We start from the raw sequence: 81,927 nt of genomic DNA, 5'->3' as shown, positions 1-81,927 counted from the left end.
CCGAGAACACCGTCATCTGCGACCGTCAGGGCGTCATCTACAAGGGCCGGGATAACGTCTCGCAATGGCAGGCGGCCCACGCCACCGACACGCCCCTGCGCACCCTGGCCGAGGCCATGGTCGGCGCCGACGTGGTGCTGGGCCTGTCGGCCAAGGGCGCGATCAGCAAGGAGATGGTCGCCTCCATGGCGCCCAATCCGATCATCTTCGCCATGGCCAACCCCGACCCGGAAATCACCCCGGAAGACGTCAAGTCGGTGCGGTCGGACGCCATCATCGCCACCGGCCGCTCGGACTATGTGAACCAGGTCAACAACGTCCTGGCCTTCCCCTATCTGTTCCGCGGCGCCCTGGACGTGCGCGCCCGTCAGATCAACCACGAGATGAAGATCGCCTGCGCCCACGCCCTGGCGGCCCTGGCCCGCGAGGACGTGCCGGACGAGGTGGCCGCCGCCTATCGCGGCCGCAAGCTGAAGTTCGGCCCGGAATACATCATCCCGACCCCGTTCGATCCGCGTCTGATCTGGTACATTCCGCCCTTCATCGCCCAGACGGCGATGGACACCGGCGTGGCCCGCAAGCCGATCGAGGACATGGAGGCCTATCGTATCGCCCTGCGTCAGCGGGTCGATCCCTCCGCCGCCCTGATGCAGAAGATCTCCTCGGCCGTGCGCTCGGGACCCAAACAGCGCGTCGTCTTCGCCGAGGGCGAGGAGCAGTCGGTCATCCGCGCCGCCTGGGCCTTCAAGCAGGGCGACCTGGGCACGCCCATCCTGGTCGGTCGCGAGGACCTGATCCGTCAGAACGCCGCCGAGGCGGGGCTGAATTTCGACGACCTGGGCATCGAGGTGATGAACGCCCGCGTCTCGGAGCGGAACGCCGAATACGTCGAGTGGCTTTACAACCGCCTGCAGCGCCGGGGCTATCTGCGCCGCGACGTGCAGCGGATGATCAACCAGGACCGCAACTACTTCGGCGCCGCCATGATCGCGCGCGGCCAGGCCGACTGCATGGTCACCGGCGTGACCCGCAACTTCAACATGGCCCTGAAGGAGGTCCGCCGGGTCCTTGACGTCAAGGACCGCATGATCGGCCTGTCGATCCTGCTGGCCAAGGGCCGCACCCTGTTCGTGGCCGACACCTCGATCCACGAACTGCCCAACGCCGCCGAACTGGCCGAGATCGCCGTCAAGGCCGCCGCCACGGTCAAGAAGCTGGGCCGCAAGCCGCGCGTCGCCTTCCTCAGCTACTCGACCTTCGGCGATCCGCCCGGCGATCGCGGCGAGAAGGTGCGCGAGGCCATTCGCATCCTGGACGCCATGGACGTCGACTTCGAATACGAAGGCGAAATGCCGCCCGAGCTGGCGCTGAACCCCGAAGCCCGCGCCAACTATCCCTTCATGCGCCTGACCGGCGACGCCAACGTCCTGGTCATGCCGGCCATCCATTCGGCGGCCATCTCGACCCGTCTGGTGCAGTCGCTGGGCGGCGCCACGGTGATCGGCCCTCTGCTGGTCGGTCTGGAGAAGTCGGTGCAGATCGTCCCGCTGGGCGCCTCGGTCAGCGAGATCATCACCGCCGCCACCTTCGCCGCCTACGCCGAGGGCGCCGAGGGCGAGGACTGATCGCCTTCCATCTCTGGAACGTCGAGAGGCGGCCTTCGGGCCGCCTCTTTGCGTTTGGGCCTCAAGTCGCCCGCTTCAACCGGCGCAGTTCAAAGGTCTGGCGCACCCATTCGGCGGCGCAGAAGACCACCGCGATCAGGCCCAGCCAGGCGGCCACCACGAACATGGCGGCGTAGCCCTGACGCTCAATCAGTTCGCCCAGGGCCCCGCGCCCCAGGGTGCCGATCAGCAAGGCCAGGGAGGTGAAGACGGCGAACTGGACCGCGCCGAACATCTTGTTGGAAAGGGCCGACAGATAGGCGACGAAGGCGGCGCCCGCGAAGCCGCCGGCGATGTTCTCGCCCGCGATGGCCAGCATCAGCCGCGCCATCGGTTCGCCCAGGTGGAACAGGCCGAAAAGCTTGTAAAGGCCGCTGACCTGCATGAAGCCGTGGATGAAAGGCGCGCCGAGCGCCAGGTCCATCATCAGCAGGTTGGTGGCGGCCGACAGCACCGCGCCCAGCAGCAGGCTGGCCATCCGCCCGATGACCAGAAGCGCCCAGCCGCCCAGGCCGATGCCCAGGATGGTCATGACCACGCCGAAGGTCTTGGACGCCAGGGCGATCTCGGTCTTGGTGTGGCCCAGCGCCCCGCCGGTGTCACCCATGTAGAAGGGGAAGGCGAACGGGCCCCAGACCCCGTCGGTGATACGGTAGGTCAGGATCAGGCCCAGAACGATCACCGCGCCCCAGCCCAGACGCCCCATCAGCTCGACCAGAGGCGCCAGGATGGCGTCATAGAGGGTATTCAGCAGAGCCGGAGCGTCGCGCTCGACGGGCGCCGACCCGGTCTTGCCGCCGCGCCAGACGATCAGTCCGGCCAGGAGCGCGGGCAGGATGACGGCCCCGCCGACGATCCATGGTCCCCAGGTGGCGGTGAACTCGCCCGCGCTCGGCGCCGGCGTGACGCTGAGCGCGGTGACCATGAAGCGGATCAGCATGAAGGCGGCCCAGACCCAGGCGGCCAGGGTGACGACCAGAGCCGTCATGCGCAGGCGCGGCGAGCCGATGCGCTCGCGGGCGATGGCCTGTTTCGGCGCCGGCTTGGGCTCGGGCGCGATCAGGGTCCCCAGCAGGCCCAGACCCATCAGGCCTGCGCCGATGACGAAGGTCGAGGACCAGCCGAGGTGATCCGCCAGCACCAGGGCGCCCGCGCCGCCGACCAGGGCCGCCGTGCGGAAACCCAGCTGATAGACGGTGGACAGCAGGTCGACCGGGACCCGCTCATCCGCGACCTCGATCCTCCAGGTGTCGATGACGATGTCCTGGGTCGCCGAGGCGAAGGCGCCGAGCGCCGCCGCGCCCGCCAGCATGGCGATGGCGCCCGTGCCCGGATGCGACAGGGCGATGGTCAGAAGCGCCCCGACCAGAACCACCTGACACAGGATCAGCCAGGACCGGCGCCGCCCCATCTTGCCGATGATCGGCGGGGTCAGGCCGACCGAGGGCGACCACAGGAACTTGAAGGCTCCGAACAGACCCACCCAGGACAGGACGCCGATGGTGGCCACCGAAACGCCCGCGTCCGATAGCCAGGCGTTCAGGGTGCCGAACAGCATGGCGAAGGGCAGACCGGCGGAGAAGCCCAGAAGCAGCATGGCCAGGGTGCGGCGCTCACGAAACGCCGCCTTCAACACGCCCAGACCTTTCGGCGACGGGTGCAGGGCCGCGACCTCGGAAGCGGGCGTCTTCGTATCGGTCATGCGGGTCTCCGGCGGACGCCGCCGGAAACGGGCGGTCGTGGTTACTGGGCGCCGACCTTGGCGCGGTTGCCGACGTTCGTCCAGCGGGTCAGGGCGGCGCGCAGGGCGTCGGCCTCCAGCGGCTTGGTCAGATGGTCGTTCATGCCCGCTTCCAGACAGGCGATGCGGTCCTCGGCGAAGGCATTGGCGGTCAGGGCCACGATCGGCGTGCGCTCGCCGCGTTCGCGCAGCGCCCGCGCCGCCGCCGGACCGTCCATGCGCGGCATCCGCATGTCCATGAAGATCAGGTCGAAGCGGGCTTCCTTCAGCGTCAGCAAGGCCTCGTGGCCGTCAGCCGCCGTCTGGACCACGCAGCCCTCGCGGCGCAGCAGGGTCTTGGCCAGAAGGGCGCCGACCGGATTGTCCTCAACGAGCAGGACGCGCAGCCCTTTGAAGGCGACGGGCGTGACGCGATCGTCATCCTGGGCGCGCGCCGTGGGAGCCGCCAGGCCCTTGCGGCGACCCGCCGCCGCCAACACGCGCTCGGCCAGCGAGGCCCGACGCAGCGGCTTGATCAGATAGCCGTGGAAGCCCGCCGCCCGGTAGCGGTCGATCAGATCGCGTTCGCCGGCTTTCAGCAGGATGATGGCCTCGCCCTGCGACGGCTTGACCATCAGGGCGCCGTCCTCAGCCATGGCGTGGTCGATTAGGGTCACGCCCGCCTGACGCGCGACTCGCCCGCCCGAAGCTTCGATCTGGGCCGTCGCCGCCTGGCGCACGAAGGGGTCGGGGCTGCGCACCGCCACCGCCACGCCGTCCAGAGGACGGGGGCGAGGCGCGGCGCCGGCCGCCACGGCGAAGGGGGCCTCGAAGCGGAAGCGGGCGCCGGGTCCGTCAGGCCTGTCGCTCACGGCGACCGTGCCGCCCATGGCCTGGGCCAGCCGCCGGACCACCGCCAGGCCGAGACCCGCCCCATCGAAACGGGCGGCGTCCGAGGCGTCGGCGTGGCCGAACTCGTCGAAGATGCGACCGCGCGCCTCTTCGGGCACGCCCGGGCCGGTGTCATCGACGACGAAGGCCAGGCGTGGACGGGCGGCGGTTCCGCCCGCGCGCTCGACCGTCAGGCGGACCCCGCCCCGGTCGGTGAATTTCACGGCGTTGCCGGCCAGATTGAACAGAACCTGACGCAGTCGGCCCTCGTCGGCGATGACGTCGGGCGCGTCGGCGGCGACCGACCAGACAATCTCCAACCCCTTGTCGTGGGCCTTGGGGCTGAGCAGTTCGGCCACGCCGCGCGTCAGGCCTTCCAGATCGACCGGCGAGGCGTCGAACTCCAGCGCGCCCGCCTCAAGGCGGGCGAAGTCCAGCAGGTCGTTGACCAAACCCAGCAGGTGCTCGGCCGACTTCTGCGCCGCCTCGGCGTAGGCGCGTTGGGCGCCGTCCAGTTTGGTCCGCGACAACAGGCCCAGCATGCCGATCACCCCGTTCAGGGGTGTGCGCATCTCATGGCTCATCAGCCGCAGGAACTGCTGTTCCGGCGCATCCGAGGGCCCTCCGGAGGGGGCGGCGAGCGTGATCTCGGTCGGTGCGTGCGTTCTGCGTGCCTGGGCCATGGCGACCACCCTAGCGCCCAAGGGTTAAGCGTGGCCGAACAGGGTTTCAAAGCTCAGAAGGCGGGAGCCTCGGTTCGATGCGCGGTCTGACGGTCGAAATCGCCTTGGGCCCCGACCGTGGTGCGGCGATACATCAGGGCCTCGGCCACATGACGACGCAGGACCCCGGTCGATCCGTCCAGATCGGCGATGGTGCGCGCCAGCCTCAGGGTCCGGGTCCAGCCCCGCGCGGTCAGACCCCCGGCTTCGCCCGCCCGCATCAGCAGAGCCCGACCCGCGTCGTCCGGGGCGGCGAAACGATCCAGGGTCTCGCCCGAGGCGCGGGCGTTGATAGCCTGATCGCGCGCCTTGTCGGGGTCAAAGCCCGCCGCACGAACGCGTTCCTCCTGCTGGGCGCGAGCCGTCGCCACGCGAGCGGCGGCCTCGGCGGTGCCCTCGGCGGGCGGGGGCAGGGCCATGTCGGCGGCGGTCACCGGCGGGGTCTCGACCGTCAGGTCGATACGATCGAACATCGGGCCCGAGATGCGGTTCTGATAGTCCCTCTGGCAGCGCGGGGCCTTGCCGCAGGCCCCGCGCCCGACGCCGCCGAGACCGCAGCGGCAGGGGTTCATCGCCGCCACCAGCTGGAAGCGGGCCGGATAGCGGACATGGGCGTTGGCGCGCGCCACCACGATCTCGCCCGTTTCCAGAGGCTGGCGCAGGCTGTCGAGCGCCTGGGCCGAATATTCCGGCAGTTCATCCAGGAAGAGCACGCCATTGTGGGCCAGCGAGGCCTCGCCCGGCTTGGCCCGCAGACCGCCGCCGGTCAGGGCGGCCATGGAGGCGGAGTGGTGCGGCGAACGAAAGGGCCGGTCGCGGGTCAGGGCGCCGCGGTCGATCAGGCCCGCCACCGACCAGACCATGGAGGTCTCCAGCAGCTCCTGCGGCGTCAGCGGCGGCAAGAGGCCCGGCAGGCGCTGGGCCATCATCGACTTGCCCGACCCCGGCGGGCCGATGAACAAAAGATTGTGCCCCCCCGCCGCCGCGATCTCCAGCGCTCGCTTGGCGCTTTCCTGACCCTTGACCTCGCGCAAGTCGGGTATTGCCCCGCCCGCCGTCACCGGACCCGGCTCAGGCGCGCGCAACACCTGCGTGCCTCGGAAATGATTGATCAGGCCGATCAGGGATCGAGGCGCCAGAATGGCGGTCTCGCCGGCCCAGGCGGCTTCGGGTCCATTCGCCTCGGGACAGATGAGGCCCAACCCCATGGCCCCAACGGCCATGGCCGCTGGAAGCGTGCCGCCCACGGCCGCGATCTGGCCGTCCAGTCCCAATTCGCCGACCGCCGCCCACCCATCAAGGGCGTCAGGCGCGATCACCCCCATGGAGGCCAGCAGGGCCAGGGCGATGGGCAGGTCAAAATGGCTGCCTTCCTTTGGCAGGTCGGCGGGCGCCAGATTGGCGATGACCTTCTTGGGCGGCAGGGCCAGGCCGATGCCGGCGAAGGCCCCGCGCACCCGTTCGCGGCTCTCGGCCACCGCCTTGTCCGGCAGGCCGACGATGGCGAAGGCCCCCGCGGGCGTCGCCACCTGCTGCACCTCGACATCGACCCGACGCGCCTCGACCCCGTCGAAGGCGACCGTCACCACCCGCGCGACCATGGGCTCCCTCCCGCTGACCGAGAGAGAACAAATCACGAACTCAAAGCAGTTTCAAGAGCGTCGTTATGCGATGTTAAGCCGGCTCGGCCTTCTTCTTCTCGATCACGTCCCACATCAGGGCCGTCGCATCGACGCCGCTGAACTTGAGCAACTGCTGGGCGCCGGTGGGCGAGGTGACGTTGATCTCGGTCAGGTAGTCGCCGATCACGTCGATGCCGACGAAGATCAGGCCGCGTTCCTTCAGATAGGGGCCGATGGCGGCGCAGATTTCCAGGTCGCGCGGGGTCAGCTCGACCGGCGCCGCCGTGCCGCCGACGCGCAGGTTGGAGCGCACCTGATCCTTGGCTGGAATGCGATTGATGGCGCCGACCGGCTCGCCGTCGATCAGGATGATGCGCTTGTCGCCCCTGGACACGGCGGGGATGAATTTCTGGATCACCAGAGGGTCGCGCGACCCGGCGGCGTGAATCTCGATCAGGGCTTCCAGGTTCGGGTCGTCGGCCTTGAGCCGCACCACGCCCGAACCGGCGGCGCCGTGCAGGGGCTTGAGCACCACGTCGCCGTGACGGCGGTGGAAGTCGACCAGGGCGACCGGGTCCGACGACACCAGGGTCGGCGGCTGCAGGCCGGGGAAGAGGGTGGCGATCAGCTTCTCGGGCGCCGAGCGCACCTCGGCAGGATTATTGACCACCAGGGTCTTGGGATGCACCCGTTCCAGCAGATAGGTGGCGGTGACATAGGCCATGTCGAAGGGCGGATCCTGACGCATCAGGATGACGTCCACGTCCTCGGCCAGATCAAGAACCGCCTCGGGGCCGAAGTCGGCGTGCTCGCCCTGCACCGTGTTCACCGTCACCGGACGGGCGCGGCAGAACAGACGGCCCTCGTCCAGCGCCAGGGTGCGGAAGTCGTAGACCCACAGCCTGTGTCCGCGCGCCTGGCCCGACAGGGCCATCAGGAAGGTGGTGTCGGACTCGACGTTCACCGCCTCGAGCGGATCCATCTGGATGGCGACTTTCAGCATGGGCGGGGAGTCCTTGGTAGAAGAGGGCGCTATCGCTCGCGCCGCGGCGCTTGCTGTTTGAGCTAGTTTTAGTTCGCTATGCTCGCGTCGCGGACGCTCGCGGCTTGAGCGCCGCCTGTGACGCTCAAGCTCCTACTTGATGGCGCCGAGCACGCGCCGCAAGGCTTCAGTTCAGGCGCATCCGCACCCGATCCATGCTGGCGCGGTGAGCGTCGGCGGGGCCGTCGACGGCGCGGGCGCGCGACAGGGCCTGCAGGGCCCCGGTCAGGGCCCCCTGCTTCTCGCGCGCGGCGGCGACGTCCAGCCAGGGGCGGTGATCTTCGGGGGCCAGCAGGGCGCGACGCAGGGCCGAGCGCTCCGCGCCCTCATAGTCCTCGACCACCAAGGCGCGGGCGAACAGGACATTCTGCAGCCGGATCAGGGCCTGGCGGTCGCTGACCGGCGCCATCAGCGGGTCCAGCCGGTCGGCGACGTGCGGCGTCAACCCCGCCAGAAGGGCGCGCCGCGTCAGTTCGCTGGGCAAAACCAGGCGGCCCTGACTGAAAGGGTCCAGCGCCACAGGCCCGTCGGGCGTCTCGACCCGCAACAGGACGTGGCCGGGGAAGTCCACCGCCGCCGCCTTCAGTCCGGCACGTCGCGCCGCGTCGAGGTAGAATATCACCAGGGCCGCCGACAGGCCGCGCCGCCGTTCGGCCACGTCGATGATGTCGGTGTTGCCGGGATGGTCGTAGCTCAGCAAGTCGCCGTTCAGCCGCAGGTCTGCGGCCATGGTCTCGGCCAGGGCGTCGTCGGGACTTTCGTGGGCGGCGCGCTCTCTGACCCTTTGCGCGGCCTGATCCGCCAGCAGTCGCACCGCCTCCGGGTCGCGGAAGGGATAGTCGTGGATGGCGCAGGCGATGGCGCAGTCGAGCAGGGGAAAGCCCTCGTCCCCGGCGCTTCCCGCCTGGGTCAGAATGGTTTCCGCCTCGTCCCGGGTCACCGGATGTCCGCTCCTGTCGAGATCACCCCGCGAAGATGACGCGGAAATCGTCCGGGAGCCAGCGCCACCATATCAATCCGCAGGTTCAGCCCCTGCAACGAGGGTCGGCTGCGGGCCACCGCCGCCCCGGCGACGGCCAGTCGGCCGTGCTGTTCCGGCCCCAGGGACAAAATCGCTGCTTCAATGGTTTGCCGCCGCTTGACCTCGACCACCGCCAGGGTGCGGCCGCGTCGGGCCAGGATGTCGATCTCGCCGCCCCGACCCTTCAGGCGAAAGGCCAGGATCTGATAGCCCTTGAGCATCAGCCAAAGGGCGGCGATCCATTCGGCGCCGTGGCCCTGCCGATGAGACCGTCCGCCCAACGCCTGACGCCAGCCCGACTTGGGCCGACGCGGCGACGAACGCGGCCGCAAGCGGGGCTTCACCCCCGGCCCTGCATTTCCAGCGCCCGCTTGTAGAGCGGCTTGCGGGGCAGGTTCAGCGCCTTGGACACCTCGGCGGCGGCCTCGCCCGGCGGCAGGCGGGTCAGGGCCTCGGCCAGGGCCGCGTCGGCGTCGGCGGCGCTGGCGACCTCGGCCTCGCCGGGGCCGATGACGACGACGATCTCGCCCTTGGGCGCGTCGCAGCGTGGATCGGCGGCCAGTTCGGACAGCGTCCCGCGCACCGCCTCTTCATAGAGCTTGGTCAGTTCGCGGGTGACGGCGGCCGGGCGGTCGCCCAGCACCACCGCCATGTCGGTCAGGCTGTCCTTCAGGCGCGGGCCGCTTTCGAAGAAGACCAGGGTCTGACGCCCGACGCGCAGTTCCTCCAGCATGGTCTTTCGCGCCCCCGACTTGGGCGGCAGGAAGCCGGCGAACAGCACCCGGTCGGCGGGCTGGCCCGCCAGGCACAGGGCGGCCAGCAGGCTGGAGGCGCCGGGGATGGGATGGACCGGCAGGCCCTCGTTGATGGCGGCGCGGGCCACGACATAGCCGGGGTCCGACACCAGGGGCGTGCCCGCGTCCGAGACCAGGGCCACGACCTCGCCCGCCTTCAAACGCTCTACGGCGATCTCGGCGGCGCGCGCCGAGGCGTGATCGTCGCAGCGTTCGAGTTTGGCGCGCAGGCCATAGGCGGTCAGCAGCTTGGCGGTGACGCGTGTGTCCTCGGCCAGGACCAGATCGGCGGCGGCCAGAACGTCCAGCGCCCGCAGCGTCATGTCGCGCAGGTTGCCGATGGGCGTGGCCACCAGATAGAGGCCCGGCGCGACGGAACGCGCGGGCGGGGCGGTCGGCGGGAAGAGGGAGGCGTCTGACATCGGCGCGACCCTGCCAGCCCCGGCCCTTCGGGTCTAGGTCGAGCGCCTAGGTCAGCAGGGCTTTCAGCACGGCGTCGAGCAGGGGCCGCCCCCGCGCCGTGGCGGCGATGCGGCCGCCTTGCGCTCCAAGGAAGCCGTCGGCGATCAGGTCGGCCAGCGGCCCGGTCGTCTCGGACAGACCCAGCGTGTGCAGCAAGGGCAGGGGCACGCCCTCGACGGTGCGCAGACCCAGCAGGACCAGTTCCTCGGCGGCGCCCGGCGCATCCATCGTCTCACGCTCGGCCCAGGGCGTTCCAGCGGCGACGCCCGCGACATAGTCGGCGATGCGGCGGTGGGCGACCGTGGCCGTCCGCTCGCCCCCCAGGGTCAGCCGCCCGTGGGCGCCGGGGCCGAGGCCCAGATAATCGCCGCCGCGCCAGACGTGCAGATTGTGGCTGGAGCGCGCCGCGACGTCGCGCGCATGGTTGGACACCTCATAGGCCTCGAACCCCGCCCCCTCGAGCACGTCTTGCGTGGCCTCATAGAGAGACGCCGCCAGATCCTCGTCCGGCGGGGTCAGGGTTCCGCGCGCGAAGGCCCGGCCAAAGGCTGTCGTCGGCTCTATGGTCAGTTGATAGGGCGAGACGTGCTCGAAGCCGAGGTCCAGCGCCGTGGTCAGTTCCGCCGTCCAGTCGGCCACGGATTGCCCCGGTCGGGCGTAGATCAGGTCGATGGACAGACGCGGGAAGGCCCGCCCCGCCGTCTCAACCGCCCGCCGGGCCTCCGCCGCCGAATGGTCGCGGCCGAGGAAGGCCAGGGCCGCGTCGTCGAACGACTGCACCCCCATGGACAGGCGGTTGATCCCGGCCTCCGCCAATGCGGCGTAGCGGCCCGCCTCGGCGTCGGTGGGGTTGGCCTCCAGCGTGATTTCTATGTCGCCTGCCGGAGGGAAAAGCGCCCTGGCCCGTGCGATCACCGCCGCCACAGCCTCGGGCGGCATCAGGGACGGCGTGCCGCCGCCGAAGAAGATCGAGGCCAGCCGACGCGGCCCGACCAGAGCGGCCTGCGCCTCCATGTCCGCCAGGACGGCCTGAACCAGCCCGGCCTGCTCCTCGACCCGTCCCCGGTCGCGCACGACGTTGAAGTCGCAATAGGGGCAGATGCGGGCGCAGTAGGGCCAGTGAACATAGAGGGCGAGCGAACCTGACAGGTCGTCAGTCAATCAGCGCCGCCTTGAGCCGGGCGAAGGCGCGGGCGCGGTGGCTGAGGGCGTCCTTCTCCACCGGGTCCATCTCGCCGAAGGTCAGATCCGAGCCTTCCGGTCGGAAGATGGGGTCATAGCCGAAACCCCGGTCGCCGCGCGGCGGGAAGACCAGGTCGCCGTCGATGCGCCCCTCGACCACCACGCAGGGGCCGTCGGGCCAGGCCACGGCCAGAGCCGAGGTGAACCAGGCGCGGCGATCCCCCAAAGATCCCGAGGCGCCGATCTCCTCCAGCCGCGCCTCGACCTTCTTCATGGCCAGGGCGAAGTCCTTGCCCGGACCGGCCCAACGCGCCGAGAAGATGCCCGGCGCCCCGTCTAGGGCCGCGACCGACAGGCCCGAGTCGTCCGCGAGGGCCACCTCGCCCGAAGCCTCGGCGGCGTGACGCGCCTTCAGCATGGCGTTGCCGACGAAGGTGCTCTCGGTCTCGTCCGGCTCAGGCAGGTTGAGGCTGCCGGCCGTGACGATCCTGTAATTTCCATCCAGCAGCGCTTCGATCTCGCGCGCCTTGCCCGGATTATGGGTCGCGGCCACCAGCCGCATCCCCTTGATCAGCTTGAGATTCATGACGCGACCTTAGTCCTGTCCGATGCATTGCGGAAGTTTAACATCGTTAAACGATATGTAACGTGCTTTTCGGCGGGGTCGCCCCTATCTTCAATCTCAAGAACGGGGGTCGCACCGTTCGGACGAAGCAAAAAAGACGCAAAGTTCACCCAGCGACATAACAGAAACGCACGAAAATCGTGCAATCACGGAGAGATAAGATGCAAGCGATGAAAACCTCGATCTGGATGGACCGCGTCGGCCACGGCTTCTTCAACGCCCTTCTGCTGGCCGCCCTGCCCACCGCAGCCATCGCCATGGTCGTCCAGAGCCTGTGATCCGGCTCTGGATCGTATCGGGGGCTTTGACGATCAGCATGAACACCGCGAAGAATAGCGCCGCGTGAGGGTTCGCCGGACCCCGCGCGGCGATCGCCGCCCGAACCACCCGGCCTGAGATCTGACTTCATGCGCTTCCCGAAACGGCCTGCTATCGGGATGAGAGCGCCGCGCCTGACCGGCGCGAACCTGCGGACACCCAATTTGAGAACCATAGGCCCCGGCTCTGTCTCCAGCCTGCTGAAGATCGCCCTGGACGTCGCCTATGTCCTGCTGACCCTGATCACCGGCGTGCTGCTGCTGCTCTGGGTCGCCTCCATCTTCATTCCCATCGACGGTCTCTACGTCACCGCCACCGACGGCGACAACGGCCGCCAGATCCCGCTGACCCGCCCCCTGCTCCTGTTCGGCGTGGGCGCCATGACCGCCTATTTCGGCGGTTTCCTCATGATCCTGCGCGGTCTGCGAAAGATTTTCCGCACCCTGACCCTGGGCGACCCCTTCCAGCCCGACAACGTGCGCCGCCTGCGCCAGATCGGCCTGATCCTGGCCATCGTGACCGGCGGCGTCTGGGTCGCTCAGGGTCTGGTGGCCGCGCGACTGGCCCCCGGGGTGATGGAGCCCCAGGGCGTCAGCGACCTGCTCACCCCCGTCTTCTCCATCCTCGTCGTCTTCGTCCTGGCGGAGGTCTTCCGCGAAGGCGCGCGTCTGCGCCGCGAATCTGAACTGACGATCTGATCTGGAAACGCTAAGCTCTGCCCATGGCCATTCGCGTCCAACTTGACCGCATTCTCGCCGAACGGCGCATGTCGCTGACGGAACTCGCCGACCGCGTCGGCGTGACGGTCGCCAACCTGTCGATCCTCAAGACCGGCAAGGCCCGCGCCGTGCGCTTCTCGACGCTGGACGCCCTGTGCCGCGAACTGGACTGCCAGCCCGGCGACCTGCTGGCCCACGAGCCCGGTCCCGGAGACGTCTTCGACGGCGAGGACTGAGGTGGCCCGCAAAGGCCCTTCAGACCCCACTGACGACGACAAACGCATCTGGGCCAGGGTGACCGGCGCGGTGACCCCGCCCGCGCGCCGCAAGGCCGCCCGCGTCACCCCCGGCGCGGTCGTGCCTGATCCTGAAATTCCGCTCGTTGCCGCCAAGCCCGCGCGCGGCGTCGCCGGCAAAAAGCGCAAGGCGCCCGATCAGACGCCGAGTTTCGAGGCCCTGGGGATCATTGTCCCCGCCCAGCCCACGCAGATCCGCGCCCGTCCGACGCCCGAGGAGCTGGAGCCGCGCCGCCAGCGCCGCCTGTCGCGCGAACGCGATCCGATCGAGGCCCGCATCGACCTGCACGGCTTCGGCCGCTTCGAGGCCGAGGATCAACTGCGCGGCTTCCTCATCAGCTGCCAGATGCGCGGCCTGCGTTCGGTTCTGGTCATCACCGGGCAGGGGCGGCGGGGCGGCGGGATCATCCGCGGCTCGGTGCATGACTGGCTGACCGGGCCGCACCTGCGCGGCGTGGTGTCCGGCTTCGCCTCGGCCCACCGCCGCCACGGCGGCGACGGCGCCCTCTATGTCACGCTGAAGCCGCGCGGCTGACAGCGACTACCCTTGGGCGTTTCGGATCGCCGCCGCCCCGGCCACCGGGGCGATGACCACCGCGAACAGGACATAGGCGCCCAGAAGGGCCAGGGCCGAGAGCGGATCGCCGCCGCCCGCCGCCCGCGTCAGGGCGCCCGCCCCGAACACCACCGGCGGAATGAACAGCGGCAGCACCACCACCGCGATCAGCAGACCCCCGCGCCTGGCCCCCAGAGCCAGAGCAGCGCCGAGCGCCCCGGTGAAGGCGAAACCCAGACCGCCGAGCGCCGCCGCCAGCGCCGTCAGACCGATCAGTTGGGCCGGCTGGCCCAGGGCCAGAGCCGCCACCGGGGCGGCGAGGGCCAGCGGCAAGCCGGTCGCCAGCCACTGGGCCAGGGCCTTGATCGCCACCGTCGCCTCCAGAGGCAGGGGGCCGAGGGCCAGAAGGTCCAGCGCCCCGTCCTCCAGATCGCGCTCAAACAGACGCTCCAGCGACAACAGGGAGGCCAGGGCCAGGGCCATCCAACTGGCGCCCGAGGCCGCCGGGGCCAGAACGCGCGGATCGCCGCCCGCCGCCAGCGGCAGGATGGCGGTCAGGCACAGCATGAAGCCGCACGCCAGCAGCGGCCCGCCGCCGCCGCCCCAGGCCAGCGACAGCTCGCGGCCGAACAGGACCCGCACGGCCTTCAAGACAGGCCCCCGAGATCCAGATTGCGCGCCGGAACGGGCAGGGGGTCGTGCACCGCCGCCAGAATCATCCCGCCCGAGGCCAGATGCGCCGCCATCAACTCGGCGGCGACCGCCCGCCAGCGCTCGTCCAGCGGGGCCAGGGGTTCGTCGAGCAGCCACAGGGCGCGCGGCGCGGCGATCAGCCGGGCCAGCGACAGCCGCCGCTTCTGCCCCGCCGACAGCTTGCGGGTCTCCAGATCGAGCAGGGGCGCCAACGACAGCCGCGTGACGGCGGCCTCGCGCGCGGCCTCATCCCCGCCCAGCCAGGCGGTCTGGAAGTCGAATTCCTGACGCGCCGTCCGCGTCGGCTTCAGCCCTTCGAGGTGGCCCAGCAGGTGGACGCCGCCCTGCCGCGCGTTCTCCGGATCCAGCGCCTCACCGTCCGCGCCGCCAAAAGTGATCGCCCCCGCATCGGGACGGATAAAGCCCGCCACGGCGCGCAGCAGGCTGGTCTTGCCCGCCCCGTTGGCCCCGGTCAGAGCCACGGCCTCGCCCGCCGAAAGCCGCAGCGACAGGCCCTGGAACAGGACACGCTCGCCGCGCGACAGGCTCAGGGCCTCGATGTCGACCGTCTTCAGCATGACCCCGCCGACTTGCGAACCGTTCTCGATGTCCATGGCGCCCGTGTGGATACATGGACGGCTTCCCCGCACAGGACTATATCCGCAAGCGCCGCAGCAGGCTTTCGCCGCGCGCGCCTGGGACCTGTGCGCCCCGGCGTCCAGCGCGCGAAGGCGCAACCGAATTGTCGGGCGGCGTTAGTCAGAGGACTTCTCCATGCCGTCGATTGACAGCCTCAAGACCCGTCAGGACCTTTCGGTCGGGCGCAAGAAATACGCCTATTACAGCCTTCCGGCCGCCGAGGAAGCCGGTCTGGCCGGGATTTCCCGCCTGCCGCGCTCGATGAAGGTGCTTCTCGAGAACCTGCTGCGCAACGAAGACGGCGTCTCGGTCACCGAGGACGACCTGAAGGCCGTCGCCGCCTGGATCGAGAACAAGGGCGCCGTCGAGCACGAGATCGCCTTCCGTCCGGCCCGCGTCCTGATGCAGGACTTCACCGGCGTTCCCGCCGTCGTCGACCTGGCCGCGATGCGCGACGCCATGGCCAAGCTGGGCGCCGACGCCGCCAAGATCAATCCGCTGGTCCCCGTCGACCTGGTCATCGACCACTCGGTCATGGTCGACCACTTCGGCGACGCCAAGGCCTTCGGCCAAAACGTCGAGCGCGAGTATGAGCGCAACATCGAGCGCTACAACTTCCTGCGCTGGGGCTCCTCGGCCTTCAACAACTTCCGCGTCGTGCCCCCCGGCACCGGCATCTGCCACCAGGTCAACCTGGAGAACCTGGCCCAGACCGTCTGGACCCTGGACGAAGGCAAGAAGACCGTCGCCTATCCCGACACCGTCGTCGGCACCGACAGCCACACCACCATGATCAACGGCCTGGCCGTCCTGGGATGGGGCGTCGGCGGCATCGAAGCCGAGGCCGCCATGCTGGGCCAGCCGATCCCGATGCTGATCCCGGAAGTCGTCGGCTTCAAGCTGACCGGCAAGCTGCCGGAAGGCGCCACCGCCACCGACCTGGTCCTGACCGTCACCCAGATGCTGCGCAAGAAGGGCGTGGTCGGCAAGTTCGTGGAATTCTTCGGCGACGCCATCGCCGGGATGACCATCGAGGATCAGGCCACCATCGCCAACATGGCCCCGGAATACGGCGCCACCTGCGGCTTCTTCCCCGTGTCGCGCGCCACCATCGACTATCTGACGGCCACCGGCCGCGACAAGGCGCGCGTCGCCCTGGTCGAAGCCTACGCCAAGGCCCAGGGCCTGTGGATCGACGAGACCTCGGAAGACCCGGTCTTCACCGACGTTCTGGAGCTGGACATCTCGACGGTCGTGCCGTCGCTGGCCGGTCCCAAGCGTCCGCAGGACCGCGTTGAACTGACCGTCGCCGCCCCGTCGTTCGAGACCGCCCTGGCCGAGGTCTTCGGCCGCCCGACCGACGCCGAGCGCGCCGCTGTCGAAGGCGAGAAGTTCACCGTCGGCGACGGCGACGTGGTCATCGCCGCCATCACCTCCTGCACCAACACCTCCAACCCGTCGGTCCTGATCGCCGCCGGTCTGGTGGCGCGCAAGGCCCACGCCCTGGGTCTGAAGGTCAAGCCCTGGGTCAAGACCTCGCTGGCCCCCGGCTCGCAGGTCGTCACCGACTATCTGACCGACGCCGGCCTGCAAAAAGACCTGGACGCCATGGGCTTCAACCTGGTCGGCTACGGCTGCACCACCTGCATCGGCAACTCGGGCCCGCTGGACCCGGCCATCTCGAAGGCGATCAACGACAACGGCCTGGTCGCGACCTCGGTCCTGTCGGGCAACCGCAACTTCGAAGGCCGCGTGAACCCCGACGTCCAGGCCAACTACCTGGCCTCGCCGCCGCTGGTCGTGGCCTACGCCATCGCCGGTTCGATGCGCATCGACATCACCAAGGACCCGATCGGTCAGGACAAGAAGGGCAAGGACGTCTTCCTGAAGGACATCTGGCCGACCTCGCAGGAGATCGCCGACATCCAGAAGAAGTCGGTCACCCCGGCCATGTTCGCCAAGCGCTACAAGGACGTCTTCAAGGGCGACAAGCACTGGCAGGCCATCAAGGTCACGGGCGGCCAGACCTATGAGTGGGAGGATACGTCCACCTACGTCCAGAACCCGCCCTACTTCGAGGGCCTGTCGATGGAGCCGGCCCCGGTCAGCGACATCGTGGAGGCCCGCATCCTGGGCATCTTCGGCGACTCGATCACCACCGACCACATCAGCCCGGCCGGTTCGATCAAGAAGGCCTCGCCCGCCGGGGTCTATCTGACCAACCACGGCGTCGACGCCCTGGACTTCAACAGCTACGGCGCCCGCCGCGGCAACCACGAAGTCATGATGCGCGGCACCTTCGCCAACATCCGCATCCGCAACAAGATCACCCCGGACATCGAGGGCGGCGTCACCAGGCACTTCCCGTCGGGCGACACCATGTCGATCTATGACGCGGCCATGCGCTACCAGTCGGAAGGCCGTCCCTTGGTCGTCTTCGCCGGCAAGGAATACGGCACCGGCTCATCGCGCGACTGGGCGGCCAAGGGCACGCGGCTGCTGGGCGTTCGCGCCGTCATCGCCGAAAGCTACGAGCGCATCCACCGCTCGAACCTGGTCGGCATGGGCGTGGTGCCGCTGCAGTTCAAGCAGGACGGCTGGCAGAAGCTGGGCCTGACCGGCGAAGAGATCGTCACCATCCGCGGCCTGACCGACGTCAACATCGGCAAGCTGAAGCCGCGTCAGGACCTCTGGGTCGAGATGTTCCGCCCGTCGGACGGCAAGATGGCCCGCTTCCCGGTCCGCTGCCGCATCGATAACCAGACCGAGCTGGACTACCTGCTGGCCGGCGGCGTCATGCCCTACGTCCTGCGCAACCTGGCCGGGGGCCCGCAAGCCGAGGCGCCCGCCGTCGCCGAATAAGGCGAGGCTTCAGGCTAAGGACTGGAAAGGCCGGTGGAGCGATCCACCGGCCTTTTTCTTCGGCCGTCCGCCGCCTCTTGCCTCATGCGTTTGGCGTCACGAACGGCTACAAGACACCGATGTTGCGCCTGTCAGAACTCAAGCTGCCTCTCGATCACCCGCCGGAGGCCTTGCCCGCCGTGATCGCTACCCGCCTGGGCGTGCCGCCGGGTGATGTCATTTCCTGGTCGGTCTGGAAGCGGGCGCACGACGCGCGTCGAAAGTCCGCCATCCTGAAGGTCTATATTGTCGACGTCGAAGTCAGGGACGAGGCCGCGTTGCTGGCCCGTTTCAAGGACGACGTGCACGTTCACCCCGCGCCGGACGTCACCTATCGTCCGGTTGCGGTCGCGCCCAAAGACCAGGGCCTGAGGCCCATCGTGATCGGAGCCGGGCCCTGCGGCCTGTTCGCTGGGCTGATCCTGGCCGAAATGGGCTTCAAGCCCATAATCCTCGACCGCGGCAAGGTGGTGCGGGAACGCACCAAGGATACCTGGGAGCTGTGGCGCAAGAGCAAGTTGCACCCGGAATCCAACGTACAGTTCGGCGAGGGCGGCGCCGGCACCTTCTCCGACGGCAAGCTCTACAGCCAGATCAAGGACCCGCGCTTCCTGGCCCGCAAGGTCCTGACCGAGTTCGTCGCGGCGGGCGCGCCGGAAGAGATCCTGACCGAGGCGCATCCGCACATCGGCACCTTCCGTCTGGTGACCATGGTCGAGGCCATGCGCGAGAAGATCGAGGCCCTGGGCGGCGAGTACCGGTTCGAACACCGGGTGGTCGATGTCGAGCTCGACAATGGCAAGCTGCGGGGCGTGCATCTGCACACCGGGGAGTTCCTGGAGGCCGACCATGTGGTCTTCGCCATCGGCCATTCGTCGCGCGACACCTTCCAGACCCTGTACGACCGGGGCGTCCATATCGAGGCCAAGCCCTTCTCGATCGGCTTCCGCATCGAGCATCCGCAGTCATGGATCGACAAGGCCCTGTTCGGGCCCTGCGCCGGACACCCCGATCTGGGGGCGGCCGCCTATTCGCTTTCGCACCACTGTTCGAACGGGCGGACCGTCTACAGCTTCTGCATGTGCCCGGGCGGGACGGTGGTGGCGGCGACCAGCGAGCCGGGGCGCGTCGTCACCAACGGCATGAGCCAGTATTCGCGCAACGAGCGGAACGCCAACTCCGGATTCGTGGTCGGCATCTCGCCCGAGGACTATCCCAGCGACCACCCGCTGGCGGGGATCGAGCTGCAACGGGATTTGGAGACCCGTGCCTATGCGGCGGGCGGCGGCGACTATTTCGCGCCGGGCCAGCTGGTCGGCGACTTCCTGGCGGGACGGCCCTCGACCGCACTGGGCGAGGTCGTGCCCAGCTATAGACCAGGCGTGCGCCCGACTGATCTGGCCCCGCTTATGCCGGACTATGTGATCGCGGCGATGCGCGAGGCCCTGCCCGTTTTCGGCCGCAAGATCCCTCGCTATGACGACGCCCAGGCGGTGCTGACGGGGGTGGAGACGCGCAGTTCCTCGCCCATCCGCATGACGCGCGGCGCGGACTTCCAGAGCCTGAACGTGCGCGGTCTGTTTCCCGCCGGCGAAGGCGCGGGCTATGCAGGAGGCATCCTGTCGGCCGCCGTCGACGGCATCAAGGTCGCCGAGGCTGTCGCCCGATCAATGATCGGACAGACGGCGACCTAGACGCGCCGCCCATGAAAACGGCCGATGGATCGCTCCATCGGCCGTTTGTCTCTCAAACTGTCGTCCGCCTTATTCGGCCGCGACGGGATCCGCGTATTCGGGGATCTGGTCGAAGTTCATGTAGCGGTAGACCTCGTCGCGGTCGGCGTCGATGACGCCCATCTCGGCCATGTATTCGGCCACGGTGGGGATGCGGCCCATCTTGGAGGCGACGGCAGCCAGTTCGGCCGAGGCCAGATAGACGTTGGAGCCCTTGCCCAGACGGTTGGGGAAGTTGCGGGTTGAGGTCGAGACCACGGTCGCGCCCTCCTTCACCTGGGCCTGGTTGCCCATGCACAGCGAACAGCCCGGCATCTCCATGCGGGCGCCGGCGCCGCCGAGGGTCGAGTAGTGGCCCTCCTTGGTCAGCTCCGAGGCGTCCATCTTGGTCGGCGGGGCCACCCACAGACGGGTCGGGATATCCTTCTTGCCCTTCAGCAGCAGGGAGGCCGCACGGAAGTGGCCGATGTTGGTCATGCAGGAGCCGATGAAGACCTCGTCGATCGGAGTCTCCTGCACGGCCGACAGCAGGCGCGCGTCGTCGGGGTCGTTGGGAGCGCACAGGATGGGCTCCTTCACGTCCGCCAGATCGATCTCGATGACGTGGGCGTATTCGGCGTCGGCGTCGGCCTCCAGCAGGTTCGGGGCAGCCAGCCACGCTTCCATGGCGTCGATGCGGCGCTGCAGGGTGCGGGCGTCGGCATAGCCGTCCGCGATCATGTTCTTCATGAGCACGATGTTCGAGGTCATGTACTCGATGATGGGTTCCTTGTTCAGCTTGACGGTGCAACCCGCCGCCGAACGCTCGGCCGAGGCGTCGGTCAGTTCGAACGCCTGCTCCACCTTCAGGTCCGGCAGGCCCTCGATCTCGAGGATGCGGCCCGAGAACTCATTGACCTTGCCGGCCTTGGCCACCGTCAGCAGGCCCTGCTGGATGGCGTAGTAGGGGATGGCGTGAACCAGGTCGCGCAGTGTGATGCCCGGCTGCATCTCACCCTTGAAGCGGACCAGGATCGACTCCGGCATGTCCAGCGGCATGACGCCGGTGGCGGCGCCGAAGGCCACCAGGCCCGAACCCGCCGGGAAGGAGATGCCGATGGGGAAGCGGGTGTGGCTGTCGCCGCCGGTGCCGACGGTGTCGGGCAGCAGCAGGCGGTTCAGCCAGGAGTGGATCACGCCGTCGCCCGGACGCAGGGCCACGCCGCCGCGGTTGGAGATGAACTGCGGCAGTTCGCGGTGCGTCTTGACATCGACCGGCTTGGGATAGGCGGCGGTGTGGCAGAAGGACTGCATCACCATGTCGGCCGAGAAGCCGAGGCAGGCCAGGTCCTTCAGCTCGTCGCGGGTCATCGGGCCGGTCGTGTCCTGCGAGCCGACCGTGGTCATGCGCGGTTCGCAATAGGTGCCCGGACGGATGCCCTGACCTTCCGGCAGACCGCAGGCGCGGCCGACCATCTTCTGGGCCACGGTGAAGCCCTTGCCGCTGTCTTCCGGCGTGACCGGCAAGCGGAACTCGGTCGAGGCGGCCAGGCCCAGGGCCTCGCGGGCGCGGGCGGTCAGCGACCGGCCGATGATCAGGTTGATGCGGCCGCCGGCCTGGACCTCGTCCAACAGGACCTGCGACTTCAGCTCGAAGTCGGCGATCTTCTGGCCGTCCTTCTCGATCCGGCCCTCGTAGGGATAGATGTCGATGACGTCGCCCATGTTCAGGCTGGTCACGTCGACCTCGATCGGCAGGGCGCCCGAGTCTTCCTGGGTGTTGAAGAAGATGGGGGCGATCTTGCCGCCCAGGGTCACGCCGCCGAAGCGCTTGTTCGGCACGAAGGGGATGTCCTGGCCGGTGGCCCAGATGACGCTGTTGGTCGCCGACTTGCGCGACGATCCAGTGCCGACCACGTCGCCGACATAGGCGACCAGATGGCCCTTGGCCTTCAGGTCCTCGATGAACTGCATCGGGCCGCGCACGCCGTCCTGTTCCGGCGTGATGCCCGGACGCGCGTTCTTTAGCATGGCCAGGTAGTGCAGCGGAATGTCGGGGCGCGACCAGGCGTCGGGCGCCGGCGACAGGTCGTCGGTATTGGTCTCGCCGGTGACCTTGAAGACGGTGACGGTGATCTTGTCGGCGACCTTGTCGCGCGAGGTGAACCACTCGGCCTCGGCCCAGGACTTCAGCACGGCCTGGGCGTTGGCGTTGCCGCCCTTGGCCAGTTCGGCGACGTCGTGGAAGAAGTCGAACATCAGCAGGGTCTTCTTCAGACCCTCGGCGGCGACAGCGCCGACGACCGCATCGTTCAGCAGGTCGATCAGCGGCTTGACGTTATAGCCGCCGACCATGGTGCCCAACAGCTCGGTGGCGCGTTCGCGCGACAGCGACGGCACGGCGAAGTCGCCGTGGGCCACGGCGGACAGGAAGGAGGCCTTGACCTTGGCCGCGTCGTCCACGCCCGGCGGCACGCGATGGGTCAGCAGGTCCAGCAGCTCCTGCTCGGCGACGCCCGCCGGCGGCGCCTTGATCAGCTCGATCAGGTCGGCGGTCTGCCCGGCCGACAGCGGCAGCGGCGGAATGCCCAGGGCCGCGCGTTCGGCGACGTGAAGACGATAGGTTTCGAGCATGAGCGGCTTTCCTTGGTCCAGTCGCGACATGACTGGCCCGTCGGCCCGCCAAAACCGCGCGTGGCCTTTCCCACATAAGGATCAGGGTCGCAAGGGAAGGGGGCCGGTTCGGCCTTCGACCTCCGTCGTAGGGGGGCCTCATCCCTCAATCGTCATCCTCGGGCTTGACCCGAGGATCGAGCGGAACGGCGCGCTCGGCCTTGCAGACGTCGCGCAGGCGAACAATCCGATCCTCGGGTCAAGCCCGAGGATGACGGCGGACACGGAGCTAGGCATGTGAAAGGCATGGCGGCTCAAGGGCGGCGGCGCCCCGCCGTCAGTCCAGCTTGAGCGCCTCGGCCAGCAGGCGGGCTTCGGCGGCGCGGCTGGAGCCCGCGCGCCAGGCGACGACGATCTCGCGGCGGGGGGCGTCGGCGGAGATGGGCCGGACCACGACGCCGGGGTTGTCAGCCAGACCGGCCTGCACCGCCATCTGCGGCAGGAAGCTGACGCCCAGACCCGAGGACACCATCTGCACCAGGGTGTGCAGGGAGGTGGCGGCGAAGACGTCCTCGCCGCGCGGGGCCTCGATGTTGACGGCGGCCAAGGCCTGATCACGCAGGCAGTGGCCGTCCTCCAGAAGGATCAGGTCGTCGGCCTTCAGCATCCCCTCGGGGATGGGGCCGGCGCCCGCCAGCGGGTGGCCGACCGGGGCGGCGGCCAGGATTTCGTCGTCGCCGATGCGGGCGTGGTCGATGCCCGGCGCCTCATAGGGCAGGGCGATGACGGCGGCGTCCAGCTGGCCCGCCTTCAGCCCGGCGATCAGACGCGGGGTCAGGTCCTCGCGGATGAAAAGCCGCAGGGCCGGGTATTGGTCACGCAGACCGGGCAGGGCGCGCGGCAACAGGAAGGGGGCGACGGTGGGAATGATCCCCAGACGGAACCGGCCCGACAGCGGCTTGCCCGCATTGCGCGCCGCCTCGACCAGATCCTCGGTGCGGGCCAGAACGTCCTCGGCGCGCTTGACCGCCTCGGCGCCGACGGCGGTCAGCTGGACCGCGCCGCGCGTGCGTTCGACCACCGGCGCGCCCAGGATCTTCTCCAGCTCCTGCACCCCGGCCGACAGGGCCGGCTGGCTGACATGGGCCGCCTCGGCCGCGCGGCTGAAGGAGGCGTGCTCGGCCAGGAGTTTGAGATAGTGGAGCTGTCGCAGGGTGGGGAGCATCCGCCCCACATAGGCGCGCCCTATGGTGTTTTCAAAGACAATCGAAACCATTGATGAAGAAAGGTGCCGCGAACCGCTCTGCCCGCGGCGCCCCCTATGGTCTAGTTCAGGTCGAACCGGTCGGCGTTCATGACCTTGCTCCAGGCCGCGACGAAGTCCCGTACGAACTTCTCGCCCGCGTCAGCCGAGGCATAGACCTCGGACAGGGCGCGTAGCTGGGAGTTGGAGCCGAACACCAGATCGGTGCGGGTGGCGGTCCACAGCTCCTCGCCGCTGGCGCGGTCATTGCCGGTGAAGACCTCGTCGGCGCTGTCGTCGACCTGTTTCCAGCCGGTCTTCATGTCCAGCAGGTTGACGAAGAAGTCGTTGGACAACACGCCCGGCCGGTTGGTCAGGACGCCGTGGGTCAAGCCGCCGTGGTTGGCGCCCATCACCCGCAGGCCGCCGACCAGGACCGTCATCTCCGGGGCCGTCAGACCCAGCAGTTGGGCCCGGTCGATCAGCAGCTCCTCGGTCGGGACGTTGAAGCGGACCTGCAGATAGTTGCGGAAACCGTCAGCGCGCGGCTCCAGCACCTTGAAGCCCTCGACGTCGGTCTGCTCTTGCGAGGCGTCGGTGCGACCCGGCGTGAAGGGGACCGTCACGTCGTGACCGCCGGCCTTGGCCGCCTGCTCGACCCCGACCACGCCGCCCAGGACGATCAGGTCGGCGATGGAGACGTTGAGACCGGACGCCGCCTGGATGTCCTCATAGACCTTGAGGACGCGAGCCAGCCTGGCCGGTTCGTTGACGTCCCAGTCCTTTTGCGGAGCCAGGCGCAGGCGCCCGCCGTTGGCGCCGCCGCGATAGTCCGAACCGCGGAAGGTCACGGCCGAGGCCCAGGCCGTCGACACCAGCTCAGCGACCGACAGGCCCGAGGCCGCAATGCGGTCCTTCAGAGTCTTGACGTCGGCGTCCGACAGTTTCGGTCCCGTATGAGGCGGGATCGGATCCTGCCAGATCAGGTCCTCGGCCGGGACGTCCGGGCCCAGGTAGCGGGCCTTGGGCCCCATGTCGCGGTGGCATAGCTTGAACCAGGCGCGGGCGAAAGCGTCGCCGAAATAGGCCGGATCGGCGCGGAACCGCTCCATGATCGGCCGATAGATCGGATCGATCTTGAAGGCCATGTCGGCCGTCGTCATCATCGTCGGCACGCGCTTGCCCGGCGTATGGGCGGCCGGGGCCAGGGTTTCCGGCGGATTGCCCACCGGCTGCCACTGCTTGGCGCCCGCCGGGCTGCGGACCAGCTCGTAGTCGTGGTCCAGCAGCATGTCGAAATAGGTCATGTCCCAGGTGATCGGCGTAGGGGTCCAGGCGCCCTCGATGCCCGAGGTGATCGTGTGGTCGCCGATGCCGCTCTCGTGGCCCGAGATCCAGCCCAGGCCCTGCTGGGCGATGTCGGCGCCCTCGGGGCTGACGCCCACCTTGGAGGCGTCGCCGGCGCCGTGGGCCTTGCCGAAGGTGTGACCCCCGGCGGTCAGGGCGGCCGTCTCCTCGTCGTTCATGCCCATGCGGGCGAAGGTCTCGCGAATGTCGCGAGCCGAGGCCAGGGCTTCAGGCACGCCGCCGGGACCTTCGGGGTTGACGTAGATCAGGCCCATTTGGATGGCGGCCAGGGGCTCTTCCAGCGCCATGTCCTTGTCAGGCTGGATGCGGGTCTGGTTGCCCTCGTCGCCGACCCAGTTCTCTTCGGTGCCCCAATAGACGTCCTTCTCCGGCTCCCAGACGTCGGCGCGGCCGCCGCCGAAGCCGAAGACCGGCCCGCCCATGCTCTCGATGGCGACGTTGCCGGCCAGGATCATCAGGTCGGCCCAGCTGAGCTTGGCCCCGTACTTCTGCTTGATCGGCCACAGCAGGCGGCGCGCCTTGTCCAGGTTGCCGTTGTCCGGCCAGGAGTTGAGCGGGGCGAAACGCTGCTGGCCCGCGCCGGCGCCGCCGCGCCCGTCCCCGGTGCGATAGGTGCCCGCCGAGTGCCAGGCCATGCGGATGAAGAAGGGGCCGTAGTGGCCGTAGTCCGCCGGCCACCAGGGCTGGCTGTCGGTCATCAGGGCGGTCAGGTCGCGCTTCACCGCCGCCAGGTCCAGCGACTTGAAGGCGGCGGCGTAGTCGAAGTCGTCGCCCATCGGGTCGCCCGACCTGCCCTGCTGATGCAGGATGTCCATGGACAGCTGATTGGGCCACCAGTCGCGGTTGGTGCGCCCCAGAAGCGAACGCAGGGCGCCCGGTTCCTTGCGGGGATCGTGGAGAGGGGTGGGGCCGCCTGCTTGTCCGTCCATGACTTTCCTCCTGGTCAGCAGATTAGGCCCGGAGCCTACGCCCGGTTCCGCGCTGAAGGAAAATCGATAAACTTTCTCGCCACCAGCAGGAAAACTTATGGTCGAGATGGATAGGCGCGTTTGCGCATCGCCCTGCAACCATAACTAAAATCTATTCGGCTGCGTGAAATCATCGATTTGACTTCCGAGGCCCCACGTCCCATCTGAGGCCCATCGGCGATGCACCTCCCTGCGACGCCGGAAGTCTTACATTGTCAGAATGGAGCTCCACTATGCTGGGCGTCGGTCAAAAACTGCCTGAATTCAAGATCACTGGCGTGAAGCCGGGCTTCAACAGCCACGAAGAAAACGGCGTTTCGGCCTTCGAAACCGTCACCCAGGACAGCTTCGAGGGCAAGTGGAAGGTCATCTTCTTCTACCCGAAGGACTTCACCTTCGTCTGCCCGACCGAAATCGCCGCCTTCGCCAAGCTGAACAAGGAATTCGAAGATCGCGACACCGTGGTCCTCGGCGGTTCGACCGACAACGAGTTCACCAAGCTGGCCTGGCGTCGTGATCACGCCGACCTGAACAAGCTGCCGATGTGGCAGTTCGCCGACTGCGGCGGCAAGCTGGCCCGCGAGCTGGGCGTCCTGGACGAGGAAAACGGCGTCGCCCTGCGCGCCACCTTCGTTGTGGACCCGCACAACGTGGTCCAGCACGTCTACGTCACCAACCTGAACGTCGGCCGTTCGCCGGAAGACACGCTTCGCGTGGTCGACGCCCTGCAGACCGACGAACTGTGCGCCTGCAACCGCCCGGTCGGCGGCGAGACCCTGGCCGCTTAAGTACTGGCCAAGGAAGGCCCGGACCGCGTTCGTAATGGTCCGGGCCGCCCCTCTTGAAGAGGCGGCGGCGGGCGACTGTCGCCGCCTTTTTCATGCCTGACGCCCCCGAATCCGGCCCTGACGGGGCGCGTCGGCAGTCCCTATATCGTATCCGGCGCAAGCGGCGCCGTTGAGCAGAAGGAAGTCCCCATGTCCATCGACGCCCTGCGCGACCTCATCCCGGCCTACGGCAAGGACATCTCGCTGAACCTGTCCTCGCTGGCCAGCGAGACCGTGCTGAACGACCAGCAGAAGTGGGGCTGCTTCCTGGCCTCGGCCCACGCCATCGGCGTCGCCCCGGCGGTCAAGGCCATCGAGGCCGCCGCCGCCGCCGTCATGACTCCCGAAGCGATGAACGCCGCCAAGGCCGCCGCCGCCATCATGGGCATGAACAACATCTACTACCGCTCGCTGCACCTGATGAAGAACAACGAGTACACGACCTTGCCGGCCAAGCTGCGCATGAACGTGATCGCCAACCCGGGCGTCGACAAGCTGGACTTCGAACTGTGGTCGACCGCCGTCTCGGCCATCAACGGCTGCGGCGCTTGCCTGGACGCCCACGAAGGCGAACTGCGCAAGCACGGCGTGCCCAACGTCCAGGTTCAGGCCGCCCTGCGCATCGGCGCCGTGGTCCACGCCGCCAGCCGCATCGTCGCCTCCGAGGCCGCCCTGGCCGGTTGATCCGCAGGCGCCGCCAGACAGCAGAAAGGCGCGGAGCGATCCGCGCCTTTTTCAATTCTGGCCTGGGACTAAACTCAACCCTTATCGGCCGGCGCCTCGTGTCCGGCCATCTCGCGCATCATGTCCAGGATCAGCTTCTGCTGACGCACCGACAACTGCGGGGCCAGACGACCGATCTCGATGCTCTGACGCGTGGTGGGGAAATCGTGGACGAAGGGCTCGACCTCTCCCTCGGCCATGCCCGGCTGAGGCGTCGTCAGTCCCTCGAAAAAGTAGCCGATATCGACCTTGAAGAAGCGGGCGATGTCCCACAGCTTGGACGCCGAGATGCGGTTGGCGCCCTTCTCGTACTTCTGGATCTGCTGAAAGGTCAGGCCCAGCGCCCGGCCCAGATCGCTCTGATTGTAACCGAGCGCGATGCGCTTGTCGCAGACCCGCCGACCGACATGACGGTCCACGGGATGGGGGCCGTCCTCTGCAGAGCCTCTGACCATCACGCGTTCTCGCTGAAATCTACGCCCGAACTCAATTGTCTCGAAATGCGACGGATAGCCAGCGGTGTCACGACAATTCGCGTTGTGCGCGTGTCCTTGCAACCTGACCCGGCTAGCGGTCGCCCTCATCCTTCAAGGCTCGGATGACCGCCAAGGCCGTGCGCTGGCGCGCTTCCGGCAGGTCTCTCGCCGCAGCGCCGATCCTCTGCACCAGGCCGCCGTGTTCCGGCGGCGCCTCTGCCTGCCCCCCGGCGTCGTGGGCGCCGAAAAGACTTTGAGGCTCTGGAAGCCTCTCGAAGGTCGCAGTAGGGACGGCGCCCGAAAAGGGCTGCCCCCTGAAAACGCTGGTGATGTCGATCTTCAACGCCTCACAGAACTGCCACAAGCGAGCAGCGGGAAGGCGATTGGCGCCGCTTTCGTGGCGGCCCCACTGGTTCGTCGAGATATCCAGTTTGCGGGCCATGTCCGCCTGAGTCAGACCATGGTTCTCCCGGATAAAACGGACGCGCGCGCCGAGATGCTCATCAATATGACGCGTCCGCTTGCGGTCCTGCTCGTCCTCGTCGCCCGCCTTGCTCATGCCCGCCCCTTGCGCCTTCCCCACGACAGGCCACCCGCCAGCATCAGGACCAGCAGGACGCCGAACAGGCCGTCGCCCCAGCGGCCATAGAGGGTCGGCGCCGCCGGTTCGGGCAGGCGCACGTCGATGACGCCGGCATGGCCGGGGTCCAGCCGCTTGCCGTCCACGACCCGGCCCCAGGGGTCGATCATGGCCGAGACGCCGGTCGGGGTGGCCCGCGCGATCGGCAGTCCGGTCTCGATGGCGCGATAGCTGGCCAGGTTCAGGTGCTGGCGCGGGCCCGAGGTGGCGCCGAACCAGGCGTCGTTGGAGACGTTGACGATCCAGGCCGGACGGTCAGCGTCCTTGGCCGGGGTGAAGCCCGGATAGAGGCTTTCGTAGCAGATCAGCGGCTGGACCTTCGGCGCATTGACCAGGCTGATCGGCGCGGGCTTCGGCCCGGGGCTGAAGTCGGCGGGAACGTGCACCAGGCTGCGCACGCCGATCCGGCTCATCAGGCGGCCCAGCGGCAGGTATTCGCCGAAGGGCACCAGCCGGTGCTTGTCATAGATGGCGCCGATACGCAGGCCCGACGCGCCCTCGTCGTGCAGGGCGAACAGGCTGTTGAAGTAGCGCGCGCCGCCCTCGGCGCTCGGGTCGGCCTCGCCGCGGCTGATGCCCATCAGCAGGGTCTGACCGGGCTGCAGGGCCTCGGCGATGGCCTGGGCGTCGGCCGAGTTGAAGACGTCGTTGGCGGTGGCGGGCAGGGCGCCTTCGGGCCAGACCACCACGTCGGGAACCGCCGCCCCCTTTTGGGCGGTCAGAGCCACATAGCGATCGACGATGGCCTGATAGGCCTCGGGCGACCATTTGGATTCCTGAGGGATGTCGGCCTGAACCAGGCGGATCAGGGTCGGGCCGTCCACGCGCTCGGCCGACGACAGGCGCAGGGCGCCGAAGCCGAACAGGCCCGCCAGCACCGCGACGCCCAGACCGGCGGCGATCCAGCGCGGACGACGCGCACCGCCGCTCGCCAGCAAGCCCAGGGCCGAAACGGCCGCCAGCGTCACCAGCCCCAAACCATAGACGCCCGCGACCGAGGCGAACTGCGACATGGCCGAACCCGCCTGCCACGCCGCGCCGGTCGGATTCCACGGAAAGCCGGTCAGGACATGGCCGCGCAGCCATTCCAGCAGGGCGAACAGGGCGGCGAACAGCAGTACCCGCCGGACCGCGTTGCGCAGGGCGAAACGACGATAGAGCGCCGTCGCCGCGCCGAAAAACAACCCGAGCCCCATGGGCAACAGGCTGGCGGCGAAGGGCGCCATCCAGGCCTGATCCTTGTTGACCAGGAAGGCCTCGGCCACCCACCAGCAGCCGATGAAGAAGTAAGAAAATCCGGCCAGCCAGCCGACCCAGAAGCCGCCTTTCACCGTGCGCGAGCGCTCGGCCAGCAGCATCAACAAGGGATAGCCCAGCAGGCCCGGCAGGATCCCGAACGGCGGATGCGCCAGAGCCGCGCCGGCGCCCGCCAGAAGAGCCAGGGCGATACGACCCCAGCGGTTCGTCAGCACGCCCCCCCAAAGGGCCGACAAACGCTCGTTCATGCAGTCGCCTCATGTTCAGCGGCATAGGGATCGGCGACGCCGAGCGACGCCAGGATCTCGCGCTCCTCGGCCTCCATCTCCTCGGCCTCGGCGTCATCTTCGTGGTCGCGGCCCAGCAGGTGCAGCACGCCGTGGACGACCAGATGGCTCAGATGGTTCGACAGGGTCTTGCCCTGCACCTCAGCTTCAGCGGCGCAATAGGCGAAGCCCAGCACCACGTCGCCCAGATGCGGAAATGCGCTCTCGGCCGCCGGGAAGGACAGGACGTTGGTCGGCCGATCCTTGTCGCGGAAACGGGCGTTCAGATCCTGAACCCCGGCGTCATCGGTCAGCAGCACGACCACATCGCCCTCGACGGTTCCCAGCGCCGCAGTTGCCGCGTGCAGGACGACGGCCTCGACGTCAGACAGCGCAGCCGTCCAGGCCGCGTCCTCGACTTCGATCTCGATCATTCAGTCTTCGTCCTCGAGGTCCGGCGTCGGACGGTTGCGCGCCGCGTCGGCGTCATAGGCGCGCACGATGCGCTCGACCATGGCGTGGCGCACCACGTCCTCGGCCTTGAAGGCCTGAACCCCGACCCCCTTCACGTCCTTCAGGATGCGCAGGGCGTGGGCGAGACCGGAATCGCGCGGGTTCAGCAGGTCGATCTGCGACGGGTCTCCGGTGACGACCATGCGCGCGCCCTCGCCCAGACGGGTCAGGACCATCTTCATCTGCAGGCGCGAGGTGTTCTGGGCCTCGTCGACGATGATGAAGGCGTGGCTGAGGGTGCGCCCGCGCATGAAGGCGATGGGGGCGGCTTCGATCTCGCCCTTCTCGCGGCGACGACGCACGTCCTCGACGCCGAGGATGTCGTTCAGCGCCTCCCAGATCGGAGCCAGATAAGGGTCGACCTTCTCATTCAGGTCGCCCGGCAGGAAGCCCAGCTTCTCGCCCGCCTCAACGGCCGGACGGGTGATGACCAGGCGGTCCACCTGGCCGCGCCGCAGCAGACTGGCGCCATAGGCCGCCGCCAGGAAGGTCTTGCCTGTGCCCGCCGGACCGACGCCGAAGGTCAGCTCGCAGCGGCTGAGAAGGTCCAGATAGCGCGCCTGGGCCGCCGTCTTGGGCGCGATGGCCCCGCGCCGCCCGACCGGCAGGGCCACGGCGTCCGGCACCACCCGGCCCTGATCGGCGCGCGGCTGCGTCACCGCGGCGCCGAGCGCCATCCGCACATCGGCCTCGGTGATCTCGGCGCCTGCGTCGGCACGCTTGGCCAGGGTTTCGACCACGCGTTTCGCCTGGGCCCGATCCCGCGCCGAGCCGTTGATCGACACGCCCCCGCCAGGCGCCTCGACCAACACCTTGAAGGCGTCCTCGATCAGGGCGACGTGGCGGCTGTTGGGGCCGATCACGGCTCGCAGCGCCTGATCGCTCAGGGACAGGAATTCGGACTCTCGCGCCATTAAGGCTCCATCTTTGTTGCTCTAGCGCCCCGCTCGCGGAGCGGGGCTGCTTGAGAGCGTTTTAGGGCCCCTATCGCCTTGCTCGCGGAGCGAGGCTGCTTGAGGGACCATTCTCTTGTGTCCCTAACGCCTCGTCCAGCGGGACGAGGCTGCTTGAGGGACGTCGCTGCAATACAGGTCTAGATAGTGCTTGGGTCGGCCAACCGCCCGTTCAGACTGTTCTGGGCGCCGCTGATGATCTGTACCGGAACGATCTGGCCCAGCAGATGATCCGCGTCCTCGACGTGAACGGCCTGCAGATAGGGCGAACGGCCGATGGCCTGACCCGCATAACGTCCCTTCTTTTCGAACAGCACGTTCAACGTTCTGCCCGCCTGGGCCGCGTTGAAGGCGGTCTGCTGCTCGAACAACAGGGCCTGCAACCGCTGCAGACGCTCCAGCCCGACCTTCTCCTCGATCTGGCCCGGCATGGTGGCGGCGGGGGTGCCGGGACGCGGCGAATAGACGAAACTGAAGGCCCCCGCATAGGTGACCTGGCGCACCAGATCGAGGGTCTCCTCGAAGTCGCGATCCGTCTCGCCGGGGAAGCCGACGATGAAGTCGCCGGCGATGGCCATGTCGGGCCGCGCGTCGCGGATGCGGGCGATCAGGTCGATGTATTTCTGGCGGCCATGCTTGCGGTTCATCAGCCGCAACACCCGGTCAGACCCGGCCTGAACCGGCAGGTGCAGATAGGGCATCAGGGCGTCCAGATCGGCGTGGGCGGCGATCAGGTCATCGCTCATGTCGTTGGCGTGGCTGGTCGTGTAGCGGATGCGGTCCAGACCGGGAATCTCGGCCAGGGCGTAGGCCAGCCGGGCCAGGGTGAAGGGCTTTCCGTCCGGCCCCTCGCCGTCATAGGCGTTGACGTTCTGGCCCAGCAGGGTGACCTCGCGCACGCCCCGGTCGGCCAGGGCGCGGGCCTCGGCCAGGACGGCAGAAACCGGACGCGACCACTCGGCGCCGCGCGTATAGGGCACGACGCAGAAGGTGCAGAACTTGTCGCAGCCCTCCTGCACGGTCAGGAAGGCGGTCGGGCCGTCGCCGCCGCGTGTCGCGATCATCTCGGGCGTCAGGGCGTCGAACTTCTCATGCGGGGCAAAGTCGGCGCCGATGCGCTCGCCGCGCGCCCGCGCCGTGCGGGTCAGGAGCTCCGGCAGCTGGTGGTAGGCCTGGGGGCCGACCACCAGGTCGACCGCCGGCTGGCGCTTCATGATCTCTTCGCCCTCGGCCTGGGCGACGCAGCCGGCGACCGCGATGGTCATGCCGCCGTCGCCGCGCGCGACCTTGCGCTCGCGCATCTGCTTCAGCTTGCCCAGTTCCGAATAGACCTTTTCGGCGGCCCGTTCGCGGATATGGCATGTGTTGAGGATGACGAAATCGGCCCCTTCGGGCGCGTCGGTCGGCGCATAGCCCAGCGGGCGCAGGACGTCGGCCATGCGCTCGCTGTCATAGACGTTCATCTGACAGCCGTAGGTCTTGATGAAGAGGCGTTTGGGCGCAGCCGTTTCGGCCACGCCATCCGCCGTGTCCACAGGCTTTTCGAGCGTATCGGTCATGCGCGGCTTATGATCGCCCAAGCCGACGACGGCAAGGCGATCAGGCGCAGACGACGCTCGGCAGCCTCAGCTGTCGGTGGGCTCCACGCGTGCGGCGTGGCGCTTGTAGATCAGGCCCTCGCGCTCGCTGGGCTCGACGCCCTCGATCGAGTGGCCGTAGAGCTCCAGCTTGTGACCGACCAGTTCGAAGCCCAGACGCTTGGCGATCTCGGTCTTCAGGCGCTCGATCTCGGCGTCGAAGAACTCGATGACCTCGCCGGTCTTGGTGTCGATCAGGTGGTCGTGGTGGTCGTCGCCCGCTTCTTCGTAGCGGCTGCGACCGTCGCCGAAGTCGTGCTTTTCGACCACGCCCGCCTCTTCGAACAGGCGCACGGTGCGATAGACGGTGGCGATCGAGATATGCGGATCGATGGCGGAGGCGCGGCGATACAGCTCCTCGACGTCAGGGTGATCCTCGGCCTGCGACAGCACGCGGGCGATCACGCGCCGCTGCTCGGTCATACGCATGCCGCGGTCGGCGCAAAGTTTCTCGATCCGTTCCATGGGGCGGAGGATAGGCTGAGCCGTCGCCTTATGGAAGCTATCGAGAAAAGTTCAGCGCCAGCACCAGGGCGTCCTCACGGCTTCCATCCGCACGCGCATAATATCCGCGACGACGCCCCGCCTCGGTGAACCCCGTGCGGGCGTAGAGGGCGCGGGCGGCGACATTGTCCTCGGCCACTTCCAGGAACATGCGCTCGGCCCCCAGCGCCGCCGCTCGGACCACGGCGGCCTCGACCAGACGTCGGCCGAGCCCGCCGCGCCTTGCAGATGGCCGCACGGCCAGGGTCAGGATCTCCGCCTCGTCGGCGACCACGCGGATCAGGATGAAGCCGTCGGGCTCCTCGACCGCAAAGACACCGGGCGAGGCCAGCAGGGCCGACAGGGAGGCGGCGTCCCACGGCGTCTCGAAGGCCTCGGCGTGGAGGGCGGCGAGGGCGTCGGTCACGAGGCGCCAGTCATGATGCGGCGGGCGGGCGCGGCTGGCCCGGCAGGCGGCTGGGCGGGGTGGCGTCGGGCGCGCGCAGATAGAGCGGGCGGGGCAGGGCCGTCGTCGGATCGGCGGTGGCGGTCAGGCTAGCCAGGGTCTCAGGCGGCGGCGCCGCCAGCGGCCTAATCACCGCGTCCGCGAGGTGGTCCGGGAAGGCTTCCGCCAACAACAGGGCCCCCGATCCGACCAGGGCCGGCGCATTCCCGGCTGCAGCCTGAAGAATGCGGTCCACCGCGACGTCCAACGGCAGGGCCTCGGCCGCGCCCATGGCGACCCCGTCGCGGAACAGCCGCGCGTAGACCTGCCCCCGGCGCGCGTCGATGACGGCGGCGACCAGCCCCGTGGCGGGAGATGATGCGGCCAAAGCGTCCAGGGTCGAGACCCCGACGACCGGGCGATCCAGCGCCGCGCCCAGACCCTGGGCGAAGGCGAGACCGACGCGCAGGCCGGTGAAGGAGCCAGGCCCCACGGTGACGCCGATCCGGTCAACGGCGCCGAAGCCGCCGCCGGCCTCGGCCACCGCGTCGCGGGCCATGCCGGCCAAACGCTCCTGATGGCCCTTGGTCATCAGTTCGGTGCGCAGGCCCAGCAGGCGCCCGTCCTCGACCACCCCGGCCGAACAGGCGCCCAGCGCCGTATCCACGATCAGAACTTTCATCGCCGCCTTCCTATCGGGGCGATCAGGCCGACGCCAGCGCCTCGACCACCCGCGTCACCGCCTGACGCAGCGCCGGGTCCGCGATGCGGTGAAAGGCCTCGGCCAGGGCGCGGCCGTCCGCCGTCGCCGTCAGGTCGCGCAGACCGGCCATGGGGTCGGGCGCATCGGCCCGCGCGGGAAAGAAGTCGGCCACCGAACAGCCCAGGACGGTCGCCACCTGATGCAGGCGCGAGGCCGAGACTCGGTTGGCGCCCTTTTCGTACTTCTGCACCTGCTGGAAGCTGACCCCCAGCTGCTCGGCCAGGGCCGTCTGCGACAGGCCGAGCGCCGACCGACGGGCCGCCATCCGCAGGCCCACGACGGCGTCGATATGCTGAGTGCGGCGGTTCATGGACGGCGGCTCCCTGACGTTCACCGCCGTACAGTTTCATAGAGCGCGATGAAACACAACTTTTTCGTTTCATCACTCATCCAGCCGCGCCGTCACGGCCGAGACGGCGCGCGCCGAATGACGTGGGATCCGCTCGATGGTCAGCAGGGCGCCCGCGCCCCGCACCACCAGCTCGACCTCGTCCGAACGCACATAGAGCCGCGCCCGCAAGGAGCCGTCGTCCATCTCAATGACGCAGCCCTGATCGCGGCGCGGCCAGCGGCCCGGCGCATATTCCAGCACCGTCCCGGCGGCGGCCCAGGGGGCCAGGTCGTCGGTGGAAAGCTGCAGCCGCCGCCGCTCGGCCATAGGCGCGGCCTCGAAGGCGCGACCGCGCGCCTGAAGCTCATCCGACGGGGTCCTGGGCGGGGAGATCGGGGCGGGGACGGCGCCGACCAGAAGGGCCAGATCCTCGGGTGTGGCGTCGAGGGCGGCGGTCAGGCGCCGCTGGACGTCGGGGCGGAACAGACCGGGGCGCTTGCCCGCCTCGTACAGGCCCCAGCCCTGGCTGGTCATGCCGATCCGCGTGCCTGCCTCGGCCTGGCTGAGGCCGCGTTCGCGGCGCAAGGCGGACAGGGCTTCGCCGAGGGCGCGCCCCTCGGCTCCGGCGTCATCATCAGATGTGAAACGGGCCATGCGGCGATCATGCCCCACGGCCCGTTCGGACGATAGTGTTTCATGTGAAACAACATCTTTGTGGAGCCGCGTCGTCGGCCCCTCGGGACCTCCCGACCCGACGCGGCCTGGCGCTTCGCGCGCGCCCCACCTGCGCTCAAGCAGCGAGCCGCCGCGCGGCGAGCGATAGCGCCCCTTGCCTAGATGACCTGCTCGACGCTGGTCACTTCGGGGATGTAGTGGCGCATCATCTGCTCCACGCCAGCCTTCAGGGTAGCCGAGGAGGAGGGGCAGCCCGAGCAGGCGCCGCGCATGCGCAGGCGCAGGACGCCGGTTTCCTCGTCGAAATGGTCGAACAGGATGTCGCCGCCGTCCTGGGCCACGGCCGGGCGGATGCGGCTGTCGAGCAGACCCTTGATCTCGGCGATGATCTCCGTGTCCTCGCCGGCATCCTCGTTCGAAGCCTCGACGCCGCGCGTCAGCGGCGCCCCCGAGACGAAGTGGTCCATGATGACCGACAGGATAGGGGCCTTCATCGCGCTCCAGTCCGGGGCCTGGGCGCCGCGCGTCACCGAGACATAGTCGGCGCCGAAGAAGACGCCCTCGACGCCTTCCACCTCGAACAGGGCTTCGGCCAGGGGCGAGGCGGCCGCCTCGTCGATGGTGCGATATTCCAGCACGCCTTCCGGCGCCACGTCGCGGCCCGGCAGGAATTTCAGGACATGGGGGTTCGGCGTGGGTTCGGTCTGGATGAACATGGCCGGGAGATGGACCTCGACAGAGAAGTTCGCAAGCCTTCTCCCTCCCCTTCATGGGGAGGGTGGTCGGCGCGAAGCGTCGATCGGGTGGGGAGGGCAAGGTGATGCTGGCGTGGCTTCTGATTTGCCGAGCGCCCCACTCGGCCTCGCCCTCCGGGCTCAGCCACCCTCCCCATGAAGGGGAGGGAGAAACGCAGCATCGTCGCTCAAGCAGCGAGGCTCCGCGAGCCGAGCGATAGCGACCCTTAGAATTATGCCAGGTCTTCGATGTCCGCCTCGGTCAGTTCGCCCGGCACGATGGTCACGGGCAGCTTGCGGCCGGTGAAGGCGCCGCCCTGTTTCAGCACGGCCGAAACCAGGGGGCCTGGCCCGCGCGAGCCGGAACCGGCGGCCAGGACCAGGATCTTGATGTCGGGATCGGCGCCGACGGTCTTGCGGATGGCGCCCTGGGGGTCGCCTTCCTCAATGATGAAGATGGGCGAGGCGCCGGACTTCTCGGCGGCTTCCTCTCCCAGACGGTTCAGCAGGGCCTCGGCCTCCTCGCGCTGCTGACGGCGGATTTCGTCGCGGACGCCGGACCAGTGCTCATCCGAGCCGCCGGGCAGGGCGCGCAGCAGCACCACACGCCCGCCGGTCGACTTGGCCCGGCGAGCAGCGTAGCCGAGGGCCGCGCCGAACTCGGGGCTGTCGTCCACGACGACGAGGAACTTCCTGGGCATGGTGTCGGCTCGCCTTGCGGATCTCTGAACAGCGGCGACCACCTAACGCCAAGCCGCCCCAAACGCCAAGGCCCGCCCGCCTCGTCGCGAACGACGAAACGAGCGGGCCTCTTCAGGCAGACATCACGCGACTGCGCTCAAGCAGCGAGCCGCCGCGCGGCGAGCGATAGCGCCCCTGGGAAGCCTTAGCTTCCCAGAACCTCTCTGATGGCCCCGTTGGCGATGGTCAGCTTGGCGAAGGTCCAGCCCGTGCCCGAGGTCTCGATCTCGTCGACCGAACCGCGCAGGGATTCGACCTGACCGATGCGAGCGCCGATCCAGGCGTCAACGGCCGTCTCGGCGGCTTCCTCGCTGGCGCCCGCCGTCTCGGCCGAGGCCTTGGCCACGGCGCGGGTCAGCTGCTGCTGCTCGGCCATCAGGTCCTGGATCAGTCGGCGCACGGCCAGACGATCGAAGTGATCGCCCGACGGGATCGAGCCCGCCGCCACGCGCAGGCGGTCGAAGTCGAAGGCGGCGCCGACCTGGTGATAGAGGCGCGCCATGGCCGGCGCGCTCCAGCCCAGTTCATTGGCCAGATCGCCGATGTCGGCCGTGGCCACCATGGGCCGCAGCAGGGCGATGTCGCGGGCCAGGTCTTCGGGGGCGCCCAGGCCGACGAAGGTGGCGACGCGGGCTTCGAACTGCTGCTGCTCGAAGCGCGACAGCACAGCCGGACCCGCGGCGCGCAGGGCGTCGGCGGCCGGCTGATAGGCGGCGATCATGCCGCCGACCGTGGTTTCCGTGCGGGCGGCGCGGCGGGCCAGCCAGTAGGTCTGGCGACGCAGGACCTTGGCGATCTCCTGATAGAGGGCCGTCTGGGCCTCGGCCGGGATCTTGAGGTCCAGGGCCGACACCGCCTTCCAGGCCTGATCCAGGCGGAAGACCTGACGCGCCGTCTCGAAAGCCGTGACCATGGCCGCGGTGTCGCATTCCGCCGCCGCCCGCAGGCGATCAGGGAAGGTCGGCCCGGCCATGTTGACGATCTCGTTCGACAGCACGGTGGCGATGATGTCGCGACGCAGACGGTGGCCCTTCATGTCCTCCTCAAACTTCGCCAGCGGAGCCGGGAAGTAGTGGACCAGCAGGCGCTCGAAGAAGGCGTCGTCCGGCGCCGAGGAGCCGACGATCTCGTCGAACAGCTCCAGCTTGGAATAGGCCGTCAGCACCGCCAGTTCGGGACGGGTCAGGGCCGCGCCCTGCAGCTTCATCTCGGCCATGCGGGCGTCATCGGGCAGGTATTCCACCGCGCGGTTCAGCTTACCCAGGGCGGTCAGGTGCTGCATGAAGGTCTGCTGAGCGTCCAGCGCCTCGGCGCCTTCGGCCTGTTGCAGGGTCAGTGCCAGGGTCTGGTCGTAGTTGTGGGCCAGGACCTTGAGGCCGACCTCGTCGGTCATCGATTTCAGCAGGGCGTTGCGATCCTCGGCCTTCAGATGGCCCGAAGCGATGGCCCCGCCGGTGAGGATCTTGATGTTCACCTCATGGTCGGACGAGTCCACACCCGCCGAGTTGTCGATGGCGTCGGTGTTCAGGCGCATGCCCGCGCGCGCCGCCTCGATGCGGCCCAATTGGGTCGCGCCCAGGTTGGCGCCTTCGCCCAGGACCAGGGCCCGGACCTCGCCGCCGTTGATGCGGATGGCGTCGTTGGCCTTGTCGCCGGCCTGGGCGTTGGTCTCGCCCGCGCCCTTGATGTAGGTGCCGATGCCGCCGAAGTAGAGCAGCTCGGCGCGCGCCTTGAGGATGGCCTGCATCAGGGTGGTGGGGTCGACCGTGTCGGCCTCGATATCCAGCAGTTCCTTGATCTGCGGCGTCAGGGTGATGGTCTTGGCGGAACGAGAGAAGACGCCGCCGCCTTCCGAAATCAGGCTCTTGTCATAGTCCTGCCAGCTGGTGCGCGGCGTCTCGAACAGGCGCTGACGCTCGGCGAACGACTTGGCCGTGTCCGGATTGGGGTCGATGAAGATGTCGCGGTGATCGAAGGCGGCGACCAGCTTGATCGCCTTGGACAGCAGCATGCCGTTGCCGAAGACGTCGCCGGACATGTCGCCTACGCCGACCACGGTGAAGGGCTCGGACTGGATGTCCTTGCCCATCTCGCGGAAGTGGCGCTTGACCGCCTCCCAGGCGCCGCGCGCCGTGATGCCCATCTCCTTGTGGTCGTAGCCGGCCGAGCCGCCCGACGCGAAGGCGTCGTCCAGCCAGAAGCCGTAGGACTGGCTCACGCCGTTGGCGATGTCCGAGAAGGTCGCCGTGCCCTTGTCGGCGGCCACGACCAGATAGGGATCGTCGCCTTCCCAGGCCACGACATTGGCCGGACGCACCGGGGCGCCTTCGCCCACGATGTTGTCGGTGATGTCCAGCAGGCCGGACAGGAAGGTCTTGTAGGCGCGGATGGCCTCGGCCTGGACCGCGTCGCGGTCGCCGCCGACCGGCAGCTGCTTGGGATAGAAGCCGCCCTTGGAGCCGACCGGCACGATGACCGAGTTCTTGACCTGCTGGGCCTTCACCAGACCGAGGACCTCGGTGCGGAAGTCGTCGCGACGGTCCGACCAGCGCAGACCGCCGCGCGCGACGGGGCCGAAGCGCAGGTGGACGCCCTCGATGTGCGGGGCCCAGACGAAGATTTCGCGGAAGGGCTTGGGCAGGGGCAGATCCTCAAGCTCGCGCGAGGCGATCTTGATCGAGATGTGCGGCTTGGCCACGCCCTCGGCGTCGACCTGATAGAAGTTGGTGCGCTTGACCGCGCCGATCAGCAGGGCGATGCGGCGCAGCACCCGGTCGTGATCCAGACTCTTCACGTCCTGCAGCAGGGCGAGGATCTTGTCGTTCAGCTCGGCCACCAGGGCTTCGCGCTCGGCGACCGTGCCGCCGTGGGCCGGATCGAACTTGGCCTTGAATAGCGACAGGATGGCGCGCGCGACGGTCGGATATTCGCGCAGGGCCGTTTCCTGCACCGCCTGCGACGGGTCCAGGCCGGTCTGCTGACGATAGCGGGCGAGGGTGCGGATCAGGGCCGCCTCGCGCCAATCCACGCCCAGCTCCAGCACCAGACGGTTGAAGCCGTCGCTCTCGGTGCGGCCGGTCCAGACCGCCGAGAAGGCGGCCTCGAACGGAGCCTTGATGTCGGCGAAGCTCAGGCCTTCGCCGCGCGGATCTTCCAGCAGGAAGTCGTGGATGTAGATGGGGGCGTCGCCGGTCGTTCGGACGACATGGTCCGACTCCTCCAGCGTCTTCAGACCCATGTCGGCCAGGATCGGCAGGACGTCGGACAGCGGCACGGCCGAGCCGCGACGATAGAGCTTGAAACGGAACTGCAGCGAGGTCTCGTCCGCCGTGCGGAAGGCGCGGACAGCCACCGGCTCGGAATGGACGCCGTCGCCCATCGAGCCGTCGTTCAGGCGATCGAACTGCTCCAAATCGGCCACGGCCTCGGCGGCGTCGTAGCGATCACGATAGGAGACGCCGAAGCTGTCGGCCCATTTGGCGCTGGTCGGACCGACAGCGACCTCATCCACGTCGGCGGCGCGCAGGGCGGTCTCGAAACGGTCGATCCAGCTGCGGCCGGCCTCGGCCACCTCGGCTTCCAGGGCCTTGGGGTCGGGGTTCAGGTGGGCGCCCGGCTCGACGCCGATGATGTAGTGGACGCGCGTCAGCGGCTGGTCCGTCAGCTGCGGATACCAGGCCGAGACCCGACCGCCCCAGGCCTTGGCCAGGATGCCGCCGATGCGCTGGCGCAGGCCGGCGTCGAAGCGTTCACGCGGGATGAAGCACAGAACCGAGACGAAACGATCGAACGGATCGCGGCGCGAGAACAGACGGATGCGCGGGCGGTCGTAGAGGTGCAGGATGCCGAGCGCCGTATCCAGCAGCTCGTCCTCGCTGATCTGGAACAGCTCGTCGCGGGGATAGTTCTCGAGGATGTTCTTCAGGCGCTTGTAGTTGTGGCTGCCGGGGGTCTTGCCCGCGCGTTCCAGCGCATTGGCGACCTTGCGCCGGATCAGCGGCACCTCCTTGGCCATCTTGTCATAGGCCTCGGCGGTGAACAGGCCGACGAAGCGCGTCTCGCCCGAAGCCTTGCCGTCCGCGCCGTAACGCTTGACCCCGACGTAGTCCATGTAGGCGCGGCGATGCACGCGCGAGCGCATATTGGCCTTGGCCACGGTGACCGGCTCGCTCTCATTCAGCTGGCGCTGCATGGCCGGGGTCAGGACGGCGGGCTCGGAAGCGCGGCGCAGCACCCGGCGCTCGGGATCGTTCAGAATGCCCAGGCCCTGATCCGACACCTCCAGCGGGGCCTCGGCCGCATAGCCGCCGTCGGCGCTGCGGGGATAGGCGTAGTCACGGGCGCCCAGGAAGACGAAGTGGTCGCTCTTGGCCCAACGCAGGAAGGCGATGTTCTCTTCCAGTACGGCCGGATCGACGCCGGCGGGCGGCGCGGCCTCCAGCTGCTCGACGGCGTCGCGCATCAGCTGGACCATGGCGGCGTGATCGGTCACGGCGGCGCGCACATCGGCCATGGCCTGGGCCAGGCCCTCGCCCAGGGCGTCGCGGCGTTCCTGGGGCAGGGGATCGATGACGACGATGATCAGGGAGTCGCGACGGCCGGCCTCAAGCTCGACGATCGGGTGGAAAAGGGCCCGCACCGTGACCCCGGCGTCGGCCAGTTCGCCGAGCACGCTGTCGACCAGGAAGGGGGCGTCGTCCTGCAAGATCAGGACGCTGTCATAACCGGTCGGGGCGCCGTCGGCGCCGACCAGGGGGCTGACGGTGACGCGGGCGGGTTCGCCGGCCTTGCGGGTCAGGGCCGCGCGCCAGGCCGAAGCCAGAAGGGCGGCCAGATCGTCGCCGCCCAGTTCAGGGGTCTCGTCAGCGGCGTAGTCGTCGAAGGCCTGGGCCAGGAACGACTTTTCTGCGGCGCCCGGCGGGCCGTCGACAATCCGCGCGTAAGCCGCTTCCAGCGCCTCCAGTACAGCTGGCGTGGCGGAAACTGTGCGCGGAGCGGCGGACATGGTGTGGTCTCGAACAGCACGGCCTGAGGCCGCAGGGATTTGACCGCACCACCTTAGCGCCGCTGGCGAAACTGGCTAGGCCGGCTGAGGCGGCTAAGACCCTGAATTTCAGTGTGCAGCGCACCATGTTGCGCCAGAGGCCCACAGTTGGGCGAATTTCGGTCGCTCAACCCTAAAACACGACAACAACTGCCCCAATTCAGCCCGGATCAGACGAAGCGTCATACCGAAAACATGGGCCTGAAAAGAACAAGGCCGTCGAGCGAAACGCTCGACGGCCTGCTTGGGTCCGGCGCAGGAGGGGGAGGGAGCGCCGGTCCTCTGGACTTCGCGGCCGGAGGGGGGAGGGGGGCCGCGTCGTCTGATTGGACAGATAGTCGGCGGTTGTGGCGGATCAAGGGCAGGATCAGCCTTCATTCCGATCTTTTTCGTGCGGCGGCTTGCCGCGCCCGAGCAGACGCCTGAACCAACCGCCTCCGCCTTCCGGCCGCACGGCGGCCTTGCGCGCGGCATAGGGCTCGCCGTCGCCGGACAGCAGGACCGCCATCCAGCGCGAGCCCTTGAACTCGGCCAGGATGGCCATGGCCATGACCGCCAGCGGGGTCGACAGGAACATGCCCGGAACGCCCCACATCTTGCCCCACAGGGCCAGGGCCAGCAGGACCACCACGGGGTCGATGTTCTGGTTATCGCCCTGCATGCGCGGCTGGATCATGTTGCCGACGATGAACAGCAGGGCCTGCAGGCCCACCAGCAGGATCAGGGCCGGCCAGTAGCTCTCGAACTGCACCAGGGCGAACAGGGGCGGAGCGCAGCCGGCGATGGCGCCGCCCAGCACGGGAATAAAGCCGACGATGAAGATGACGAAGGTCCAGAACTCGGCGTTCTGAAGCCCCACGGCCCGCATCAAGGCCCAGGCGACGGCGCAGATCATGGCCCCCGTCACGGCCTGGACCCACAGATAACCCTCGACCCCGCCGCGCACCCGGCTGAACACCTCCAGCGCCTCGTTGCGCGCGCCGCGATCGGGGAACATGGCCACGATCTTCTTGCGGAAGCCCGCCTGCGAGGCCAGCAGGAAGCCCAGATAGACCATGACGAAGAAGGCGCCCGAAGCGACGCCCTGGGCCTGCAGGGCCGCCTGGGTCAGCCAGCCACGCAGGTCGATTCCCGCGATCAGCTCGTTCAGCGTCGGCGGATCTGACACCCCGACCAGGCCGCTGACGTCAGCGATGATGTGATCCAGTCGCGGACCGATGCTCGCCGACACCCCTGACGCATCCGTGAAGAAGCTCGCCGCCCCGTCGACGATGATCCAGATCGACAGCAGGAAGCCCAGCACCACGACGGTCAGGGCCGCCGCGCCGGCGAAGCGCGGAGGCACAGGCGTGCGGTGCTCGATGGCCCGCTTCACCCCGTCGATCATGATCAACAGGAAGATGGCCATGGCCAGGGGCGTCAGGATGTCCCTCAGCCAGTAGAGCGCCGCCCCACCCGCCACGACGGCGATCAAAACCAGGGCGTTGCGTGCGACCGAGGAGGTCGGGACCGAGATGGGCAGTTTCATGAGCGTGACTGTCGGCGGCGTCGGGGAGAGCGTCAATCGCTGTAAAGCCGCACGGTTCCGCCTTGCGGCCCCGCCCCTGTCAGATAACCATGCGGTCAGACGCTGGAGACCGCCCGACATGACCGACGCCCCCGCCGCCCTCTTCCTCGGCCAGTCCTTCGAGGGCGCCGCTGAAAACCTGCTGTTCAAGCGCGCCAACCGCCACGGCGTGGTGGCCGGCGCCACCGGCACGGGCAAGACCGTGACCCTGCAGATCATGGCCCAGGGCTTTTCCGACGCGGGCGTCCCCGTCTTCTGCGCCGACGTGAAGGGCGACCTGTCGGGCATCAGCCAGGCGGGCAATGTCGAAAAGTTCGCCGAGCGCGCCGGCAAGATGGGCCTGAGCCTGACCGGCAAGGCGGCCCCGGTCGTCTTCTGGGACCTGTACGGCGTCAAGGGCCACCCGATCCGCGCCACCGTGTCCGACGTGGGTCCGACCCTCCTGGCCCGGATGCTGGAGTTGAATGACGTGCAGGAGGGGGTCCTGACCGTCGCCTTCCACGTCGCCGACAAGGAGGGCCTGCTGCTGCTGGACCTCGAGGACCTGCGCGCCCTGCTGGCCTATGTCGGCGAGAACGCCCAGACCATCGGCCGCGAGGTCGGCAATGTCTCGCCCACCTCGATCGCCGCCATCCAGCGCGCCCTGCTGCAGCTGGAGCAACAGGGCGGGACCGCCTTCTTCGGCGAACCGGCCCTGCGGCTGGAGGACATGATGCGCACCTCGCTGGACGGGCGGGGCCAGGTCAATGTGCTGGACTCCACCCGGCTGATGAACAGCCCGCGCCTGTACGCCGCCTTCCTGTTGTGGCTGCTGTCGGAGCTGTTCGAGCAGCTTCCCGAGATCGGCGACCCGGAGAAGCCGCGCCTGGTCTTCTTCTTCGACGAAGCCCACCTGCTGTTCAACGACGCGCCCAAGGGCCTGCTGGAAAAGGTCGAACAGGTGGTGCGCCTGATCCGCTCCAAGGGGGTCGGGGTCTATTTCGTCACCCAGAACCCGGCCGACATTCCCGACACCGTCCTGGCCCAGCTGGGCAACCGGGTGCAGCACGCGCTTCGCGCCTACACCCCGGCCGAACAGAAGGGCCTGCGCGCCGCCGCCCAGAGCTTCCGCACCAATCCCGGCTTTGACACCGCCGAGGCCATTCAGGGTCTAGGCGTGGGCGAGGCCCTGGTCTCGACCCTGGACGACAAGGGGGCCCCGACCGTGGTGGCCCAGACCAGGATCCGTCCGCCGGACTCGCGCCTCGGCCCCGCCACCGACGCCGAACGCGCCGCCGTCATGGCCGCCAGCCCGGTGCGCGGGACCTATGACACGGCGGTCAACCGCGAGTCGGCCGAAGAGGTCCTGAAGGCCCGCCGCGCCCAGGCCGAGCGCATCGAGGCCGAAACCGCCGCCGCCTCAGCCCAGGCCAAGGCGGCCGAAAAAGCCGCCCGTTCCGCCCCCGCCCCGGCGCGCGAACGCGCCGCTCCCCGTCCGCGCGCCTCGTCCCGTCAGACCCCGATGGAGGCCCTGACCAAGTCCGTCCTGCGCACCGCCGGCTCGACCATCACCCGCGAACTGCTGCGCGGCGTCCTGGGCAGTCTGAAGCGACGGTAGAGCCCGGTCCGCCAAACTCCGTCACCCCGGACGGCCCAAAGGGACGATCCGGGGTCCAGGCGCCGGAACCCATGGCGAGCGCGCAAAACCTCAACCGCCTGGGTTCCGGGTTCACTGCGCGCCCCGGAATGACGGCTAAGGGTGGTTAGCAGACATCACGCCGCCCGAAGCCGCTCCAACAAGCACAGTCCTGCGCGTGTAAGAAAAAGTGGTTTGTCAGCCCTTCCGCCACCGATGATAATTTCGTCAGCGTCCACCCACTCACCCCCGACTAGGCGCATGGAAAGCTCGTCGCCGCGATAGGTGTGAGTGATCTCAGCGATACGTTGATCGCCGTTGAAGACTGCGTAGAGGTAGTTGCTAAACGGCTCGTCGTCCTTGCGTCCATCGTGGGACATCCGGCCATCGCGGGTCACAGTGATGCTCTCCATTCAGGATCAATAACGTCGATCTGAGAGCTTGGGAACAGACTCGGCCCCAGCCTCACCCCCTCGGGATCAGCCGCCACATCCGCAGGGGGTGACGGACCGCCCCTGCCTCCTGACCCGCCGCGTCGCCGCGGCCGATATAGAGGTCGGCGCGGACGGGGCCGCGGATGGCCGAGCCGGTGTCGAGGGCCATGACCAGGCCGCGATAGCTGGCGCGGGCGCCGATCAGATTGCCGCCGTCGGCCTCGATCCACACGGCCTCGCCATAGCTCCAGCGCGAGGGGTCCACGGCCACCGAGCGGCGCGCGGGCAGGGGGACGCCGGCGGCGCCGGTCGCCTCCTTGCCGTCGTCGGGGCTGACGACGAAGAAGATGTAGCGCGGGTTCAGGGCCATGACCGCACGCGCTTCGGCTCCGCGATGGGCCGACAGCCAGCCGCGAATGGCGTCGCCCGAGGTTCCATTGGCGGGCAGCAGGCCGCGCTCGGCCATCGGCCGGGCGATGCCGACGAAGGGCTTGCCGTTGTCGGCGGCGTAGGCGGCGCGCAGGCGGGCGCCGTCCGGGAAGCTCAGGGTCCCCGAGCCCTGGATCTGCAGAAAGAAGAGGTCCTCGGCCCGCATCCAGGCCAGGGCGGTCGACTGGGCGGATCCCGCCTCGATGGCGGCGCGGTCGCCGACCTCGGACAGGTTGGCCGGGCGGCTGAGCACCGGAGCGTCGAACTCGGCGTCCGGCGCGCGGCGGGCCGGATATTCCGGCGCGAAATAGGCCGTCAGCAGGCCGGCGCGGCCGTCGTCGGTGCGAGCCTCGGTCGCCACGAAGTGGGTTTCAAGAAAGGCGCGGGCGTCGCTGGGGCTGGCCCGGCGCGCGGCCAGGTCCCGGCCCCGGGCGCAAACAGCCTCGGCCGCCCCGCCCCGAGCGCGGACGCAGCCGGCGACATAGGCGTTGAAGGCGGCCAGGTGGTCTTCTTCGGCCCAGCCGGGCAGGGCGGTCAGGCTCAACCCCTCGACTGCGGTCGGCGGCGTGATCGGTCCCGGGCCGGGAGCGGGTCTCGTCGGCGGCGCCACCGGCGGGGTCGAGGCGCAAGCCGCCGCGAACAGCAGCAGGGACAGGGCGCCCAGCCGGGCCGCGCCCGACCGAGCGAACGGCAGGGCGGGCGGCGCGGCGACGACGTGCATCAGGCGTTGGCCGGCTCGACGCGGGCCAGGGCCCAGTTGGGATCGGCGGCGCCCAGGGCGCGCTCGAAGGTCCACAGTTCGGCGGTGCGGCGCTCGTCGGTCGTCGCCTCGCCCTGGGCGGGGGTCACGACGCTGCGCATCTCGGCCAGGAAGCGGACCTTGGCGACGGCGCGGTCGTCCTTGACCGTGGCCAGCTCCAGATCGGCGCGGGGCGGATGCAGGAACTCGGCCTGCTCGCGCTCGCCGCGCGCTTCACGGGCGGCGATGCCGGCCTCGAACGAGGTCATGACCGAGGGGGTCAGCAGGGGGCGCAGGGCCTCGCGGTCGCCCGAGGCGTAGCCGCGCACGATGGTCTCATAGGCCTGACGCGCGCCCTCGATGAAGCGGGCCGGGTCGAAGGCCGGGTCGCGCGCCTTCAGTCCCGCCACGGCGGCGGCGGTCGCGGCGTCCAGTCCCGGCGTGGCCGGTGTCGGCGCGGGGCCGCCCACGGGCAAGGCCTGAGGCAGGCGGGCGTCTTCCTGCGGCTGACGCCCGACCTTCTTGCCCAGGACGTTGTAGAGCATGAACAGCAGCACCGCGGCGACGATGGCGAACATGACGATCTGGAATTGGACGGGCACGGGCTTCACCTGATTGGCGCGCGCCCATCAGGGGGCGAGGGGCGCGCATCTGTTGCTGTGAGGATTAGGGGGCGATCCCGCCGGGCGCAAGGCAGGCGGCGTCCGGAACGCCGGTCTCGCCGTTGCGGCCAATAGCCTCGCCGTGGTAGTCGCGGGCCCTTCACCCCGGGCCCGGAGCGGTCCGGCGTCCCACGATTTCAGACTGACGGCTTACCTTCATGACCGACGCCACCGCCCCCGCCGACACCGCCGCCAACGGCCAGACCGAGCCGATGGAAGGCCAGGGCCAGCCCGCCGGTCCCGGCTTCCGCATCCTGGCGCAATACGTCCGCGACCTGTCCTTCGAAAATCCGCGCGCGCCCGACAGCCTGCGCATCGAGGGCAAGCCCGCCATCGACATGGGCGTGGAAATGAACGCCGCCGGTCGCCCGGACGGCCTGTTCGAGCTGGACCTCAAGCTGTCGGTCAAGGCCACGGGCGAGGACAAGGCCCCGGTGTTTCACGTGGAACTCGTCTACGGCGGCCTGTTCGCCCTGAGCGGCGTCTCGCCCCAGGACATCGAACCCATGCTGCTGATCGAGTGCCCGCGCTACCTCTTCCCCTTCGCTCGCCAGGTCATCGCCCAGGCCACCTCGGACGGCGGCTTCTACCCGCCCTTCATGGTCGACCCGATCGACTTCGCCGCCATCTACGTCGCCCGCCAGCAGCAGATCGCCAGCGGTCCGGCCGACGCCGGTCAGGCCTAATACAAGAAGGGCCGCTAACGCCCGCCGCGCAGCGACGGGCTGCTTGAGCGGAAACATGGAGGGGGCGCTCGAAGGGGCGCCCCCTTTCTTGTTTGAGGTTGGGGCTCTAGGCCGCCGCCTCGTCCTTGGCTTCGACCTCGACGGTCACGCCGTAGCCGGCCCACAGGCTGTGGTCCTTCAGCGTCGACTTCAGGAAGGCCAGATGCGCCGCCTGCTCAGCCTCGGTTGAGCGGAAGGGCAGGGGATTGGGCCTTGCGCCGTAACTGACCGAGGCGGCCGCCGCCATCGCCTGCGGGCTGCGGGCCGTGGTCAGGTCCAGCGCCCGCTCCTTGCCGCCGCGCAGCTCCAGATAGACCTCGGCCAACAGACGGGAGTCGATCAGGGCGCCGTGCAGGGTGCGGTCGACCAGCGAGATCTTGAAACGCTTGCACAGGGCGTCCAGCGAGTTGGGCATGCCCGGAAACCGCTTCTGCGCCAGCTGCAGGGTATCGATCCAGCGTTCCTGGGCCGGCGGCTTCTGACCGATGCGGCTGTATTCGAAGTCGATGAAGTTGCGGTCGAAGTTGGCGTTGTGCGCGATCAGGGGCGCGTCGCCGATGAACTCCAGCAGGTCAGCCGCGATTTCGTGGAATTTCGGCGCATCCTTGACATGTTCGTCGGTGATGCCGTGAACCCGGATGGCGTCAGGCGGGATCAGACGCTCGGGATTGACCAGGCGATGGAAGGTGCGCCCCGTCGGCAGCAGGTCGTGGATCTCGATGCAGCCGACCTCGATTAGACGATCGCCCGTCTTGGGATCGAAGCCGGTGGTTTCGGTGTCGAGAACGATTTCGCGGGCCATGCCCCCTTAATGAGGCAAGCCGCATCGCAACGGAAGGGCGGCCTCAGCCCCGGCGCGGAGGCGTCCACGCGGGATCAAGAACTGTCCCCACGATTTGAGCCACCTGTTCGCGGGCCGCGTCCAGACCTCGACCGGTATCGACCAGGAAGTCGGCGCGGCGGCGTTTCTCGGCGTCCGGCGTCTGGCGAGACAGGATGGCTTCGAAACGCTCGCGGGTCATGCCGGAGCGAGCCAGGACGCGCGCCGCCTGAACTTCAGGATCGGCGGTGACCACGACCACGGCGTCGACAAAGGCCTCGCCGCCGATCTCGAACAGCAGGGGAATGTCGAGCACGGCCAGCCGCACGCCCTCGGCTCGCGCCGCCGCCAGATCCTGAGCCCGGTCCTGGGCCACAAGGGGATGAACGATGGCTTCCAGACGTTTGAAGGCGGTCTCGTCACGACCCAGCGCCTCGGCCAGACGGGCGCGGTCCACGGCGCCGTCGACGACCACGCCGGGGAAGGCCTGACCCAGGGGCTCGACCGCCGCCCCGCCGCGCGCATAGAGGCGATGGACGGCGGCGTCGGCGTCCCACAGCAGGGCGCCTTCGTCGGCGAACATCCGCCCCGTGGTCGACTTGCCCATGCCGATCGAGCCGGTCAGGCCGAGGATGATCACGCGGCCTCTCCCAGATGGGCCAGCAGCAAGGCGCGCAGATCAAGCGACGGCGGCGGGCGCCGGAACAGGGCGGTGAAAGAGGGCGTCGCCTGACCGATCAGCATGGCCAGACCGTCCACCGTGGTCAGCCCGCGCGCTCGCGCCGCCGCTAGGAAGTCGGTGACGACGGGCTTGTAGGTCATGTCCATGACCACGGCGGTCGGCTTCAGCACCGACAGGTCGATGCTCGGCTGAACGCTGAGGGCGTTGATGACCAGATCGGCGGTGGCCAGAGCGGTCTCGTCGGCCACGCTCACCGAGGCCCCAAGATCGGCGGCCAGAGCCTCGGCGCGGTCGCGCGAACGGTTGAGGATGCGGATGCTCGCCCCGGCCTCGACCAGGGCGCCCGCGCCGGCGCGGGCGGCGCCCCCGGCGCCCAGCATGACCACGACGGCGTCTTTCAGGTTCAGGCCCGGCGCCTGCTCGGCCAGGGCGTAGAGGACGCCGACGCCGTCCGAGCTGTCGGCGCGAACATGGCCATTGTCGAAGACCAGGATGTTTGCCGAACCGGTCGCCCGGGCCGCCTTGCTGGCTTCATCCGCCAGGGCGAAGGCCTGTTCCTTGAAGGGGGCGGTGACATTCAGCCCCTGCACCAGACCGGCGCGCCCGGCGGCGACCAGGGCGTCGAATCCGGCGGCGTCTTTCGGCGCGAACGGCATATAGGCGCCGTCGATATCGCCGGCCTCCAGCCAGGCGTTGTGGATCACCGGACTGAGCGAATGGGCCACCGGCTGGCCGGCGATGCCCGCCAGCATGGCGGCGCCGGTGATGCGGTTCGAGCGGGAAGGGGAGGGGCTCACGAGACGATCACTCCGGCGCGTCGCAGTTCGGCCAGAACCGGCCATAGCGGCAGGCCCAGGACGGTGAAATAGTCGCCCTCGACCGCCTCGAACAACTGCGAGCCCAGGCCCTCCAGCCGGTAAGAGCCGACGCAGGCCAGCAGGGCCTCGCCCTCCGCGGCCAGATAGGCGTCGAGGAAGATGTCGGAAAAGTCGCGCATCCTCATCTCGACCGTGTCCACGCCCGACCAGACCACCTGACCGTTGCGGGCCAGGGCCGCGCCGGAATGCAGTTGGTGGGTGCGCCCGCGCATGGCGATCAGGCGCTCGCGCGCCGCCGCCAGCGTCGGCGCCTTGGAGACCAGTCCGCCGTCGAAGGCCAGGGTCTGATCGGCGCCCAGAACCCAGGCGTCGGCGTCGTGGCGCGACACGGCGAGGGCCTTGGCGCGGGCCAGTTCGACCGCCAGGGCGACCGGATCGACGCCCGGCGTCTTCAGCGCCTCCTCGTCCACATCGGCCACCTGAACCGTAAAGGGCACGCCCGCCTCGGTCAGGACCGCGCGTCGCGCCGCGCTCTTGGAGGCCAGGATCAGCCGTTCGCCGTCGTTGTTCACCAGGCAGTCCCCACGCGGCGCGTCCGCCGCTCGCTCAGAAGGTTGATGATGGCCGCGGCGGTCTCCTCGACCGAGCGGCGGGTCACGTCGATGGTCGGCCAGCCGCGCCGTTCAAAGGCGCGCCGCGCCTTGACCGTTTCCTCGCGCACGGCGTCATGATCGACATAGTCGGAGGCGTGGTGGGCGTTCAGCCCCTCCAGTCGGTTGCGGCGGATCTGAACCAGTCGATCCGGCGACACGGTCAGGCCGATGACCAGGGGGTTCTTCAACCTTGTTAGTCGCTCGCCGTCTTCCTGACCCGGAACCAGAGGCACATTGGCGGCGCGGATGCCCCGATTGGCCAGATAGATGCAGGTCGGAGTCTTGGAGGTCCGACTGACGCCGCACAGAACCACGTCAGCGTGCTCCAGCTGTTCCAGCGTGCCCTGGCCGTCGTCGTGGGCGATGGCGAAATCCAGGGCGCCGATGCGGTTGAAATAGCCGTGGTCCAGGGCGTGCTGGGCCCCGACGCGGGTCGAGATGTTCGTTCCCAGATAGCCCGACAGGGCGCCGACCAGGGGATCCAGGGCCCCGATCTGCGGCGTCTGCAGGCGACGACAGCCTTCTTCCAGCTGTTCGCGCAGTTCGCGGTCGACCAGGGTGTGCAGCACCACGCCGGGCGCCCCGGCGACTTCCTCCAGCACCCGCTCCATCTGCTTGGACGAGCGAACCAGGGCGTAGATGTGTTCGATGGGAATGACGCCGTCGAACCGGGCGATCACGGCCTTGGCCATGGCGTTCAGGGTCTCGCCGGTGGAATCCGAGACCAGATGGACATGGAAATAGGTGGCGAGGCGCGGCGACGGGCGGGCGGGGCTCATGGCTCTGATCGTCTCCTCATCCTTCGCGCCCGGATCGCGTCGGACTCTGTCCCCGAAGCCTGTGCAAAAGCCGGGGCGCCGTTCGACATCGCCTGGGCGCCGACAGGGCGCCGATTGGGCGCCGAATCCTCTAGCAAGCTCCAACGCCGGTCGCGAGCGGGGATCGCGGGCGCCGATCGCGAAACGGCGCCTGGAGTCGTTCATACAGGCGCCGAATTTCTATCCTCACCAGGGGATAAGGCGCCTTGTCCAAATTTGGCGCCCGGCGCCTTTCCCACAACGGCGCCCAGATCGGACTCCCGTCATACCGGGCCTGAAGCGGGTTATCCCCGCTATGAACACCCCATCGGGCCCTCCCCGGGATTCGTTCTTTCGAAAACGGGGAGAAACCTGTCGATCGAGGGGGAATCCGAATTCTATCCACGCAGTTCAGCGCCCTGCTTCCATCCTCCAATTTTCTATCAATTCTTATTCTTGAATAGGGATTGAGGCTTGGGGGTGTGCATCCTAAAGCCCAAGGTATGAGCACTCCTCTTCTGATCCAGGCTCTCCAGGGCCAGACTACGACCCGTCCGCCCGTGTGGTTCATGCGTCAGGCCGGGCGCTACCTGCCGGAGTACCGCGAGCTGCGCGCCAAGGCGCCGGACTTCATCGCCTTCTGCATGAACCCGGAGATGGCGGCCGAGGCGACGCTTCAGCCCATGCGCCGGTTCGGCTTCGATGCGGCCATCGTCTTCGCCGACATCCTGCTGATCCCCGGCGCCCTGGGACAAAAGGTTTGGTTCGAGGCTGGCGAAGGTCCGCGCCTGGGCGCCCTGCCGTCGGTGGAACAGATGCGGGAGCTGGCCTCCGGGGCGGGGGAGGCCCTGAAGTCAGTGGGCCAGACCCTCAGCCTGGTGCGCGCTGAACTGGATCCGTCAAAGGCCCTGATCGGGTTCGCCGGCGCGCCCTGGACCGTGGCCACCTATATGCTGGACGGCGAGGCCCGCACCATCATGAAGGGCGAGCGCGCTGCGGCCCGGACCTACGCCTACGCCGAACCGGAAAAGGTCGAGGCGCTTCTGGAGGTTCTGGTCGAAGCCACCGCCCACTATCTGAAGATGCAGCAGGACGCGGGCGCCCAGGTGCTGAAGATCTTCGAGAGCTGGGCCGAGGGCCTGCCCGACGATCTGTTCGAAAGTCTGGTCCTGAAGCCTCACCAGGCGCTCGTGGCCCGCGCCCGGGCCCTGGGGGTCACTGTGCCGCTCATCGGCTTCCCAAGAGGCTCTGCGGCGCTTGCGGAGCGTTATGCGGCGGAGTGCGACGTTCAGGCCGTGGCGCTGGACACTGCCTGTCCTCTGGAAGTCGGCAAACGCGTCCAGGCCATCAAGCCCATCCAGGGCGCGCTCGATCCCCTCTTGCTGCGCGCCGGCGGCCCGGCTCTGGATCGCCGCGTCGATCAACTGCTCGAGGCCTGGGGCCAGGGTCCGTGGATCTTCAACCTGGGTCACGGCATCCTGCCGGACGTGCCGATCGCCCATGTCGAGCAGGTCCTGCGTCGGATCGGAGCCCAATGATCATGTCTGGGACCATGACCGCCGAGACCCGTCGTCCGAACCGGCGCGTGGCCGTCGTCCTGACCAATCTCGGCGGACCGGACGGGCCTGACGCGGTCAAACCCTTCCTGTTCAACCTATTCAACGATCCGGCCATCATCGGTTTGCCGGGCATCGTCCGCACGCCTCTTGCGCACTTGATCTCGTCGCGGCGCGAAAAGTCGGCCCAAGCCAACTACGCCCGGATGGGCGGCGGCTCGCCCCTGCTGCCCGAGACGCTGAAACAGGCGTCGGCCCTGTCCGAGGCCCTGGCCGACGCGGCGCCGGGGGACGAGACCGAGGTCTTCATCGCCATGCGCTACTGGCACCCCTTCACCGAGGATACGGCCAAGGCGGTGGCGGAGTTTCAGCCCGACCATGTGGTGCTTCTGCCCCTCTATCCGCAGTTCTCGACCACCACGACGGCCTCGTCGCTGAAGGCCTGGCGCGAGGCCTACAAGGGGCCGGGCGAGGTCCACGCCGTCTGCTGTTATCCGGACGCCGAGGGTCTGATCGAGGCCCAGGTCCGCCTGATCCGCGAGACCATGGACAAGGCCGAAGGCCGGCCGGTCCGCGTGCTGTTCTCGGCCCACGGCATCCCGGAGAAGCTGGTCGCGGCCGGCGATCCCTACCAGGCCCAGGTTGAGGCCACCGTGGCCGCCGTCGTCGCCCGCATGGGGCTGAGCGACTGGGCCATCTGCTATCAGAGCCGGGTCGGGCCGCTGAAATGGCTGGGCCCGTCGACGCCTGAGGCCATTGAACAGGCGGGCCGGGACGGCGTCGGCGCCGTGGTCGTGCCCATCGCCTTCGTGTCTGAGCATATCGAGACCCTGGTCGAACTGGATCACGAATACGCCGAACTGGCCGAACAGGTCGGTTGCGCCCCCTATCTGCGGGCGCCGGCCGTGGGGGTGGAGCCCGCCTTCATCGCCGCCCTGGCCCAGGCCGTCGAGGCGGCGCTGGAAACCTCGGGCACAGCGCCGCAGGGCGCGTCCAGGGGTGGACCATGCGCCCACTTGAAAGCCTGCCCCGGCGGTTGTTCAAAGGCGGCCTGACCGGTCGAGGGGGAGCCTCATGGACTATTACAACCTCGCGCGCGGGCTTCACATCCTGGCGGTGATCGCCTGGATGGCCGGGATGCTCTTCCTGCCGCGTCTGTTCGCCTATGATGCCGAGCAGAACGGCAAGCCCGAGCCGCTGCGGGGCGAGATGCAGGCCCTGCTGCGCACCTGGCAGACGCGCCTGCTGCGCATCATCATCAACCCGGCCATGATCCTGGCCTTCATCTTCGGCGGCTGGCTTCTGTGGCTGCGCAGCGGCGAGGGCGCGGACTGGTCCTTCGCCCACCAGCCCTGGATGGTGACCAAGCTGACGGGGGTCTTCCTGCTGGCCGCCTGGCACGGCTTCCTCGCTGGACAGCGCAAGAAGATCGCCGCCGGCACTTCGAAATATTCGGGTCGTTTCTGGCGCATGACCAACGAGATTCCCTTTGTTCTGGCCATCATCATGGTTCTGTCCGTCACGCTGGAGTGGACGTTCTAGGGCGCTAGCGCTCGCGACGCGGTCGCTTGCTGTTTGAGCGCGAGTTCTTTTGAAAGGGCTGTGCTTGACGCGGTCGGCCCTTTCGTGGTTCCGCTCATGGTGAACCGTTCGGCGTGATCCCATTGTGATCCGCAGGCGGTCCCTCTCTTCTTGCGACGCCTGCCGGTTTGACCCTGCGGGACCCCGTCGCCCTCCCTCTGGCCGCAAGGCCGCGACATCGACAGACGAACCGCCCTCGACGCCTCTCGCGTCCGAGCGCGTGAGCGAGCACGCCATGACCGACACGCCCGAAAACAACGACCAGGCTCCAGAAGTCATTGAAACTGTTGCGGAACGTCCGCGCAAGACGCTGACCTTGGGCGGCTCGAAACCCGTCGAGCCCGCGCCGGAGCCGGAAATTGAAATCGAAGCCGCTGCTGAAATCGTCAACGACGACACCGGCGTCGACACCACGGCCGACGACGAGGACGAGGACGGCGAGCCGATCGTCCCCAACGGCCGCATCACCCTGCAGGAACTGAACGAGAAGACGCCGGAAGACCTGGTCGCCTTCGCCGAGGGCCTGGACATCGAGAACGCCGGCAACCTGCGCAAGCAGGACCTGTTGTTCGCCATCCTGAAGACCCTGGCCGACGAAGAGGTCGAGATCATCGCCTCGGGCGTGCTGGAGATCCTGCCCGACGGCTTCGGCTTCCTGCGCAGCCCCGACGCCAACTATCTGCCGGGCCCGGACGACGTCTATGTCTCGCCGTCGCAGATCCGCCGCTTCGGTCTGCGCTCGGGCGACACGGTGCACGGCGCCGTGCGCGGCCCGCGCGAGGGCGAGCGCTACTTCGCCCTGCTCAAGGTCGATACGATCAACTTCGAAGATCCGGAGATGGTCAAGACCAAGGTCCTGTTCGACAACCTGACGCCGCTCTATCCCGAAGAGCGCCTGCATATGGAAATCCAGGATCCGACGCTGAAGGATCGTTCGGGCCGGGTCATCGATATCGTCGCCCCGCTCGGCAAGGGCCAGCGCTGCCTGATCGTCGCCCCGCCGCGCGTCGGCAAGACGGTCATGCTGCAGAACATCGCCAAGTCGATCGAGAAGAACCATCCGGAGGTCTTCCTGATCGTTCTGCTGATCGACGAACGCCCCGAAGAAGTCACCGACATGCAGCGCACGGTGAAGGGCGAGGTCGTCGCTTCGACCTTCGACGAGCCCGCCACCCGCCACGTCGCCGTGGCCGAGATGGTCATCGAAAAGGCCAAGCGTCTGGTCGAGCACAAGAAGGATGTCGTCATCCTGCTGGACTCCATCACCCGTCTGGGCCGCGCCTACAACGCCACCGTCCCGTCGTCGGGCAAGGTGCTGACCGGCGGCGTCGACGCCAACGCCCTGCAGCGGCCCAAGCGTTTCTTCGGCGCCGCGCGTAACGTGGAGCAGGGCGGTTCGCTGACCATCATCGCCACCGCCCTGATCGACACCGGCAGCCGCATGGACGAGGTCATTTTCGAAGAGTTCAAGGGCACGGGTAACTCGGAAATCGTTCTGGACCGCAAGGTGGCCGACAAGCGCATCTTCCCGGCCATCGACGTGCTCAAGTCCGGCACCCGCAAGGAAGACCTCATCACGCCGAAGGATCAACTGGCCAAGACCTATGTCCTGCGCCGCATCCTCAACCCGATGGGCCCGCAGGACGCGATCGAGTTCCTGCTCGACAAGCTGCGCCAGTCCAAGAACAACGGCGACTTCTTCCAGTCCATGAATACATAATTCCGGTCCTAGCGCCGCCCGCTCGGCGGGCGGCTGCTTGAGGGCATGTTTCACGTGAAACACGCGAGGGCGTCATGAAGCTGAACATCGAGATCGACTGCACCCCGGCCGAGGCCCGCGCCTTCCTCGGCCTGCCGGATGTGACGCCGCTCAACGGCCATCTGGTCGCCGAGATGCAGAAGCGGATGGACGCCAACATGGCGGCCATGCAGCCCGACGAACTGATGAAGACCTGGACCAGCTTCGGGGTTCAGGCCCAGGACCAGTTCCGTCGTCTGATGGAAGCCGCCGTCACGGGCGCGCCCAAGGGCTGACGACTTGAGTTCCAATACCGACACCATCTTCGCCCTGGCCACCCCGCCGGGGCGGGGCGCCATCGCCATCCTGCGCCTGTCCGGGCCGGGCGTGGACGGGGCCCTGACCGCGCTCGGGGCAGGGGGGCTGACGCCGCGTCTGGCGTCGCTGCGGACGCTTCGCCACGACGGCGAGATGGTGGATCAGGCCCTGGTCCTGCGCTTTCCCGGCCCCAACTCCTATACTGGCGAGGACTCGGCCGAACTGCATCTGCACGGCGGTCGCGCCGTGATCGAGGCCGCCAGTCGCGCCCTGATCGCCCTGGATGTCCGTCCCGCCGAGCCCGGTGAGTTCACCCGTCGCGCCTTCCAGAACGGCCGCATGGACCTGGCCCAGGCCGAGGCCGTGGCCGATCTGATCGACGCGGAGACGACCGCCCAGAAGTCTCAGGCTCTCGGCCAGTTGGACGGCGCCCTCAGCGCCGCCTACGCCGGATTCCGCCGTGACCTGCTGAAGGCCCTGTCCCTGGTCGAGGCCGAGATCGACTTCCCCGACGAGGAAGTCCCCGACAACCTGGCCCGGACCGCCGGGCCGGTTCTGGATCAGTTGGCCGCCGATCTGCGCGCCGCCTTGGCCGATTCCGATCGCGGGCGTCGGGTGCGCGAGGGCTATCGCATCGTCCTGATCGGGGAGACCAATGCGGGCAAGTCGTCGCTGTTCAACGCCCTGACGGCGCGCGAGGCGGCTATCGTCACCCCTATCGCCGGCACCACCCGCGACGTGCTCGACGCCGAGCTGATGATCGGCGGCTACGCCGTCACCCTGTCCGATACCGCCGGTCTGCGCGACAGCGACGACCTGGTCGAGGCCGAGGGCATCCGCCGGGCGCGGCAGCGGGCGCAAGAAGCGGATCTGCGCCTCTGGGTCCGGGCGCCCGGCGTGGGGCAGGGGGAAGACCCTGCATCGGCCTTCGCTCAGGCCGACGACCTGCAGATTCTCAACAAGGCCGACCTCGGCGCCGCCGCGCCCGACGACCGCCTTGAAGCCCTGTCCATCAGCACCACAACTGGGCAGGGGCTGTCCGAACTGCACGACTGGATTGCGGCTCGTCTGGCCCGCGACCTGTCGGGCGCCGACTTCCCGGCGGTGACGCGCGAGCGTCATCGCCGTCGTCTGGTCGAGGCCCTGGCGGCGGTCGAGGCCGGGCGCCGCGCGCTCAACCTGGCCCCTGAAATGGCGGGCGACGACCTGCGCCGCGCGGCGGACGCCCTGGCCCGCGTCACCGGCGCCATCGGGGTCGAGGACATTCTCGGCGAGGTCTTCTCGACCTTCTGCATCGGCAAATAGCCACAGAACTTCGATGTTTCACGTGAAACAACGGCGTCGGGGCTGTGGCGGTGTCGGGCCGGATGGACTATGTCCTCGGCCATGACTTCCTCCCCTTCCAACACCTTCGACGTCATCGTCATCGGCGGCGGTCATGCCGGCTGTGAAGCCGCAGCCGCTTCCGCGCGCGCCGGCGCCCGCACCCTGTTGTTGACCCAGAAGCTGGAGACCATCGGCGAGATGAGCTGCAACCCAGCCATCGGCGGTCTGGGCAAGGGCCATCTGGTGCGCGAGATCGACGCCCTCGACGGCGTCATGGGCCGTCTGGCTGACGTCTCGGGCATCCAGTTCCGCCTGCTGAACCGCTCCAAGGGCGCCGCCGTGCGCGGCCCGCGCAGCCAGATCGACCGTCGTCTGTATCGTGAGGCCATGCAGGCCGAACTGGCCCAGACCCCGAACCTGACCCTGATGGCGGGCACGGCCGAGGCCCTGATCCTGAACGGCGACCGCGTCGTCGGCGTCACGACGGGCGAGGGGATTACCCTGCGCGCCGGGGCCGTGGTCCTGACGACCGGCACCTTCCTCAACGGCGTCATCCATCGTGGCGAGGAACGCATTGCGGCGGGTCGCTTCGGTGAGGCGCCGTCGACGGGTCTGGCCGCCGACCTCTATGGCGCGGGCCTGATGATGGGCCGTTTGAAGACCGGCACGCCCGCGCGTCTGGACGGCCGGACCATCGCCTGGGACCGTCTCGAGATGCAGGCGGCGGACGACGAGCCCGTGCCTTTCAGCTTCCTGACCGACAAGATCGAGGTGCCGCAGATCGCCTGCGGCGTCACCCATACGACCGAAGACACCCACCGCATCATCGCCGAAAATCTGGGCGAAAGCGCCGTCTATGGCGGCAAGCTGTCGGGGCGCGGCCCGCGTTACTGCCCCTCGATCGAGGACAAGGTGGTCCGGTTCGCCGACAAGACCAGCCATCAGGTCTTCTTGGAGCCCGAGGGTCTGGACGATCCGACCGTCTATCCGAACGGCATCTCGACCTCCGTGTCGGACGCCACTCAGATGGCCTTCCTGCGCACCATGCCGGGTCTGGAAAAGGTCGAGGTCTTCCGGTTCGGCTACGCCATCGAATACGACTATGTTGATCCGCGCGAACTGACCCCGGCGCTGGAGGTCAAGAAACGGCCCGGCCTCTATCTCGCCGGTCAGATAAACGGCACGACCGGTTATGAGGAGGCGGGGGCGCAAGGCCTGATCGCGGGCCTCAACGCCGCCCGCGCCGCCGCCGGTTCGGACCCCATCATCCTGGGCCGCGACCAAGCCTATATCGGGGTCATGATCGACGACCTGGTGACCCGCGGGGTCACCGAGCCCTATCGCATGTTCACCAGCCGGGCCGAATACCGCCTGACGCTTCGGGCCGACAACGCTGATCAGCGGCTGACGCCGGTCGGCATTGCGGCCGGGATCGTCGGCGCAGATCGCGCGAAAGTATGGCTGGATAAGGCCGAGCAGTTGGGCCGGGCGAACCGTGTTTCACGTGAAACCCGATTCACGCCCAAGGAGGCGGGCGTCCTGGGCATCACCGTCAACGCCGACGGCCAGCGTCGTTCGATCCGCGACCTGCTGTCCTTCCCCAATGTGACCCTGAATCAGTTCGTCGCCGTCCGGCCCGAGATCGCAGACTGGGCGCCGGCCGTGCGGGAGCAGATCGAGATCGACGCCGTTTACGCCGGTTATCTGGATCGCCAGGTCCAGGACGCCGAGGCTCTGCGCCGGGAGGAGGGGCTGTCGCTTCCTGCTGACCTCGACTATGCCGCCATTGGCGCCCTGTCGAACGAAGTGCGCGAGAAGCTGGCTCTGATCCGGCCCCTGACCCTGGGGCAGGCCGGGCGGATCGAGGGCATGACCCCGGGGGCGCTGACGGCGCTTCTGGCTCATGTGAAAAAGGTCAGGGGCGTGGACGCCGATCTGGCGGCGGTCGTCGCCTGATGTCAGACGCTATTGAGACCTTCCGCGCCCAGACGGGCGCCACCGACGCCAATATCGTCGACTTGCAGACCTTCCTCGGCATGCTGACGGAGGCCAATGAGGTGATGAACCTCGTCGGTCCGGACACCATCCCCGACTTCTGGAACCGCCACGCCTGGGACAGCGCCCAGTTGCTGAGCCTGGCGCCCGAGGCGAAGACCTGGGCCGATCTGGGGGCGGGCGCAGGCTTCCCCGGCGTGGTCCTGGCCATCCTGCTGAAGGGGCGGCCGGGGGCCCATGTCTGGCTGATCGACAGCCTGGGCAAGCGTTGCCGCTTCCTGCAGACTATTGTCGACGCCCTCGACTTGTCGGCGACGGTGATTAACGGCCGGGCCGAGGAGCAGAGGGTCGAGGTCGAGATTGTCACCGCCCGAGCCGTGGCGGCGATGGAGAAATTGCTGGGTTATGCACAACCCTACTTCCAACGCGGTGCACAAGGCCTGTTTCTGAAGGGCGAGAAGGCCGAAGTCGAGTTGAAAGAGGCGGCCAAGCTCTGGCATTTTGAGAGCGACCTTTCCGTCTCGCGCAGCGACCCGCGCGGCCGTATCGTTTCTGTCCGGAGTCTGCGCCGTGCCCGTTGATCACCAGAAACAAACCCGCGTCCTGGCGGTCTCGAACCAGAAGGGCGGGGTGGGCAAGACCACGACCGCCATCAACCTGGGCACCGCCCTGGCCGCCATCGGCGAAAAGGTGCTGATCGTCGACATGGACCCGCAGGGCAATGCCTCGACGGGTCTGGGTGTTCCACGTGAAACACGCCGAGCGACCATCTATGACGTCATCGTCGACGGCCGCCCCATCGACCTGTCGGCGGTGGAGACCTCGGTTCCGGGCCTGTTCATCGTTCCCGCCGACGCCGACATGTCGGGCGTCGAGATCGAACTGAGCCAGGCGGATCGCCGTTCCTATCGCCTGCGCGACGCCTTGGCGGCCCAGGGCGGAAACGGTCATTCCAGGTATGACTATGTCCTGATCGACTGCCCGCCGTCGCTGAATCTGCTGACGCTGAACGCCATGGCCGCCGCCGACGCGGTGCTGGTGCCGCTGCAGTGCGAGTTCTTCGCCCTGGAGGGCCTGACCCAGCTGATGCGGACCATCGACATGGTCAAGCAGAGCCTCAATCCGGCGCTGGAGATCCAGGGCCTGGTCCTGACCATGTACGACCGCCGCAACGCCCTGTCGGGCCAGGTGGCGGCCGATGTGCGCGCCCACTTCGGCGACAAGGTCTATGACAGCGTCATCCCCCGCAATGTGCGGGTGTCCGAGGCGCCGTCCTTCGGCAAGCCGGTGCTGATCTATGATCTGAAATGCACCGGCAGCCAGGCCTATCTGAAGCTGGCGCGGGAACTGGTGGCCCGTGAACGCCAGCGTCGTCAGGCGCTCGCCGCCTGATCGGCGGCTTTATAGATTAAGTAGAACGGAATCAGCATCTTGTCCGAACGTCAACGTGGTCTGGGTCGCGGCCTGTCGGCCCTTCTGGGAGAAAACGTCGCCGAGAGCGCGCCGGTGGACGGCGGCGCTCAGCCGACGGGCGTGCGCGCCGTGCCGATCGAGAGCCTCAAGCCCAATCCCGACCAGCCGCGCAAGCATTTCAGCGCCGAGAACCTGGAGGAACTGACCGCCTCGATCCGCGACAAGGGGGTGCTGCAGCCCATCCTGGTTCGCCCCCAGCCGGGCGAGGACGGCATGTGGCAGATCATCGCCGGCGAACGTCGCTGGCGCGCGGCTCAGGCGGCGCGCCTCAAGGCCGTGCCGATCATCGAGCGGGCCATGGACGACGTGGAGGTGATGGAGGTCGCCATCATCGAGAACGTCCAGCGCGCCGACCTGAACCCGGTCGAAGAGGCCCTGGCCTACGGCTCGCTGATGTCGCGCTTCGGCCGCACCCAGGACGCCCTGGCCGGCGTGGTCGGCAAGAGCCGCAGCCATGTGGCCAATACGATCCGCCTGCTGCAACTGCCCGACAGCGTGCTGGACCATGTCATGGCGAACCGGCTCTCGGCCGGTCATGCCCGCGCCCTGATCACCGCCCCCAACCCCGAGGCCCTGGCCGAACAGGTCCTGTCCAAGGGTCTGAACGTGCGTCAGACCGAGGCCCTGGCCCGCCGCGCCGCCGAAGGCCCCAAGCCGTCCAAGGCCAAGCCCGTCCTGAGCGGGGAGGGCGCCGCCGACGTCGCCGCCCTGGAGCAGGATCTGGCCGACGCCCTGGGCCTTAAGGTTCTGCTGAGCGACAAGGGCGGCAAGGGCGAGATCACCATCAAGTACGGCACGCTCGAACAACTTGACGACCTGTGCCGCCGCCTGATGCGGGGCTGACGGGCCTTTTGGGTCAGGTCGTGCTAGGGTGCGGCCATGACTGAACCGACCGACAAGACCAGCGCCACCGAAGCCCTGAAACGCGCCCTCGCGGCCAAGAAGGCCGGGACCCAGGCGGGACCGGCCGGAACCAAGGGCGGGGCGCGCGGGGCGGAAAAGGTGATGCAGCGTCAGGCTGCGGCGGCCAACAAGCCCGCCTTCCGCAAGGCGTCGAAGCGGGGCTGATTTAGAAGGCCTAGCCTGGTGACGGCTCCCTTCCTCCCTTGGGGGAGAGGAAAACAGGCGTTTGATTAAAGCCCGATGCGCCTGGCGCGGGCGGCGATTTCCAGCAGCAGGCGCTCTGCGATCAGGGCCTCGGGCAGGCCCGTGGTCTTGGTGGCGACGTCGGCCGTGTTGACGCTGTCCTGCACTTCGTCGAGCAATTCCAGCCGCCAGGCGCGGACCTGACGCAGGATCTCGGCCTCCTGTTTCCAGAAGACGCCGGCGGCCTTGGCCGCCTCCTTGGGACCGGCGCCGGAGGCCAGAAGCACATTGATCCGGCGCAGCTTGCCCAGGTGGATGGCGGCCATGCGCACGGCCATGACGGCGCTTTCGCCCTCGGCCAGGGCGCGGCGCAGACCCGACTGGGCCGGGGCGGGGCGTCCGCCGAAGGCCTGAAGCGCGGCGTCGGACAGGGAGGCGTCGGGCTCGACGCCCAGATGCTCCTCCAGCTCGGGCGTGTCGATGGTGCGGCCCGATCCGGGGCCGATATAGAGCACCAGACGCTCGATCTCCTGACGCATCAGGCCGCGCTCGCGGGGCAGGCGGCCGACGAAACGCTCCAGGGCGTCGGCGGTCAGGCCCACCTTGTCGGCGCTGAGTGCCTCTCGCGTCATGCGGGCGACGTCGCCGACCTCGTCCTCGTAGCAGGCGATGCCGACGGCGGCGGACGACTTTTCGGCGGCCTTGCGCAGGGCGGATTCACGGCCGAGCGCCCCGGCCTCGACGACCAGCATGGCCTCGGGGTTGTAGCCGCCTTCGGCGTGGACCGTCAGGGCGGCGGCGATGGCCTTGTCCACGCTGGCCTTGCCGTCCGACAGGCGGATGCGCACCAGGCGGCGCCCGCCGATCATGGACAGCGCCGTCAGGGCCTCCTCCAGCTTGACCGCATCGCCGTCGATGTCGGCCTCGGTCAGGAAGGTGACGTTGAACGGGTCGTTCAGGTCGGGCGTGATGGCCTTGCACAGGGTCAGGGCGCGCTCGGATACGCCCGAGCGGTCCTTGCCGTGGATGACGGCGGCGCGGATGCCGGCGTCCGGCGACCTCAGGAAGCGGTCGACCTCGGGCCGCTTGGCCAGGATCACGCGGCCACTCCCGCGGCTAGGCCCTTCAGAACAGGCCTCACTGGCCCGCCAGGGCGCGCATCATGTCCAGCCGGATCAGGCGCGCCAGATCGGCGGCGGCCCGGTCCTCGCCGTCCTGCTGGGCGGCGATGGCGGCATAGGGCTGATCGGCGGCCGCGTAGGTGGTGGTGGTGGTCTGAGATCCCTTGACCGGGGCGCCCCCGCTGACGGGGGTCAGGGTCCAGTCGGCCTTGACCGTCAGCTCATAGCGGCTGGCCGTGTCGTCGATGCGCCGGCCCAGGGGCCGACGTTCCTGCTGGACCTCGGTCGTCAGACGATAGAGGGGCGGGGCCGAGCCGTCGCGGCCGAAGGCGTCCTCCAACTGTTCGCGCAGTCGGTATCCCAGGCGGTTGTCGGGCGTGGTCACGGCGATGCGCGAGAGCCCTGCGCCCACGCCCATTTCGCCATACATGGGCGTGAAGCCGCAGCCCGAAAGCAGGGTTGCGCCCGCGACGGCGATCAGGGCGAGGGCGCGACGCATCAGCCGGCCACCAGATTGACGATACGGTCGGGCACCACGATCACCTTGCGGACGCTGAGGTTGTTGGCGGCAAGGTAGGCCTGAACCGTCGGATTGGCGAGAGCGGCGGCTTCAACCGTCGCATTGTCCGAGCCGCGCGGCAGGATGACCTCGCCGCGACGCTTGCCGCCGATCTGGACGGGCAGGGTCACTTCGTCGTCGGCGGCCAGGGCCGCGTCAAACACAGGCCAGGGGGCGTCCAGAACCATGCCCTCTTCACCCAGGCGCGCCCAGGCTTCTTCGGCCAGGTGAGGCGTGAACGGCGCGATCAGACGGGCAAGCGTGCTGAGCGCGGTCTTCTTCGCCTCGGCCCCAGCCTTGTCGTGTTGGCGAACGGTCGCCAGGAAGGCGTAGAGCTTGGCGATGGCCGAGTTGAAGCGGAAGCCTTCAACGCCCTCGCTGACGGCCTTGATGGTCTTGTGCGTCTCGCGGATCAGGCTGGCGTCCACGTCGGGATTGGCGGGGGACGCTGGGTCGAAGCCGTCGAACTCGGTCCAGACGCGCTGGACGAAGCGGCTCGCGCCCTCGACGCCGCCGGCCGACCATTGCACGTCGCGCTCGGGCGGGCTGTCGGACAGGACGAACAGGCGGCCAGCGTCGACGCCATAGGCCTCGATGATGTCCTGGGGCGCGACCACGTTCTTCTTGGACTTGGACATCTTCTCGATGTCGCCGATGGTCAGGGCGGCGCCGTTGGACAGGCGGGTGGCGACGCGCTGGCCGTCCACCGTCTCGATGCGCACGTCCGAGGGCTCGACCCAGCGCGGCTTGCCGCTGGCCTCATGGCCCTCGAAATAGGTCTCGTGGACCACCATGCCCTGCGTGAACAGACCGGCGAACGGCTCCTTCACGTCCATCAGGCCCGCATCCGACAGGGCGCGGGTGATGAAGCGGGCGTAGAGCAGGTGCAGGACCGCGTGCTCGATGCCGCCGATATACTGATCGACCGGTAGCCATTTCGAGGCGGCGGCCTTGTTGATCGGGGCCTCGGCCTTGGGATCGGCGAAGCGGGCGAAGTACCAGCTGGAATCGACGAAGGTGTCGAGCGTGTCGGTCTCGCGACGGGCTTCGCCGCCGCAGGTCGGGCAGGCGACGTGTTTCCAGGTCGGGTGGCGGTCCAGCGGATTGCCGGGCACGTCGAAGGTCACGTCCTTGGGCAGCTCGACCGGCAGCTGGTCGGCGGGAACCGCCACCGGACCGCAGGTCTCGCAGTGGATGATGGGGATGGGGCAACCCCAGTAGCGCTGGCGGCTGACGCCCCAGTCGCGCAGGCGGTAGATGGTCTTGGCCTCCCCCTGACCCGCGGCCTCGATGCGGGCGATGGCCTCGGCCTTGGCGGCCTCGATATCCAGGCCGTTCAGGAAGTCCGAATGGAAGATCGAACCGGGGCCGGTATAGGCCTCATTGGCCACGGCGAAGTCGTCGCCGGCGCCTTCGGGACGAACGACCGGAATCACCGGCAGGTCGTACTTGCGGGCGAAGTCCAGGTCGCGCTGGTCGTGGGCCGGGCAGGCGAAGACGGCGCCCGTGCCGTACTCCGACAGGATGAAGTTGGCGATCCAGACCGGAACCTCGGCTCCGGTGAAGGGATGGACGACCTTCAGGCCGGTGTCCCAGCCGATCTTCTCGGCCTGTTCGATCTCGGCCTGCGAAGCCCCGCCCTTGCGGCATTCGGCGACGAAGGCGGCGACCTCTGCGCTGGCCTCGGCCAGTTGCTTGGAGATCGGATGGTCGGGGGCCAGACCGACGAAACTGGCGCCGAACAGGGTGTCGGGGCGGGTGGTGTAGACCTCGACGGCGTCGTGACCGGCCGGGGCCGCGTCGGGCGCGAAGGCCCACTTCATCTGCAGACCCCTGGATCGGCCGATCCAGTTTTCCTGCATCAGACGGACCTTGTCGGGCCAGCGGCCTTCCAGCTCGGACAGGCCGTCGATCAGATCATCCGCGTACTGAGTAATGCGCAGGAACCACTGGTTCAGCTTGCGCTTCTCGACCAGGGCGCCCGAGCGCCAGCCGCGCCCGTCGATGACCTGTTCATTGGCCAGGACCGTGTTGTCGACCGGATCCCAGTTGACCACGCCATCCTTGCGATAGACCAGGCCGCGCTTGTACAGTTCCAGGAACCAGGCCTGCTGCTTGCCGTAATAGGCCGGGTCGCAGGTGGCGAACTCGCGGCTCCAGTCCAGCGACAGGCCCAGCAGTTTCAGCTGGTCGCGCATGGCGGCGATGTTGGACCAGGTCCAGTCGCCGGGGTGGACGCCGCGCTCCATGGCCGCATTCTCGGCCGGCATCCCGAAGGCGTCCCAGCCCATCGGATGCAGGACGTCGAAGCCCTGCGCCCGCTTGTGACGCGCCACCACGTCGCCCATCACATAGTTGCGGGCGTGGCCCATGTGGATGTTGCCCGAGGGGTAGGGGAACATCTCAAGCACGTAGTACTTCGGACGGCCGGTGTCGTCGTTGGACACGGAGAAGGCGTCAGCGGCCGCCCAGCGGGCCTGCTGGCGGGGTTCGGCGGTCTTGGGCTCGTAACGAGTGGCCACGGCGTATCCTGAGGTATCGCCTCAGGCGCGAAGCTTGAGGCGGCCCTGAGGTCTGCGTTGGGGAGCGAAAGCGGAGAGGCGGCTCTTAGCGAGCCGCGTTGGCGAGATTAAGTTGGCGCGCCTTGGTCAGGATGGCGTTTTCCAGATCGGTTTCCGTCTGGGCCGCGACCGGGGCGGCGGTCCAGGCGCCGGCGGCGTCCTTGACTTCCTTGGTCACCGAGACGTTCAGGGCGTCGGCGCGCAGGCGACGATCCAGGATGAAGACGGTGGCCTTGAAGCGCTCGTTCGGCGCCTGGGGATTGACGTACCAGTCGTAATTCACCACGCCGCCCCACGGGTCGGCGTTGGTCAGGGGCATGAAGGACAGGGTGTCCAGGGTGGCGCGCCACAGGTAGGCGTTCACGCCGATGCCGAGCTGGGCGTCGGCCTTGGGGGCCTTATCCTTGCCGCCGACGAAAGGCAGGCTGGAGCAGCCGCCCAGCAGCAGTCCCGACGCGATCAGGGCGACCGCAGCGCCGCGAACAAATGCCATTCCGAGGTCTCCGTAAAGGTTCGTGGCCAAGCGTGGTGCGAACCCCGGGCGCGCGCCCGTAAAATCCGCGCACGTCTGCGCCGCAGCTACGCTCTATAACACGGGCGAAAGGGGCGATGACAAGGCGAACCCGTGTTCAAGGGGCGCTAAGTCGACTTATTGGCGTGGTGTCAGCGCCACAGGACTCGCAAGAGTCGTGCGGAACGACCTGTGGATGACTACGTTTCGTTGACCGGGTGGACCGGCGGTGTCTAATCGCTGTGGTCTCGAGCTTCGGCTCGGGTTCAGGAAACAAGGATCGGCGTTCAAGCCGGTCTCAAGGGTTGGAAGATGCGTTTCGTTGCGATCATCGCTGCGACTGTGGGCGCCCTGGCTATCGCCGGGACGGCTCATGACGCCTCGGCCCAGGCCCGCCGGGCTCCGGCCGTGTCCCTGACCGAAGCCGCCCAGACCCCGCATTCGACCGCGACGCCGCCACGCCGCGGCCTGCGCTGGAACGACAGCGGCCGCTGGGGCCTGAACTTCAACCTGAATCAGCCTGTCGGCCGCGAGACTGACTGGGGCGACGTCGAGGCGGGCGCCTACTACCGCCTCAGCCCGCGCCTGCGCGTCGGCGCCGCCGCCAACCTGGCTTCGCCCGAGGTCGACCCGGCCCGCGCCCCTGAAAGCGCCGCCGACCGCCGCGCCGCGCCGCGCGTCCGTCTGGAAACCATCTTCAAGTTCTGATCGGGTCCGGCTCTAGGACCTGAAAGCGGTCTGCACGGCGTCCACGCCGGCGATGCCGTACGCGCCAGCTTCCAGCAAATCAGCGGCATTGGCCGCGCTGATCCCGCCCAGGGCGTAGGCGGGGCAGGGGGCGAGCGCCGCCAGAGCCTTGAAGCCGTCGATCCCCAGCGCGGTCTTTTTCGCCGAAACGCCGCCCGCCCGAAAGACCGGCGACAGCACCAGGGCGTCCAGATCGCGCGCGGTCTTCGCCGCCTCCAGCGAATGCGCCGCTCCGGTCAGCAGCCAGTCGGGTCGGCGTCCAGACAGGGCGTAGGCCGCCGACAGCGCCCGTTCCGGCAGATGCACGCCGTCGGCGCCGATCCGCTCGGCCAGATCAGCGTCCAGTCCGACCAGCAGACGCACGCCCGCCTCCCTGGTCGCCGCCCGCAGCCGCAGGCCAGTTTCCAGCGCGTCCGCCGCGCCGAAATGGCGGAAGACGACGCCGGCCCCGGCAGGCAGGCGGGCCGCCGTTTCCCAAGGCCGGGGCGTTCGCGTCGGGTCGGTGAAGAAGAGCAACGGGGGCAGGGGACGTCTCGGCGGGCTGACAGCCGCCGCCGCACGGGCTAGAGCCGTCGCCGTCTGCCACAGCGTGCGCGCGTCCTCGGACAGGGTCATGACCGCCTCTAATCCCGCTTCCGCCGTTCCGTCCATCCATGATCGTTTCGCCGCCGTGCGGGAACGCGTCCGGCAAGCCTGCATCGAGGCCGGTCGCGATCCAGCCTCCGTTACGCTGACCGCCGTGTCCAAGACGCAAGGCTCCGAGGCGCTGGGGGCGGCCCTGGCGACCGGCCAGCGCGTCTTCGGCGAGAACCGGGTGCAGGAGGCGCAAAGCCACTGGGCCGGGCGCCGCGCCGCCTTGCCCGATCTGGAACTGCGCCTGATCGGCCCGCTGCAGACCAACAAGGCGGTCGAGGCGGTCGAACTCTTCGACGTCATCGAGACCCTGGACCGCGACAAGCTGGCGGTGGCTCTGGCGGCGGCGATGCAGAAAGCCGGGCGTCGTCCCCGCGTCCTGGTCCAGGTCAACACCGGCGCCGAACCACAGAAGGCGGGGGTCTTGCCTGACGACGCCGACGCCCTGATCGCCGCCGCTCGCGACGTCCATGGCCTGAGCGTCGAGGGTCTGATGTGCATCCCGCCCGCCGACGAAGCGCCCGAACCGCATTTCAGGCTGCTGGCCGAAATCGCCGCCCGTAACGGCCTGTCGGTTCTGTCGATGGGCATGAGCGGCGACTATGAAACCGCCATTCGCCTCGGCGCGACCCATGTCCGGGTCGGTTCGGCCCTGTTCGGGGAACGAAATACGCTCCTAAAGCCCTCTTGAAGCGATGAAATAGCGGAGCACCCTTGGCGAACCCCTCAAGCCTCGCCATTCTCTAGACATGGCGACCCCCAAGACGATCCTGATCATCGACGACGACGACGACCTGCGCGAGGCGTTGGCCGAGCAACTGGCCCTGCACGAGGAGTTTCGTCCCGTCCAGGCCTCCACCGCCACCGACGGGGTGCGTCAGGCGCGCGAGGTCCGCGCCGACCTGATCCTGCTGGACGTCGACCTGCCCGACATGGACGGCCGCGAGGCCTGTCGTCTGATCCGCAAGGCGGGCGTCTCGACCCCGGTCATCATGCTGACGGCCCAGTCCTCGGATTCCGACGCCATCCTCGGCCTCGACTCAGGGGCCAACGACTATGTCACCAAGCCCTTCCGCTTCGCGGTCCTGCTGGCCCGTATCCGCGCTCACCTGCGCAGCCACGAGCAGTCCGAGGACGCCGTCTTCCAGATCGGCCCCTACGAGTTCCGTCCGGCCTCGAAGATGATGCTGGACGACAAGGGCAAGAAGGTCCGGCTGACCGAGAAGGAAACCAACATCCTCAAGTACCTCTATCGCGCCGGGGCCAAGCCCGTGTCGCGCGAGGAACTGCTGACCGAGGTCTGGGGCTACAACGCCGGGGTCACCACCCACACCCTGGAAACCCACATCTATCGACTGCGTCAGAAGATCGAGCCCGAGCCGGGCCAGGCGCGCCTGCTGCTGACCGACGCGGGCGGCTACCGCCTCCAGCCCTGACCTTGGCCTGACGAACTGATGAGCGAGCGTCGTCCGACCCCGCCTCTGGTGGCGCTTCGGGCGTTTGACGCCGCCGCCCGCCTGGGCAGCTTCCGCGAGGCCGCCGAGGAGTTGGGCGTCACCCCCGGCGCCGTCAGCCGCCACATCAAGGCGCTGGAGATGCGGCTGGGCCTGCGCCTGTTCGACCGCTTCAACCGTTCCGTGGTCCTGACCGCCGACGGGCGCCGTCTGGCCCAGGGGGTAGCCGACGCCTTCGAGCGGCTGGAAAGCGCGCTGGAGGCCGTGCGCCCTGGGCGTTCCCGCCAACTGCGGATCTCGGCCCTGCCGTCGCTGGCGGGCAAGTGGCTGTCGCCGCGCCTGCACCGTTTCAGCGAGGACAATCCCGACCTGGATCTGATCGTTTTCGCCGAGGACCGCATCGCCGACCTGTCCAACGGCGAGGCCGACGTGGCCTTGCGTTACGGCGAGGGACCCTATCCCGGCCAGACGGCGCGTCGGTTGATGAGCGAACGCCTGATCCCGGTCTGCGCCCCGTCGCTGGCGGCGGCGCGCAAGGTCAACACCCCGGCGGACCTGCTGGACGCGGTTCTGATCCACGAAAGCTGGCACGACATGCCCTATTCGGACCGCATGGGTTGGAAGGCCTGGTTCGAAAGCGCCGGCGTGGTCGATCCGCGCGTCCAGAACCTGCGCGGCCCGGTCTTCAGCCACAGCCATCTGGCGCTGGAGGCCGCCCTGTCGGGCCGTGGCGTGGCCCTGACCTCGGCGCCCCTGGCGGCGGACGACCTCAAGGAAGGGCGGTTGATCCAGCCCGTCGATCACGCCCTGACCAATAACCTGGCCTACTGGGCCGTGGTCCTGCCCGAGCGCGCCGACGAGCCCAAGCTGCGGCGCTTCCTCAACTGGATCGAGGCCGAGGCCCACGCCGATCCTGTCGGGTGATCCGAACTCACTCGACCTAGCCTAACCGTGGTTTGTCCACAGGGGCGCGAGGGTCCATGTTCGAGGGGTTCGGATCTCCCCGCCGACAAGGAACCTCATCATGAAACTCGTGCATCCCCGCGCCCACGGCCTGTCGTTTGAAGCCGTCGTCGTCTTCACCGGCAGCGTCACCCTGATCCTGCTGGGCGTCCTGGCCGGCGCCAAGCTGCTCGGCGCCGCCTAAAACCGAGCCGGGCTGAGTTCAGCTCAACGCGGGCGCCATTCGCTGAGAAGGGCGCCCGTGGCTCCGTCCTCGAAGGCCAGCCGGTCCAGCCGCAGCGCGGCGACGCAGACCGGCCGGCTCTCGGCGTCCTTCTGGGCGCACTTCACGGCCTTGCCGTCGGCGAAGGTCGTCAGCCGTCCCTCCAGTCGCAGCGCATACCCGCCCGGCGCCGGCGTGGCTGCTGCGCCCTTTTCTCCCCGAATGACATGGGCGTAGGCCTGACCCTGGCGTCGGCCCAGGCGTGAGCCGTCGGCTTCGATCACGGCCGCCAGCCCCGCCGTGCGTTCCGGCGGGACCACCACAGGCGACGGCGGCGTCTCGCCGGGCTTGGCGGATTTTGACGCCTCGGCTTCGACCTTGGCCGCGTCGGGCTGCATTGCGGGCGCAACGACAGGCGTCACAGTCGCTGTCGCGGGGCAGGCGTCCAGCCCGCTCCATGGCCGTGCGATCCAGAAGCCTTCGACAGCCTCCCATTGATCCAGACCCGCTTCCAGCGCGGGCCCGGCGCCGCTGGCCAGAACCCTGGCCTTCAGGTCTTCGGGCGTGACCGTCAGGGTCAGGCCGCCGTCGGGGTTGCGGATCAGGCGGGGCAGGCCGGACACCGCAGAGTCGGCGTCGCGGATCATCCCGCCGCACCCGAAGGGCAGGCGAACCGACACGGTGCGGCCGCTCAGGGCGGCGTCGCGGTCACGGCCCTCGGCCAGGGCCGAACCGGCCTCCGTCAGGGCGGCCAGAAGGGCGGCGCGGTTCAAGGTGGAGTCGATCACGACCGTCGGCGCGGGTGAAGGGGCGGCGGCCGCCGCTGCTGGCTCGGGCTCGGGCGGGCGCTGACACCAGACCAGCAGCGGCAGGGCGGCGAGGACAGCGACGGGCGCGATGAGACGGGTCGTTGTGATCGGCATGGAACCAGCCTAACACGAGAAACGCTGAAGGGCGCCCCCAGCCGAACGACCGGCATCCGCAGCGGGGGCGAGGGCCGGGGAGGGTCCGCGCGCGCGTGACGCTGGATCAGATCATCGCACTCATCGTCCTGGTCGCCGTGGTCGGGGTGATGATCCACGGCCGGATGCGGTCCGACGTGGTGGCGCTCAGCGGGGCGGCGGCGCTGCTGCTGCTCGGCGTGGTGCGCCCGGTCGAGGTCCAGAGCGCCTTCGCCAGCCCCGCGGTCATCGCCCTGGCCGGGCTGTTCGTCATCGCCTACGCCATCGAGCTTTCGGGCCTGCTGGGCCTGATGATCCGCAAGGCCACAGCCCTGTGTCGACGTTTCGGCGCGGTCGGCATCTGGGCGGTGATCGGCCTGTGCGGCTCGGTCGGCGGCTTTCTGAACAATACGCCGGTGGTGGTTCTGGCCGCGCCCGTGGTGCGCGACATGGCCAGGTCGCTGAAGCTGTCGCCCAAGCGTTTCCTGATGCCGCTCAGCCATGTGACGGTCATGGGCGGCCTGCTGACCCTGATCGGCACCTCGACCAACCTGCTGGTCAACGACATGGCGCGCAATGCGGGCCAGCCGGTCTTCAGTCTGTTCGAGATCACGCCCGTGGGCCTGGTCATCGCCCTTGTCGGCGGGTTGTGGCTCTACTTCTTTGGCGCCCGACAACTGGGCCGCTCGGCCACGGCTGAGGAAGAGGCCGAGGCTGAACGTGAGCGTCAGCAGGCCGAGGCCTTGGCCTTGGCCGAGGCTCAGGCGGGCGGACGTCGGCTGCGTCTCGGTCGCTGGCGCCTGCCCTTCGCCTGGCCGTCCTTGATGCATTGGGGGGAAAGCCGCAACCAGCGCGACGGCACCGGCGACGCCCACCTGGGCGACGTCGAGATGTACGCCTCGGCCGACCGTCCACTGCAATGGAAGCGGGCGCTGATCGCCCTGACGGTCTTTGTCCTGGTGGTGGCGGCGGCGGGGCTGGGCCTGGCGCCCATTGCGGCGGCCGCCTTCGCCGGGGCGGTGGCCCTGATCCTGCTGGGCGTGCTGACGCCGGACGAAGCCTATTCGGGGCTGAAGCCCGACATCCTGCTGCTGATCGCCGGCATGGTGGTGGTCGGCACCGCCATCGAGGTGACGGGTCTGGCCGCCCAGGGCGCGGGCCTGCTGATCGAGGTGATCCGTCCGTTCGGGCCGCTGGGCGCCCTGATCGTCCTCTACGGCGTGACGCTGTTCGCGACCGAGCTTCTGTCCAACGCCACGGTGGCGGTGCTGGTGACCCCGATCGCGGTGGCCCTGGCCGAGAGCCTGGGGGTCGATCCGCGCCCCTTCCTGGTGGCGGTGATGATGGCCGCCTCGGCCGCTTTCGCCACCCCCTTCGGCTATCAGACCAACGTTCTCGTCTATCAGATGGGCGCCTACAGCTACCTGGACTTCGTGCGGGTCGGTCTGCCCCTGAACCTGATCACCTGGGCGGCGGCCATGGTCGCCATCCCCATCTTTTTCCCGTTCTAAGGGCCTGTGTTGGGGCGTCAGACGTCCAGATCCATGACGACCGGAGCGTGGTCGCTGGGCCGTTCCCATTCGCGCACCGTGTCCAGAATGCGGGCGCTGCCCTTGACCACGGCGGGCGTCAGGCCCGGCGAGGTCCACAGATGGTCCAGCCGCAGGCCCCGGTTCGACACCCGGAAGTCCTTGGCGCGATAGCTCCACCAGCTGGCCAGCTTGACCGGGTCCGGGATCTGGTCGCGCACGACATCCGCAAAGCCGCCGACGTCCTGAAGTCGCCGCAGGGTCTCGATCTCGCCCGGCGTGTGACTGACCACCTTGAGCATGAACTTGTGGTTGAAGACGTCGTTGTCGCCCGGGGCGATGTTGAAGTCGCCGGCCAAGACCAGGGGCCGCTGCCGGTCGCGGGTCTTCATCTCGGCGGTAAGCCGCTCATAGAAGTCCATCTTGTGATCGAACTTCGGGTTCAGCTGGCGGTCGGGAATGTCGCCGCCGGCCGGGATGTAGAAGTTCTGCACCTCGACGCCGCCGATCAGGCCCGAGACGCAGCGGCCGTGACCTTCGCGACAAACGTCGAGCGCAGGGCCTTCGCCGTCGAGGATGGGCAGCTTGCTGGCGATGGCCACGCCGTGCCAGCCCTTCTGGCCGCGGATCTTCAGATAGGGCAGGCCCATCTGCTCAAAGGCTTCCCGAGGAAACTGGTCCTCGGTGCATTTGATCTCCTGCAGGCACAGGACGTCAGGCGCGTATTCGGCGACGAAGCGGGCGATCTGGTCGACGCGCAGGCGGACCGAGTTGATGTTCCAGGTGACGATGCGAAGGGTCATGGCCCGGCCTTAGCACGGCCAAAAGCGCGGATGGGCCATGAAAAAAGCGCCCGGAACGGGTCCGGGCGCTGTTCAGTTCGTCTCTCTCGCCGCCGGGAGGGGATGATTCCATGGCGGACAGAACGGCCGCCGCCGTTCTGTGGTTAGAATGTCACACGAGCGAAAAAAGTCAAATCAAGAAAAAGCGTCAAGGCTGTGCCAGACGTGTGACGCCCGCCCTGGTTGCGGATCCTAGTTGCGGCTGGGACGACGCGTGGGATCGCGCAGCTGGAACAGGCTGGCGGCCAGGCCCGAGGCGGGCTGCAGCGAGGTCAGCTGGATGCGGGTGCGCGACCCTTGCGCGTCGGTGATGGTCCATTCCTGCAGGCGCAGGGGCGACCCGGCGAAGGCCAGGATGACCGAGCCCTCGTTGGGCTTGGACGCGTCGCGGGCGGTGATGGCGAAGGCGCCCGACGCCATGCGGGTGACGCGATCGACGCGCACACCCTGATCCAGCCGGACTTCGCGCGCCAGGAAGGTCGACAGCGGCGTGGCCCGCAGCGGCACCTGGCGGAAGACGTTGAGGCGCGGGTCGTAGCGCTTGACGTTGTTGCCGTCGGCCACGACCAGCAGGCCCGCCGGCTCGCTGTATTCGAAACGCATCTTGCCGGGACGTTGCAGCCAGAACTTGCCGGAACGCTGCTGGCCGCCGGGGCCGGTCTCGACGAAGTTGCCCTGGGCCGCCGTCAGGGCGGTCAGATAGGCCTGGGCCTGGCGCAGGGTGGCCTGATCCTCGGCGGACAGGTTGGACTGGGCCGAGGCGGGCGCGGCGGCGATGATCGCCAATGCGGCGGCGCTGAAGCCGAAGGCGCGGCGTGAAAGGGTCATGTCTTGTCTTCTCCCGTTCGGGATGGTGATCGGATGGTCATCAAGCCGCAGGCAGACGGCGACCCCATGACGCCAGCCTGACCATATTTCGGCGGCCCGATGAAGCGTCGTTCATCGCACATCGGGTGAAGCCGTTAGTCGGCGGCATATTCGATTGGGCGTCTGGCTACTACGCCGCCATCGTCTGAGATAACCTCTGGAAGTAAGTGCTGTTTGATCCGCCCTGCTGTGAGCTCGAATTTGTTATGCGCGAGAGCGGCCAATTCCCGCGCTTGTTCCAAACGGCCGGGAGGGGCGAGAAGGTTTAATCGCGCATCGGGGAACTTCTCGATGATCGCCCTAAAGGTGGGTACCTGATCGCTATCGGCTGTCAGGAAAAACGCTGTATCCACTTTCTTCTCGTAAAGATCGCAAAGCGCATTCACCGCCAAGTTTACGTCTGACTGTTTTTCCTCACGGAAGACGCAATAGACCTCGTTCTTTCGGCAGAACTTCCTTGTTTTATCGAAGCGTGCTTCTCGGACGTCGACGCCTTGATGCTGGAGAGCCTTGATATACTCCATGTGACGAGATCGTTTTCCGGGATCCCAAGTGTTCACAGCAGTGGAATAAAAGACCCGCTCAATTACCTGATCGTCGCGCAGATATGAGCGCGCGAGCGACCAGAGATCCAACCATTTAACGCTTGGCTCATCGAGTGCGGCGAGGGCGTGATAGAGATTGAAGCCGTCGATATACCAGCCCACACGGTAAGGTGGCTGCAACGAGAAAGGGGCCGTGCCTTTCACAGCAACGACCCCTTAGCCGAGAAGACTTGCCTCCCGGGAAGATTGGACGAATCTAGCGCAGGACTCCATTTTTGTCCAGAGTCAACAGCATCTCGAGTCAAAATAATTTAGCTCCCACGCCTTTCAGCGCATCATGAGCAAACATTGCTATATGTCTAGAGTGGCGGCGGCCCGGCCAGGATGTCGCGCTTGCCGGCGTGGTTGGCGGGGCTGACGACGCCTTCCTGCTCCATGCGCTCGATCAGGGTGGCGGCGCGGTTGTAGCCGATCTGCAGGCGGCGCTGGATGTAGGAGGTCGAGGCCTTGCGGTCGCGGGTGACCACGGCCACGGCGCGGTCGTAGAGGTCGTCGCCCGACATGCCGTCGCCGTCGCCGCCCATGGCGCCATCGCCGTCGCCGTCCGGTTCGTCGGTGATCAGGTCCAGATAGTCGGGCTCGGCCTGGAGGCGCAGATGCTTGCACACCTCCTCGACCTCGTTGTCGCCGACGAAGGGGCCGTGCAGACGGGTGATGCGGCCGCCGCCGGCCATGTAGAGCATGTCGCCTTGACCCAGCAGCTGCTCGCCGCCCTGTTCGCCCAGGATGGTGCGGCTGTCGATCTTCGACGTGACCTGGAAGGAGATGCGGGTCGGGAAGTTGGCCTTGATGGTGCCGGTGATGACGTCCACCGACGGGCGCTGGGTGGCCATGATCAGGTGGATGCCGGCGGCGCGGGCCATCTGGGCCAGGCGCTGGACGGCGCCTTCGACGTCCTTGCCCGCGACCAGCATCAGGTCGGCCATCTCGTCCATGACCACGACCAGATAGGGCATGGGCTCGGGGCGGATCTTCTCGCTCTCGTAGACGGGACGGCCCTGCTCGTCGAAGCCGGTCTGGACGGTGCGTTCGAAATGCTCGCCCTTTTCCTGGGCCTCGCGGGCGCGCTCGTTGTAGCTGGCGACGTTGCGGACGCCGAGCTTGGACATGCGGCGATAGCGGTCCTCCATCTCGCGCACGGTCCACTTCAAGGCCACGACCGCCTTCTTGGGATCGGTCACGACCGGCGCCAGCAGGTGCGGAATGCCGTCGTAGACCGACAGCTCCAGCATCTTGGGGTCGATCATGATGAAGCGGCACTCGGCGGGCGTGTGGCGATACAGGATCGACAGGATCATGGCGTTGACCCCGACCGACTTGCCCGAGCCGGTGGTGCCGGCGATCAGCAGGTGGGGCATGCGCGCCAGGTCGGCCACATAGGGCTCGCCGCCGATGGTTTCGCCGAGCGCCAGCGGCAGGAGGTGGCTCTTCTTTTCGTATTCACCGGACGCCAGCAGGTCGCGCAGGAAGACGGTCTCGCGCTTGGCGTTGGGCAGTTCGATGCCGATGGCGTTGCGGCCCTGCACGACCGAGATGCGGCAGGCGCGGGCCGACATGGAGCGGGCGATGTCGTCGGCCAGGGCCACGACGCGACCGTGCTTCACGCCGGGGGCGGGCACCAGTTCATAGAGGGTGACGACGGGGCCGGGGCGGATCTGGTCGATCACGCCGCGCACGCCGAACTCCTGCAGCACGCCTTCCAGCATCTTGGCGTTCTGCTTCAGCGACTCCTCGTCCACGGCGCCGCCGCGCTGGCCGGGCTTGGTGAGGATGCCGAGCGAGGGCAGGTCGAAGCCCTCGCCGGGCTCAAAGTCGAAGGTTTGCTGGTCGGCGGTGTCGCGCGGCTTGGGCGCCTTGACCGCCGCCACGCGGGGCTCGACCGTTTTCGGCGCGCGGGCCGAGGGCGGGGCGATCGGCGCGGCGGGGGCGGCGTCTTCCCACGGCGGGGCGTAGGCGGCGGCCTCGTCGTCGGCGTAGGGATCGGCCGCATAGGGGTTGTCGTCGACGGCGGGCCCGGCGGCGGGCATGGCTTCTGGTTCGAAATCGGGCTCGGCTTCAGGCAGGCGGTGGCGCGGCTTGCGGGCCGGAGCGGCGGCTTCAGCCACGATGCGGGCGTCGCCCCTGAGCTCGGCTTTTGAAGGCGTCTTGACCTTGGCGGGGCGGTCGGCGCGATGGGCGGCGTGCTTCTCGGCGGCCCAGCCGGCGGTGTCGGTGAAGTCGCGCAGGCGCAGGCCCACGGCGTAGCCCAGGCCCCAGAGGCCCAGGATCAGGAACAGGCCGCCGACGATCCAGCGTCCGCCGGGAATGTGCAGGGCGGCCAGCCCTTGCGCCGACAGGCCGGTCACGCCGTCGCCCCACAGGCCGCCCAGGCCGGCGGCCAGCGGCCATTTGGCCGGCGCGGCCAGGGCCGACAGGGCGGCGGACAGCAGCAGGACCCCGGCGATGGCGCAGAAGACCTTGAAGGCCGTGGGCTGCAGCCGGTGCTGCAGGGCGTCGCCGATGGCGACAGCGAGCCCAAAGGCGATCAGCAAGAGGACGGCGGGCCAGGCGGCCAGCCCCAGGGACTGCATCATCAGGTCGGCGAAGGTCGCCCCGGCTCCGCCCAGCCAGTTGGTCGGCCCCTGCGTCGAGGCGGCGTTGAGGCTGGGGTCGGCCGGATTCCACGAGATCATGGCCACCAGCAGCAGGCTGGCCAGCAGGGCTTGCAGGACGCCGCGGAACCGCACGGCGAAGGGCGCTGCCCAGACGATGCGGGCGGTGGACCAGGCGCGTTGGCCGAGCGCGAGGGCGACGGACATGAAGGCGAACCTCAGAAGACTAGGCCTCCCTTGTCGCGCGACAGGGTTAAGGGGCTGTTTACCAGGCGACGATCCGGTCGCCGCGACGTCTGGCCCCGCTCGTCGCCTCTGGACGCGGACGGCCATCGGCGCGACACAGGCGGCATGGCTCAGACGGACTACGACATCATCATCGCGGGCGCGGGACTGGCGGGGGCGACGTTCGCCCTGGCGGCGGCGCAGGGCGGACTGAAGCCGGTGCTGGTCGATCCCCAGCCGTTCGACGCCCAGCTGGCGCCGACCTTCGACGGGCGCTCGACCGCCATCGCCTATTCGACCTTCCGGATGCTGGACGCGCTCGGTCTGGGCGAAAGCCTGCGGCCCCACGCCTGCCGCATGGATCGGATTCTGGTGACGGACGGCAAGCGCCCGGGCGCCGCCAGCCGTCCGCCGTCGCCGGCCTATATCCGCTTTGACGCCGATGAGATCGGCGACCGCAACGGCGGCGAGCCCCTGGGCTATATGCTGGAGAACCGCCGCATCCGTACGGCTCTGGCCGAGGCGGTGACCGCGGCCGGGATCGAGGTCCGGGCGCCCGCCAGCGTGGCCGGGGTCGAGGTCGGGCCGGGGCTGGCCACGGTGACCTTGAAAAACGGCGCAACCATTCAGGCGCCTCTGGTCGTCGGCGCCGAGGGGCGCGGCTCGACCGTGCGTCAGGCGGCGGGCATCGACACCTTCGGCTGGGGCTACGGCCAGAGCGGCGTGGTGGCGACGGTCAGGCTGGGCCGCGATCATGGCAATGTCGCCCATGAGTATTTCCTGCCGGACGGCCCCTTCGCCATCCTGCCTCTGACGGAGCAGCGCGCCAGCCTGGTCTGGACCGAGAGCACGCGCCGGGCCGAGGCCCTGAAGGCGGCCTCGGACGAGGCCTTCCACGCCCACCTGATGCGCCGCTTCGGCGAGTTCCTGGACGGGGTCGAGGTGGTCGGGCCGCGCTTCGTCTATCCCCTGTCGCTGCAACTGGCAGAGAAGCTGACCGCGCCGCGCATCGCCATCCTCGGCGACGCCGCCCACGGGGTGCACCCGGTGGCGGGGCAGGGGCTGAACATGGGGCTGAAGGACGCCGCCGCCCTGGCCGAGGTGCTGACCGACGCCGTGCGCATCGGCGAGGACATCGGCTCGGAGCTGGTGCTGGAGCGCTACGCCCGCTGGCGTCGGTTTGACAATGCGGCCCTGGCGGCGGGCTTCGACGGTTTCGTGCGGCTCTTCTCCAACGACATTGCGCCGGTGCGGCTGGCCCGCGACCTGGGCATGGCGGCGGTCAACCGCATCGCCCCCCTGCGCCGCGCCTTCATGCACGAGGCCGGGGGCGCGACAGGGGATCTGCCCCGCCTCCTGCGCGGCGAGAGCCTCTAAAGCGAAGAGGCCCTATCGCTCGCGCCGCGGGCGCTCGCTGCTTGAGGGCTCTCCTCCCCATGCAATGGGGAGGTGGGATCGGCGGCGCAGCCGACGAGACGGAGGGGCTCGGTCGAGCTTGGCGCCGCCGGCCTCTCCACCGCTACGCGGTCCCCCTCCCCACGAGTGGGGAGGAAGGATCACCTAGTCGTGGGTGTGCAGAAGGACGTCGGCGTCGTCGCGGCGGTCGGCTTCCTCCACCGCGCAGCGCAGGGCCGAAGCGCGGGTCTGGAACAGGCCGAAGAAGAGGCCGTCTGAGGAGGCCAGGCGCCAGACCCGGCCCAGGCGACGGATCTCGAACAGGACAGGCGCGGTCATGGGCGTGGCTCGATGTGGTGCAGGCGGTCGGCCTGGCGCTGCAGCTGGCGGGCGATGCGCAGGGCGGCTTCGCGGTCCTTGAAGGGGCGGGTGGCGCAGTCGTCCAGGGTGACGCACCAGCCGCCGTCGCGGGCGACGACGCCATAGGCGCGATGACGGTGGGGCGCGGCCAGGGATTGGGCGGGGCGCGCGTCGGGATAGCCGGTCATCATCGCGAGCGGCTCCGGTCGCCGGGGTCGCGGGGCGTGCAGCCCAGATAGAGGGCCAGAACGGTCTGGGTCATGCGCCAGACCGTGGGCGGAGCGGCAGGCTTCAGGGACTGGTTCAGCAGGGCGCGGCGGCTCATGGGCATCTCCTTCATGAGACGAAGAAGACACCCGGGCGGCGTAAGGGCGCGATGCGGAAAGCGGGTCGCCGCCTAAGGGCGGCGTAAGCCGTCAGTCCAGCGAGCGGGCGTCCTCAGCCAGCATGATCGGCACGCCGTCGCGGATGGGGAAGGCCAGCTTGGCGCCGGCCGAGATCAGTTCGTTGCGCTCGCGGTCATAGGTC

General features: G+C 68.6%; 79 protein-coding genes (1 of these 79 only partly in view). 28 read left to right on the top strand and 51 right to left on the bottom strand.

Annotated features, from left to right (window positions below):
- The coding region (locus B3K53_RS13230) for a phosphate acyltransferase (protein ID WP_292084912.1) at positions 1-1,625 on the top strand (1,625 nt) is incomplete at its 5' end.
- Positions 1,626-1,686: 61 nt separating this feature from the next.
- Here B3K53_RS13230 and B3K53_RS13225 read toward each other — a convergent pair.
- The 9 genes from B3K53_RS13225 to rdgB all read right to left on the bottom strand — a co-directional run bounded on the left by B3K53_RS13225 (position 1,687) and on the right by rdgB (position 11,706).
- Complete coding sequence (locus tag B3K53_RS13225) at positions 1,687-3,366, bottom strand: AmpG family muropeptide MFS transporter (protein ID WP_292084911.1); 1,680 nt, start codon at positions 3,364-3,366, stop codon at positions 1,687-1,689.
- 41 nt (positions 3,367-3,407) lie between these two features.
- A complete protein-coding gene (locus B3K53_RS13220) occupies positions 3,408-4,958 on the bottom strand; it encodes a response regulator (RefSeq protein WP_292084910.1) in 1,551 nt (516 codons plus the stop codon).
- A gap of 53 nt (positions 4,959-5,011) precedes the next feature.
- Complete coding sequence (locus tag B3K53_RS13215) at positions 5,012-6,598, bottom strand: YifB family Mg chelatase-like AAA ATPase (RefSeq protein ID WP_292084909.1); 1,587 nt, start codon at positions 6,596-6,598, stop codon at positions 5,012-5,014.
- Positions 6,599-6,671: 73 nt separating this feature from the next.
- The gene (gene gshB / locus B3K53_RS13210; protein WP_292084908.1) at positions 6,672-7,622 is read right to left on the bottom strand and encodes a glutathione synthase; all 951 of its coding nucleotides are present in this window, start codon (positions 7,620-7,622) and stop codon (positions 6,672-6,674) included.
- Between the two features lie 166 nt (positions 7,623-7,788).
- Positions 7,789-8,601 carry a SirB1 family protein gene (locus B3K53_RS13205; protein WP_292084907.1) on the bottom strand — a complete coding sequence of 271 codons (813 nt, stop codon included), beginning with the start codon at positions 8,599-8,601 and terminating at the stop codon, positions 7,789-7,791.
- The gene (locus tag B3K53_RS13200; RefSeq protein WP_292084905.1) at positions 8,598-9,014 is read right to left on the bottom strand and encodes a YraN family protein; all 417 of its coding nucleotides are present in this window, start codon (positions 9,012-9,014) and stop codon (positions 8,598-8,600) included. Before B3K53_RS13200 ends, B3K53_RS13205 begins: the two co-directional genes overlap by 4 nt.
- Before the next feature lie 8 nt (positions 9,015-9,022).
- On the bottom strand, positions 9,023-9,898 hold the full coding sequence (gene rsmI, locus B3K53_RS13195) for a 16S rRNA (cytidine(1402)-2'-O)-methyltransferase (RefSeq protein ID WP_292084904.1): 876 nt from the start codon (positions 9,896-9,898) through the stop codon (positions 9,023-9,025).
- A gap of 46 nt (positions 9,899-9,944) precedes the next feature.
- Positions 9,945-11,099 carry a radical SAM family heme chaperone HemW gene (gene hemW, locus B3K53_RS13190; protein WP_292084902.1) on the bottom strand — a complete coding sequence of 385 codons (1,155 nt, stop codon included), beginning with the start codon at positions 11,097-11,099 and terminating at the stop codon, positions 9,945-9,947.
- Entirely contained in the window at positions 11,092-11,706 is a 615-nt protein-coding gene (rdgB, locus tag B3K53_RS13185) for an RdgB/HAM1 family non-canonical purine NTP pyrophosphatase (RefSeq protein ID WP_292084899.1), read from the bottom strand. Before rdgB ends, hemW begins: the two co-directional genes overlap by 8 nt.
- 521 nt (positions 11,707-12,227) lie before the next feature.
- Between rdgB and B3K53_RS13180 the strand changes: the two genes are divergently transcribed.
- The 3 genes from B3K53_RS13180 to B3K53_RS13170 are packed head-to-tail and all read left to right on the top strand — an operon-like array spanning position 12,228 to position 13,613.
- Positions 12,228-12,761: a DUF2975 domain-containing protein gene (locus B3K53_RS13180; protein WP_292084897.1), complete on the top strand. Its 534-nt coding sequence runs from the start codon at positions 12,228-12,230 to the stop codon at positions 12,759-12,761.
- Between the two features lie 23 nt (positions 12,762-12,784).
- Positions 12,785-13,018 carry a helix-turn-helix domain-containing protein gene (locus tag B3K53_RS13175; protein ID WP_292084896.1) on the top strand — a complete coding sequence of 78 codons (234 nt, stop codon included), beginning with the start codon at positions 12,785-12,787 and terminating at the stop codon, positions 13,016-13,018.
- 1 nt (position 13,019) lies between these two features.
- On the top strand, positions 13,020-13,613 hold the full coding sequence (locus tag B3K53_RS13170) for a Smr/MutS family protein (protein WP_292084895.1): 594 nt from the start codon (positions 13,020-13,022) through the stop codon (positions 13,611-13,613).
- A gap of 6 nt (positions 13,614-13,619) precedes the next feature.
- On the opposite strand, the gene ccmB is transcribed toward B3K53_RS13170, so the two are convergent.
- On the bottom strand, positions 13,620-14,285 hold the full coding sequence (gene ccmB, locus B3K53_RS13165; protein WP_292084894.1) for a heme exporter protein CcmB: 666 nt from the start codon (positions 14,283-14,285) through the stop codon (positions 13,620-13,622).
- Entirely contained in the window at positions 14,282-14,905 is a 624-nt protein-coding gene (ccmA, locus tag B3K53_RS13160) for a heme ABC exporter ATP-binding protein CcmA (RefSeq protein WP_292085673.1), read from the bottom strand. Before ccmA ends, ccmB begins: the two co-directional genes overlap by 4 nt.
- A gap of 196 nt (positions 14,906-15,101) precedes the next feature.
- On the opposite strand from ccmA, the gene acnA reads away from it, so the two are divergent.
- Entirely contained in the window at positions 15,102-17,828 is a 2,727-nt protein-coding gene (gene acnA, locus B3K53_RS13155; RefSeq protein ID WP_292084892.1) for an aconitate hydratase AcnA, read from the top strand.
- A gap of 119 nt (positions 17,829-17,947) precedes the next feature.
- Complete coding sequence (locus B3K53_RS13150; RefSeq protein WP_292084891.1) at positions 17,948-19,561, top strand: NAD(P)/FAD-dependent oxidoreductase; 1,614 nt, start codon at positions 17,948-17,950, stop codon at positions 19,559-19,561.
- Between the two features lie 69 nt (positions 19,562-19,630).
- Here the strand turns inward: B3K53_RS13150 and acnB are convergent, their stop codons facing one another.
- The 3 genes from acnB to katG all read right to left on the bottom strand — a co-directional run bounded on the left by acnB (position 19,631) and on the right by katG (position 25,732).
- Positions 19,631-22,213 carry a bifunctional aconitate hydratase 2/2-methylisocitrate dehydratase gene (gene acnB, locus B3K53_RS13145; RefSeq protein WP_292084889.1) on the bottom strand — a complete coding sequence of 861 codons (2,583 nt, stop codon included), beginning with the start codon at positions 22,211-22,213 and terminating at the stop codon, positions 19,631-19,633.
- Positions 22,214-22,529: 316 nt separating this feature from the next.
- Positions 22,530-23,417 carry a hydrogen peroxide-inducible genes activator gene (locus B3K53_RS13140; RefSeq protein ID WP_292084887.1) on the bottom strand — a complete coding sequence of 296 codons (888 nt, stop codon included), beginning with the start codon at positions 23,415-23,417 and terminating at the stop codon, positions 22,530-22,532.
- A gap of 101 nt (positions 23,418-23,518) precedes the next feature.
- Positions 23,519-25,732, bottom strand: coding sequence for a catalase/peroxidase HPI (gene katG / locus B3K53_RS13135; protein ID WP_292084885.1), 2,214 nt, complete (start codon positions 25,730-25,732; stop codon positions 23,519-23,521).
- Positions 25,733-26,004: 272 nt separating this feature from the next.
- On the opposite strand from katG, the gene B3K53_RS13130 reads away from it, so the two are divergent.
- Together B3K53_RS13130 and B3K53_RS13125 are read left to right on the top strand one after the other, a co-directional pair.
- Positions 26,005-26,559, top strand: a complete 555-nt coding sequence (locus B3K53_RS13130; RefSeq protein ID WP_292084884.1) for a peroxiredoxin — start codon at positions 26,005-26,007, stop codon at positions 26,557-26,559.
- Positions 26,560-26,748: 189 nt separating this feature from the next.
- The gene (locus tag B3K53_RS13125; RefSeq protein WP_292084882.1) at positions 26,749-27,282 is read left to right on the top strand and encodes a carboxymuconolactone decarboxylase family protein; all 534 of its coding nucleotides are present in this window, start codon (positions 26,749-26,751) and stop codon (positions 27,280-27,282) included.
- Between the two features lie 74 nt (positions 27,283-27,356).
- Here B3K53_RS13125 and B3K53_RS13120 read toward each other — a convergent pair whose 3' ends face one another.
- From B3K53_RS13120 to B3K53_RS13050, 15 genes are all read right to left on the bottom strand, one after another.
- Positions 27,357-27,776, bottom strand: a complete 420-nt coding sequence (locus B3K53_RS13120) for a helix-turn-helix domain-containing protein (RefSeq protein ID WP_292084881.1) — start codon at positions 27,774-27,776, stop codon at positions 27,357-27,359.
- A 112-nt stretch (positions 27,777-27,888) separates the two neighbouring features.
- Positions 27,889-28,356, bottom strand: coding sequence for a helix-turn-helix domain-containing protein (locus B3K53_RS13115; protein WP_292084878.1), 468 nt, complete (start codon positions 28,354-28,356; stop codon positions 27,889-27,891).
- The gene (gene lnt / locus B3K53_RS13110) at positions 28,353-29,942 is read right to left on the bottom strand and encodes an apolipoprotein N-acyltransferase (RefSeq protein ID WP_292084876.1); all 1,590 of its coding nucleotides are present in this window, start codon (positions 29,940-29,942) and stop codon (positions 28,353-28,355) included. The genes B3K53_RS13115 and lnt overlap by 4 nt, the downstream gene beginning before the upstream one ends.
- Positions 29,939-30,394, bottom strand: coding sequence for an rRNA maturation RNase YbeY (gene ybeY / locus B3K53_RS13105; protein ID WP_292084875.1), 456 nt, complete (start codon positions 30,392-30,394; stop codon positions 29,939-29,941). Before ybeY ends, lnt begins: the two co-directional genes overlap by 4 nt.
- A complete protein-coding gene (locus tag B3K53_RS13100) occupies positions 30,395-31,387 on the bottom strand; it encodes a PhoH family protein (RefSeq protein WP_292084874.1) in 993 nt (330 codons plus the stop codon).
- Positions 31,388-31,566: 179 nt separating this feature from the next.
- Positions 31,567-32,985 carry a tRNA (N6-isopentenyl adenosine(37)-C2)-methylthiotransferase MiaB gene (gene miaB, locus B3K53_RS13095; protein WP_409515786.1) on the bottom strand — a complete coding sequence of 473 codons (1,419 nt, stop codon included), beginning with the start codon at positions 32,983-32,985 and terminating at the stop codon, positions 31,567-31,569.
- 66 nt (positions 32,986-33,051) lie between these two features.
- Positions 33,052-33,528: a Fur family transcriptional regulator gene (locus tag B3K53_RS13090; RefSeq protein ID WP_292084871.1), complete on the bottom strand. Its 477-nt coding sequence runs from the start codon at positions 33,526-33,528 to the stop codon at positions 33,052-33,054.
- Between the two features lie 37 nt (positions 33,529-33,565).
- Entirely contained in the window at positions 33,566-33,973 is a 408-nt protein-coding gene (rimI, locus tag B3K53_RS13085) for a ribosomal protein S18-alanine N-acetyltransferase (protein WP_292084869.1), read from the bottom strand.
- 10 nt (positions 33,974-33,983) lie between these two features.
- Positions 33,984-34,673: a tRNA (adenosine(37)-N6)-threonylcarbamoyltransferase complex dimerization subunit type 1 TsaB gene (tsaB, locus tag B3K53_RS13080; RefSeq protein ID WP_292084867.1), complete on the bottom strand. Its 690-nt coding sequence runs from the start codon at positions 34,671-34,673 to the stop codon at positions 33,984-33,986.
- Between the two features lie 22 nt (positions 34,674-34,695).
- Complete coding sequence (locus B3K53_RS13075) at positions 34,696-35,064, bottom strand: helix-turn-helix domain-containing protein (RefSeq protein WP_292084865.1); 369 nt, start codon at positions 35,062-35,064, stop codon at positions 34,696-34,698.
- 72 nt (positions 35,065-35,136) lie between these two features.
- Positions 35,137-35,739, bottom strand: a complete 603-nt coding sequence (locus tag B3K53_RS13070) for a helix-turn-helix domain-containing protein (RefSeq protein ID WP_292084863.1) — start codon at positions 35,737-35,739, stop codon at positions 35,137-35,139.
- A gap of 179 nt (positions 35,740-35,918) precedes the next feature.
- Entirely contained in the window at positions 35,919-36,476 is a 558-nt protein-coding gene (locus tag B3K53_RS13065) for a NifU family protein (protein ID WP_292084862.1), read from the bottom strand.
- 251 nt (positions 36,477-36,727) lie between these two features.
- Positions 36,728-37,195: a universal stress protein gene (locus tag B3K53_RS13060; protein ID WP_292084861.1), complete on the bottom strand. Its 468-nt coding sequence runs from the start codon at positions 37,193-37,195 to the stop codon at positions 36,728-36,730.
- Between the two features lie 185 nt (positions 37,196-37,380).
- Entirely contained in the window at positions 37,381-42,240 is a 4,860-nt protein-coding gene (locus B3K53_RS13055; RefSeq protein ID WP_292084860.1) for an NAD-glutamate dehydrogenase, read from the bottom strand.
- A gap of 406 nt (positions 42,241-42,646) precedes the next feature.
- Complete coding sequence (locus B3K53_RS13050) at positions 42,647-43,807, bottom strand: AI-2E family transporter (protein ID WP_292084859.1); 1,161 nt, start codon at positions 43,805-43,807, stop codon at positions 42,647-42,649.
- 118 nt (positions 43,808-43,925) lie between these two features.
- Between B3K53_RS13050 and B3K53_RS13045 the strand changes: the two genes are divergently transcribed.
- Positions 43,926-45,443 carry a helicase HerA-like domain-containing protein gene (locus tag B3K53_RS13045; RefSeq protein WP_292084858.1) on the top strand — a complete coding sequence of 506 codons (1,518 nt, stop codon included), beginning with the start codon at positions 43,926-43,928 and terminating at the stop codon, positions 45,441-45,443.
- Between the two features lie 155 nt (positions 45,444-45,598).
- On the opposite strand, the gene B3K53_RS13040 is transcribed toward B3K53_RS13045, so the two are convergent.
- The 3 genes from B3K53_RS13040 to timA are packed head-to-tail and all read right to left on the bottom strand — an operon-like array spanning position 45,599 to position 47,665.
- Positions 45,599-45,874, bottom strand: a complete 276-nt coding sequence (locus B3K53_RS13040) for a hypothetical protein (protein ID WP_292084857.1) — start codon at positions 45,872-45,874, stop codon at positions 45,599-45,601.
- A 52-nt stretch (positions 45,875-45,926) separates the two neighbouring features.
- Complete coding sequence (locus B3K53_RS13035) at positions 45,927-47,045, bottom strand: MltA domain-containing protein (RefSeq protein WP_292084856.1); 1,119 nt, start codon at positions 47,043-47,045, stop codon at positions 45,927-45,929.
- Positions 47,045-47,665 (bottom strand): TIM44-related membrane protein TimA, encoded by a 621-nt coding sequence (timA, locus tag B3K53_RS13030; protein WP_292084855.1) that lies wholly within the window; start codon positions 47,663-47,665, stop codon positions 47,045-47,047. The genes B3K53_RS13035 and timA overlap by 1 nt, the downstream gene beginning before the upstream one ends.
- 218 nt (positions 47,666-47,883) lie before the next feature.
- On the opposite strand from timA, the gene secB reads away from it, so the two are divergent.
- Positions 47,884-48,411 (top strand): protein-export chaperone SecB, encoded by a 528-nt coding sequence (gene secB, locus B3K53_RS13025; RefSeq protein ID WP_390183200.1) that lies wholly within the window; start codon positions 47,884-47,886, stop codon positions 48,409-48,411.
- A 106-nt stretch (positions 48,412-48,517) separates the two neighbouring features.
- On the opposite strand, the gene dnaQ is transcribed toward secB, so the two are convergent.
- The 5 genes from dnaQ to B3K53_RS13000 are packed head-to-tail and all read right to left on the bottom strand — an operon-like array spanning position 48,518 to position 52,202.
- Entirely contained in the window at positions 48,518-49,252 is a 735-nt protein-coding gene (dnaQ, locus tag B3K53_RS13020; protein ID WP_292084854.1) for a DNA polymerase III subunit epsilon, read from the bottom strand.
- Between the two features lie 43 nt (positions 49,253-49,295).
- On the bottom strand, positions 49,296-49,910 hold the full coding sequence (gene coaE, locus B3K53_RS13015; RefSeq protein WP_292084852.1) for a dephospho-CoA kinase: 615 nt from the start codon (positions 49,908-49,910) through the stop codon (positions 49,296-49,298).
- Positions 49,907-50,704: a shikimate dehydrogenase family protein gene (locus tag B3K53_RS13010; protein WP_292085669.1), complete on the bottom strand. Its 798-nt coding sequence runs from the start codon at positions 50,702-50,704 to the stop codon at positions 49,907-49,909. Before B3K53_RS13010 ends, coaE begins: the two co-directional genes overlap by 4 nt.
- 41 nt (positions 50,705-50,745) lie before the next feature.
- Positions 50,746-51,345 (bottom strand): Maf family protein, encoded by a 600-nt coding sequence (locus B3K53_RS13005; protein ID WP_292085667.1) that lies wholly within the window; start codon positions 51,343-51,345, stop codon positions 50,746-50,748.
- Positions 51,339-52,202: a pyruvate, water dikinase regulatory protein gene (locus tag B3K53_RS13000; protein ID WP_292084851.1), complete on the bottom strand. Its 864-nt coding sequence runs from the start codon at positions 52,200-52,202 to the stop codon at positions 51,339-51,341. The genes B3K53_RS13005 and B3K53_RS13000 overlap by 7 nt, the downstream gene beginning before the upstream one ends.
- A gap of 521 nt (positions 52,203-52,723) precedes the next feature.
- Between B3K53_RS13000 and hemE the strand changes: the two genes are divergently transcribed.
- The 11 genes from hemE to B3K53_RS12945 all read left to right on the top strand — a co-directional run bounded on the left by hemE (position 52,724) and on the right by B3K53_RS12945 (position 63,275).
- Positions 52,724-53,758 (top strand): uroporphyrinogen decarboxylase, encoded by a 1,035-nt coding sequence (gene hemE / locus B3K53_RS12995; protein WP_292084849.1) that lies wholly within the window; start codon positions 52,724-52,726, stop codon positions 53,756-53,758.
- Positions 53,759-53,760: 2 nt separating this feature from the next.
- Positions 53,761-54,831 (top strand): ferrochelatase, encoded by a 1,071-nt coding sequence (gene hemH / locus B3K53_RS12990; RefSeq protein WP_292084848.1) that lies wholly within the window; start codon positions 53,761-53,763, stop codon positions 54,829-54,831.
- A 19-nt stretch (positions 54,832-54,850) separates the two neighbouring features.
- Entirely contained in the window at positions 54,851-55,318 is a 468-nt protein-coding gene (locus B3K53_RS12985) for a CopD family protein (protein WP_292084847.1), read from the top strand.
- Positions 55,319-55,592: 274 nt separating this feature from the next.
- Positions 55,593-57,077, top strand: coding sequence for a transcription termination factor Rho (gene rho / locus B3K53_RS12980; RefSeq protein ID WP_292084844.1), 1,485 nt, complete (start codon positions 55,593-55,595; stop codon positions 57,075-57,077).
- A 74-nt stretch (positions 57,078-57,151) separates the two neighbouring features.
- On the top strand, positions 57,152-57,391 hold the full coding sequence (locus B3K53_RS12975) for a DUF6489 family protein (protein ID WP_292084843.1): 240 nt from the start codon (positions 57,152-57,154) through the stop codon (positions 57,389-57,391).
- 4 nt (positions 57,392-57,395) lie between these two features.
- Positions 57,396-58,718, top strand: a complete 1,323-nt coding sequence (mnmE, locus tag B3K53_RS12970; protein ID WP_292084842.1) for a tRNA uridine-5-carboxymethylaminomethyl(34) synthesis GTPase MnmE — start codon at positions 57,396-57,398, stop codon at positions 58,716-58,718.
- Between the two features lie 81 nt (positions 58,719-58,799).
- A complete protein-coding gene (gene mnmG, locus B3K53_RS12965; protein WP_292084840.1) occupies positions 58,800-60,695 on the top strand; it encodes a tRNA uridine-5-carboxymethylaminomethyl(34) synthesis enzyme MnmG in 1,896 nt (631 codons plus the stop codon).
- Entirely contained in the window at positions 60,695-61,315 is a 621-nt protein-coding gene (rsmG, locus tag B3K53_RS12960; protein WP_292084839.1) for a 16S rRNA (guanine(527)-N(7))-methyltransferase RsmG, read from the top strand. Before mnmG ends, rsmG begins: the two co-directional genes overlap by 1 nt.
- A complete protein-coding gene (locus tag B3K53_RS12955; RefSeq protein ID WP_292084837.1) occupies positions 61,305-62,126 on the top strand; it encodes a ParA family protein in 822 nt (273 codons plus the stop codon). The genes rsmG and B3K53_RS12955 overlap by 11 nt, the downstream gene beginning before the upstream one ends.
- A 39-nt stretch (positions 62,127-62,165) precedes the next feature.
- Positions 62,166-63,050 (top strand): ParB/RepB/Spo0J family partition protein, encoded by an 885-nt coding sequence (locus tag B3K53_RS12950; RefSeq protein WP_292084836.1) that lies wholly within the window; start codon positions 62,166-62,168, stop codon positions 63,048-63,050.
- Positions 63,051-63,086: 36 nt separating this feature from the next.
- Positions 63,087-63,275, top strand: coding sequence for a hypothetical protein (locus B3K53_RS12945; RefSeq protein ID WP_292084835.1), 189 nt, complete (start codon positions 63,087-63,089; stop codon positions 63,273-63,275).
- A 65-nt stretch (positions 63,276-63,340) separates the two neighbouring features.
- Here the strand turns inward: B3K53_RS12945 and holA are convergent, their stop codons facing one another.
- The 4 genes from holA to B3K53_RS12925 all read right to left on the bottom strand — a co-directional run bounded on the left by holA (position 63,341) and on the right by B3K53_RS12925 (position 68,027).
- A complete protein-coding gene (gene holA, locus B3K53_RS12940) occupies positions 63,341-64,393 on the bottom strand; it encodes a DNA polymerase III subunit delta (protein ID WP_292084834.1) in 1,053 nt (350 codons plus the stop codon).
- 37 nt (positions 64,394-64,430) lie between these two features.
- Positions 64,431-64,913 (bottom strand): LPS assembly lipoprotein LptE, encoded by a 483-nt coding sequence (lptE, locus tag B3K53_RS12935; RefSeq protein WP_292084831.1) that lies wholly within the window; start codon positions 64,911-64,913, stop codon positions 64,431-64,433.
- Positions 64,913-67,495, bottom strand: coding sequence for a leucine--tRNA ligase (gene leuS / locus B3K53_RS12930; RefSeq protein WP_292084830.1), 2,583 nt, complete (start codon positions 67,493-67,495; stop codon positions 64,913-64,915). Before leuS ends, lptE begins: the two co-directional genes overlap by 1 nt.
- 85 nt (positions 67,496-67,580) lie before the next feature.
- A complete protein-coding gene (locus B3K53_RS12925; RefSeq protein ID WP_292084829.1) occupies positions 67,581-68,027 on the bottom strand; it encodes a DUF3576 domain-containing protein in 447 nt (148 codons plus the stop codon).
- 330 nt (positions 68,028-68,357) lie between these two features.
- Between B3K53_RS12925 and B3K53_RS12920 the strand changes: the two genes are divergently transcribed.
- Positions 68,358-68,753, top strand: coding sequence for an NtrZ family periplasmic regulatory protein (locus tag B3K53_RS12920; protein ID WP_292084827.1), 396 nt, complete (start codon positions 68,358-68,360; stop codon positions 68,751-68,753).
- Positions 68,754-68,765: 12 nt separating this feature from the next.
- Here the strand turns inward: B3K53_RS12920 and B3K53_RS12915 are convergent, their stop codons facing one another.
- A complete protein-coding gene (locus tag B3K53_RS12915) occupies positions 68,766-69,407 on the bottom strand; it encodes a thiamine phosphate synthase (protein WP_292084825.1) in 642 nt (213 codons plus the stop codon).
- Between B3K53_RS12915 and B3K53_RS12910 the strand changes: the two genes are divergently transcribed.
- The 4 genes from B3K53_RS12910 (at position 69,406) to B3K53_RS12895 (ending at position 72,026) form a co-directional block, all read left to right on the top strand.
- Entirely contained in the window at positions 69,406-70,116 is a 711-nt protein-coding gene (locus B3K53_RS12910) for a YggS family pyridoxal phosphate-dependent enzyme (protein WP_292084823.1), read from the top strand. The genes B3K53_RS12915 and B3K53_RS12910 overlap by 2 nt on opposite strands.
- 58 nt (positions 70,117-70,174) lie before the next feature.
- Positions 70,175-70,861, top strand: a complete 687-nt coding sequence (locus B3K53_RS12905) for a response regulator transcription factor (protein ID WP_114818220.1) — start codon at positions 70,175-70,177, stop codon at positions 70,859-70,861.
- An 18-nt stretch (positions 70,862-70,879) separates the two neighbouring features.
- Positions 70,880-71,803, top strand: coding sequence for a transcriptional regulator GcvA (gene gcvA / locus B3K53_RS12900; protein ID WP_292084822.1), 924 nt, complete (start codon positions 70,880-70,882; stop codon positions 71,801-71,803).
- Between the two features lie 100 nt (positions 71,804-71,903).
- Positions 71,904-72,026, top strand: a complete 123-nt coding sequence (locus B3K53_RS12895; protein WP_292084821.1) for a hypothetical protein — start codon at positions 71,904-71,906, stop codon at positions 72,024-72,026.
- Positions 72,027-72,049: 23 nt separating this feature from the next.
- Here B3K53_RS12895 and B3K53_RS12890 read toward each other — a convergent pair whose 3' ends face one another.
- On the bottom strand, positions 72,050-72,967 hold the full coding sequence (locus tag B3K53_RS12890; RefSeq protein ID WP_292084820.1) for a hypothetical protein: 918 nt from the start codon (positions 72,965-72,967) through the stop codon (positions 72,050-72,052).
- 95 nt (positions 72,968-73,062) lie between these two features.
- Here B3K53_RS12890 and B3K53_RS12885 point away from each other — a divergent pair, with 95 nt between their 5' ends.
- Complete coding sequence (locus tag B3K53_RS12885; protein ID WP_292084819.1) at positions 73,063-74,496, top strand: SLC13 family permease; 1,434 nt, start codon at positions 73,063-73,065, stop codon at positions 74,494-74,496.
- 17 nt (positions 74,497-74,513) lie between these two features.
- Here the strand turns inward: B3K53_RS12885 and xth are convergent, their stop codons facing one another.
- The 4 genes from xth to B3K53_RS12865 all read right to left on the bottom strand — a co-directional run bounded on the left by xth (position 74,514) and on the right by B3K53_RS12865 (position 79,626).
- On the bottom strand, positions 74,514-75,317 hold the full coding sequence (gene xth, locus B3K53_RS12880; RefSeq protein ID WP_292084818.1) for an exodeoxyribonuclease III: 804 nt from the start codon (positions 75,315-75,317) through the stop codon (positions 74,514-74,516).
- 231 nt (positions 75,318-75,548) lie between these two features.
- Positions 75,549-76,184 (bottom strand): LolA family protein, encoded by a 636-nt coding sequence (locus tag B3K53_RS12875; RefSeq protein WP_292084817.1) that lies wholly within the window; start codon positions 76,182-76,184, stop codon positions 75,549-75,551.
- A 134-nt stretch (positions 76,185-76,318) separates the two neighbouring features.
- Positions 76,319-76,972 carry an NYN domain-containing protein gene (locus B3K53_RS12870; RefSeq protein WP_292084815.1) on the bottom strand — a complete coding sequence of 218 codons (654 nt, stop codon included), beginning with the start codon at positions 76,970-76,972 and terminating at the stop codon, positions 76,319-76,321.
- Between the two features lie 155 nt (positions 76,973-77,127).
- Positions 77,128-79,626 (bottom strand): FtsK/SpoIIIE family DNA translocase, encoded by a 2,499-nt coding sequence (locus B3K53_RS12865; protein WP_292084813.1) that lies wholly within the window; start codon positions 79,624-79,626, stop codon positions 77,128-77,130.
- A gap of 144 nt (positions 79,627-79,770) precedes the next feature.
- Here B3K53_RS12865 and B3K53_RS12860 point away from each other — a divergent pair, with 144 nt between their 5' ends.
- Positions 79,771-81,021, top strand: coding sequence for a UbiH/UbiF/VisC/COQ6 family ubiquinone biosynthesis hydroxylase (locus B3K53_RS12860; protein ID WP_292084811.1), 1,251 nt, complete (start codon positions 79,771-79,773; stop codon positions 81,019-81,021).
- A 183-nt stretch (positions 81,022-81,204) separates the two neighbouring features.
- Here B3K53_RS12860 and B3K53_RS12855 read toward each other — a convergent pair whose 3' ends face one another.
- The 4 genes from B3K53_RS12855 to B3K53_RS12840 all read right to left on the bottom strand — a co-directional run.
- Positions 81,205-81,378, bottom strand: coding sequence for a hypothetical protein (locus B3K53_RS12855; RefSeq protein WP_292084810.1), 174 nt, complete (start codon positions 81,376-81,378; stop codon positions 81,205-81,207).
- Entirely contained in the window at positions 81,375-81,590 is a 216-nt protein-coding gene (locus B3K53_RS12850; RefSeq protein ID WP_292084809.1) for a hypothetical protein, read from the bottom strand. Before B3K53_RS12850 ends, B3K53_RS12855 begins: the two co-directional genes overlap by 4 nt.
- On the bottom strand, positions 81,587-81,724 hold the full coding sequence (locus B3K53_RS12845) for a hypothetical protein (protein WP_292084808.1): 138 nt from the start codon (positions 81,722-81,724) through the stop codon (positions 81,587-81,589). Before B3K53_RS12845 ends, B3K53_RS12850 begins: the two co-directional genes overlap by 4 nt.
- 91 nt (positions 81,725-81,815) lie before the next feature.
- On the bottom strand, positions 81,816-81,927 hold the 3' portion of the coding sequence (locus B3K53_RS12840) for a Trm112 family protein (RefSeq protein ID WP_292084807.1). It continues 83 nt past the right edge of the window; 112 of the gene's 195 nt are visible here — the last part of the coding sequence; its start codon lies beyond the right edge, outside the window; it ends in the stop codon at positions 81,816-81,818.

Origin of the sequence: Brevundimonas sp. UBA7506 (genome assembly GCF_002479495.1) — a bacterium.
Taxonomy (GTDB): domain Bacteria; phylum Pseudomonadota; class Alphaproteobacteria; order Caulobacterales; family Caulobacteraceae; genus Brevundimonas.
Note: the sequence above shows the minus strand (reverse complement) of the source record. Positions and strands in the feature narration are given on the sequence as shown.

Coding starts and splice junctions, on each gene's coding strand:
- B3K53_RS12945 (WP_292084835.1), top strand. CDS start 63,087: ATGACTGAACCGACCGACAAGACCAGCGCCACCGAAGCCCTGAAACGC.
- B3K53_RS13075 (WP_292084865.1), bottom strand. CDS start 35,064: ATGAACCGCCGCACTCAGCATATCGACGCCGTCGTGGGCCTGCGGATG.
- acnA (WP_292084892.1), top strand. CDS start 15,102: ATGCCGTCGATTGACAGCCTCAAGACCCGTCAGGACCTTTCGGTCGGG.
- B3K53_RS13055 (WP_292084860.1), bottom strand. CDS start 42,240: ATGTCCGCCGCTCCGCGCACAGTTTCCGCCACGCCAGCTGTACTGGAG.
- B3K53_RS13175 (WP_292084896.1), top strand. CDS start 12,785: ATGGCCATTCGCGTCCAACTTGACCGCATTCTCGCCGAACGGCGCATG.
- B3K53_RS13125 (WP_292084882.1), top strand. CDS start 26,749: ATGTCCATCGACGCCCTGCGCGACCTCATCCCGGCCTACGGCAAGGAC.
- B3K53_RS13130 (WP_292084884.1), top strand. CDS start 26,005: ATGCTGGGCGTCGGTCAAAAACTGCCTGAATTCAAGATCACTGGCGTG.
- B3K53_RS12905 (WP_114818220.1), top strand. CDS start 70,175: ATGGCGACCCCCAAGACGATCCTGATCATCGACGACGACGACGACCTG.
- B3K53_RS13225 (WP_292084911.1), bottom strand. CDS start 3,366: ATGACCGATACGAAGACGCCCGCTTCCGAGGTCGCGGCCCTGCACCCG.
- B3K53_RS13220 (WP_292084910.1), bottom strand. CDS start 4,958: ATGGCCCAGGCACGCAGAACGCACGCACCGACCGAGATCACGCTCGCC.
- B3K53_RS12855 (WP_292084810.1), bottom strand. CDS start 81,378: ATGACCGCGCCTGTCCTGTTCGAGATCCGTCGCCTGGGCCGGGTCTGG.
- secB (WP_390183200.1), top strand. CDS start 47,884: ATGACCGACGCCACCGCCCCCGCCGACACCGCCGCCAACGGCCAGACC.
- B3K53_RS13115 (WP_292084878.1), bottom strand. CDS start 28,356: ATGAGCAAGGCGGGCGACGAGGACGAGCAGGACCGCAAGCGGACGCGT.
- B3K53_RS12920 (WP_292084827.1), top strand. CDS start 68,358: ATGCGTTTCGTTGCGATCATCGCTGCGACTGTGGGCGCCCTGGCTATC.
- hemH (WP_292084848.1), top strand. CDS start 53,761: ATGTCTGGGACCATGACCGCCGAGACCCGTCGTCCGAACCGGCGCGTG.
- B3K53_RS13100 (WP_292084874.1), bottom strand. CDS start 31,387: ATGGCGCGAGAGTCCGAATTCCTGTCCCTGAGCGATCAGGCGCTGCGA.
- B3K53_RS13150 (WP_292084891.1), top strand. CDS start 17,948: ATGTTGCGCCTGTCAGAACTCAAGCTGCCTCTCGATCACCCGCCGGAG.
- gcvA (WP_292084822.1), top strand. CDS start 70,880: ATGAGCGAGCGTCGTCCGACCCCGCCTCTGGTGGCGCTTCGGGCGTTT.
- B3K53_RS13010 (WP_292085669.1), bottom strand. CDS start 50,704: ATGCTGGCGGGCATCGCCGGCCAGCCGGTGGCCCATTCGCTCAGTCCG.
- B3K53_RS13215 (WP_292084909.1), bottom strand. CDS start 6,598: ATGGTCGCGCGGGTGGTGACGGTCGCCTTCGACGGGGTCGAGGCGCGT.
- B3K53_RS12910 (WP_292084823.1), top strand. CDS start 69,406: ATGACCGCCTCTAATCCCGCTTCCGCCGTTCCGTCCATCCATGATCGT.
- xth (WP_292084818.1), bottom strand. CDS start 75,317: ATGACCCTTCGCATCGTCACCTGGAACATCAACTCGGTCCGCCTGCGC.
- tsaB (WP_292084867.1), bottom strand. CDS start 34,673: ATGAAAGTTCTGATCGTGGATACGGCGCTGGGCGCCTGTTCGGCCGGG.
- miaB (WP_409515786.1), bottom strand. CDS start 32,985: ATGACCGATACGCTCGAAAAGCCTGTGGACACGGCGGATGGCGTGGCC.
- B3K53_RS13060 (WP_292084861.1), bottom strand. CDS start 37,195: ATGCCCAGGAAGTTCCTCGTCGTCGTGGACGACAGCCCCGAGTTCGGC.
- B3K53_RS12915 (WP_292084825.1), bottom strand. CDS start 69,407: ATGACCCTGTCCGAGGACGCGCGCACGCTGTGGCAGACGGCGACGGCT.
- B3K53_RS13045 (WP_292084858.1), top strand. CDS start 43,926: ATGACCGACGCCCCCGCCGCCCTCTTCCTCGGCCAGTCCTTCGAGGGC.
- B3K53_RS13090 (WP_292084871.1), bottom strand. CDS start 33,528: ATGGAACGGATCGAGAAACTTTGCGCCGACCGCGGCATGCGTATGACC.
- B3K53_RS12895 (WP_292084821.1), top strand. CDS start 71,904: ATGAAACTCGTGCATCCCCGCGCCCACGGCCTGTCGTTTGAAGCCGTC.
- gshB (WP_292084908.1), bottom strand. CDS start 7,622: ATGCTGAAAGTCGCCATCCAGATGGATCCGCTCGAGGCGGTGAACGTC.
- katG (WP_292084885.1), bottom strand. CDS start 25,732: ATGGACGGACAAGCAGGCGGCCCCACCCCTCTCCACGATCCCCGCAAG.
- hemE (WP_292084849.1), top strand. CDS start 52,724: ATGAGCACTCCTCTTCTGATCCAGGCTCTCCAGGGCCAGACTACGACC.
- acnB (WP_292084889.1), bottom strand. CDS start 22,213: ATGCTCGAAACCTATCGTCTTCACGTCGCCGAACGCGCGGCCCTGGGC.
- B3K53_RS13140 (WP_292084887.1), bottom strand. CDS start 23,417: ATGCTCCCCACCCTGCGACAGCTCCACTATCTCAAACTCCTGGCCGAG.
- mnmG (WP_292084840.1), top strand. CDS start 58,800: ATGACTTCCTCCCCTTCCAACACCTTCGACGTCATCGTCATCGGCGGC.
- rdgB (WP_292084899.1), bottom strand. CDS start 11,706: ATGAATCTCAAGCTGATCAAGGGGATGCGGCTGGTGGCCGCGACCCAT.
- B3K53_RS13120 (WP_292084881.1), bottom strand. CDS start 27,776: ATGGTCAGAGGCTCTGCAGAGGACGGCCCCCATCCCGTGGACCGTCAT.
- B3K53_RS12975 (WP_292084843.1), top strand. CDS start 57,152: ATGAAGCTGAACATCGAGATCGACTGCACCCCGGCCGAGGCCCGCGCC.
- B3K53_RS12860 (WP_292084811.1), top strand. CDS start 79,771: ATGGCTCAGACGGACTACGACATCATCATCGCGGGCGCGGGACTGGCG.
- B3K53_RS12845 (WP_292084808.1), bottom strand. CDS start 81,724: ATGAGCCGCCGCGCCCTGCTGAACCAGTCCCTGAAGCCTGCCGCTCCG.
- B3K53_RS12865 (WP_292084813.1), bottom strand. CDS start 79,626: ATGTCCGTCGCCCTCGCGCTCGGCCAACGCGCCTGGTCCACCGCCCGC.
- B3K53_RS13050 (WP_292084859.1), bottom strand. CDS start 43,807: ATGAAACTGCCCATCTCGGTCCCGACCTCCTCGGTCGCACGCAACGCC.
- rsmI (WP_292084904.1), bottom strand. CDS start 9,898: ATGTCAGACGCCTCCCTCTTCCCGCCGACCGCCCCGCCCGCGCGTTCC.
- lptE (WP_292084831.1), bottom strand. CDS start 64,913: ATGCGTCGCGCCCTCGCCCTGATCGCCGTCGCGGGCGCAACCCTGCTT.
- B3K53_RS12850 (WP_292084809.1), bottom strand. CDS start 81,590: ATGATGACCGGCTATCCCGACGCGCGCCCCGCCCAATCCCTGGCCGCG.
- B3K53_RS12925 (WP_292084829.1), bottom strand. CDS start 68,027: ATGGCATTTGTTCGCGGCGCTGCGGTCGCCCTGATCGCGTCGGGACTG.
- B3K53_RS12890 (WP_292084820.1), bottom strand. CDS start 72,967: ATGCCGATCACAACGACCCGTCTCATCGCGCCCGTCGCTGTCCTCGCC.
- B3K53_RS12875 (WP_292084817.1), bottom strand. CDS start 76,184: ATGACCCTTTCACGCCGCGCCTTCGGCTTCAGCGCCGCCGCATTGGCG.
- B3K53_RS13070 (WP_292084863.1), bottom strand. CDS start 35,739: ATGGCCCGTTTCACATCTGATGATGACGCCGGAGCCGAGGGGCGCGCC.
- B3K53_RS13040 (WP_292084857.1), bottom strand. CDS start 45,874: ATGGAGAGCATCACTGTGACCCGCGATGGCCGGATGTCCCACGATGGA.
- dnaQ (WP_292084854.1), bottom strand. CDS start 49,252: ATGGCCCGCGAAATCGTTCTCGACACCGAAACCACCGGCTTCGATCCC.
- rsmG (WP_292084839.1), top strand. CDS start 60,695: ATGTCAGACGCTATTGAGACCTTCCGCGCCCAGACGGGCGCCACCGAC.
- B3K53_RS12985 (WP_292084847.1), top strand. CDS start 54,851: ATGGACTATTACAACCTCGCGCGCGGGCTTCACATCCTGGCGGTGATC.
- rho (WP_292084844.1), top strand. CDS start 55,593: ATGACCGACACGCCCGAAAACAACGACCAGGCTCCAGAAGTCATTGAA.
- B3K53_RS13035 (WP_292084856.1), bottom strand. CDS start 47,045: ATGCACGTCGTCGCCGCGCCGCCCGCCCTGCCGTTCGCTCGGTCGGGC.
- B3K53_RS13065 (WP_292084862.1), bottom strand. CDS start 36,476: ATGTTCATCCAGACCGAACCCACGCCGAACCCCCATGTCCTGAAATTC.
- ccmA (WP_292085673.1), bottom strand. CDS start 14,905: ATGCTGAAGACGGTCGACATCGAGGCCCTGAGCCTGTCGCGCGGCGAG.
- ybeY (WP_292084875.1), bottom strand. CDS start 30,394: ATGATCGAGATCGAAGTCGAGGACGCGGCCTGGACGGCTGCGCTGTCT.
- lnt (WP_292084876.1), bottom strand. CDS start 29,942: ATGAACGAGCGTTTGTCGGCCCTTTGGGGGGGCGTGCTGACGAACCGC.
- B3K53_RS13000 (WP_292084851.1), bottom strand. CDS start 52,202: ATGAGCCCCGCCCGCCCGTCGCCGCGCCTCGCCACCTATTTCCATGTC.